Below are 101,507 nucleotides of genomic sequence, written 5' to 3' on the forward strand. Positions count from 1 at the left end.
TGCGCCAGCTGCGTTACTTCGTCGCCATTGCCGAGGAAGGCAGCTTCTCGCGTGCCGCTGCACGACTGCATGTCTCGCAGCCGCCGTTGTCGACCCAGCTCAGGAAACTGGAAGACGAGCTCGGCGTGCGTCTGCTGGAGCGCGGCAACCGCGGCGTGTCTCTGACCACCGCCGGCGCGGTGTACTACGAGGAGATTCGCGCGACGCTGGCGCGGCTCGAGCACGCGCGAACGCGGACCCTGCAGGCCGATCGTGGCGATGCCGGCATGCTGTCGATCGGCTTCGTGTCGATCGCCGACTACGGCATCCTGCCGCCGGCGCTGAAAAGCTTCCGCACCGCCTTCCCGCGTGTCGAAGTCGAACTGCACGAACTGACCACCGACGCACAGATCCGCGAACTGCGCGCCGCGCGCCTTGATCTCGGCATCGGTCTGGCTCCGGTCGACGAGCCGGACCTCGAATTCGGCAGCGTGCTGCGCGAGGAGCTGGTGCTCGCCGCACCGACCGGCTACCCGACCGCGCGAAGCGACGGCGGCATTGATTTGCGCACGCTGTCGAAGGCAAGTTTCATCGTCCCGCCGCGCGACATCGGTCCCGGCCTCTACGATCTGACGATCAGCCAGTGCCGCGCCAGCGGCTTCGCGCCGCGCATCACCCAGCACGCACGCCAGATGCAGACCGTGATCGGTCTCGTGTCCTCCGGCATGGGTGTTGCGCTGGTCCCGGCGTCCGTGCGCAATCTCAAACGCAGCGGCGTGCAGTACCGGCCGCTGCGCGGCAAGCCCGCGTTCGTCGAACTCGGCATCCTGCGCCGGCGGGATGCCGACCATGTGCCGGCCGCGAATTTCGCCGAAGCGCTGCACCGGGCGGCACGCAAGCGCGACGGATTGCCGGCGGCGTCATGACCTCACGGCACCGACAGCGCGCGAGCTTGGCGCGGCGGGCGACGCGCCAATGCTGTCGTCCGTTGATTGGCGCGCCCGACAGGAGTCGAACCTGTGACCCTCGGCTTAGAAGGCCGATGCTCTATCCAGCTGAGCTACGGGCGCGAGGCCCGCATTGTAGGGGAAGCACGCCGGCGAGAGCCACGCGCTAGAGAGGTTTCAGCTGCCAGAGTACCGCAAGCTTGCTCGACGCCGACACCGACACCAGACTCGGCGTGGCCGAGCCGGTCACCGCTTTCTTGAGCGTTGCCAGGCCTGTGGTCGTGACCGTCGTCGCGCTGCCGGTGCACTGCGTCTGCAGACGCACGGCGTACAGGTTGTAGTGCTGGTCGATGACGCTGAACGCGCCGCTGTAGTTGCAGCCGTCTTCGTCGGCACCGGAGAACGTGCCGCCGGCATCGATCGAGATGCTGGTGGTCGGTGTACCGAACTGATCCTTGAGCCCCCAGCTGCCCTGGATCAGCGAAACATCGGAGCGCGATTCGTAGGCAACGCTGTCGTAGGACAGTGCAAGGCTGCCGGAATCGAGGCTGGCGCCGCTGGCGTCGCGTTCGGTGAAGGTCATCTGGATCGCGGACTGTTCATCGTAGGTGCCGCCGGCGACGATCGACGTGATCGCCTGCCCGGTGGTCGGGTCGGTCGATTCGTCTGCCGGGGTGCTCGGATCGTCCGGCGTGCCGGGGATCGTGACTTCCCTGAACAGGCGTGCAGTCCAGGTCAGGCCACGCGCCTGATCGGTCTTGGCGTAGACGCCGGAGGCGATCAGGCTGCCATCGGCATTGAACAGCATGAACGTCGAATCGCCGTTGAGAAATGCCGTGACGTTCTCGGTCGATTGCGAATCCGTCAGCGTGCCTTCGTAGACGCCGGCCGGCGCCGCGCTGGTCGGCCGCACGATCGGCGTTTCGATCGAATCGTCCTGCGACCCGCATGCCGCGATCAGCAGCACGGCGCCCAGCGCGCAGGCGGTTTTCAGCAGGCGGAACACGATCATCGAGGGCCTTCCTTGGGCAGGACCTGCACTCTAGCAAACACCGTGATCCACGAAGACAGCAAGGCCGTAGACAAAACTACCAATTGCATGATTTCCGGTTCACGGTGAAAATCCTCGCGAGATCAAAAATATGCGCGATCTTCTGGAGCTTGGGTGGACGAAAGGACGCTGACGTACCTGCAACAGCTTCCGCGCAGCACGGCGGCGGTGGCGATGCTGCGCGCGCTGGGCGGCGAGCTCGCCGGACAGGTGCCGGCCCCGCAGCTGCGCGCCCTGCTCTATCGCACCGGCCGTGCGCTGGCGCGTGAACACTCGGCCAGCAGCATCAAGACGCTCGCCGAGTTCGAAGGTTTCGCCGGCCGCATGCTGGCCAGTCTCGATCTGGGCTGGATGCAGATCGAGGAAGTGTCCGGCGCCGTCGACTTCCTGCACGGCGCCGCACCGCTGACCGCCTGGTTCGGTACAGCCGCAGCTGAATGGTCGGCCGGCCTGCTCGAAGGCCTCTATGCGGAATGGATGATGCAGCTTGGAGCCGATGAGCGGCTCGACGTGCGTGAAATCGAGGACCGTGCACTGCCTGAGGGTGTGGTCCGCCTGCGCTTCGCGCATGAATCGGCTTTCGGGGTTTGAGATGAGTGACCGTAAATCGTCGGACGATGTCCAGCAGCTGCTCCGCGACAAGCGGCTCGGCGATCTGCAGTACCGCGAATTCGCACCGACGCACGCCGCGCAGCTGAAGCTGGCGGACAGCAAGCTCAGACCCCCCGAGCCCGGGCTGCCGCCGGTCACCGCCGTACCGCCTGCGCCGGCGCCGAGCGCCGCGCTGCCCGACACCCCGGCGCCGGCACGCAGCGGGCCGGTTGCCGGATTGCCGAGCGTGCCGCCGCGTGCCCAGCCCTCTGCCGAGCCGCGCTCGGCAGTGCACGAAAGTCCGCTGAACTTCACGTTCGAACGTCTGCGTCGTCAGGTGATTCCGGCACGCGCCAACGGTCCGCTCATCGATCTGCAGCTCGCACCGCGCCACCGCGCCGCCGCGATCCCACGGCTTGAGCTCCTGCAGCAGCGCAGTCTCGCCGACGTGTTCAGCACGCTCCAGCACGCTTCCGGCACACGGCGACACGGCTCCTGAATGCGTCGCCGCGGCTACGTCCAGGGAGGACCGACATGCGGCAGCTGAGCATCGTCCTGATTCTCGTCGCAATGGCGCTGCCGGCGTACGCGCTGGTGACGGCGCCGTTGTCGCTGTTCTGGCAGGCCTTCACGGCGATCGGCATGGTGATCGCGGTCAACGTGTTGCGCCGCCTGCATGATTACCGCTGGGCACTGGCGATGATGGGGCTGTCGGTGCTGGCCAGTTCGCGCTACCTGTACTGGCGCCTGACCGAAACCCTGCCGCTGGGCCAGGAATTCAATGCCTGGGACCTGTTCCTGTCGCTGGGTCTGATCGGCGCGGAGTTGTACGCCTACACGATCCTCGTGCTCGGCTTCGTGCAGACCATCTGGCCGCTGCACCGCAAGCCGGCGGCGCTGCCGGCCGATGCCTCGCAATGGCCGACCGTCGATATCTTCATTCCGAGCTACAACGAGCCGCTGGCCGTCGTGCGACCGACCGTGCTGGCGGCGCTCGCGCTCGACTGGCCACGCGACAAGTTCAACGTCTACGTGCTCGATGACGGCCGTCGCGAGGAGTTCCGGGCCTTTTGCGAGCACGTCGGCGTCACCCACATCACGCGCGCCGACAACAAGCACGCCAAGGCCGGCAACATCAATGCCGCGCTCAAGCACACCCGCGGCGAGTACATCGCGATCTTCGACTGCGATCACATTCCGGTGCGATCCTTCCTGCAGATGACGATGGGCACGATGCTGGCCGATCGCGAAGTCTCGCTGGTGCAGACGCCGCACCACTTCTTCTCGCCCGATCCGTTCGAGAAGAACCTCAACACCTTCCGCAAGGTGCCGAACGAAGGCGAGCTGTTCTATGGCCTGATCCAGGACGGCAACGACTTCTGGGACGCCTCGTTCTTCTGCGGCTCCTGCGCCGTGCTGCGTCGCACCGCGCTCGAAGAGATCGGCGGCATTGCCACCGAAACGGTGACCGAGGACGCGCATACCTCTCTGCGCATGCATTCGCGCGGCTGGAAGAGCGCCTACATCAACATTCCGCAGGCGGCGGGGCTGGCGACCGAATCGCTGTCGGCACATGTCGGCCAGCGCATCCGCTGGGCACGTGGCATGGCGCAGATCTTCCGGGTCGACAATCCGATGTTCAAACCCGGCCTGAATTTCGGTCAGCGCATCTGCTACTCGAACGCGATGCTGCACTTCTTCTACGGTCTGCCGCGCCTGATTTTCCTGACCTCGCCGCTGGCCTATCTGCTGCTCGGCGCCGAAATCATCAAGGCGCAGGGCTGGATGGTGCTGGCCTACGCGGCACCGCACGTGATTCTCGCCACCGTGACCAACAGCCGGGTGCAGGGGCCGTTCCGTCATTCGTTCTGGGCCGAGATCTACGAGACCGTGCTCGCCACCTTCATCCTCGTGCCGACGCTGCTGGCGGTCATCAATCCCAAGCTCGGCAAGTTCAACGTCACCGCCAAGGGCGGCATCGTCGATCGCGACTATTTCGACAAGGACATCGCGCGGCCGTACTACCTGCTGTTCTCGCTGAACATGATCGGCTTCGCGGTCGGCATCATCCGCCTGCTGGCGGGCAGCGCGCACCCGGACACGCTGATGCTCAACATCGGCTGGACCATGTACAACCTGCTGATCGCCGGCGGCGCGCTCGCGGTCGCCAACGAAAAACGCCAGGTGCGCACGGCCGTGCGCGTGCGCACCAAGCTGCAGGCAGCGATGCGGCTCGATGCCGACAGCGGGGCCTATCTGACCGACACCCTCGATGTCTCCTACAGCGGCGTGGCCCTGCAACTGCCGCCGGAACTGACGGTCGCGACCGGCGATCACATCCAGATCCTGCTGATGCCGGAACGCAATGACGTCTGGCTCGACGCGACGGTACGACGCAACAGTCATGGCATCGTCGCGGCGCAGATGACGGAGATGTCGATTGCCCAGGAAAGCGCGCTGGTGCAGGCCCTGTTCGGCCGCGCCGACGCCTGGATCCAGTGGCGCGAGACCCAGCGCAGCGACAAGCCGCTGTCGGCGCTGCTCAACGTCGGCCACTATGGTCTGCGCGGTGGGCGCGACTTCTTCCAGTGGTTTTTCCGCAGCGTGTTCACTCGCGGCTCGCGCGGCGCGCCGGCGAATTCCGCCTAGCCGCGATCCGATTTTCAGCTGGAGTTTCAGGGAGCGTTGTTCGATGCGTGCACACCACATCATGTCCCGTCTGCTGACCGGCATCGCGGCAATGCTGATCGCCGCCTCGGCCGCCGCCGCAAGCGACGTTTCGTCGGCAGCCGACAGCGCAGGCGTCGGCACCGACCGCGCGTCGCAGCAGTCGGCGCGCACGCTCAGCTTCGAGGATCTGGGCATGATCTACAGCCTCAAGCTGCGGACCGTGTTCGGGCAGGCCTCGATTCCCCTGAACCTGCGTGCCGACCAGATCGTCACCGCGGCGACCCTGGATCTGCACTACGCGCATTCGCCGTCGCTGCGTTTCGATCTCAGCCATCTCAGCGTCTACATCAACGATCAGCTGCTGCGGACCATGCCGTTGTCCGCCGAAACCGCGTCCGGAACCAGCGTCCGCATCCCCATCGATCCGCGCCTGCTGCTGCCGCACAACCAGATCCGCTTCGAGCTGGTCGCCCACTATGCCAAGCCCAATGAGTGCGAAGACCCCGCACACACCACGCTGTGGGCCGACATCGACAATGACAGCAAGATCGAACTGAGCCTGTCGCCGCTGCCGGGCGCGCCATCGCTGGAACGCCTGCCGGCGCCGATGTTCGATGCCGGCGACGAACGCCACCTGCGTCTGCCCTTCGTGTTCAACGGCGCGCCGAGCCCCGAGACGGTCAAGGCCGCCGGCATCGTTGCCGCCTGGTTCGGCGCGCAGGCCGATTATCGCGGTGCCGATTTCCCGGTGTCGTTCGGCGCACTGCCGGGCGGTCACGCCGTGGTCTTCATCAGTGGCGGCAATCCGCCGCCGGGCTTCGAGCGTTTCGCCGGTCTGCGCACGCCGACCGTCGCGGTAGTCGACAACCCGACGGCACCCGGCAGTCAGCTGCTGGTGTTTGCCGCGGCCGATGCCGATGGCCTGGTACAGGCCGCGCAGGCGCTGGCGCTCGGGCATCTGAGCCTGCAGGGCGCGCAGGCCGAAATCAGCAGCCTGCAATTGCCGCCGCCGCGCGCGCCCTGGAGTTCGTCGCGCTGGATCGACCCGTCGAAACCGTTCCAGCTGGCGCTCGGCGCGACCGGACCGCTGTCGGTCACCGGACTGGTGCCGGGCCCGGTCAGCTTCGAGTTCTCGTTGCCGCCGGATTTCTATCCGCTGAGCGAAGACAGCGTGCACGCCCGGATCAAGTACCGCGCCGCGCCGATCTCGGCCGTGAACTCCTCGCTCAACATCCTGCTCAACGATCAGTTCGCCGGCGGTGTCGCGCTCAATCACGGTGACGATCACCGCGTGAAGAAGGTCGACGACAGCTCGACGCTGGACGTCACGCTGCCGACCGAAGCATTGCGTGCACACAACCGGCTCGACGCGCAGTACCACTTCCGCCGCGACACCAATACGGTCTGCGAGGATTTCGACAGCAGCAGCCTGCAGGGTTCCATCGATCCGGCCTCGACGCTGGAAATGCATCACTACGCTTACTTCAGCGAGATGCCGGCGCTGGAGAAATTCGCCGACGGCGGCTTCCCGTATTCGCGCCTGTCGGATCTGGCCGATACCGCCATCGTCCTGCCGACGACGCCCGGCGAGAGCGACGTCTCGGCAGCGCTGATCGCGCTGGGTCACATCGGCCGCTGGACCCGCGATGCGGCAAGCCGCGTCGAAGTCACGACCCTGGATGCCATGGACAACGTCAAGGATCGCGATCTGCTGGTGATCGGCCGCCTCGACCGGCTGACGCTGCCCGATGACTGGACCGACCGCATGCCGCTGCGGCTGTCCGGCGACCAGCTCGAACTGGCGCCGATCGGCTGGCTGACCGCGCTCAATGAGCGTTACCTGTTCGATCGCGATGTCGATTCCGCCCGTTCGCATGCGAGCCGCGTGATCGTCGACGCCGGTCAGAATTTCGCGGCGCTGATGGGCTTCGAGTCGCCACTGGCCTCGCAACGCAGCGTGATCATGATCACCGCCGGTCGCGGCGGCGACGTGCGCGATGCGGCACTCGCGTTGACCGATCCGGGTACCGCGCAGTTCGTGCGTGGCGGCCTGACCCTGGTGCGGGCCGACAAGGTCAGCGGCTATGACTTCGGCGGCCACTACGAGGTCGGCCATCTGCCCTGGTGGTTCGAACTGAAACGCTGGCTCGCCCGTCATCCGTACCTGCTGTGGCCGATCGCCTTGCTGCTGGCGATCCTGCTGGGCACCCTGCTCAACGTCGCGCTGCGCCGCAAGGCGCGCGCGCGGCTGAAGACCAAGGGCTGATCGCGCCGATGATGCGCATGCCCGGCCTGCGCTGGCTTATTGCCGGACTGTTCGTCCTGCTGCCGCTGCTGGCGGGTGCGGCGACAGCGAAGAAGGCCACTGCCTGGCCGGACTGGCAGGCCTTCGACGAGGCTTTCATCGACGCGCAGGGTCGGGTCATCGACTGGACCGATCACGGCCGCACGGTTTCCGAGGCGCAGGCCTATGCCTTGTTCTTCGCGTTGGTCGCCAATGATCCATCGCGCTTCGCGCAGATCTACGACTGGACCGAAAGGAATCTGGCCAAGGGCGACCTGCGCAAGAGCCGTCCGGCCTGGTTGTGGGGCGAGCGCGACGACGGCAGCTGGGGCGTGCTCGACGCGAACTCGGCGACCGACGCCGATCTCTGGCTCGCCTATACGCTGATCGAGGCCGGACGCCTCTGGCACAAGCCCGACTACGGCCTGACCGGTCGTGCCCTGCTCGCCCAGATCGCGACCAGCGCCGTTGCGCCGATACCGGGCGGCCCGATGCTGATGCTGCCCGGCCAGCAGGGCTTCACCGGCAGCGATGGCTCGATCCGCATCAATCCCAGCTACTACGTGCCGATGCAATTGATCGGTTTGCAGAGCGAAGATCCCAAGGGTCCCTGGCTGCGCCTGCTGAACGATTACGCCGCCTTGCTTCCGCAGATCGCGCCGCTGGGCCGCATGCCGGACTGGACCGTCTGGCATACCGACCGCATCGTCGTCGACCCGACGACTGCCGGGGTCGGCAGCTACGACGCGATCCGCGTCTACCTGTGGGCCGGCATGGTGCCGCTTGCCGACGCGGATGCGCGGAGACTGCGCGGCGCACTGAATGGCTATCGCGACATGATTCGCGAACTCGGCCATGTGCCGGAACGCTGGAGCACCGGCAACAGCGGCATCAGTGGCGATGCGCCGCCCGGCTTCTACGCCGCGCTGCTGCCGTTCCTGCAGCGCAGCGGCGACCCCGCCCTGTACGAGCAGCTGCGTCAGCATCTCGACGAAACACGGGTCGACGGCCTGTACGGCAAACCGGCCCGTTACTATGACCAGGTTCTGGTGTTGTTCGGCAAGGGCTTTGTCGACGGGCACTATCATTTCGACGCCAAGGGCAGAGTGATTCCTTCATGGCAATGAAAGTGGCGAAGCAGTACGGCACGGCCCTGAGCCTGTGCACCGGTCTGCTGATCGGCGGCCTGCCCGTTCTGCCGGCATCGGCACAGGACAGCGCCGCGGTCAGCCAGCTGGTGCAGCAGGCACAGTTCTGGGACGCCAAGCAGCGCCCCGATCTGGCGCAGGAAAGCTGGAAGCGCGTGCTGCAGGTCGACCCGCACAACGCCAAAGCGCTCGCGCGACTGGCCGAAATTGCCGATCAGAACGGCAACCATGCCGACGCCCAGCATTATCTCGATACGCTGCAACAGGTCGCACCGGATTCGACGCTCGCACACCGCGCGCAGCAGCAGCTGCAGGGCGGCGGTGCGGCGGCAACGCTGCCGCAGGCACGCCAGCTCGCCCAGCAGGGCAAGGCCGCCGACGCACTCAAGATCTACGAACAGGTCTACGGCGGCACCACGCCGCCGGACGACGTCAGCGGTCTCGAGTACTACGAGACCATGGCCGGTGTCGACAGTCGCTACGCCGAGGCGCGCGATGCGCTGGCGCAACTGGTCCAGCGCAACGACGGGGACCCACGTTACGCATTGACCTATGCACGCGTACTGACCTATCGCGAAAACACGCGGCGCGACGGCATCGCCCGCCTGCGTGCGATCAGCGGCGACAGCCGATACGGCGCCGATGCGCGCCGCGCCTGGCGTCAGGCCTTGATCTGGCTGCAGGCGACACCCGCCGACCAGCCGCTGTATCAGGACTATCTCGGCACCGTCGGCGATGACCCGCAGATCGCGCAGAAACTCGCGGCGCTGAAGGAAGCGCGCGCCGGCGCGGTTGCGGCACAGGCGGTGCAGAACAACGACGCCGAGCTCGCCCGCGCGTTCCGCAATCTCGACAGCGGCGAGCTTGATGCTGCGGAATCCGGCTTCGAGCGCCTGATCGGCAAGGGCGGCAGCAACGCCGATGCACGCGCCGGGCTCGGTCTGGTGCGCCTGCGCCAGCAGCGCTTCAACGATGCCGCCAACCTGTTCGACGACGCGATCCGCGCCAAGCCATCGCTGGAACCGCGTTATCGCGAGGCAAGACGCACGGCGCTGTTCTGGAATCACGCGCGCAATGGCCAGCGCGCCGACAGTGATGGCGATACGCGCCGCGCGGAGAGCGAGTACGCGGCCGCACTCGCCAACCCGCCGCCGGGTGGCGCACCGAGCGCGGTGGTCCGCGCTTACGCCGATGCGCTGGTCGCCAACGGCAAGACGCCGCTCGCCGAGCAGAAACTGCGCGCCGCACTGAAGGCCAGCCCCACGGATCCGGATCTGGTCAGCGGCCTGGCCGCGATCCTGCTCAAGAGCGGTCGAAACGACGAAGCCCGCAGCCTGCTCGCCAATGCACCGGAAGCCTCGCGTGTGCAATTCCGTACGGCACAGGCCGAACTGAGCCGGCAGCAGGCCGCGACGCTGATGCAGGCGGGCCGTTATCCGGAAGCCGAGCAGAAACTGCGCGAAGCGCTTGCCACCGCACCCGAGTCACCGTGGATCCGTCTCGATCTGGCGCGTCTTTACCGCCGCATGGGCCGCGACGCCGAAGCCGAATCGCTGCTCAACGCAATGGTCGAGGCCTCGGCCGACAGTGCGCAGGCGCATCTTGCGCAGGCTTACGCGTTCACCGAATCGCAGCGCTGGTATGAGGCCCTGATCGCACTCGAAGGCCTGCCGCCGGCCGACCGCACACCGGACGCACGCAAGCTGCAGCGCGAAGCCTGGGTGCGCTACCAGATCCAGCGCGCGACTCAGGCCGCTCAGCAGGGCGATGCCAGCCATGCCGCGGAGTGGCTTGGCGCGGCCGTCAACGCCGCCGGCGATGATCCCTCGCTGGCCAGCGCGCTTGCGCAGGGCTGGGCGTCACTCGGCGATCCGGCGCGTGCGGTCGCCGTGCTGCGTCGCAGCTTCGCGGCGCGCGGCGAACCGTCGGCCGGCGATCGCATCCAGTACGCGGCCCTGCTCCTGCAGATCGATCAGGACGCCGAATTCGAGGCGGTCAGCACGACCCTGATCCAGCACGGCGGCATGTCGCCACAGGAATCGAAGACGCTCGAAGACCTGATCGTCGGCTATCGCATCAAGCTCGCCGACCGCGCCCGCGAGCGCGGCGACTTCGCGGCGAGCTATCGGCAACTGCGCGAAGTGGTCGCGCGCTATCCGAACCAGCCACGCGTGCAGATGGCGCTGGCGCGCCTGTTCGCCTCGGCCGGCGAACCGGACAAGGCGCTGGCGATCGGCCGTTCGCTGATGAACCAGCCCGAACCCAGCGACGAGCAGCTCTATGCGGCGATCGACAGCGCACTGGCTGCCAAGGACAAGGACACGGCCGCGCAGTGGATCGACATCGCGTTCAAGCGCGGCAGCGATCCGGTCGCCGCCCATCGTGCCGCGGCGCGACTCGCCGAACTGCGCGGCCGCCAGGCCGAAGCGCTCGGCCACTATCGCGAAGCCGACGCGCTCGCAAAACAGCAGAGCGACTACAGCGCCGCACCGCCGGAGCTGACGCTGATCGATCCGGCCACCGGCGCCGCCAGCGAACTGCCGGGACCGATGCGCGACATGCTGCAGGGCACCGACGTGCCGGTCGGCCCCTTGCTGCCACGTGCGCCGGATGCCGGCAGCGAAGCGCCACTGCCGGCCACCGCCGTGCTTTCATCGCGCAACGGCGTCGCGCCCGGCGTGACCAACACCTACAACGGCTATCAGCTGTCGTCGTCCCTGCAGCGCGCACCCGTCGGTTCCGCCGCGGCGTCTGCAGATGCCCGCTACGGTGCGCCGGTGGCCCTGCAGTTCGACCGCCATCTGCATACCCCGGCGCCGGACTCGAAATGGGTCGCGCCTTTCGATCCGGCACAGGTCAAGCCGATGGATCGCCTGGAAGGCGATGTCAGCGGCTGGATGCTCGGCGGCTTCGACAGTCGCTCGCGCGCCGGCGAAGGCGGCCTCGGCAAGCTCTTCGATCTGGAAACCCCGATCGACTGGGCCAGCCGGCAGTGGAGCGGCGGTCGGGTCGCCCTGCGCATTCGTCCGGCCTATCTCGACGCCGGTACCGTGTCCGGACGCACCAATCTGCTGAAGTACGGAACCCTGGCGCTGGTCAACGGCGAAAGCGGCAATCTCGACCAGTCCGACAGCGGCATCGCCTTCGCAGCTGCCTACCAGATCGGCACGTTCACGGCCGACATCGGCACCACGCCGATCGGCTTCGACATCGAGAGCCTGGTCGGCGGACTGCTGTGGACGCCGACCGTCGGCGACCTGAGCCTGAGCTTCAATCTGTCACGGCGCGCAATCACGGACAGCCTGCTGTCGTATGCCGGCACCTATGATCCGCTGACCGGTCGCGATTGGGGCGGCGTCACGCGCAGCGGCGCGCGCGTCGACGCGGCGTACGACTTCGGCAGCTACGGCCTGTATGGCAACGGCGGCTACTACAGCCTGACCGGACGCAATGTCGCCGAGAACACCGAATTCGAATTCGGCGGTGGCCTGTTCGTGCGCGCCTACCGCGGCGCCAACAGCACGCTGACGGCGGGCGTGAATCTGACGACATTCGGCTACGACAAGAATCTGCGCTACTACAGCTTCGGCCATGGCGGCTATTTCAGCCCGCAGTTCTTCGGCGCGATCACCCTGCCCGCCTCGTTCACCGGCACCTACGGCTCGCTGAGCTACCGGCTCGACGCCGCGCTCGGCATCCAGAGCTTTCGCGAAGACGGTACCGCGCTGTACCCGAACAACGGCGCGCTGCAGGACGAGGTCGAGGAACTTGCCGCCTTCGAGCCGGCCGCCGACATCCCGACCGGCTATCCGTCGCAGCACAACACCGGGCTGGGCTATCGCTTCGCTGGCGCGGCGCAATACCGGCTCACCGATCACCTCGCGCTCGGCGGTTCGCTGGGTATCGACAACGCGCGGGACTATCGCGAGCTGAACCTGATCGGCTATCTGCGCTATTCGTTCGCCGGGGTCCAGCCGCTGCCCAGCGAACCCGAGGTACCGAGCATCTTCACCGGACCGTTGCCATGAAGACCTGGTTCATTGCCGTACTGCTGTTGCCGCTCGCCGCGTTCGCACAGAGCGCGGCCGCGCCCAGCTCGGCGCAACTGCAGTCGCTGCTCGAAAACGGCCAGGTGACACAGGCCGTCAATACGCTCGAAAACACGCTGGGCGACAATCCCTTCGATCCCGTGCAGCTCAACAATCTCGCTGTCGCGCGCTCGCGCGATGGCGATGTCTATGCGGCGCTGGAACTGCTCGATCGCGCTGCACGGCTGGCCCCGGACCAGGCGGTGATCCTCGACAACCGGACCAAATTGCGCGAATGGATCGCCGCCAGGATCGGCGCCAACAAGCAACAACTCGACACGGTCGCGGTCGACCGGCTGCCTTCGCAGCTGCCCGATCCGCCGCCGCTGTGGGGCGAGTAGACGTTCAGCTGCCAGCTGGGCGACCGGGCTAGAGTTCGGCGTCTGCAACGGGAGCCTCTCATGAAAATCCGCATCATCGCGGCGCTGCTCGCGCTGGGCATTGCCATACCGGCCATGGCCGACGTCGGCGTCTCCATCAACATCGGCGAACCCGGCTTCTACGGGACCATCGACCTCGGTGGCGCGCCCCGGCCAGAGCTCATTTATGCGGAGCCCGTAATGGTCGAACGCGTGGCCGTGCGGCCGGCGCCGGTCTATCTGCGTGTTCCGCCGGGCCACGAAAAGAACTGGAGCCACTATTGCGGCGCTTATCACGCCTGCGGCCGGCCGGTCTATTTCGTGCAGGACAGCTGGTATCGCAAGGTCTATTCGCCGGACTACCGCCGGCGCCACGGCCATGGCGACGATCATGACCATGACGATCATCACGACAACGGACATGGCCACGGTCACGGCAATGGTCACGGCCACGACAAGGGCTACCACTGATCCAGGCGGTCGCGCCGGACTGGCCCCGCATGGCGACTAGGCCGAGTCAAAGCCCGTGTAACGGACTTCCTTGATCTCGAATTCCGCTGCGCCGCCCGGCAACTGCACCTTGACGATCTCGCCGCTGGCACGCCCCAACAGGGCGCGTGCCAGCGGCGAGTCGACACTGATCCAGCCGATCGTCGAATCGGTCTCGTCCGCGCCGACGACACGGTAGCGACGAGGCTCGCCGGCCTCGTCGGCCAGTTCGACCCAGGCGCCGAAGTAGATCTTGCCGTCACTTGATGCCTGACGCTCGACGATCTTCACGTCTTCCAGTCGTTGCGTCAGGTACTTGAGCCGCGCATCGATCTCGCGCAGCTCCTTCTTGCGATACTGATATTCGGCGTTCTCGCTGCGATCGCCTTCGGCGGCAGCGGCGGCAAGGGCGCGCACCACCTCGGGACGGCGCGCGCGCCACAGCTGCTCGAACTCGCGCTTCAGGCGCACCTGACCTTCGGCAGTGATGTACGGCGACGACTTCTCGGATGGCGGACGCCAGCGGGACATGGCTGCTCGGGGCGCGTGACTGAGCGCGGATTGTAAGAGTTGGCGCCGCGCGCCATCGCGTTAACAAGCCCTAGTGCGGCTCGCGTTGTCCGCTTGCAGCCGGCGCCGATCGATCCGCGCCGGCTGCGACCGGCTCCTGCGGCGCCAGCTGCACGCGGTGCTGCGGAAACCGGCAGAAGAAGGTCGAGCCGACGCCGGGTTCGCTGTCGATTTCCAGACGCGAATCGAAGGCCTCCAGCGCATGCTTGACGATCGACAGGCCCAGACCGGTGCCGCCGGACGCGCGCGAACGGCCAACATCGACGCGATAGAACCGCTCGGTCAGGCGCGGAATGTCGTCGCTGGCGATGCCGATGCCGGTATCGGCAACGGAAAATTGCGCACCACCATCGTCCAGCCGCTCCCAGCTGACGCGAATGACGCCACCGGCCGGCGTATAGCGCACGGCATTGGTCAGCAGATTGATGATGATGCTGTAGAACTCGGTTTCGCCGCCGATCAGCAAGGGCGCACTGTCGATGTTCTGTTCGAAACGATGCTGCGCCTTCGACACCGCCCGCGCCTCTTCGACTGCGCGGCCGATCAGCATCGGTGCCTGCAGCAGCTCGTCGCGCATGCTGGCGCGGTCCGCTTCGAGCCGGGCCAGCTTGAGCATGTCGTTGACCAGTGCCTCCATGCGCAAGGCCTGATTGCGCATTTCGACGACCGGCGCATGCCAGGTCGCCAACGGCCCGCTGCCCTGCGCTTCCATGTCCATCAGATCGAGATAGCCACGCAACACCGTCAAGGGCGTGCGCAACTCGTGCGAGGCATTGGCGACGAAATCGCGGCGTGCGGCTTCCAGCTGCCGACGCTCGGAGACATCGCGGACGATCAGCAGTTTCTGGTCATTGCCGTACGGGATGATGCGCAGCGACAGCAGTCGCTTGCGGCTGATCGGCGACGGCGCCTCGGTTTCCTGCTCGAACACGCCGCGCTCGAAGAATTCGGTGAAGCTCGGGTGACGGATCAGATTGGGAATGCGGATGCCCAGATCCTGCGGCGCCCGCAGACCCAGCAGCCGCCGCGCCGCGGTGTTGAACCAGGAGATCTCGCCGCGGTCGCCAAGCACGACCGCACCGTCCGGCAAGGCGGCAGTCGAGGCCTGGAATTCGGCGAGCATCAGCGCCAGCCGCTTCTTGCGCTTGCGGTTCTTGCGCTGCAGGTCGATCAGCAGATCGAAGACCTCGCCCCAGATGCCGGTGGCATCGGGCAGGAAATAGCGCTTCGGAGCGAGCAGCCAGGCACGCAGACGCACCAGCTGGCGCAACTGCAGGCAGACGAATACCAGCAGCGCGATCAGGCCGCCGAAGGCCGGATGGTGGAAGATCGCACCGACGATCAGGCCGGCGCCGACGACCAGACCGACGCGAATGAATGCGCGGCCGAGCAGTGCCAGATACGGTGACGGCGGCGAAGTCGGGGAATCCGGCACGGAGTCGTCCTGGAGTTCAGCCGACCGCACGCGGGCCGGCCTGGTCATTGCAGCGGCTCAGACCTTTTCTGAGAAACGGTAGCCGGAGCCGCGCACCGTCTGCACCATCTCATCATAGCCGAACGGTTCCAGCGCCTTGCGCAGGCGACGGATGTGCACATCCACCGTGCGCTCCTCGACATAGACGTTCTGGCCCCAGACGCGATCGAGTACCTGTTCCCGCGAGTAGACGCGTTCCGGATGGCTGATGAAGAAGTGCAGCAGCCGGTATTCGGTCGGACCGAGATGGATGGGCTGGCCCTGCGCGGTCACGCGCTGGCTCGCGGCATCGACTTCCAGACCGCTCGCCGACAGCTTTTCTTCTTCGCCGCCGGGCAGTGCGCGGCGCAGGACGGCCTGTATGCGTGCGATCAGTTCAGGATACGAAAACGGCTTCGACACATAATCGTCGCAGCCGATGTTCAACCCGCGCACCTTGTCCTCTTCCTCGACGCGAGCGGTGACCATGATCACCGGAACATCGCGGGTCGTCGATTGTGCCTTCAGCTCGCGCGTCAGCTCGACGCCGGAAATGCCGGGCATCATCCAGTCCATCAGGATCAGGTCGGGACGCTCGTCGGCGATCCGCAGACGTGCCGCCTGGGCATCGCCGGCCTCGACCACCCGGAAGTGAGCGCGCGTCAGCGCAAATCGGAGCATCTCGCGAATCGGCGCCTCGTCATCGACGACCAGTATCAGTTTTCCCTGCATGCCTAAGCCTTCCCTAATTCCATGACGGCAGCATATGAACGAACAGTGACGTTTCAATGACAGCCTTGGCAAGCGCTTGATTGAACTGCGCTATGGCGGGCATGAACGGAAATGCTTTGACCTATCGACCGCGGCTCCCTAGCATGCTCGCACGCTGCGGCGGGGACATCGAACCGGGGTTTGCTGCCGGCGCCGATCGTCTCTGTGCCCAAGCCGATCCGCCGTCGAAGCCGCGCGCATCCGCTTCATCCGCGGCGCCGGGCCCTGCCCTTGCGCCCCGGCAGACTGCCCCCAGATTCAGCGCCGCATAGAAAAAACGAGAAACGCCATGAGTACGCATCATCATCGACTGATCATCCTCGGTTCCGGCCCGGCCGGTTACACCGCCGCCGTCTATGCGGCGCGCGCCAATCTGAAGCCGACGCTGATCACCGGCCTCGAAGTCGGCGGTCAGCTGATGACGACCACCGAAGTCGACAACTGGCCGGGCGATGTCGAGGGCCTGATGGGACCGGATCTCATGGCGCGCATGCAGCAGCACGCCGAGCGCTTCGAGACCGGCTTCGTCTACGATCACATTCATTCGGTCGATCTGCAGAAAAAGCCGTTCACGCTGAAAGGTGACCAGGGCGAATACAGCTGCGACGCGCTGATCATCACGACCGGCGCCAGCGCCAAGTATCTCGGCCTGCCGAGCGAGCAGGCCTTCCGCGGCAAGGGCGTCTCGGCCTGCGCCACCTGCGACGGCTTCTTCTACCGCGGTCAGGAAGTGGCGGTCATCGGCGGCGGCAACACGGCAGTCGAAGAAACGCTGTATCTCGCCAACATCGCCAGCAAGGTGACGGTCGTGCACCGTCGCGACAAGTTCCGCGGCGAGAAGATCCTGCACGACAAGCTGTTCAAGAAGGAACAGGAAGGCAAGGTCGAGATCCTCTGGGATTCCGGCCTCGAAGAGGTGCTGGGCGATGAAACCGGTGTCACCGGCATGCGCATCAAGAATCACAAGAATGGCAGCACGCGCGACATCGCACTCAAGGGCGTGTTCATCGCCATCGGCCATTCGCCCAATACCGGCATGTTCGAAGGCCAGTTGAAGATGAATGGCGGCTACATCAGCGTACAGTCCGGCAGCGCCGGCGACGCCACCGCGACCAGCGTGCCGGGCGTGTTCGCCGCCGGCGACGTCATGGACCATGTCTATCGTCAGGCGATCACCTCGGCCGGCACCGGTTGCCAGGCCGCGCTCGACGCCGAGCGTTATCTCGACAAGCTCGGCTCGGCTTGAGACCGCGATCCCCGGCGGACCGGGTCCGGGCTCCGCAACGACATCGCTGCGGAGCCTTTTTTGTACGCTGCGGTCGTGGCCGGCGATAATCGACCCATGCCAGCAGACCGTGAGCATTCGTGAGCGACACCGACAGCAAGATGCGCCTCTACCGCAGCCTGCCGTCACCGTACGCAAGGCGGGTACGCGTCGTCATCGACGAGCTGGGCCTGTCCGAACAGATCGAGGAGATCGACGTCGATCCCTATGACCCGCCAGCCGCCTTCCTTGAAATCAATCCCTTGTCGAAGGTTCCGGTACTGGTCACCGAACAGGGCGAAGCGCTGCCCGATTCGAATCTGATCATCAGCTACCTGTTCACGCGCGGGCACGGGCTCGCGGCGCTGCCAAGCGGCGCCAAGCGCTGGGGCGCGCTGCGTCGGCAGTACCTTGGCGAAGGCATCATCGACGCCGCTGCCGCTTCGACCAACGAGAAGCGCCGACCGGAAGGCATCATCTATCAGGTCTTTCTCGATCGGCAGGCCGCCGCGATTCGCCGCGCCGTCGCCAGTCTCAATGGTGAAGTCGGCGAACTCCTGCAGGAAACGCCGACGACCGTCGAGATCACGGTCGGTTGCGCGCTTGGCTATCTCGATCTGCGCATGCCGTATCTGGAATGGCGGCGCGGGCACGACGCCCTTGGCGAATGGTATGCGCAGTTCGCCACGCGCCCGTCGATGCAGAAGACGGCACCGCAGGCGGCGTGAAGCGCACAAAGTCCGGATCGGCTGTTCTTTGTGCGGCACTGCTGGTGTTGCTCTCGGCCTGTGCCGGCAACAGGCTCAAACCCGATCCGGAAAACGATGCGACGCGGCGCCAGATCGTGCTCGATGCCCTGGGTCAGGTCGGTCGTCCGTACCAGTACGGCGGCACCTCGCCGGACGGCTTCGACTGCAGCGGACTGGTGCAATACGTCTACGGTCTGGCAGGGATCAAACTGCCGCGCACGACGCGCGAGCAACATGCCTACGGTCTGGCGGTCGACATGGACGACGCCGAACCCGGTGACCTGCTGTTCTACAGCTTCGGCAATGGCGGCATCGATCATGTCGCGATCTATCTCGGCGACGACGAGGCGGTCCATGCGCCGGCAGCCGGCCGCACCGTGATCGTTGCCGGGGTACACCTGAAATACTGGCAAAGCCATTTCGTCGATGCGCGCCGCGTGTTCCGCTGACGCGCATCGACGAACAGCGATTTCAGATAATGATGCGGCTGGCTTCTGCCGCGACGCCGTCGAGCAGCAGCTTGTTCAGTGTCCGCACGAATCGCGCCGGATCGTCGAGCTGTCCGCCTTCGGCCAGCACGGCCTGGCCGAGCAGCAACTCACCGAGATCGGCGAAGCGCTCGTCGTTCGACGCAGCCCTGAGCTTCTCAACCAAGGCGTGCCCGGGATTGAGTTCGAGGATAGGCGCTGACGAGGGGGCGTTTTCTCCGGCGCGCTTGAGCATCTCCTCCAGACGCCGCGACAGCGCGTGCTCGCCGGCCACCAGACACGACGGCGACTCGGTCAGCCGCGACGACAGGCGCACCGATTCGACGCGCTCACCCAGCACTTTCTGCAGGCGTTCGACAACATCCTTGAACTCGCCTTCGAGACGCGCCTTCTCCGGCGTCTCGATCTTGGCGTCGAGATCCCGGGACGCACGCGCGACCGATTCGAGCTTCTTGCCGCCGAAGCTCTGCAGGTGATTGACGACCCATTCGTCGATGCGGTCGGTCAGCAGCAGCACTTCGAAGTTGTGGGCACGGAAGCCTTCGAGGTGCGGGCTGCTGCGCGCCGCGGCCAGCGTGTCGGCGGTCAGATAATAGATGCCGTTCTGCTCGGCCGGCATGCGTGCGACGTAGGCCTCCAGCGTGACGTCGGCCTTGTCCGGCGCCGTCGTCGAGTGAAAGCGGCAGAGTCTGGCGATGCGCTCCTGATTGGCGTGGTCCTCGACCAGACCTTCCTTGAGCACCGTGCCGAATACCTGCCAGAACTTCGCGTAGTCGTCGGGCTTGTTCGCCGCCATGTCGTCGAGCAGATCGAGCACGCGCTTGACCAGCGCATTGCGGATCTTCTCGACCGTGCGATTGCCCTGCAGGATCTCGCGCGAGACATTGAGCGGCAGGTCGGCAGTATCGACGACGCCACGCACGAAGCGCAGATACGACGGCAGCAGTTCGGCCGCCTTGTCCATGATGAAGACGCGCTTGACGTACAGCTGCACGCCGCGCGACTGCTCGCGGTCCCAGAGATCGAACGGGGCGCGTGCCGGAATGTACAGCAGCGATGTGTATTCGAGCGTGCCTTCGACGCGGTGATGCGCATGCGCGAGCGGGGCTTCGTAATCGTGCGTCAGCTGCTCGTAGAACTTCGCGTAGTCCTCGTCTTTCAGCTCGGACTTCGGCCGCGTCCAGAACGCGCGCGCCTGGTTGATGGTCTCGGTCTCGTCCTTGTCGTTCTTCAGCTTGATCGGCAGGCTGATGTGGTCGGAATACTTGCGCACCAGATTCGACAGGCGCGCCGGTTCGAGGAATTCCCGGTCGTCCTCGCGCAGATGCAGGATCACTTCGGTGCCGCGGTCGAGCTTGAACGACGGCTCAATCGTGAACTCGCCCTGCCCGTCGGATTCCCAGCGCACGCCGTCGGCGTCGGTGCGCTTGCTCAGCACCGTGACCTTGTCGGCGACGATATAGGCCGAATAGAAGCCGACGCCGAACTGGCCGATCAGCTGCGAATCCTTCTTCTGGTCGCCGGACAGCGATTCGATGAACTTGCGCGTGCCTGAGCGCGCGATCGTGCCGAGATTGTCGATCACCTCGTCGTGCGACATGCCGACGCCGTTGTCCCTGATCGTCAGCGTGCCGGCGGCGGCGTCCGGAATCAGCTCGACATGCAACTCGTCGCCGCCGATCAGCTCCGGTTTTGCGATCGCCTCGAAGCGCAGCTTGTCGCAGGCGTCCGATGCATTCGAAATCAATTCGCGCAGGAAGATTTCCTTGTTCGAATACAGCGAATGGATCATCAGGTGCAGCAGATGCCGCACTTCGGCCTGGAACTCACGCTTTTCGACAGCCATCGGCTGGGGACTCCTCTATGTGTGGAGCCGGCGTTTTAGGGCCGGCAGCGACAGATTTCAAGCCCCGGCAACCGTGGCGGCCCCTTCAGTCCAGCGTGCGCCGATAAAACCGCATCGCCACCAGCATCACGACCAGCGTGAACACGCCCATCGGCCAGATGTTCGGCCACAGGTCGATCCAGCCATTGCCCTTGAGGATGATGCCGCGGATCAGGCGATTGAAGTAGGTCAGCGGCAGCACGCTGGCAATCCACCGCGCCCAGACCGGCATGCCCGCGAACGGGAACATGAACCCGGACAACAGGATGTTCGGCAGGAAATAGAACATCGTCATCTGCATCGCCTGCAGCTGATTCCTGGCGATCGACGACAGCGTGATGCCGACGGTCAGGTTGGCGGCGATCAGCAGCAGCGCCGCCAGGTAGATCGCGACCACGCTGCCGGCAAACGGGACGCCGAACACCCAGCGCGAGGCCAGCAGGATGATGGTGGCCTGGATCAGGCCGATCGCGATGTACGGCACCAGCTTGCCGGTGGTCACCTCGATCGGCCGTACCGGCGTCGCCAGCAGGTTTTCCATCGTGCCGCGCTCGCGCTCGCGCGTCATCGCCAGGCCGGTCATCATCACCAGCGTCATCGTCAGGATCACGCCCATCAGGCCGGGAATGATGTTGTACTGGGTGATGCCCTCCGGATTGTAGAGCCGATGGACGCGCACCTCGAACGGCGGGTCGGCCGGCATCAGATGTGCGAGCGGTCCGCGCAGGTCCTTGCTCGCGACGCTGCTCACCAGCTGCGCGGCGGCCGACAGCGCCATGCCGGTGGCGGTCGGATCGGTGGCGTCCGCCTCCAGCAGCACCGCCGGCTTTTCGCCGCGCACGAGCTGTTTGGTGAAATCGGCGGGAATGTTCAGCACGAACTGCGCGCGGCCCTGCGCAAGCGCCGCGCGGCCGGCATTCTCGTCATGCAGTTCCTCGACGATGTCGAAGTAGTCCGAGTTGCGCATCGCCGCCATCAGGCTGCGCGTGAACTCGCTGTGCTCCGCGACGATCACCGCGGTCGGCAGGTGTCGCGGATCGGAGTTGATGGCAAAGCCGAACAGGGCCAGCTGCACGATCGGGATACCGACGATCATGCCGAAGGTCACGCGGTCGCGGCGCAGTTGCAGGAATTCCTTGCGCACGATGCCCCACCAGCGCGACCACGAGAACCACGCGAAGGGGCGCGCCGCGTTCACGACGTGCCCGCGTAGTTGTCGGTCGAACGCTTCATCAGATGGATGAAGACGTCTTCGAGGCTGGTGTCGATGTGCTCGATGCGCAGACCCTCGCCCGCCACGCGTCGCAGGCTGGCTTCCAGCTGCGCGGCGTCGCTGCCGGTGACATGCAGCAGCGAGCCGAAGGCCACGGTCTGCTCGACACCCGCTTGTCCGCGCAGGCGCTCGGACAGTGCGGCAAGCTCGTGGCCGTGCACGGCAAACGTCGTCAGATGCTGCGCGGCGACCACTTCGTCAGCCGTGCCCTGCACCAGCAGCTTGCCGTAGGCGATATAGGCCAGCTTGTGGCAGCGCTCGGCCTCGTCCATGTAGTGGGTGCTGACCAGCACCGAGATTCCGTCGGCGGCGAGTCGGTGCAATTCCTCCCAGAAATCGCGACGCGCGGTCGGATCGACGCCGGCGGTCGGCTCATCGAGCAGCAGCAGCTGCGGCTTGTGCAGCATGCAGGCGGCGAGCGCGAGCCGCTGCTTCCAGCCGCCGGACAAGGCGCCGGTCAGCTGATCGGCGCGCGATGCCAGACCGAGTCGCTCAAGTGCCTCGTCGACCACCTGCTGGCGATCCTTCATCTCGTACAGGCGCGCGACGAAATCGAGGTTCTCGCGAATCGTCAGATCTTCCCAATACGAGAATCGTTGCGTCATGTAGCCGACGCGGCGCTTGATCTGCTCGGTTTCGCGCAGGATGTCGTAGCCCAGGCACCGCCCGCTGCCGGAATCCGGCGTCAGCAGGCCGCACATCAGGCGGATCGAGGTGGTCTTGCCGCTGCCGTTCGGTCCGAGAAAACCGAAAATCTCGCCTTTTCGCACCTGCATCGACAGATCGTTGACGACGTGCTTGTCGCCGAAGTGCTTGTTGAGTCCCTGCACGTCGATCGTCAGTACATCGGCGTCCGCCGCGTCGCTCATTTCAGACTCACGGCAACCGGCTGGCCGGGGTGCAGGGTGGCCGCGTCGGCCGCCGCCGGCCAGGCCTCGACCATGAACACCAGCTTGTCACGCGCGTCATTGCTGTAGATGACCGGCGGCGTGAACTCGGCCTGATTCGAGACATAGCGGACAGTGGCCGCGACATCGTGCGCACAAGCGTCGCAATGCAACGTCACCGCCTGACCGGTGCGCAGGCTGCCGACCACGGTTTCGGGGACGAAGAAACGGATCTTGATGTTGGCGGGCGGCAGCAGGCGCACGACCGGATTGCCGGCCGCCACCCACTCGCCGACGCGATACATCGTTTCGTAGACCAGCCCCGCCTGCCCGGCCTTGATCGATTTTTCGGACAGTCGCCAGTCCGCCTGCGCAAGCGCGTCCCGGGCGGCATCGGCCTGGGCCGCAAGCGCGGCCAGTTGCTGCGCGCGGCCCGGCAACGCCGCGACGCTCAGCTGGTTGCGCAATTCGTCGACCCGCGCGCGGCTCGCGTCGGCCTGCGCGCGGCTGTTGTCGAGCTGCGCCTGCGACACGGCATGGATGTCGAACTGCGCCTGATCGCGACGCAGCTGCTCGGCGGCGTTGCGATCGGCCGCCTCGGCCTGTGCGAGTTGTGCGCGCACGACCGCAATTTCCGGTGGACGCTTGCCGGTTTGCAGATCGGCGTACTGCGCCTCGGCGGCATGCAGCTGCTGTGTCGCCTGTTGCTGCGCGGCTTGCTCAAGCGTCGCTTCGAGCGCGAACAGGGGCGCGCCGCGCGCCACGCTGTCGCCACGCGCCACCGCCAAATTCTGCAGGCGCCCGGCTTGCGACGAGGCGACATAGACGAATTCGCCCTCGACATAGCCCTGATACTGGTCCGCATCGCGGCCGCTGCAGGCGGCGAGCAGGCCAATCGCCAGCAGCATCGGAAATCTAGGCATCGGGCGTCTCCAGGCGCCGACGCTGAGCCTGCAGCGCCGCGAACGAGAACTGCGTGATATGGGCCGACAGCTGCTCAAGCGCATCGTCGGCATAGGTTTGCGGCGCCAGGGTCTGCACCAGCGGGCGGGCGAACAGATAGAACATGCACTGGCTGACGATGCTGAAGCTGCAGCGCGTCACCGTTTCCGCCGGCGCCTGCTCGCCAAGCAGACCGGCGACGACCGCCGACAGCTGGCGGAACTGCGGCGCGATCAGATCCTCGATCAGGGTGGTCAACGCCGGCGTCGGCACCGCGAACTCGCGCATCAGCAACTTCGGCACCACGCCACGCTGGTCATCGGCAAGGAAGCGGCTGAGCAGCATGTCGATCGCCGTGCGCAGCCCGGCTTCGCCACTGGTGGCCACCGTCGGGTCCGGCAACGGATAGCGTTCGATGCGCTCGCCCGCGTGCTGGCGCAACACGGCCACGTAAAGCGCCTGCTTGCCGCCGAAGTGGTAGTTGATGGCCGCGACATTGGCACTGGCACGATCGGCGATATCGCGTACACGGGCCAGTTCGTAACCCTGTTCGACGAACACGGCGGTTGCCGCCTGCAACAAGGCACCGCGAGTCACGGTGCCGGCCCGATCACCGGGATCGGCGGGCTTTCCTGTCGCGCGTGACGTTCCGGACGATACGGTCGGCATGTGTGAAACGAATGTTTAAAACACTTGTTTAATATCGCCGCCGCAACGGCGACCGTCAAGCCGCAGAACGCAAAAAACCACGGCGGACCGGAGGTCCGCCGTGGTTGTCGAACACTGGCAACGATGCCGGCACGAGGCCGGCACAGCGTGCCTAGCCGAGCTTCTCGGTGATGCGCGCGGCCTTGCCGGACAGCTCGCGCAGATAGTAGAGCTTGGCGCGACGGACTTCGCCGCGACGCTTCACGGTGATTTCCGCGACCTGCGGGCTGTAGGTCTGGAACACGCGCTCGACACCTTCTCCGTGCGACGCCTTGCGCAGGGTGAACGCGGAGTTCAGACCGCGATTGCGCTTGGCGATGACCACGCCTTCGAAGGCCTGGAGACGTTCACGATCGCCTTCCTTGACCTTGACCTTGACCTCGACGGTGTCGCCGGGGTTGAAAGTCGGGATCTTCTTGTTCATCTGTTCCGCATCGATTGCGGCAATGATCTTGTTCGTCAGCATGTCTACCACCTTCCGTTAAACCTATCGCTGTTGCGCGATGAACTCACGCAGCAGCGTCCTTGAATCCTCGTCCAGTTCCAGACCTTCCAGCAACTCGGGCCGCTTCAACCAGGTCTGCCCCAGCGCCTGCTGGCGACGCCAGCGGGCAATTTTCGCATGATCGCCGGACATCAGCACTTCCGGCACACCGGCGTCGCGCCACAGCTCCGGCCGCGTCCAGTGCGGATGATCCAGCAAACCGGCCGAGAACGAATCGTTCACCGCCGACTGCTCGTCTCCCAGCACACCGGGCAACAAGCGCGCGATGGCATCAATCACCGTCATCGCCGCCAATTCGCCGCCGGACAACACGAAATCGCCCAGCGACAACTCGAAATCCACTTCCTGCCGCACGAGACGCTCGTCGAGCCCCTCGTAGCGGCCGCAGAGCAGAACCAGAGCCGGTTCCTCGCTCAGCCGCTGCGCCCATCGCTGGTCGAAACGGCTGCCCTGCGGTGACAGGTACAGCACCCTGGCACTGCCCAGCATCGCCCTGGCATCACCGATCGCGGCCGCCAAGGGCTCGGCTTCCATCACCATGCCGGGTCCGCCGCCATACGGCCTGGCATCGACCCGCCGCCACTTGTTCGTGCTGTAGTCGCGCGGATTGCGCGTCGACAGCTGCAACTGACCACCTTCGGCCGCGATTCGCGGCATCCCGTGCTGCGTCACCTGTTCCACCAGTTCGGGGAACAGCGTGATGACATCGATCTTCATCACCAGTCCGGCTGCCAGTCGCAGACGATGCGGCCGGCGGCCATGTCGATCTCGCGAACGATCTGCGGCCGCACGACCGGAATCATGCGCTCCACTTCACCCGCACCCAGCACCAGCACGTCCTGTGCCCCGTTGCTGGTGACATCGGTCACCGTGCCAAGTGCCGCGCCTTCCAGCGACTCGACCCGCAGCCCGATCAGATCGATCCAGTAATACTCGCCGTCGCCCAGCTTCGGCAGCGCATCGCGATCGACCGCGATCTCGGCACCGACCAGCCCTGCGGCAACTTCGCGATCCTCGATGGCCAGCCCGGCAGCATCGCTGAGCTGGACGACGAGGCTGCGGTTCTGCACCTGCGAGGCCAGTACTTTCGCTTCGAAACCCCCGCCATGGTGAAGCCACCAGCGGCGATAGTTCAGAATGTTCTCGGGCGGACGAGTGTAGGAATGCACCCTGATCCAGCCCTTGATACCAAACACGCCGGAGACGCGGCCCAGCGTCACCCGGCGTGATGTCACAGCTTAAGCAGCCTTCGGCGCCGTCTTGACGAGATAGGCGACGCGGTCGGACATCTGCGCACCGTTCTTCTGCCAGTGTTCGACACGGGCGAGATCGAGCGTCAGCTTCGACTCCTGACCCTTCGCATTCGGGTTGTAGTAACCGAGGCGCTCGATGAAGCGGCCATCACGGGCGCTGCTCTTTTCTGTCGCAACGACGTGATAGAACGGGCGCTTCTTGGCGCCGGCGCGAGCCAAACGAATCGTAACCATGCTTGTAATTCCTGAATTCCGGACAGTCCTCAGCAGGACCGAGGGCCGCTGAAAGGGGGCGTATTGTAGCGATTTGTGTGCGAAATTCCAGAGGCTTAGCGCGTTTTCAGCGTTTTGCCGGTGCCCACACCGGCGACGGCGCATAACGGCCACGCAGCAAGGCCAGCGCCCGTTCCTCGATATCGCCGGCAAAGCTGTCGCCGAAGCCGTAGTAGATCTGCTCGATTTCGCCGCTCGGCCGGACCAGGAATGTCGCCGGCAGGCGCCAGAGACTGAAGTTCTTGGTGGCGATGCCGACCGGGTCGATGACCACCGGATAGGACACGGGATGCAGCTTGAGGAAACGTCGCGCCTGATCGACATCGTCGTCGATGCTGACCGACAGCACTTCGAAACGGTCGCCATAGCCCTGCTTCAGCAGACGACTGCGGATCGCGTCGATCTGCGGCATCGATTCCATGCAGGGCCCGCACCAGGTTGCCCAGAAGTCGACGACGACCACCTTGCCCTTCAACGCACTGAGCTTGATGCCGGCCGGCCCCTGCAGGACGATGCCCGCGGCCTCCGGCACCTGCTGGCCGGCCTGGATGGCCAGAGCCGGCTGGACGGAGGTCATTGCCGCCAGCAGCAGCCCCGATGCCGCGATTCGGTACAGGCCCGGATTCAACGGCGCGGCATCATGCCGGGCGGCATGCGACCGGCGAGCCCGCGCATCATCTTCGCCATGCCGCCGCTGGCGACCTTCTTCATCATATCGCGCGTGGTGTCGAACTGGCGCATCAGCTGATTGACCTGCTGCACCTCGACCCCGGCGCCGGCGGCGATGCGGCGCTTGCGCGACGCCTTGATCAAATCGGGGAAGCGGCGTTCCTGTTTCGTCATCGAATTGATGATCGCGATCGTGCGCCGCACCTGCTTCTCGGCATCGACATTCTTCAGCTGGGCCTGCATCTGCGCCCCGCCCGGCAGCTTTTCGAGTATCGACTGCATGCTGCCCATGTTCTGCATCTGCAGCATCTGCTCGCGGAAATCCTCGAGATCGAAGCTCTTGGTCTTCTTCAGCTTGGCGGCGAACTTCTGGGCCTTTTCCTGATCGACCTTGCGCGCCGTTTCCTCGATCAGCGACAGCATGTCGCCCTGGCCGAGAATGCGGGTGGCGATGCGATCCGGATGGAAGACTTCGAGGCGGTCGGACTTCTCGCCGACGCCGAGGAACTTGATCGGCTTGCCGGTGACCTGACGCACCGACAGCGCTGCGCCGCCGCGGGCGTCGCCGTCGACCTTGGTCAGGATCACGCCTGTCAGCGGCAGGCGGTCGGCAAACGCGCGCGCCGTGTTGGCGGCGTCCTGGCCGGTCATGCTGTCGACCACGAACAGGGTTTCGACCGGGTCGAGCGCGGCATGCAGGGCCGCGATCTCGGTCATCATCTCCTCGTCGACCGTCGTCCGACCGGCGGTGTCGACGATCAGCACGTCGGCGTACTGCTTGCGCGCCTCGGCGAGCGCCGCCCTGGCGATGTCGACCGGGTTCTGGCCGACGGCCGACGGGAAGAACTCGACACCGACATTGCCGGCGACGATGCGCAGCTGCTCGATCGCCGCCGGACGATAGACGTCGCCGGACACGACGATGACCTTCTTCTTCTGTTCCTTCAGCCACAAGGCCAGCTTGCCGGTGCTGGTGGTCTTGCCGGCGCCCTGCAGACCCGCCATCAGGATGATCGCCGGCGGTTGCGCGCGCAGGTTCAGCGGCTCGGTGACGCCGCCGAGTGTGGCAGTCAGTTCCTGCTGGACCACGCGCAGGAATTCCTGTCCCGGCGTCAGCGACTGCGTGATCTCGACGCCGAGCGCACGCGTCCTGACCTTGTCGATGAAGTCCTTGACGACCGGCAACGCGACGTCGGCTTCGAGCAGCGCCATGCGCAGTTCGCGGCTGGCGGCGGCGATCTGCTCTTCGGTCAGGCGGCCCTGGCCGCGGATCGAGTCGAGGACGCGCCCGAGGCGCGTTGTCAGGTTTTCAAACATGGGGTTCCGCCCGTGGCAATGCCGCTATTGTAGCGCCCGCTTCAGCTCAGACTGATGGTATCGCCACGCTTCAGGTGCGCATATTCCCAGCCGCGCAGGGCTTGCCGGCATTCGCGTTCGATGCTCGCCTCGGTGCCGGGCTTGTGGTGCGTCAGGTACAGCTTCGGACGATGTTCGAGCTTGCGCAGTTCGCGGCCCAGCAAGTCCGGCGTGAAGTGCTTGGAGGCGTACCCGAGCGCTGCTTCCTTGTCCGGGAAGGCAATCTCGATCATCAGCTTGTCGAGCCGCGGCAAGCCATTGAGGAAGTGCCAGAGCGCATCGTCGGCATAAGTGTCGCCGGTGAAAGCAAAGGTCCCGCTGCGACCCTCGATCGCGTAACCGTTGGCCGGCACGGTGTGCAGGACGCGGAACGGCGTGATGCGACGCCCGTCGCCGAGTTCGAGTTTCTCGTCCATCGCCACTTCGTTCCAGCGCAGCAAGGGATTGTTCTCGTCCGGCAGCACCGAGAAGTCCGGCCAGATCTTCCAGTTGAAGACATGCTCGCGCAGCGTCTGCAGGGTTTCGCGGCTGGCATGCACCGCGATCGGTTCGTCGATCAGGTCGAACAGGTTGTCGGCCATGAACGCCAGCCCGCAGACGTGATCGAGGTGGCAGTGCGTGAGAAAGACATGGCGGATGCGGCGCTGCTGCGACAGGGTCAGGTCACCGATGCCCGTACCCGCATCGATGAGAATTTCCTCGTCCAGCAACAGGCTGGTCGTCCGCAACCCCGGACCCACACCGCCGCTGCAACCGAGGACCTTGATCCGCATGGCAATCCGCAAGACTTGACCGACCGATGCTAGCACGCCGGCCGCGAGCCGCTGCAGTGCGATGCTATGCTCGCCGGCATGATCCCCACGTTACTCGCCTGTACTCTTTATATCGTGACGGCGCTGCTGATCTGGCGACGTCCGCACCCCCTGCTCGAGCGCACGCTGCCGCCGATCGCACTGGCGCTGCACGGCGCCGCGCTCAGCGGCTTCGTGTTCCGTGCCGGCACAATCACCCTCGGCTTCAATGAAGCCCTGTCGCTGTTCGCCTGGCAGTCATCGCTGCTGCTGTGGGGCCTGTGCTTCCGCGAACCGCTGCGCATTCTCGGTACCGCGATCTATCCGCTGACGGCCCTCGCCGCCGTCGTCGCCGTGAGTTCGCCGTCACCGACCAGCGACATCATCATCGACAACTGGAAAGCACAGCTGCATATCACGCTGTCGCTGTTCTCGGCCGGGCTGCTGACGCTCGCCGCCGTGCAGTCGATTCTGCTCGCCGCACAGGACCGGCTGCTGCATCGCCACCAGCTCACGCATCTGGCCCGTGCCCTGCCACCGGTACAAACCATGGAGCGCCTGCTGTTCCAGCTGATCGGCATCGGCTTCGTGCTGTTGTCGCTGACGCTGATCTCCGGTCTGTGGTTCATCCACGACTGGCTGGCGCAGCACCTCGCACACAAGACCATCCTGTCGGTCACCGCCTGGCTGATCTTCGGCACGCTGCTCTGGGGTCGCGTGCGCCATGGCTGGCGCGGCCGCGTGGCGATCCGCTGGGCGCTGGCAGGCTATGCCATGCTGATCCTCGCGTACTTCGGCAGCAAGTTGATATTGGAAGAAATGCTAGGCCGGCACTGGACTTAGGATGCACTTCTCAGATCGGGGCGTTGACAGCCCCGCCGCGCTTCGCTAACAAGTTGCTGCCCCGGCCCCATTCGACCGCGCTCTTGGACGACATACCGCTAGCTGCACTGTTCGGGCTTCTGATCGCCCTGCTGTTCATTTCCGCGTTTTTCTCGGGCTCCGAAACGGGGCTGATGACGCTCAACCGCTATCGTCTGAATACCCGTGCGGACAAGGGCGAGCGTGCGGCCCGCTTTGCGCGACGCATGCTGAAGCGGCCCGATCGCCTGATCGGCACCATCCTGCTCGGCAACACGTTCTCGAACAATCTGGCGGCAGCAATTGTCGCCATCATCACCGCCAAGCTTTTTTCGAACAGCACGGCGGTCCTGATCACCACCGCGGTGATGACGCTGGTGATGCTGATTTTCTCGGAAGTCACACCCAAGACCCTCGCCGCGCTGCACCCGGAGCGCGTCGCTCTGCCGTCGGCCTATGTCTACTGGTATCTGCGTCTGCCGCTGTTTCCGTTCGTCTGGGCCGTCAACCTGATCAGCAACGGCATCCTGCGCCTGTTCGGCGTGACCCCCGAGGACGCCGCGCAGCACAGCCTGAGTTCCGAGGAACTGCGCACCGTCGTGCTCGAAGCCGGTGCGATGATTCCGCAGCGCCACCAGAAGATGCTGCTGTCGATCCTCGATCTGGAAAAGGCGACGGTCGAGGACATCATGGTGCCGCGCAACGAAATCATCGGCATCGACATCACCGAATCGCGCGAGCAGATCCGCGAAACCATCATCGCCAGCCAGCACACGCGCCTGCCGGTGTTCGACGGCTCGATCGACCACCTGAAGGGCGTCGTGCACCTGCGCCGTGCTGTCCGTCTGGCCGCCGAGGACAAGCTCGACACCGAGAGCCTGCTGGCGCTGGCGGCCGAACCGTATTACGTGCCGGAGGGCACGCCGCTGAACCAGCAACTGCTGAATTTCCAGAACCAGAAGCGGCGCGTCGGTTTCGTCGTCGATGAATACGGCGACATCCAGGGACTGGTGACGCTCGAAGACATCCTCGAAGAAGTGGTCGGCGAATTCACGTCCGATCCGGCGACGCGGATCAAGAACGTCTATGCCGATGCCGACGGTTCCTATCGCGTATCCGGCTCGGTGACGATCCGCAGTCTGAATCGCAATCTCAACTGGCGGCTGCCGACCAAGGGGCCGAAGACGATCAACGGCCTGGTCCTCGAACAGCTGGAGGCTTTGCCGCAGACCGGCGCACAGGTCGCGATCGGCGGCTATACCCTGGAGATCACCGATGCCCGCGCCAATGTCATCAAGTCGGCGCGCATCTGGCCGCCGAAAACCGGGCTGGCGCAAAGGAAGGCGCGCGCGGCCTGAACCCGTTCAGAGTTGCGCCAGCGCTTCGTCGAGACGCGAGATTGCGAGCACTTCGATATCGAGCCTGGCACCGCGCCGCGGCTTGTTGGCCTCCGGCACGATGGCTCGCTTGAAGCCCTGCTTGGCCGCTTCGATCAGCCGCTCCTCGCCGCCGGCAACCGGCCGCACTTCGCCGGCCAGGCCAATCTCGCCGAACACCACCCAGTCGCCGGGCACCGGCCGGCTGCGCAGACTGGACAGCGCCGCCAGCAGCAGCGGCAGATCGGCCGCGGGCTCCTGGATGCGCATGCCGCCGACGACATTGGCGAAAACGTCCTGATCGCCGAGTGAAATGCCGCCGTGCCGATGCAGCACAGCCAGCAGCATGTTGAGGCGGTTGCCTTCGAGACCGAGCGTCACGCGGCGCGGATTGCCGATCGTCGACTGGTCCACCAGCGCCTGCACCTCGACCAGCATCGGCCGGCTGCCCTGACGTGTGACGGTGATCACACTGCCGGGCACCGGCGCGCCGTGACGCGACAGGAACAGCGCCGACGGATTGCTGACCTCCTTGAGGCCGCCGTCGGTCATCGCGAACACGCCCAGCTCGTTGACCGCGCCGAAGCGATTCTTGACCGCGCGAATGATGCGGAAACGCGAACCCGGATCGTGCTCGAAGTACAGGACGGTATCGACCATGTGCTCAAGCACGCGCGGGCCGGCGATCGCGCCCTCCTTGGTGACATGGCCAACCAGCACGACCGCGGTCTGCGAGGACTTGGCGAAGCGCACCAGCTGCGCCGCGCATTCGCGCAACTGCGAAACCGAACCCGGCGCCGAATCGAGCGCATCGGTGTACAAGGTCTGGATCGAGTCGATGACCACCAGTCCCGGTCGCAGCGCCTGCAGCTGGGCGACAATCGCCTCGACCCCCGTCTCGGCGAGCACCGGCAGGTCGAGGCGCGTCAGGCCTAGCCGCTTGGCGCGCAAATGCACCTGGGTCAGCGATTCTTCGCCTGTCACGTACAGCGTCGGCAGACGCTCCTGCACCTGCGCCAGCATCTGCAGCAGCAGCGTCGATTTGCCGATTCCGGGGTCGCCACCGATCAGGATCACCGCACCCGGCACGATGCCGCCGCCGAGCACGCGGTCCATCTCCGGCATGCCGGTGGCGGCGCGCGGCTCCTCCTGCAGTTCGACCTCGTCAAGCCGTTGTATGCGTCCGAGCGCCGCACCGCTGATGCCGCCGGCGCGCGATTTCGCGGCCGGCACCGCGACCGTTTCGCTCAAGGTGTTCCAGGCGCCGCAGTCGGCGCATTGCCCGACCCACTTCGGGCTGACCGCACCGCAGCTCTGGCAGACGTACTGGGTTTTTGCCTTGGCCATGCAAATGAGACATTGTTAGCGGACGGCGAAGTCCGGAACCGTTAGTATCGCCGCAGCACACGAGTCGGGGGGCTTGGCGGTGAAAGAAAAACTGTGGAGCCGGGACTGGTTCGCCGCGCTGGCGTTCGCGATCCTGTTCGCGGTGCTGGCCTACGGCGTGTTTGCCGACAGCTTCCAGTCGCTGGAACGCTACACCTACGATCTTGGCGTGCGTTCGCGCGAGCGCACCCCGTCCGATCGCATCGCGATCGTCGCGATCGACGACGACTCGATCCGCAATCTCGGCCGCTGGCCGTGGCCGCGCGCGTTGCAGGCGCAGCTGATCGACAAGCTGCACGAAGGCGGCGCGCGTGTCGTTGCCAACACGGCGCTCTATCTGGAGCCGGAATCCAATGCCAGCGCCGCCGCCCTGCAGTCGATCGCATCCGATCTCGAAAAGTCGCCGCTGACACAGCAGATCCCGGTCGAGATCGAAACCTTCGGCGTGATGCTTGATGACAACGCCGCCAAGGATCAGCGGCTGTCGGGCATCGCGCGTTCATACAAGGACTCGGCGCTCGCGCACGACTACGCGAAGCTGATGCGCGGTCTGCTGACGCGCCTGCAGACCGCTGCGCAGGACGGCGACTCGGCCGACGTCAAGCTCGGCAAGGCGCTGGCCGACGACAAGGTCGTGCTGCCGATGATCTTCACGCTCGGCCGCCCGCAGGGACGACCGGACGCGGCGCTGCCCGACTACATCCGACGCAATGCCCTGACCAATATCCAGGACCGGGTCGGTGCGCGCGCCGACGGCGAAATGCCGCTGCCGGCAAGTGCCGTGCAGATTCCGATCGAGCCGCTGGGCACGCAGGCACTGGCGATCGGCCATCTGAACGTCACGCCGGATGTCGACGGCGCCGTGCGCTACGAGCCGCTGGTCCTGCAGTACTACGACGAGTTCTATCCGTCTCTGTCCCTGATGCTGGCGGCGAGCGCCCTGAACCTGAAGCCGGCCGACATCGAGGTTCGCCTCGGCGAAGGTGTCGTGCTCGGCGGTCTCGACATCGCGACCACGCCGTCACTGCGCATGTACACGCAGTTCTACGCCGACCGCGACGGCAAACCCGCGTTTCCGGTCGACTCGGCCTACGACGTGCTGTCCGGCAAGCTGCCGCTGGCGCGTTACAAGGACAAGATCGTGCTGATCGGCACGACCGCTGCCGGCACCGGCGACAGCTTCGCCACGCCGGTTTCCGCCTCGACGGCGCCCGTGCTGACGCTCGCGCACAGCGTATCGAGCCTGCTGCAGGGCGACTTCTTCACGCGGCCGGACTGGGCGCGCTGGGCGGAACTGGGCGTCTTCGTCGGACTGCTGCTCTATCTCGCCTTCGTCGTGCCGCGCATGAAAGCAACGCTCGCTGCGCTTGTCAGCCTGATCCTGATCGTCGCGCTGGTCGGCACGCAGATCGGCCTGATGGTCAGCCACGCGATCTGGCTGCAACTGACGATCGCTGCGGTGTTCCTCGCACTTGGCCACGCGTTCATGACGGTGAAGAAATTCAACATCACCGAGCGCCTGAAACAGACCAGCGATGTCGAGGGTGCGGAGTCCAACCGCATGCTCGGCCTCGCCTTCCAGGGCCAGGGCCAGCTCGACATGGCGTTCGAGAAATTCCGTCGCGTGCAGCCGGTCGACGATCGCCTGCTCGACCTGATCTACAACCTGGCGCTGGACTTCGAACGCAAGCGCCAGTTCAACAAGGCCGAGTCCGCCTACCAGTACATCGCCGGGTTCAACAAGGAATTCCGCGACGTGCCACAGAAGCTGTCGCGCGCCAAGAAGCTGTCGGAGACGGTCATCCTCGGCAGCAGCGGCGGCGGCTCGCATCCAGGCGGCACCCTGGTACTCGATGCCACCCAGCAACTCGAAAAACCGATGCTCGGCCGCTACCAGGTCGAGAAGGAACTCGGCAAGGGCGCGATGGGCATCGTCTACATGGGCAAGGACCCGAAGATCGGCCGTCAGGTCGCAATCAAGACGATGGCGCTGTCGCAGGAGTTCGAGCCGGACGAACTCGCCGGCGTCAAGGAACGCTTCTTCCGCGAAGCCGAAACCGCCGGCCGGCTGACGCATCCGCACATCGTGTCGATCTACGATGCCGGCGAGGAGCATGACCTCGCCTACATCGCCATGGAGTTCATCCGCGGTTTCGATCTGACCCGGCATACCAAGGCCAACAATCTGCTGCCGGTCGACGAGGTGCTGCGGCTGATGGCCGACGCGGCCGACGCACTGAACTACGCGCACGCCAACGGCATCGTGCATCGTGACATCAAGCCGGCGAACATGATGCTGGTCGAGACCACGCGATCGCTGAAGCTGATGGACTTCGGCATCGCCCGCATCACCGATTCGAGCAAGACCAAGACCGGCATGGTGCTCGGCACGCCCAGTTACATGTCGCCCGAACAGCTGGCCGGGCGCAGGGTCGACGGCCGCTCGGATCTGTTCTCGCTCGGCGTCACCTTGTACCAGCTGCTGACCGGCGCCTTGCCGTTCCAGGCCGAGTCGATGGCAACGCTGATGTTCAAGATAGCCAACGAACCGCATGCGCCGCCGCTGGCGCTGCGCCCCGATCTGCCGGCGGAAATCGATCAGGTCATTGCGCGCGTGCTGCATAAGGATGCTGCACAGCGCTACGCGAACGGCGCCGAACTGGCCACCGCGCTGCGTCAGGTGCTCGCGCAACTCGGCGGCTGATGGCGATGGCGCTCAAGGGCAAGCTGGGCACTGCGCTGCTTACCGACCCAGGGCTGGTGCGCGGCAACAACGAGGACACGGTTGCCGAAGATCCGGACATCGGCCTGGTGGTGCTGGCCGATGGCATGGGCGGCTACAACGCCGGCGAGATCGCCAGCGGCATCGCCGTGACGACCGTGCTCGACGCCGTGCGCCGGCAATGGCCGACGCTCAAGCACGGCAGTGTCGATCCGGACAGCGGCTACAGTGTCGAAGCGCTGACCCTGAAAACGGCGATCGAGACCGCACACGCGACGATCCACCAGGTTTCGCAAACCCAGCCGCAATGCGCCGGCATGGGGACGACCATCGTCGCCGCTGCCTTTCACGACGACCGCGTCGCCATCGCCTATGTCGGCGACTCGCGGCTGTACCGCCTGCGACATGGTCGTTTCGAGCAGATCACCCGCGACCATTCCCTGCTCGAAGAACTGATCGCGCGCGGCCACTATTCCCGCGAAGACGCCGAGCGCATCGTGCGCAAGAACATCGTGACGCGGGCGCTTGGCGTCGAGAACGAAGTGCAGGTCGACGTCATCGAGGACACGGTCGAGGTCGACGACCTGCTGCTGCTGTGCTCGGACGGACTCAGCGACATGGTCAACGACCAGACCATCGGCTTAACACTGGAAAGGTACGCTGCTAATCTCGAAACCGCAGCGCAAAGGCTGGTCGAACTCGCCAATGCCGCCGGCGGCAAGGACAATGTTTCGGTTGTGCTGGCACGGGCCGACGCGTCATTCGCGCGTGGCCGCCGCTGGTACGAACGCTTGATGGAATGGTTCTGAAGGAATTTATGGGCAAGCTCATCGTTACCGACGGCAACGGCCAGGTGCAGGAATTCGCGCTGACCAAGGAACGTCTCAGCATCGGCCGGCACCCCGACAACGACATCCCGCTCAACGACAAGGCCGTGTCCGGCCGCCATGCCGTGGTCATCACCATTCTCAAGGACTCGTTTCTCGAGGATCTGGATTCGACCAACGGCACGACGGTCAACGGCCGCACCATCACCAAGCATCCGCTCACCCACGGCGACCAGATCACGATCGGCCGCAACACGCTCAAGTACGAATCCGAAGCCGGCGGCGACGACGACTTCGAGAAAACCATGATTCTCAAGCCGGGCCAGTTCGGTACGGCCTTCGAGTCGCAGGTTCAGGCTGCGACCGCCTCGGCACCGCCACCGACCAGCGTCAAGCCGGTACTCGGCAAACTGCGCGTGGTCAGCGGACCGAACGCCGGCAAGGAGCTGGAGCTGTCGAAGGCCCTGACCACGATCGGCAAGCCCGGCGTGCAGGTTGCGGCGATCACCCGCCGCGCCGACGGCTACTACATCGTCCACGTCGGCGGCGAAACCGGCACCAAGCGCGCGCTCGTCAACGGCGCCGAAATCAGCACGCATGCGCGCAAGCTGAATCCTGGCGACACCATCGAACTGCTTGGCACGCAGATGAGTTTCGCCACCGTCTGAGCGGTGCTTGCAGCAGGGGACGGTCGGCGCATAATGCGCTGACGCTCGTCACGGAGCCGATCATGAACTCCCCCGCCATGCTCGCATCCCTGCTGCTCGCGACCACGCTCGTCGCCCCGGCACTTGCCGACAACCTCAAGGCCGCGGCGCCCGGGCCGGCACCAGCAGCGATACCGCACGACTGCATCCGCGAAACCGGTACGCTGATCCCGAACAAGGATGGCAAGTGCCTGGCGGTCCCGGGTCAGGTACTGACATCCGAGGATCTGCAGCACACCGGCGCCACGAACACTGCCGACGCGATTCGAGCGCTAGTACCCTCCGCGCGCTGAACGCAGACCGCTGGCCGCCTGCGAACCCGGCAGGTGGCGGTAGTGCACGCGCTGCGTGAGTCCGCAGAACAGTTCATAGGCGAGCGTGCCGGCGTATGCAGCCACCTCTTCGGCTGCCAGCCCCGGCCCCCAGAGCCGCACCGGATCGCCGACCGCAGCCTGCGGCACCGCGCGCAGGTCGACCGTGATCATGTCCATCGACACCCGACCGGCGAGCGGCACGCGGCAACCGGCGACGACCATCGGCGTGCCGTTGGCGAAGGCGCGATGGATGCCGTCGGCGTAGCCGACCGCGACCACGCCGATCGGCATGCGCTCCGGGCAGACATAGGCGCCGCCGTAGCCGACCCGCTCGCCGGCCGCGAATTCGCGCACCGCGATCAGGCGGCTGTCGAGCGCCATCGCCGGCCGCAGATCGAGATCCGCGGCGCTGCGCGCGGGCAGCGGCGAACAGCCGTACAGCGCCAGCCCCGGCCGTACCCAGTCGCGACGTGCCGACGGCCAGGCAATGATGCCGGCCGAGTTGGCGATGGAGCGCGGCCCCGGAATGCCCTGAAGCGCCGCGTCGAAGCGTGCGATCTGCAGCGGCGTGAAATCGTTCTCGGGCTCGTCCGCGCAGGCCAGATGGGTCATCCAGCCTTCCAGCTTCCAGTTCGGATGGCGACGCAGGACCTCGACCAGCTTGGGCACATCCGCAAGCGGAAACCCGAGTCGATGCATGCCACTGTCGAGCTTGAACCACAGCGACAGCTGCGCACTGTCAGGCAAGGCTTCGAGCAGCGCCAGCTGCCAGTGATCGTGGACGACGATCTGCAGACGTTCGTAGACGGCCTGTGCCGCTTCCTCGCCGGAAATGACCCCTTCCAGCAGCGCGATCGGCGTGACGACGTGCGCCTGCCGCAGCTCCATCGCCTCTTCGAGACACGCCACTGCCAGTGCGTCGACACCCGCGGCTTCGAGCGCGCGCGCCACCGGCACGGCGCCATGGCCGTAGGCATCGGCCTTGACGGCCGCCATCACGCGCGAGCGTGGTGCCATACCACGCACGACCTGCAGGTTGTGCTGGATGCAGCCGAGATCGACCGTGGCGGTGACGCGCGGAATCATTCGTCGACGTCGTAATCCGCGGAATAGCCCTGCGCGAGATTGTCGAACCGCGTGTATTCACCGTGGAACGCCGTCTTCACGACGCCGAGCGGACCGTTACGCTGCTTGGCGATCAGAATCTCGGCGATGCCCTTGTCCGGCGAATCCTTGTTGTAGACCTCGTCGCGATAAATGAACAACACCAGATCGGCGTCCTGCTCGATACCACCGGACTCGCGCAGGTCCGACATGCGCGGCCGCTTGTTGTCGCGCTGCTCGACGCCGCGGTTGAGCTGCGAAAGTGCGATCACCGGCACTTCGAGTTCCTTGCCGAGCGCCTTGAGGCTGCGCGAAATCTCGGAAATCTCGTTGACGCGACCATCCTTGTTGCCGGGAATCTGCATCAGCTGGATGTAATCCACCACGATCAGGCCAAGCCCGTGCCGCGCCTTGACGCGGCGTGCGCGCGCACGGATGTCGAGCGGCGACATCGCACCGGTTTCATCGATGTACAGCGGTGCCTCGCGCAGGAAGCCGCTCTGCGAGACCAGGCGATCCATGTCCCGGTCGCCGAGATCACCGCTGCGCAGACTGCCCATCGGAATGCGCGCGAACGACGACAGCATGCGCAGCGCCAGCTGGTCGGCCGGCATTTCCATGCTGAACACCAGCGCCGGCTTCTTCTCGTACATCACTGCGTGCTCGGCCATGTTCAGCGCCAGGCTGGTCTTGCCCATCGACGGACGGCCGGCAAGAATCACCAGATCGCCCGGATGCAGGCCGGTGGTCTTGTCGTCGAGATCCTTGAAGCCCGTCGACAGCCCTGCCAGCTGGCCCTTGTTCTGGCGCAATGCCTCAAGCTTGCGCTCGACCGTGTCGATCAGCGCCGGCATCGCGTAGTAGTCGTTCTTCGAACGATCGGCCCGGGAGCGCAGACGGAAAACCTGCTGCTCGGCCAGATCAAGCAATTCCGGGTACTCGCGCCCGTCGGGACGATAGCCGAGTTCGGCGATTTCACCGCCGACACCGACCAGCGCGCGCAGCACGGCGCGTTCGCGGACGATCTCGGCATAGGCCATGACATTGGCGGCGCTCGGCGTGTCGTTCGCCAGCGTGCCGAGGTAGGCGATGCCGCCGGCGTCCTCGAGCTGGCCGCGCGCCTTCAGATGTTCAGACAGCGTAATGAAGTCGCAGGGCCGCCGGCTCGAAGCCAGCTCGGCGATCGCCCGATAGATCAGCTGATGATCCTCGCGATAGAAATCGTCGGCGTTGAGCTTGTCCGCCAGATCGTCCCAGTGGCGGTTTTCCAGCATCAGGCCGCCCAGCACCGACTGCTCCGCCTCGACCGAATACGGCGGTGCCTTGGGCTGCTGCTGAAGTTTGAGAGGGGTGCTCATCGGCGTTCGATTATGCAGCGATTTCGAGGTGACGCGGGTACCGATCCGGCGCCCTCGCCCGCAAACGAATCGGCCCGCACGAGGCGGGCCGATCCGGTCACAGCGACAGACGGCTTCCTAGCGGACGCCGCTCTTGTCTTCTTCGACCACGATCGTCAGGCTGGTTTCGACTTCGCTGTGCAGATGCACACCGACTTCGAACGTGCCGACCGCACGGATCGGGCCGCCGACGATGTCGATTTCGCTCTTTTCGACGTCCAGACCCAGCGCCCTGGCGGCTTCGACAATTTCGTGCACGCCGACCGAACCGTAGAGCTTGCCTTCTTCCGACGCCAGCGCCTTGATCGTCAGCGTCTTGCCGGCGAGCTTCTCGGCGCGGATCTTCGCGGCGTTGACGCTTTCCGTGGCCTTCTTCACCAGCTCGGCCTTGCGCGCTTCGAACACCTTGACGTTGTCGGCCGTGGCCGGCAGCGCCTTGCCCTGCGGCAGCAGATAGTTGCGACCGAAACCGGACTTGACCTTGACGGTCTCGCCGAGGTCGCCGAGCTTCTTGATCTTCTCGAGCAGAATCACGTTCATGGTCTGCTCCCTTACAGATGCTTGTCGGTGTACGGCAGCAGCGCCAAGAAGCGCGCACGCTTGATCGCCAGGGCCAGCTCGCGCTGATAACGCGTGCGGGTGCCGGTGATGCGGGCCGGAACGATCTTGCCGTTCTCGCCGACGTAACCCTTGAGCATCGCCAGATCCTTGTAGTCGATCTTCGGAGCGTTGTCCGAGCTGAACTTGCAGGACTTCTTGCGACGATAGAATTGCTGTGCCATTGCTTAGACCCCTTCCTCGGCGTTCGCGTCTTCGGTGTCGGACGACGCGTCGTCGGCTCCTTCCGAATCATTGCCACGCGAACGGTATTCGCCCGGCTTCTTCTCTTCATCCGGCACCTTGAACAGCGGCGACTGCTCGCTGACGGCGGTTTCGGTACGGATGACCAGCTTGCGGATCACGGCGTCGTTGAACTTGAACGCGTTCTCGAGCTCGGCGAGCGTCTCGTCGTTGATCTCGATGTTCATCAGCACGTAGTGCGCCTTGTGCGCCTTGGCGATCGGGTACGCCAGCTGACGACGACCCCAGTCCTCGAGACGGTGCACGGTGCCGCCGCCGGCCTGGATCATGTTGCGGTAACGCTCGGTCATGGCCGGAACCTGTTCGCTCTGGTCCGGATGCACCATGACGACCACTTCGTAGTGTCGCATCGTAACTCCTTGTGGACGTTGACATTTTCGTCAACGGCTCCCCGCCCTGTTGCCTCTGCAGCCGGGCGGTGGAGCAAGTGAATCCCGCGCCGGATCGGCACGAGGGGCGCGAATCTTATGGGAATCAGGCGCTTGTTGCAATGTGCCCGCGCCGTGCCCTGGCCGGTCGGCTATTTGCGCCGGACGGCATGCCGCTGGCGCCAGGCCTCATACAGGCAGACTGCCGTGGCCACCGACACATTCAGGCTCTCCGCCTTGCCCTGCATCGGAATCTTGACGAGACGATCACAGGTGTCGCGCGTGAGGCGGCGCAGACCTTCACCCTCGGCGCCCATCACCAGCACGGTCGGGCCAGTCATGTCGACCTCGTACAGGGTTTCCCGGGCCTCGCCGGCCAGACCCGTGGTCCAGTAGCCCATTTCCTTGAGGCGTTCGAGCGTGCGCGACAGATTGGTGACCGCGATCAAGGGCACGCGCTCGGCGCTGCCCGCCGCTGCCGCACGCGCCGCCGCGGTCAGGCCGGCGGCGCGATCCTTGGGGATGATGACGGCCGACACGCCGACCGCTTCGGCGGTGCGCAGACAGGCGCCGAGATTATGCGGGTCCTGCACGCCGTCGAGTGCGAGAAACCAGCGATCCTTTTCGGCCGGCTGATAGAGAGCATCCTCGGCATCGAAGACTTTCTCGGGCACGTAGGCCAGCACGCCCTGATGGCGCAGTTCCGGCGCCTTCAGATCGAGATCGGAACGCGGCACGATGCGGACGCGGACTTCGTGCTGCCTGGCCAGCGCCTGCAGACGCCGCGCCCGCTCGTCGTTGCGCGTGTCGGCGAGCAGGATTTCAAACGGCTTGTCGTGCGCGTCTTCCAGCGCGGCCATGACGGCATGAAAGCCGCCGATCAGAGTCGATTTCGACACCTGCCACTCTTCTGTCGTTGTTCAAGGCGCGCATTGTCCCAGAATTCGGGGCATGCAAAAGCCGGCCGCAGCAAGCCGCGGCCGGCTCTCGTGCAAAGACGCCAGGTGCTACTTCGCTGCCCTTCGGATCAGCCCGATCACCACCAGCAGCACGATGGCGCCGATGACCGCGCCGATGAATCCGGCGTTCTCGCCCGGCGCATACAAGTGCAGGGCCTGTCCGCCGTAGGTGGCCGCGAACGCACCGGCGATGCCGAGGATCGTCGTCAGCACGATGCCCATCTTGTCGTCACCGGGATGCAGCCAGCGCGCCAGCAGGCCGACGATGAAACCGATGATCAGGGTTCCGAGTATGTGCATGACGATGCCCCTTGACTGGTCTTACGTCCTTAACCGCCCAGATACGGCGGCGGCGCCCAGGCCTGCTGTTCCTGACCTTCGATCACCGGCTTGATGACGATGTCGACGCGACGATTGCGCGGCTCGTTGACGTTGTCGCCGGTGCGGATCAGCGGCTCGCGCTCGCCACGCCCTTCGGTACGGATACGCTCGCTCGGTACGCCCTGGCTCGACAGATAGGTCGCCACCGAATTGGCGCGGCTCTCCGACAGGCGCAGGTTGTATTCGTCGCTGCCGGTGGTATCGGTGTGGCCGACGACATGAATCACGGTCTTGTCGTAGGTCTTCAGGATGTTCGCGATCTTCGCGTAGGTATCGAGCGCGTTCGGCTTGAGCTGGGCACTGTTGAGATCGAAACTGACGTCGCTGGCGATGCCGACCTTGAGCGAGCCGTCGGACAGCTGCGTGATCTGCAACTCGTTGTTGCGCTGTTCTTCCGCCAGCTGCTGATTGAGCTCGGCCTTCTGCTTGTCCATGTAATGACCGGCAGCGCCACCGGCCAGCGCACCGATGGCGGCACCGACGATCGGCGCTCCGCGCGCATGGCTGACGTTGTTGCCGATGATGCCGCCGGCAATGGCGCCGATCACCGCGCCGGTCTTGGCACGCTGGTTCGGATCATCCGTAGCGCAGGCGGCCAGACCGCCGACCGTCAGCGCGATGATGGCAATACGGACGTATTTCATGAGCGTTTCCTTGGTGGCTTTGATGAAGACGCGGAGCGCGATTTTCTGGCGCCGCGCTGAATCGGATCTGAACGTCTTTCGTTCTTCGCTGCACCCTCCCGCGACGGATTTTTTGCGGTCGGCCCGCGCGAAATCTGATGCAGCAACTCGAGATCGATCTTGCGTTCGTCGAGGTTTACACGCACGAGCTTCACACGCAAGCGGTCACCGAGCCCGTAGCTCATGCCGCTGCGGCTGCCGTTGAGGCGATGCGTGCGATCGTCGTATTCGTAGTAATCGTTCTTCAGTGTCGACACGTGCACCAGACCGTCGACATACAGTCCGGACAATTCGACGAACAAGCCGAACGGCGCGACGCTGGCGACGATGCCGTCGAACTCCTCGCCGACCCGATGACTCATGTACTCGCATTTCAGCCAGGTCGTGACCTCGCGCGTCGCCTCGTCGGCGCGCCGCTCGGTCATCGAACAATGCGTGCCGAACGCCTCCATGTTTTCCTGCGTATAGATGAAGCCCTTCGGCACGCGCCGCAGCAGACCACGCTTGAGCGTGGCGTGCTTGAGCGCGCGATGCAGCAGCAGGTCGGGATAGCGGCGGATCGGCGAGGTGAAGTGCGCGTAATGCGTCAGCGCCAGACCGAAGTGGCCGACATTGACCGGGCTGTAGCGCGCCTGCATCAGCGTGCGCAGCAGCACGGTCTGGATCAGGCTGATGTCCGGTCGCGACCTGGCTTCCTGCAGGACCTTGGCAAAATCGCCGGCCTTGGGCTTCGGCCCGCCGCCGAGGCTCAGACCTTTCAGCGCCAGGAACTCGCGCAGCGTCGCGATCTTGATCGGATCCGGGTCCTCGTGGACGCGGTAGAGGTTCGGCAGCTTGGCTTTCTCGACGAACTTCGCGGCCTCGACATTGGCCGCGACCATGCATTCTTCGATCAGCCGGTGTGCGCGATTGCGTTTGACCGGCACGATGCGGTCGATCTTGCGTTCGTCCGAGAACACGATGCGCGTTTCGGTCGATTCGAAATCGATCGCGCCGCGGCGACCGCGCGCCGCGAACAGCGCCTCGAACACCTCGTTGAGCGTCTGCAGGTGCGGCACGATGGCGGCGCGCTCGCGCGCCTTGGCGCCATCCGGCGCATCGAGCATTTCGGCAACGTCTTCATAGATCAGCCGCGCATGGCTGCGCATCACGCCTTCGAAGAAGCGCGCCTTGGCAACCTCGCCGTCCGGCATCACGCGCATCTCGCAGACCATGCACAGACGCTCGACATCCGGGTTCAGCGAACACAGCCCGTTCGACAGCTTCTCCGGCAGCATCGGAATCACGCGCTGCGGGAAGTAGACGGAGTTGCCGCGCTTCAGCGCTTCCTTGTCGAGCGGCGCGTCGGGTTTCACATAGGCCGATACGTCGGCGATCGCGACCCACAGCGTCCAGCCCTTCTTCTCGCGCCGCGCGTGGACGGCATCGTCGAAGTCGCGCGCATCGGCGCCGTCGATCGTCACCAGCGGCAGCTTGCGCAGGTCCTCGCGATCGGCGTACTGCTCGGGTTGCACGGTATCGGGAATCGCCGCCGCTTCCTGTTCGACGGCATGCGGCCACTCGTTCGGCAGGCTGTGCGCGCGAATCGCCGCCTCGATCTCCATGCCCGGCGCCAGATGCTCGCCGAGGATCTCCGTGATGCGACCGACCGGCAGGGTACGGTTGCCCGGCGGCGCGACGATGTCGGCGACCACCATCTGGCCGTGCCGCGCCTTGCCCAGTTCTTCGGCCGGAATCAGCAGGTCCTGCTGCACCCGCGGGTTGTCGGGAATCACGTAGGCGACGCCACGATCGATGTGCAGGCGACCCACCACGCTGCGGCTGACCCGCTCGATGACTTCGGCGACCACGCCTTCCGGCCGGCCCTTGTAGTCGAGGCCGATCACGCGCACCAGCACGCGGTCACCGTTCATCAGCGAGCGCATCTGCCGCGGCGACAGGAACACGTCCTTGCCGCCGGCGTCGGGGATCAGGAACCCGAATCCGTCGCGATGCGCCTGCACACTGCCGGCGATCAGGTTCATCTCCGTCACCGGGCCATAGGCGCCGCGTCGGTTCTGCATCAGCTGCCCCTCGCGCACCATTGCCACGAGGCGCTTGGACAGGGCTTCCTGCTGGGTCAGCTTGCCGAGCTGGAACGCGCCGACCAGCTCGTCGAGCGTCAGCGGGCCTTCATGAGCGGCGAGGGTGTCGAGGATCAGATTGCGGCTGGGAATCGGGTCCGCGTAGCGGCCCTGTTCCTTTGCATATTCGGCATCGGAGGTCTGCCAGTTGGCGGCAGCGGAAGCGGCCTTGCGGGCCGTACGGGTGTTATCTTTTGACTTCTTGTTTTTCATTGACAAAGGTAGTTGGCGTCGCCACAATGCGCGCCCTTGACGCCAGCCGCAACTCGTTGCGGTGGCTGACAGAAATGCCGAGATGGCGGAATTGGTAGACGCACCAGTTTCAGGTACTGGCGGGTAACACCGTGGAGGTTCGAGTCCTCTTCTCGGCACCAATCAGGTTTTGACGGTTGAATCCGTCGCGACCACTTGGCGCACTTGCTGCGCACTGGAAAACGGCCCATGAGGCCGTTTTTTTGTTTGCGTTGTTGTTCACGGCGAGCCGATTGTAGCGACATCGCCGCCGCCGCGCAGGATTTCACGCCGCACCGTGCCGGCCGCGGCGTGCACCGACGACCGTCACTGCCAGACGTAGCTCAGTTCCATGCCGATGGTCCGCGGCTCGCCCCAGAACACGGCGCGATCGGTTTGCGGCAGGGTCGGGATGGCTTCCGTAATGTAGTCCTTGTCGAGCAGGTTGCGCGCAAAGGCAGCCACTTCAAGCTCGCCGTGCCCGAGCGTGATGCCGCTGACGGCAAGGCGCGTGTTGACCAAGCCGTAGGCCGGCAGATACGAAAGATCGGAACGACCCGGCAGGCCGCCGCCGTCGCGCTCGCCCATGTAGCTGTAATTGGTCGAACCGCGAAGCTGCCCCCAGCGGCCCCGAAAGAACGTGTAGTCGGCCGCGAGCACGCCGGAATGGCGGGGTGCCGACGGAAACGGGTATTGATCGGCAACATTGGCACCAGTGGCATCAATGACTTTCAGCACCTTGGCATCGAGGTAGGAGTAGTCGCCCGAAAGGTTCAGCCACGATGTCACAGCCCATGCGAGCTCGAGTTCGACCCCCTGTATCCGGGCGTGGCCGGCGTTGGTGGCCTTGGTGTCGCCGAGCGTGCCCGGAATCAGGAAGGTGATCTGCATGTCCTTGAAGTCGGTGTAGAACACATCGGCGTTGATGCGGAAGCGCCGATCGAACCAGTCGCTCTTGATGCCGACTTCGGTCGAAGCCACGTACTCCGGCGCGAACCCCTCCTCGAAGCCGAAGCCGTAGTCGGTACCGTCCGACGCCGGGCCCGACGCCGCCGAAATCTGCGGATCGCGCAGATTGAAGCCGCCGCTGCGATAGCCTTCGACATACTTGGCGTAGAGGTGGACATCCGGCCGCAGATCGAACGCGCTGATGAACGAGAGCGAGTCATTCGAATAGCTGCGCTTGCCGCGCACATGGTCGAAAGCGTCCGCACTGTCGGCGAGAAAGGCGGTGCCCAGACCGTTGACGTTGACTTCGAGATAGTTGTCCTGCGTGTAGGTCTTGATCGCTTCGCGCGAATCCTGTGAATGCCGATAGCCGAGCGTCAGATGCAGGCGTTCATCGAACCACGACGGCGTCCAGGTGCCCTGGCCGAACAGCGCAGCAGCGTGATTGTCTGCGCCGTAATCGCGCATGTTGAACGTCACGATGCGTGGACCGGCCAGCGAGATCAGAGGGTTCACCAGACCCGGTATCAGCTGATAGAGGGCCGCGGCCTGCGCCGGCAACAACGCGGAGCTCGCCTGATGGCTGAACGGCGTACGGTCGGTCGCACGTTCCGAGAACAGGAAACCGCCGAGTATGTATTCGAACTGCTCGTCGAACAGCTTGCCCTTGAACTGCAGCTCATGCGACCACTGGTGCTGCTTGAGTTCTGGAATCACCAGGGGCGTCGGCCCGCCGTACGCGACCGTCGCCGCAGGACCATCGTAGTAGTTGCTGTCGAGCCGGAAGTCGAGCGAGCCGGCACCGCCACCGAGATCCGCGTAGTAGTTGTCGTCGAGACTGCGGTAGGCGCCGATGTACTTGAGCTCGTAGCCCTCGAACGGCATGGTCAGCGTCAGCGCGTGCCCGTCGATGCGCGTCGTCGACTGCTCCATCGGCATGCCGGTCGCAAGATGATCGAGTCGGTGCGGCGAATACACGCTGTTGAGCGCCGCATATTCCTTGATCAGGTTCGCACTGCCCTTGTCGGAGTCCGGCGGCAGCACGTCCTGCGGCATCTGCGCGTAGGCATCGACGCGCGTCAAGTCGAAGCCGTAGTCGGCACGCAGCCAGTCGTACGGTGTCCAGCTCGCGTCGAAGCGCAGGCCGAGCGCCTTGCGGTCGCCGAAATCGCCGCCCGGTCCGGTGTTCTCGACATAGCCGTCCTGGCGTTTGGCGAGCACGCCGAGCTTGACGGCTGCGTCCGCCGACAGCGGCGCGTTGATGGTGGCCTTGCCACTGGCGAGCGCCCGCTCGCCGCCGCTGCTTGTGAACTCGACCCAGAAGCCGCTCGGATCGGGCCGCTTGGTGATGAGGTTGATCGCGCCGCCGGTGGTATTGCGCCCGTACAAGGTTCCCTGTGGTCCTTTCAGCACTTCTATCCGTTCGAGATCGGCCACCTCGAGCGCAAGCCCGGACGAACGCGCGATGTAGACGCCATCGAGGTAGACACCGACCGCCGGGTCCTGCGTCACCTGCGCATCGGCCAGACCGACGCCGCGAATGAACAGGCGCAGCGTCGAATTGCTGGTCGGAAACGGCTCGATGGAAATGCCCGGCACATTGCCCTGCAGCTTCTCGACGCTGTCGATGCCGCGTTCCTGCAGCATTTTCTCGTTGAACGCCGTCATCGAAATCGGCGTGTTCTGGATCGATTCCGACTTCTTCTGCGCGGTGACGATGATTTCCTCGATCTGTGGCGCCGGCGTGCGGTCGCCGCTCGAGCCCACCACCGGCTTCGGCGGCTCGGCCGGCAACGCAATGGTCTTCAACGATTCTGCGTCGGGTGCAGCGTCGGACGCCGTCTGCGTCGCACTTTGGGCGCCCGCATGGGTCACCACGAACACGGCACCGAGCAGGCATCCTCGCACCTGAGCCTTGATCGCCACGTCTCCCCCCTGCGCACTGCCGGCGCTTCAATGACTGGACCATCCCAGTGCGGGCAATGTCGGCTCATGCAGGCGTTCGGTCATCCCCCAAATTGAGGGCAGTTGCAGCCCGACGGCACCCGTCCAGGCAAAGCGCGCTTCGGGCCATCCGAATCGGCATCGCGGCACGGTCATGCTCGCTCGCGCCATCGCGCGGGATGATATTGTCACCATGTCATATTTGAATTGAAGCTGCCGATGCCAACCCGATCCAAAAAGCGCAAACCACCCGCCAAGCGCGCGTACATGAGCCGCGATCTTCGCCGTCAGACGCTGCTGGAAGTCGCCGCCGGCATCGTCGAGCGCGAGGGCTGGCCGGCACTGACGATGAGCGCACTGGCCGATCAGGGCGGCACCAGCCGGCAGCTGGTCTACCAGCACTTTCCCAGCCTCGAAAAACTGCTGGCGGATACGTCCTGGCACATCTTCACCGACACGATGCTCGGCACCCAGGCGTCGATCGCCGCGCATCCGACGAGTCTGGCCGAAGCTGTCACCGCCGCCGAAGCCGTGACGCTCGATCTGCCGCCCGGCCGCGGCGATGCGCTCTGGCAGCTGATTGCCGGCACCGCGTCGACGACCGAGGAACTGGATCAGATGCGGCGCGGCATGCGCGAAGTGATCACCGGCATCTGGATGCCGCTGGTGCGCAAGGAACTCGGCCTGAAGGAAGCCGATGCCAAGGCCTACGCGTGGATGATGGTGATCGCGTTCTGGGGCATGCGGCAACTGGTGCGCGACGGCGACGTCACGCGAGCACGCGGCGTCAAACTGTTCGGCCAGATGGTCGAGCGGCTCGGCCGGCCGTGACGACCGGCCGAGCGCCCTTCCCCCGCTTCCCCCAGCTTCCCCGCCCCTATTTCCTGAGTTTGCGGCTCGCCAGCGTCTGCGGCCGGAAGTAGCTGTCTTCGAAGTCGAGCCCGAAATCCGGATATGCGTCGCCGGCGAAACTGCCGGTCACGAAGTAGCGGCCGCTCTGCAGGTCGTAATGCACTTCCGGACTGCCGGTGGTGGTCGGCACGAACGGAAAGGTCGTCAGATGCGCTTCCTGGAAGCGCCAGAGCTGACCGCGGCCGTCGTAGCAGTCGACCGCCGCAATGCTCCAGCTGTCTTCGTCGACATAGAACACGCGCTTGCTGAATGCGTGGCGCAGCCCGGGCTTGAGCGTCGCTTCGACAACCCAGACGCGATGCAGCTCGTAACGCGCGAATTCCGGATTCAGATGGCCCTTGCGGATCACCCGATCGTAAGTCGCATCCGGCAGCACGATGCGGCTGGAGTTGTACGGGATGTACATCTCGCGCTTGCCGAGCAGCTTCCAGTTGTAGCGGTCGAGCGCGCCGTTGAACATGTCGGTCTGGTCGTTGAACATCAGACCATCGGCCGAGGTTTTCGGGTTGTCGTAGCCGACATCCGGCGCGCGCCGCGTGCGGCCGAGGCCGGGGCTGAACAGCCATGCGCTGCGGCCGCCATCGGCCTGATCGACGGTCTCGTGCACGAGCAGCAGCTGCCCGGCGATGCGCCTGGGCGCGAGCACTTCCTGCAGGTAGTACAGGATCATGCCCTCGCTCAGCGGGCTCGGCTCCTTCGGATTGCCGTACTTGAACTTGACGTCTTCGATGATGCGCGCCAGCTGGTAGCTGCCGTCCTGCGCGACGATCACTTCGTTGTTGAAGCGGCGCACGGCCGCGCCGCGGAACCGCAGCTTGTGATTCCAGATCACCTCCGCGCCGCTCTTCGGGATCGGGAACGGCACGCCGAGCCGCGCGCCACTCGGCTTGTCGGTGCCATCGAGCCGGGCCGCGGTCGCGTTGTCGCGCGTCGCCGCATTGACCGCGTCCGGCAGGAACGCCGCCCGCACGCTCGGATAGACGCGCATCTGGTAGTCGGCATCGCGGGCGAACAGCGCTCGATGCCCGGCGGTCAGCTGCGCCGCGTACTGCGCGACGTTGTCGCGGGTGATCACGAACAGCGGCTTGTCGACGATGCGATCCGGCGCGAGCAGCGCTGCCAGCGAAGCCGGCTTGTGGTCGCGCAGGTCTTCGAGCTGCTCGTATGTCAGCTTTAGCTGCTCCGGACGAAAGCGTTTGACGCCGTCCCAGGCGGGGATCGTGCCTGCGGCGTTGCCGGCTGCTTCGGCACCGGCCGGCGTCAGCTCATGGCCCAGCCTGGCCGCCTCGGCGGCCGTGGCGGTGGCCGATGCCGGAGGCACCGAGGCGAGCAACGCCACCAGTGCCAGCACGCCCCTCAGCTTGTAATGCATGTCTCCTCCGTCGCCTCGCGTCGTCCACTTGCGCGCGTGCTTTTGATGTATAAACTTTACAGACTGTAAATCTGGCGTCAAGCGGCACGACGAGCGCCACCGACCGGCATGGGGATGCCGGCGCATGCGGGGGAGAAAATGAAGCACGGGATCGTTGCGACACTGCTGGCCCTGACAGCCCTGCCGGCATCGGCGCTGGACTTCGATGCCGGCCCGATCGCCGGCACGCTCAACACGCGCATCTCGTTCGGCGCCGCGATGCGCGTGCAGAGCCGCGACGAGCGCCTGGTCGCCAAGCTCGCGGTGCCCGGCCAGCAGGATCTGTGCGCAGCCGACGACTGCCAGTCGCAGACCGGCGATCCGGCACCGAACCAGCGGCTGGTCGACGCACGCGGCGCGTTCTCCGGCGTCAATGAAGACAACGGCAACCTCGACTACGACCGCGGTGATCCGACCGCGGCGATCTTCCAGCTGCGGCCGAAGCTCGACCTGCTCTGGAACGACTGGCAGTTCGAGGCCTCCGGCCTGTTCTTCCACGATCTGGTCAATGTCGGCTTCGATGAAACCCACGCGGACACCCGCTTCCAGTCGGCCCACTCGCCGCGCGCCGGCGCGATCGAACACCTGTACGCCTCGGGGCAGCGGCTCGGCAGCCTGTACGTCGCCCGCTCGTTCGATTTCGACGATCACGAACTGCTGCTGAAGGTCGGCAACCAGCTCCTGAACTGGGGCGAGGCCAACCTCGTGCAGTTCAACACGCTGTCGGAATTCAATCCGCTCGATGCGCCCGTGCTCGGCATGCCCGGTTCGGAACCGAGCCAGTTGCAGCAGGCCACACCGCTCGCGGTCGCGGACCTGACGCTGACCGATTCGCTGGCGCTCGAAGCGGTCTATCAGATGGCCTGGCGCGGCGCGAAACTGCCGGCCTCCGGCAGCTTCCTGTCGAGCAACGACATCGCCGGCCGCGGCAGCTACGCGATTCTCGGGCTCGGCAACTACAACGAAGACCCGGACCGTGAGTTCCGGCCGGCCGGTCTGACCGGACTGATCTCGCAGTCGACCCGCACGATCTACATTCCGGGCGAAAACTTCGGCGCACCGCACAACCGCGACGAATACGGTTTTCGTCTGAACTATCTTGCCGACTGGCTCAACAACGGCACCGAGATCGCGCTGCACTATCTGCACTATCACAGCCGCTACCCGCTGGTCAGCGGCATCGCCGCCGATGCCAGCTGCACCCGCGACGCGACGCAGCCCGGTTTCGTCGGCGCCTTCATCGCCTGCCAGGGTTTCAACGCTGCGTTCAATCCGATCGGCAAGGAACCGCTGCCGGTCGACACCGCAACGCTGTTTCTCGACTATCCGGAAAACATCCAGCTCTACGGCTTGAGCTTCAACACCAATGTCGGCAGCTGGGCACTGTCCGGCGAGTATGCCTACCGGCCGAACCAGCCGCTGCAGATCCTGCAGTCCGACGTGCTGTTCGCGACGTTGGGGCCGGCGTTTCCGGCACAGGACATCCCGATCGGCCTGAACACGGTCGCCGATCCGGCGCTGCTGTCGGCCCTGCCGGCCACGCTTGCGCAGCCGCTGCAGAATCTCGAACAGGGTCTGCTCGGCCAACTGCCCGGCGGCGCGATCTTCACGCTGCCGGGCGAAGACAGCGCCGTGCCGGATTTCCTGAGCCGCTATCGCAAGCAGACCATCAAGGCCGGCGACTACGTTCGCGGCTACGAACGCCTCGGCGTCTCGCAGCTGACGCTGACCGGCATCGGCACCTTCGCCAACAATCCGCTTGGCGCCTCACAGATCGTCTGGGTAATCGAAGGCGCGGCGATGTACGTTCACGGCATGCCGAGCCGCGGCGAGCTGTATTTCGAAGGCGCGGGCGATCGCACGCACCCGTCACCGGGCGCCGACGGCACCGGCACGCCCGACGGCCAGCCGGACACGCGGCGCGTCAACCCGACGCAGATGACCAAGGGTTTTGCCGACGCCTTCTCGTACGGCTACCGCAGCCTGCTGCGCCTGACCTACAACGACCTGCCGGGTGGCATCACCGTCAATCCGTCACTGATCTGGTTCCAGGACCTGCACGGCACCTCGCCGGCGCCGCTGGTCAATTTCATCGAAGGCCGCAAGCTGCTGATCAGCAGCGTCACCATCGAATTCGAATCGGACTGGACCGTCGGCGTGAACTACCAGGTGTTCGCCGGCGCCGGCACGCGCAACCGTTTGCGCGATCGCGATAATGTCTCGGCGTATGTGGCGTATGTGTTTTAGCGCGCGGCAAGGCAGACATCCTGGCCACGAACACCGGCTTGCGAGGTGACGGCGGAATCGTTGGCGGTCCGGCCCCAGCAAGCTTCGGCTCGCCGAGGGAGCACCCCACCTCATCCTGAGCGTTTCCGCCCCGCTGGCGGAGAGGGATTACGTCGATGGGCCGACGACGCGCGTCACTCGACCAGGTGTGCGAGGCAGCCGGTGCGCGTCATCAGCGGCGCCAGCGACGCACGCACCTGTGGATCGAGTTGTACCCAGCGCGCACGAATCTCCGCGTAGCACTTGGCCTGGTACGGGAACGCGGCCTGCGCGAATGTCGCGCCGCGGATGTTCACGCTGACATCGCTCGCGCCTTGCGCCAGTGCCGCGGCGTTGGCGGCGAGGAACGGCAGGTATTCGGCACCGATCATGTCCAGCAGGGCTTCGCGCAGGCCGGCGGATTTCTCCGGCTGCCATTCGCCGTCGATGCCGGAGCCGTCGTCGAGCGTGATCGTCCAGCTCTCGACCACCGGCGCGCGCTCGCGGCAGATGCGCTGCGGCTGCGGATCGATCGTCAGCTGCGCGAGCTGGCCGTACAGCGCGAAGTCGGCCAGCGACGGGCGGCTGCCGAACAGGTAGCGCGCGCCGCCGACCTGCGGCGCGAGGAGGTCGAGCAGTCGCCGGTAGCCGGCTTCGATCAGCGGCGCGTTGTCCGGCGTACAGCCGACCATTGCCATGCGGCTGCGCTGACGATCGTGAAAGAACCTTGCGGCGCTGTCGTGCGCGGCGCCGTGCAGCTTCGGCATCGCATCGCGGACGATCCAGTGCGCTGCCCAGTCGGCGGTGGCATCGTCGGTCCAGCGATGGTGGAACATCATCTTGCTGACCCACTCGTCGGCCAAGTCCTCGATCAGATGGCAGACGAAGGCATCGGCGGCATCGGGCGGCACGATCGAGCGCTGGTCCGGGTGGCGCGCTTCGAGCAGATGCGCGATCGGCGTGCTGTCGACTTGCCATTCGCCGCTGTCCGGCATGCGCAGGATCGGCACGAGCCTGGGCCGCACATGCGCGACTTCCGGCACGGTGTCGGCGGTGCCGACGATCCACACATGCGGCAGTCGCCGGTAGCGCAGGATCGCGCGCAGCTTGCGCGAGAACGGCGAAGGGCTGCAGCCCACGAGACGATAAACGCCCTCGGTCGTCATGCGACAGGCTCCCAGGGTGTGCCGGAAAAATAGAAGCGCAGGCGCTGCCGCAGGCTCGGCGGCGCGACGGCGCGGGCTTCGGCCTGCACGATCGGCTCGAACACCGATGCCGCGCCGGCCTGCTGCAGATGACGGACGATGTCGTGCGGCGCCAGACGCGCATCGACGCGCGCCCGCTGCTCCGCATCGAGCGCGGCATACGCCAGCTGCAGCGTGCGCAGACAGCGCGCGCGATATCGGATCGTCGGCAGCCGCCGGTAGCGGATGCCACCATAGTGGCCGTCGAAATGTGTCGTGCCGGTTTTCGCGGCGGTGGCGTTGTCGTGCAGGTACGGCAGATAGGCGGCACCGATGTCGGAAAAAATCTCATCCCAGGCCGCGTTCGAGAAATCGTCGAGCGGCGCGTCCGCCCAGTCTTCGCTGCCGCTGTTCCAGACGCGCGTGACCCAGGCCCAGACACGTGGCGCCTGTTCGGCCATCAGCGCTGCCGGCCGCGGGTCCTGCGCGTAGTGACGGAACATCGGCCCGAACCACGCGATGTCGACCAGGCTCGGTCGCTCGCCGAGCAGATAGCGACGGTTCGCGAGCAGGGTGTCCAGCCAGCGCAGCGCCTGCGGATAGAGCGCCGCGATCGCATCGAAGTTGTCGCGCGTCACGCCGTCACCACGCAGATAGATGCGTTGCTGGCGACGGCGGAAGTACAGGCCCATCGCCCAGGCCGGCTGCAGACTGTCGCGCGACAGTTCGGCACCGAGCCGCGCGCCGAGATAGCGCGCATTGTCCGGCCACGCCCAGCGCCAGAACATCGCCGGCCGCCATTGCCATTCGTCGCAATAGTCCTCGATCAGCGTCGACAGGAATGCGCGATACGGATCGCGGGGAATCAGCGCGCGCTGCCGATGTTCGGCGTCGAGCCAGCGCAGCAACGGGGTGGTGTCGACGAGCCACAGGCCGTCATCGCGCCTCACTGCCGGCACTTTCATCCAGCCGGTGTTCGGCAGCACCTCGTCAAGCAGGATCGCGGGCGTGATCGTCCGCCGCTCGTAGGCAATGCGCTTGGCGCGCAGGGCACCTTCGAGCTTGCCGCTGAAATACGAGACGTCCGAAAGGTAGACGCAATACGACATCGCGATTCAGCGTTCGACCATCACATGCAGACCGACGCGTTGCAGGCGCGTGCCGATATCGAGCTGCAGCGCCGAGGCGGCGTCCTGCCGTTGCAGCCACGCATCGACCGTCGCGCGCGCTGCGGCATCGAGTTGCGCGTAGTCGTCCTGGATGCGCTGCAGCATCCACAGCGTGTACGGCATCGCATCGCGGCGGAAGCGATATCGCCCCATCGGGAATTCGACCGCGCCAAGCGCGCGCGGCAGACGTCGGCGCTGCGGCGGCGGCGTCGCCAGCGCCTTGTGCAGCTCGTCGCGAATGCCGGCCAGCATCGGCCAGAACTCCTTGAACAGCGCGTCGAACAGCGGCTGCAGCGTCGCCGGAATGTCGTCGTTGGCGAGGAATTCACCGCTGCCCGGCTGCGGCGCATTCATTCTGTCGATCCAGGCTTTCAGATGCGGGCGCGGATCGACCAGCGTGCGCTTCGGCATCGGATCGCGGCCGAGATGGCCGTACAGCGGCCCGAGCAGCGCGAAGTCGGCAATCGACGGCTTGCTGCCGAGCAGGAACGGCAGCGTCGCGAAGTGCTGCTCCAGCGCATCGAGCATGTCTTCGGTCCAGCGTTCCATCGCGCCGAACTGGGTCGGCACCACGCCAACCGAAGGCAGATAGCTGCGCAGGCGGGCCGCGACGTAGGCGACGATGCGCTTCTTCGCGAAACGCGGAAAACCCGGCAACAGCGCGTTGCCGGCGTCGGCCTCGAACAGGGCGTAGTTCTCCGGAAAGCTCCAGCGATAGTGCATCGCCGTCGGTATCCACCATTCGTCCGCCCACATTTCCAGCAGCTCGGCGACGATGCGCTGGCGCGGCGTCGCCGGCAGCACCGGCGCGTCCGGGAAGCGCTGTTCGAGCACGTCGACGATATGCGTACTGTCCTGCAGCCACTCGCCTTCCGGCGTCACGACCACCGGCATCACCGTCGCGCCGGTCTTCGCCGGGATCTTGCGCATCAGCGTGATCGCATCGACCTCGTGATCGACGAACGGCACGTTCTTGTAGCGCAGGTACGCGCGCGTCTTGCCGCTGTAGTACGACAGATGCCAGCCGTGCAACACATACGACGTGCTCACAGGCGGCTCCGCAGAAACAGGAAGACCAGCGCCGTGCCGCCGAACAACAGGATTTCCGCGATCAGCAGCGGCGCCGCGACATCGCGCAGCACCGGATCGCCGATCAGGAACGCGACCCGCATCAGGACAAACAGCCCGAGCGTGATCGCCGCCGAGCGCAGGTAGCGCCGCTCGCTGGCGCCGGCCAGGGCATTGCCGACGACCAATGCGATGCCGATCATCAGGCAGCCGATGAACGCGATTGCATACCAGGTGTAGCTGTCGAACGGCAGCCGCATCGGCGCGCCGCAGAGATGCGCAAGCGCCAGCGCGAGAAACGCCACGCCGGCAAGGCCGAGCGAGAGGCGATACAGCTGCAGCGCGGCGCGGGCGACACGGCGGGCCGGCGATCGCCGCCGCAGGGTTTCGGTCTCGCTCATCGCTGCACCATGGTCCGCGCGGCAGTGGCGAAATCCTCGTCCTTCCTGGCGTCATCACCAGGGTTCGACATGTCGATCGGCACGGTGATGCCCTTCTGGCACGCCGGCCGCTCCTTCATCGCGTCGAGCCAGCGGCGCAGGTTCGGCAGGCCTTCGACCGCAACGCCCGACCATTTGTAGGTCCGCACCCAGCACCAGTTGGCGATGTCGGCGATCGAATATTCGTCGCCGGCCAGCCATTCGGCTTCGGCCAGCCGCGTGTCGAGCACCTCGAACAGGCGCCGGCACTCGTTCTGGTAGCGGGCAATGGCGGTCGGAATCTTCTCGGGCAGATAGCGGAAGAACACGTTGGCCTGCCCCATCATCGGTCCGACGCCACCCATCTGGAACATCAGCCACTGGATCGCCAGCAGGCGCGCGGCCGGGTCCTTCGGCAGCAGGCGGCCGGTCTTCTCGGCGAGATACAGCAGGATCGCGCCGGACTCGAACAGCACCAGTGCCCCGTTCGGGCCGCCCGGATCGACGATCACCGGAATCCGCCCGTTGGGATTGAGCTTGAGGAACTCCGGCTGCTTCTGCTCGTTGGCGAGCAGGTTCACCAGTCGCGCCTCGTACGGCAGACCGAGCTCCTCCAGCATCACCGACACCTTCCAGCCGTTCGGTGTCGGCGCCGTATACAGTTGGATCGCGCGCTCCGCCATTGCTCCTCCCGTTCGCCGTGTGCGGCTCGTCGTTGAATTTGACAGTATGTAAACTTAACGCTGCGGCGCGGTCAAGCACCGCAACGACCGGGAACTTCCGCCATGACGCCACCACTGACCCTGCCCGCCGCCGGCCTGCCGCCGAGTTTCAGGTCGCGCATCGCCGAACGCATCGCCGCGTCGCGCGATCCGCTCGCGCGGCTGCGTGCCGGACACGAGCTGGAGTTGTACTACGAGGCCGGCGATCCGCATTCGCAACTGTGCGCCGCCCTCGCCCGCAAGCTGCTGCCGCGCCTGGACCGACCGCTGCGCATCCGGGTCGTGGCGGCGCCGGACGTGGCGACCTATCCGGAGGCGGAACGCCAGCGCTCGTTCGCCGCCAGCGACGCGGCGCGCATCGCGCCCTGCCACGGCCTGCGTACGCCGATCGCCATTCCCGCCGGACAACAGGCCGCGTTCGCGGCGCGCCTGTGCGCGGCGGCCGATGCAGAGCACTTCCTGCAGATCGAAAGCGAGTGCCTGACCGCGCTTGCCGGTGGCCAGTCCCTGAGTGCCGATGCCGCATCGCTCGCCGGTGCCGAGCGCATGCTCGCCGCCAATGCCGTGCGGCGTTTCAAGCTCGGCCACTATCTGCCGGCGATGTGGCAGTACCGTGGCGAATGGTTCTGGGCGCTGGATCGGCTCGATCTGCTGCAGGCGCGGCTGGACGCCGACCATGCGCTGCAGGGCCAGGCGCCGCTGACGAACTTCGATCCGGGCAGGCTGCCGGTGTCGCCCGCCGCGGCCGACACGCCGCTGGAGTTCTGGTACAGCTTCCGCAGCCCGTATTCATACCTCGCTGCCGTCGAACTGCTGCGGCGACGCGCACGAGGCGCCCGCGCGAGCCTGCAGGTCCGCCCCGTGCTGCCGATGGTGATGCGCGGCCTGCCGGTGCCGCGCATCAAGCGGTTGTACATCGTCCGCGACGTCAAGCGCTGCGCCGATACCCTCGGCATCGCCTTCGGTCGCATCCACGACCCGGTCGGCGACGGCGTGCTGCGCCTGCTGACCGTCCATCCGCACGACGCCGACGCCGATACCCAGCTGCGCTATTGCGCGATCGCCGGCCAGACGGTCTGGGCCGAAGGCCTCGACGCGACACGCGACGACGTGCTGCGCAGCGTGATCGAGCGCTGCGGTCTGGACTGGCCGCAGGCACGGGAAAAACTGGCGGCCGGCGTCGACACGCGGGCAGCGGAAACCCATCGCGAAGCGCTGTTCGCCGCAGGGCTCTGGGGCGTACCGAGTTTCCGGCTCGGCGGCTTCACGACCTGGGGCCGCGACCGGCTGTGGATGCTCGACGCGCTCGATCCTTAGCCCGGCCGATGAGCGCACATACCGGCCCGGACCGGCGGCGGTGCGCGCGTGGCCGGCTAATACTGAGCTAAGAACCGTCGCGCAGTCTGGCGATCGTCGTCGGTCGCGGACACCGACGACCGGTCGCGCTGAACCTCAGGCTGCGGCCGGCGTCAAAGCCGGCGCGACACCGCACGACAGACGAAACAGACGAACCCGGATCTTCCGACAGTGCCGAGCGCCATCATCAACGCTGCAAGCCCGCGGCCATCGCTGATTTCGATGCCGCGGCCGGCGTACGCCGCCGCACCCACCGCCGGCCGATGCGCGGCATGAGCGCGATCAGCCCGTGGGTCCTGATGATCTTCGCCATCGGCTCGGAGATTGCGGGCACCTCGTTCCTCAAGCTCGCGAACGGCTTCGAGCGGCCCTGGGCCTGGCTCGGCGTCGGCGGCGGCTTCGGCATCGCGCTGTTCCTGCTGTCGGTGCTGCTCGAGAAGATGGACGTCAGCGTGGTCTACGCGATCTGGAGCGGCGCCGCGATCGCCCTGATCGCGGTGGTCGGCGTCGTGGTGTTTCACGAACAGATGAGCTGGACCCGCGCGGCGGGGCTGCTGGCAACCGTCATCGGCATCGTCCTGCTGCAGCTCAGCACCCGCACCGCCTGAGCGAACCCGGAACCGAAACCCGTGTCGATCTCCGCCGGCATGCCCCCGCCCTACGCAGGCCCGACGTTCCGCAAGGTCGAACAGATCGACTGGCCGGACTTCACGCGCAGCGGCGCGTTGCTCGGCAGGCGCACGCGCCCGCTGCTGATCAAGGGCGCGATCCGGCACTGGCCGGCGACCGAGCGCTGGACCTTCGAACGACTCGCACAGCTGCGCCGTGCCGACGGCTCCGAAGTCACGACCCGATTCCAGATCGGCATCGCAGAGCAAGGCGAGTCGCGCCAGGACCTGATTCAACCGATCGCGCCCTACCTGCTGGCGCTGGCACGCAAGCAGCGCGAAGCCTTTGCCGCCGGCGATGACCAGCTCGGCCTGCTGAGCGCCGAGCAGCACGCGCATCTCTCGCCGACCGAGCGCTTCCGGCTGGACTGGTCGTACATGAAGATGCTGCCGCGCGATCAGCCGTACATCTCGGTGTGGCACATCCTCAAGGAGTTCCCGCAGCTGTGGGTCGACTTCCCGGTGAAGTCGTTGTGGAAGGGCACGCGCTGGGACTGGGGTTACACCTTCCTCGGCCCCGGCAAATCGGTGACCGGATTCCACTTCGACTACCCGACCAATCTGTTCTGCCAGGTCAGCGGCGCCAAGGAATTCCTGCTGTTTCCGCCCGATCAGAACGCCTACATGGCACCGTCCAGCAAGTACGACTGGGGCGGCAGGATGAGCCACGTCGACATCACCCGGCTCGATGAGCAGCCGCAGATCGCGGCGACGTTCGCACGCGCGTGCGGCCTGTATGCGCGCGTCGAGTCCGGCGATGCGCTGTTCGTGCCCAGACGCACCTGGCACGCGGTGGTCTCGTCCGTGCCGTCGGTGAGTCTCGCAGTATTCGGGATGACACCATGGCAACTGCTGGTTGACGGCGTGCCGTCGGTCGCACTCGCCGGGCTGCACGCAGCGGGCCTGTACGGCCGCGGCAACTGTACCTGTCACGGCAAGGCGGCGCAGGCGGCACCGCCGGCAGCGCGAACGGTGCCCTGGGGCCGTTGACGCTATGGCCGCGGACTCACGCGCGCCGCGGCCAGAACGGCACGAGCATCGGCACGCGGCGCCGGTAATCCGCATACGCGGCTTCACCGAGCTGCGTACCCAGCCAGTGCTCCTCGAAACGCGCCTTCAGCCAGACGCCGAGCAGCAGCAGCGCGAAACCGGCGACGCCCGGCACCGTGCCCTTCGCCACCGCGGTGGCGAACAGCGACAGCAGCAGGCCGGTGTAGATCGGATGGCGCACCCAGGCGTAGGCACCGGTGTCGACGACGCGGTGATCGGCGCGGCGCGTGATGCTGCCCGACCACAGGCGCCCGAGGCTGAGCCGCGCCCACCATGCGAACGCGATGCCCAGCGCGACCAGTGCGACGCACACCCAGGCCAGTGTCCAGCCGACGTGCCAGAGCCGCAGCGGGCCTTCGTAGCCGTGCGCCCTGACGATCATCAGGCAGGTGCCGGCCACCATCGGCACGCGATAGACGATTTCGGTGCGCCAGCCGGCGCGCCCTTCGGCGCGGTTCTGCCACACGGCGGCGGCCAGCCAGCTCAGCGCCCAGCCCGCCCACAGCAGCGTGATCGCGAATCCCGGATGCACGGCGCTCGCCTCCTCGGATGCCCACGGCGAGTCTATCGCCGGTGCCGCGGCGCGGCGACTTCCGCAGGCCACGACGGCGTGGTCGCAGGACGCTCGCCGGCGCGGCCTGCTTCGTGCTAATGATGTGACGGCATCGATGTTTTGATCGGCGATCGGCACGTCGCCGGCACGCTGGCAGCGTCGTCAAACGGGGAAACGGCATTGAACACAAGCGTGCAGAACCGCGGCGTCGCGTGGGTAGTGTTCGTGCTGGTCTGCATCGCTCTGTACGGCAACTCCTACGTCTACGATTCGATCGGGCCGATCGCCGATCTCCTGCAGCAGCAGCGCGGCTTCAGCGACACGCAGATCGGCATGCTCAACGCCATCTACAACCTGCCGAACATCGTGCTGATCCTCATCGGCGGCGTGCTCTGCGACCGCTTCGGTGCCGCCCGCATGACGCTGTACACCGCCGCCGTCTGTCTGGCCGGTGCAGCACTGACCGCCTTCAGCCCGAACTTCGCCGGCATGGCGACCGGTCGCCTGCTGTACGGCATCGGTGCCGAAACCTTCAACATCGCCACGCTCGCCGCGATGACGGATTACTTCACCGGCGGCAGCATCGCGTTTGCGATGGGCCTGTCGCTGGGCATCGGCCGCCTCGGGTCCTACTCCGCGGACATGTCGCCCACCTGGTTCCAGCACGCCTACAGCGTCGGCTGGCAGCCGCCGCTGGTGATCGCCACCGTGATTGCCGCGACATCGCTCGCCGCATCGCTCGCTTACTGGCTGATCGACCGTCGCCAGACGCATCAGGCCGCTGGTCCCGCGCCCGGCACGGCGCGAGGCTTCGCATTCTCCGACCTGCTGCGCTTCGGACCCGCGTACTGGTATCTGGTGATCCTCTGCGTGCTCTGGTACGCCGTGATCTTCGCGTTCCGCAGCACCTTCTCGATCAAGTATTTCCAGCATGTGCACGGCCTCGACCTCGCCGCCGCGGGCGAGATCAACAGCTACGTGTTCTTCGCCGCGATCTTCGCCACACCACTGTTCGGCTGGATCTGCGACCGCACCGGCCGCTACGCACCGATGCTCGCGTTCGGCGCGCTGCTGCTGCCGATCTCGATCGCCGTCATGTCGCTGACGCACTGGAGCCTGTGGATCGGCACGGTGCTGATCGGCATCAGCTACTCGATGGTGCCGGCCGTGATGTGGCCGCTGTCCGCCAAGCTGGTGCCGGCCGCCCGATTCGGCACCGCGATCGGACTGATGTGGGTGATCCAGAACGGAGGCGTCGCCGCCGCCAACCTGGTGGCCGGCTGGCTCAATGACCGTGTCGGCGCGAGCGCCCTGAATCCGGCCGGCTACGATCCGATGATGCTGTTCTTCGGCATCTGCAGCACGCTCGGCTTCGGCTGCGCCATGATGCTCTGGCTGACCGCGGGGCGCCGGCGCCACGAAGCCGCCACCCACGCCAGCCTGCCCGCCTGACTTTCCCAAAGCGCCGATCCCGGACGGACAAGGCCCACGAAGTGCGGCATCATCAGGCGGGGAGAGAGCAGCCCGCATGGAAACAAGGCGAGCGACCCCGGCACCGAAACGCATCACGGGGACTGTCGATGGCAGCTTGTGCTTACTGTAATTCGAGCATTCTCTTCGGCGGGAAGAAGCAGGGCGGATACACTTTCTGCAACAACAAATGCCTCCAGCGCGGCGCATTGCGCATCGTCGGCGACAAAGTGCCTCAAGCGGCGGTCGACCAATACGTCGCTCGCGTCCATTCCGGAGCCTGCCCTCGATGCAAGGGCCCCGGGCCAGTGGATGTCCATACATCCCACACGGTCTGGTCGGCAATTCTCCTGACGTCGTGGCGAAGCACGCCGACGGTTTGCTGCAGACGTTGCGGCATCAAGAGAAATATCGGCGGTGCAATATCCTCCCTCTTGCTCGGGTGGTGGGGCATCCCCTGGGGATTGCTGATCACGCCCGTGCAGGTAGTCCGCAATCTGGCGGGAATTTTCAATTCGCCGAATCCTTCACGTCCATCCAATAAGCTTGAATCGATCCTGCGCCTGCATATGGCGGCTCAGTTGCGCCCCCCTGCTGCCAGCCCGACAACCAGAGTTGCCCCGACGCTGTGAGAAACGATGCGCCCCGTGCATCGGCTCCGCATGACATCCATGCCACCGCTCCACGTGGTGGTGGCTGTGGGTAATCCGGGCCCTGGCGATCATGACCTCCGCTAGCCCTGCTGGTCGTTGATCGTGGCAACGCTTCATCTCATGGTTGGCCTTCCCTGTTCTGGGAAAACCACCTTGGCCCGTGAGCTTGAGCAGAGGTATTCGGCGCTTCGGCTGACGCCTGACGAGTGGCAGGTCCGGCTCTTTGGCCAAGACGCGGCTGATCCACGGCACAATGGCCGACACGGCCTGATCGAGGCACTGCAATGGGACATAGCCGAAAGAGCGCTAGCGCTGGGCACCAACGTGATACTGGATTACGGATTCTGGGCCCGTGAAGAACGGGAGGACTTCAGGGCCCGGGCCAAGCGTCTCGGGGCAAGCAGCGAAGTACACTTTCTTGACGTTCCAGCTCCCGAGCTATTGCGGCGGCTGGCGCAACGAAACGCGCAACCCGGTCTGTCATTCCACATTGCGGAGGAGATGATGAAGCCGTGGATCGAGCGCTTCCAGAAGCCGGGCGTTGACGAGCTGCAGCGCAGGAACCAGTCGTGAAGCAGGAGAACACCTTGCATACAGGCAGCTGCTTATGTGGCGGCGTGCGATTCCGCATTTCGTCGGCGCTCGAGCCCATTCAGGTTTGCCACTGCACTCAGTGCCGCAAGGCACAGGGAACGCCCTTCGCCACCAACACGCCGGTTCTTGCTGCGGCGTTTGAGCTGGTCAGCGGCGCGGGGCTGCTCGCGGCGTTCGAGTCGTCGCCAGGCAAGCGGCGGGTGTTTTGCAGCAAGTGCGGCTCACCCGTCTACAGCAGCAGGGACACGCTCCCGGGCGTGTTGCGTATCCGCGCCGGACTTCTCGATGAACCGCTGGCGGTTCAGGCTGCCGCTCATTTCCACACGGCGTCAAAGGCCGGCTGGTGGCCCATCACCGACACGCTTCCCCGGTTCGAGCACGCGCTTCCAGCCGAGCGCCCCCCGCTGCACGCACGGCCATCGACTGACGGCCGGCGCCGGCACACGGAAACTTGAGCGACGCGGGCAGGCAGCGGCGGACGCCTTACGACGGGATGGCGACGACAGGGGTCGACGGAGGACAACACATGGACGCTCGTTCCGCCGGATGCCATTGCGGCCAGCTTGAGCTGGCCTGCGCCGGCGAGCCGAAACGCGTGTCGATGTGCCACTGCATCGAATGCCAGCGACGCACGGGCAGCGCGTTCAGCGTCGCGGTCTTCTATGAAAGGCAGAAAGTTCGCCTTGTGCGCGGCTCACCCAAAACCTACGAGCGCGATTCGGCGAGCGGCTACCCGGTTGCATTCCACTTCTGTCCGCAGTGCGGATCGAACGTCTGGTGGGAGCCGGCGCGAATGCCCGACCTCGTCGGCGTCGCCCTCGGCGCGTTCGGGGACCCGGACTTCCCGCAGCCGGAGCAGTCGGTCTGGACGCAGCACCGGCACGCATGGCTGCGTCTTCCCGACGACTGCCGCGTGTTCGCGTCCAACCCGCCGCCCCGCAAGGACCCGATGCGCGAGGGCAAGGCACCGTGAACGGCCCGCATGAGCCGGGCCTGAGTCGGCACGGCGCCGCGCGCCGGCGGTCGGCCGCCGCTAGCTAAGGCGCCCGCTCGGCGGTTTCGTTCGCGCAGGCCGCGAACACGTCCCAGGCCCGATTCCCCGCGGCCTCGGCCGTCGCCTTCGTGCAATACGCAACGCTCGGAAAGTAATCGCCCATCACGCTGACGGGGTCGGTGCCGAACGGCACGTTCTGGATGGCCTGCGCGAACGCCGGATTCGGCAGCATGTGGCGGTACAGCAGCAGACCGTCGGGGTACGGGCCCCAGGGCAGCCAGGTGATGCCATGGTCCTGCGTCGCGTTTGCGGGACGATCGGCGGCGTCGGACACCATGACGGTGAAAAAACCGTCGGCGTCGATCGCGGTCTGCTCGTCGGCGGTGCAGGCGACGTAGCGCTGCGTGGCGAATTCGTTCTGGCAGACCGACCAGTAGCGCAGGTCCTCGGCGTTGAAATTCACGCCCGGCGCGCCGCGCCAACTCGGCGCGCGGGCGCGCATCACGAAGATGTTGCCGTCGCTGCGCGAGAACGCGGACGAGGTATAGGCTGCGTCGCTGTTGCTGAGAAAGCCGCCGCCCGACAGCAGCTCGGTGCCTTGCAGGGCGGCGGGCAGCTCGACCGGACTGAGGTTGTCGAGGATGCGCAGCAGCACGTCCGGCAGGCCGTAGAACACGGCGCTCGTCGGCGGATAGGTCGCCGTCGGGAACCGCAGCGGCAGGACGTCCAGCTGATCGGGGTAGTCGATGCGGATCAGCGAGCCGTTGAGATCCAGCGCACCAAGCTGGCCGATCAGCGTGCTGAGCTGCGGTTCGCTGCAAGCGGCCTGCGACGAGATCACCGAGCTGCCGTTTGCGGTTTCCAGCGTCAGGGTGGGCAGCGGCACATCGGCGTTCGGCGGCAGTCCGTCGGCCGGAATGTAGATGCGGTACAGCACGGCCGTGACCGGATTCGGGATCGCCAGCGCATCGCCGAGCGTTGTCGAGCCGGAATACAGCGTGTTCGCGGCCGGTGTGTCGGGCCGGGGCTTGAACTCGACCCGCACGCTGTAATGCCCGCCGGACGCGACACCCGGCTGCGCGTACGGATTGACGGTGCCGTCTGAGGGCGCGATGTCCCGGTCGGCGATGCCGTCGATCGGCCGCAACGCCGGATCGTAGACGTTGAACGAGAAGTAGCGGGCGTCCGGATACTGGCCGTCGATACGCAGCCTGGCACCCGGGATGTTCGGAATCAGCGCGACCCAATAGGTCGCCGACTGGTCCGGGTAGGCGACGTTGACGACGTCGGCATCGGACTGCAGCACCCAGCCGCAGGCGGGCGTGTTGCCGCCGATCGGCGTGCCGCTGCCATCGCCGCTTCCCGGTTGCCCGGCACTGCCGCTGCCGCCGCTCGGCGACGACGTGCCGCAGGCCGCCAGCGTGAGGGCAACGGCCACGACCGGCGCCGCAGCCCGCTTCCGCAAGTCCATGCGCTCCCCCTGCTCTTCTTCGGGTTGCCCGGCCCTCCACCGGCAGGCACCACGGCGCTTGCTGCGCCGCCGCGCGCATTCTGTCGCAGGGCGGCGCGCGGCCGCAGTGGCCGCAAGGCCGCAGGGGTGTGCCTCAGTCGCGACGACGCTTGCGGGCGGCGCTGAGCCCCATGCGCACGGCGTCGATCACGTCGAGCGGGATGCTGCGCTGGATGTAGTGGATCAGCGACTGGCGGATACGCCGCTTGGATGCTGCATGGGCCGGCATGTCGAGCCTGGCAAACTCCACCGCACGCTCCTGCGCCCGTGCCATCAGGGAATCGGCGTCAACGAGTTCGTCGAAGAAACCGGCCTCGCGCGCCGCTTCCACCGGGAAGTAGCGTGACAGGGTGACGGCGGTCTGGAACGCGGCCGGCTGCAGACGATGCCGCAACATGGCCGCGGCGACGCGCGGCATCGTCAGGCCCAGCGCCACCTCGTTGGCGGAAACCTTGAAGTCGCCGCGCGTACCGATGATCCAGTCGGCCGACAGCATCAGGAACACGCCCATCGCCAGCACGTGCCCGTTGCAGGCGACGATCACCGGATACGGATAGGCCAGCACGCGCGCGGTCAGCGCATAGCCGGCGCGCAGCATGCGCAGCGCGTTGACGCCGCCGCCTTTCATGACCTTGAGATCGAAGCCGGCCGAGAAGACTTCGTCGCGCCCGGTGAAGATGACGATGGCGCGATCGGCCTCGGCGCGATCGAGCGCCGCATTGATCGCATCGAACATCGCCGGCGACAGCGCATTGCGCTTGCCGTCGTCGAGCTGCAGGGTCGCAACGCCGGCTTCGAGCCGGTACTTCACGAGCGTGGTCATGGCGGGCACTTCCGGCTGGCAAGGGATTGCCGCGAAGGCTAGCAAATCCGGCGCCGTCGCCGTTCCGTCACGACGGACGGCATGTGTCCGCGCTACAGTCCGTGCGCCGCAGGGGCGCGGCGCATCGCATTCGGAGAGCGGGCATGGGCAAGTGGACAGCGGCGGACATGCCGGACCTGGGCGGCAAGGTGGCGGTCGTGACCGGCGCCAACAGCGGCCTCGGCTACTACACGGCGCGCGATCTGGCGGCGCATGGCGCGCACGTGGTGCTGGCCTGCCGCGGCCGCGAAAAGACCGAAGCGGCGATGCAGGCACTGAAAGCCGAAGTACCGGACGCGCACCTCGAATTCATGCTGCTCGATCTGGCCGATCTCGATTCGGTCGCCGCGTTCGCGAGCGCGTTCAAGGCGCGCCATCCGAAGCTCGACATCCTGCACAACAACGCCGGCGTGATGGCGCTGCCGCAGATGCGCACGAAGCAGGGTTTCGACATGCAGATCGGCACCAATCACCTCGGCCACTTCGCGCTGACCGGCCAGCTGCTGGACGTGCTGCTGGCGGCGCCACGCGGCCGCGTCGTCAGCACCGCGAGCATGGCGCATACCTGGACGCGCGGCATGGATCTCGACGATCTCAACTGGGAACGCAAGCCGTACAGGAAGTGGGATGCCTACGGCAAGAGCAAGCTCGCGAATCTGCTGTTCGCCTACGAGTTGCAGCGGCGTCTCGACCAGCGCGGCGCATCGCTGATCAGCGTCGTCGCACACCCCGGCTACGCCGCAACCAATTTGCAGGGCGCCGGCGCGAAGATCGAGAACTCGGTGATCGGCGGCGCGATCATGAAGATCGGCAACGCCCTGTTCGGCCAGCCGGCGGCGATGGGCGCGCTGCCGCAGCTGTACGCGGCGACGATGCCGGACGTGCGCGGCGGCGAATACTTCGGTCCGGATCGCCTGGGCGGCAGCCGCGGGTATCCGACACGGACGCGCTCGAACGCGGCATCGCGCGACGAAGCGGTCGCCGCGCGGCTGTGGGCGCTGTCAGAGCAGCTGACCGGCGTGCGCTTCCTGTCGGCCTAGGTGTAAAGGTTCGATAGGTTGTTCATCCGGCTGTGGAGATGGGAATCTGAGGTTGTCGAGACTTCAGATCATCAGCAGGGAGCCGGATGAACAGTCATGAGAATGCCCGACTGACGGCCAGAGGACGAGCGCGGCTGGTCGCTCGCATGGGTGAGATCGGCGTGAATGCGGCGGCCGCGGAGAGCGGAGTGTCGGTGCGCACGGCCTACAAGTGGCGTGCCCGATTCGAGCGGGAAGGTGACGCCGGGCTGGGCGATCGCTCCAGCCGGCCGCATCGGGTCCGCAGTGCCCTGTCGGCGGCGCAGCAGGATCGGGTCCTGGCGCTACGCCAGGATCGCCGGCCGATCCGCGATATTGCCGAAGCACTGGGGTGTCCCTACGCGACGGTGCGTCGGTGCATCGTCCGGCACGGCTTGAGCCGCTTGCCGTCCGTCGAGGTCCGGCCACCGGTGGTGCGCTACGAGCATGAGCGGCCCGGGGAGATGCTGCACCTGGACACCAAGAAGCTCGGCCGGATCGAGAAGCTCGGACACCGTATCACCGGCAATCCGCGTGACCACACGCGTGGCGCCGGCTGGGAAGTCCTGCATCTGGCCGTAGACGATCACAGCCGTCTGGCCTATACCGAAGTCCTCGCCGACGAGCGCAAAGACACCACGACGGGCTTTCTGAAGCGTGCCCTGGCCTGGTTCGCCGAGCACAGCGTCACGACGCGCCGCATCATGACCGACAACGGCATGGCCTATCGCTCCCAACCCTTCGCGGACGCCCTGCGGCAGCAAGGCATCCGCCACATCTTCACCAAGCCCTACACCCCGAGAACCAACGGCAAGGCCGAGCGCTTTGTGCAGACTGCGCTACGCGAATGGGCTTACGCCTACGCCTACCGCCACTCCAGCGAGCGAACCGAGCATCTCGCACGCTGGCAGCACCACTACAATCACCACCGACGACACTCAGCGCTCGGCTATCAACCGCCCATCAGCCGCATCCCGCTGAATAACGTATCGAACCTCAACACCTAGGCGCCGATCGCGGCCGGCGCCGCGGCGCGCGGCGCGGCGTCGATGCACCGGCAGCACGCATGATCCGGTGTTCGCCGGCGGCCATCGCAGGTCGCCGGCGACGCCATTGCCACGCTGCTGCAGTCTCAGCTTGATTTCCATGCGGATCAGCGGCTTGCGCCGGCTTCCGAACGTCGTTTGCCGGCTTGCGTCCAACGCCCCGCGAGGATGCCGGGATCAAAACCTGCTTTTTGTTAGGCGCGTCGGGGCACCCGGCCTGTTGAACTGGCATCACGGTTCGACAAAACGACAAAGAGGAGCCCCGCTCATGGATTTTGGTCACGCCGCCGAAAGCCGCGGTTTCGACGACGAGTCACGCCGCTTCTGGCAGTTCAATCAGTCCGCCAACGTGCGCCTGATCGAGCCGCTGACGGTTCGTGAAAAGCACTTCCTGCGCCTGCTGGCCGACGGGGCCTCGAACCGGCAGATGGCGGACGCGCTGTCCGTATCCGAGAACACCGTCAAGTACCACCTGAAGAACGTCTACTCGAAGTTCGCGGTGCGGACGCGCGTGCAGGCCGTGAACGCCGCGATCCAGCTCGGCATGCTGTCGTCGCACACCGCGACGCCGGCCTACGGCGCCGGTCTGTCGACATGAGCTCCGGCGCGAGGGCGGCCGCTTCGCCGCGCGCGACACCGGGCATCGACGCGCCGCGTCACGCCAGTCTCGACGAGCTGCTGGTCGAAGCCTGTCGCGAGCATGCCGGGAACGTCGCGCTGACGCAGGGCGATGCACAACTGCGTTACGCGCAGCTCGATACCCTGAGCGAGCGCCTCGCCGCGTTTCTTGCCGGCGATCTGAGTCTTGCCCAGGGCGAACGCGTCGCGCTGATGATGCCGAACGTGCTCGCCTACCCGCTCGCGATCTGCGGCGTGCTGCGCGCCGGCTGCGTGATCGTCAACGTCAATCCGCTGTACACGGCGCGCGAGCTGCGTCACCAGCTGTGCGATTCCGGGGCGCGCGCGATCATCGTTGCCGAGCCCTTCGTGCCGACCGTCCGCTCGGTGCTCGACGACACTTCGGTCGACACCGTCATCGTCGTGCCGGTCGCCCGCGTGCCGGCCGCCGGCCACGATCAATACGATCACAGCGGCACCGCCACACTGGACACCGCGCTGGCAAGCCGCAGCGAGCTGCCGCCGCGCACGCAGCGTCACGGCGACACGGCGATCCTGCAGTACACCGGCGGCACGACCGGCCCGTCGAAGGGCGCCGAACTCACGCATGGCAACCTGCTCGCCAATCTCGATCAGCTCGGCGCCTGGTTCGGCGATGCCATGCGGCCCGGGCGCGAAGTCGTCATCACCGCGCTGCCGCTGTATCACATCTTCGCGCTGACGGTGAACCTGCTCAGCTTCCTGCGCCTGGGCGGACGCAACGTGCTGATCGGCAATCCGCGCGACCTGCCGGCCCTCGTCCAGACCATGCGTCGCGAAGGCTTCTCGGTGATCACCGGCGTCAACACTCTGTACAACGGCCTGCTCAACACGCCGACGTTCGCGTCGCTGGATTTTTCCGGCCTGAAACTGTCAATGGGCGGCGGCAGCGCCGTGCAGCCTGCCGTCGCACGGCAATGGCAGAGCGTCACGGGCAAGGTGCTGCTCGAGGGCTACGGCCTGTCGGAGACCTCCCCGGTGCTGACCGTGAACCGCATCGACAGCGTCGCGTTTCGCGCCGGCATCGGCCTGCCGCTGCCGGGCACCGAGATCTCGATCCGCGACGATGACGGCCGCGAAGTCGCACCGGGCGAATCCGGCGAGCTCTGCGCGCGCGGCCCGCAGGTCATGCGCGGCTACTGGGACAAGCCGGACGAGAACGCCGCGGCATTCACCGAAGACGGCTTCTTCCGCACCGGCGACATGGCACGCCGCGACGAGGACGGTCACTACCATATCGTCGATCGCAAGAAGGACATGGTGCTGGTGTCCGGCTTCAACGTGTATCCGAACGAGATCGAGGCGGTCTGCGCCGAGCATGCCGGCGTCCTCGAATCGGCGTGCATCGGCGTCCCCGACGCCCGCACCGGCGAGGCGCTGAAGCTGTTTGTCGTCCGGCGCGATCCGGCGCTCAGCGAGGACGTGTTGATCGAACACTGCCGCCGCAACCTCACCGCCTACAAGGTGCCGCGCCAGGTGCAGTTCCTCAGCGAGCTGCCGAAGTCGCCGGTCGGCAAGATCCTGCGCCGCGAACTGCGCGCGTGACGAGGAGCCTCTCCATGCACGAACACGACACCGACTTCCTGATCATCGGCTCCGGCTTCGGCGGCAGCGTGTCCGCGCACCGCCTGACCGAGAAGGGCTACCGCGTCCACGTCGTCGAGCAGGGCCGGCGCTGGTCGCCGGACAATCTGCCGAAGACCAACTGGAAATTCTGGGATTACCTCTGGGCGCCGTTCGCCGGCCTTCGCGGCTTCCTGCGCCTGCGCCTGTTCAAGCACGTGATGATCCTGCACGGCAACGCCGTCGGCGGCGGCTCGATCACCTACGCGCAGACGCTGCTGGTGCCGCCGAAATCGGTGTGGCGCGACGGCAACTGGGCAGCGCTCGATGACTGGGATGCCTGCATGCCGGACTACTACGCGACCGCCAGGCGCATGCTCGGCGTCACCGAGAACCGTCGTCCCGGTCCGGCCGACGCGCGGCTGAGGCAGATGGCGGAAGTCGCCGGTGTCGGCGACAGCTTCTACTACACGGATGTCGGCGTGTTCTTCGGCCAGGACGGCGATGCGCCCGGCACCGAATATCCCGATCCGTACTTCGGCGGCGAAGGCCCGTCGCGCAAGTCCTGCATGGGCTGCGGCGGCTGCATGGTCGGCTGTCGGCACGGCGCCAAGAACACGCTGGACCAGAACTACCTGTATCTCGCCGAGAAGCGCGGCGCGAAGGTCACGGCGGAAACCCGCGTCGTCGACGTGCGGCCGCTGAACGGCAAACTCGACGGCAGCGACGGCTACGAGGTCATCACCAGGCCGGCGTTCGCGCGCTTCTTCGGCAAGCGCGCACGCATCACCGCGAAGAACGTGGTGTTCGCGGCCTCGTCGCTGGGCACGCAGGAACTGCTGTTCAAGCTCAAGACCAGCGGTTCACTGCCGAACATCTCCGACGATCTCGGCAAGCGCGTACGCACCAATGCCGAGTCCATCCTCGGCGTGCGCTATCCGGGCTCGAAGCAGGATCTGTCCAAGGGCATCGCCATCGGCTCCGGCATCTACATCGACGAGCACACGCACATCGAGGCGGTGCGCTACCCGGCCGGCTCGAACCTGATGAAGGGCCTGTTCACGGTGCTGACCGGCGGCCGGCCGGGACCGACGCGCATCGGCAGCTGGCTGCTGTCCATCGTCAAGCTGCTGGTCACCCGTCCGCTCGCAGCGCTGCGCACGGCGCTGCCGTACCGCTGGTCCAGCGAAACGGTGATCTTCCTGGTCATGCAGACGCTGGAAGGCCATCTCAACATGCGCTGGACGCGGCCCTGGTACTGGCCATTCAGCAAGACCCTGAGCACGCACGGGCAGCGCATTCCGACTTTCATCCCGCAGGCCAATGCGTTTACGGAAAAGGCCGCGAAGGCGACCGGCGGCGTCGGTCTGTCGACGATCACCGAGATCCTGTTCAACGTGCCGATGACCGCGCACTGCATGGGCGGCTGCGCGATGGGCGTCAGCGCCGACAACGGCGTGATCGACGCGCAGAACCGCGTCTTCAACTACCGGAACCTGTATGTCGTCGACGGCTCGATGCTGTCCGCCAATCTCGGCGTCAATCCCAGCCTGACCATCACCGCGCTCGCCGAGCGCGCCATGTCCTTCATCCCCGCGGCGCAGACCATTCGTGCGCCGATGTCAGCGATCGGAGTTGCCGCATGAGCAAGACCCGCCCGAACACCCGGGCGCCGACCCCGCGCCGCAAGCCTCGCAAGGCGACGGCTTCGGCCAAGCTGGCGATCACGCCGCAGGTCCGCATTGCAAGTGCGGCGCCGTCCGCCACGGAGGACGTGAAGGCAAAGGCCGTACGTGGCGCGATCGGCGATCTCGCCAGGGCCGGCTGGTCGGTCAACGGCGCCGATCGTGCGTACATGGCGAAGATCAAGCCGGCGATCGATTTCTTTCTCGATCGTTACTTTCGTGTCGACAATCACGGCTGGGAGCGCATTCCCGATGGTCCCTGCCTGTTCATCGGCATTCATTCCGGCACCTGGCTGACGATGGATGCCTGGTCGCTGGTGTTTTCGTGGTGGCGGCGATTCGGCGGCAAGCGCGTGCTGCACGGCACCGCGCACGATGTGCTGATGGCGATGCCCGGCATCGGCCCGTTCTTCCGCAAGGTCGGCGTCATCCCGGCGTCGCGCGAAACGGTGACGGCGGCGCTCGCGGCCGGCAACAGCGTGGTGGTCTGGCCCGGCGGCGAAGTCGATGCGATGCGCAGCTGGCGCAAACGCCATGAAGTGCACTTCGGCGGCCGTCGCGGCTTCGTCAAGCAGGCCATCCTGTCCGGCGTGCCGATCGTGCCGGTTGCCACCGTCGGCGGCACCGAAACGGTGTTCGTGCTGTCGGAAGGTCGCTGGCTGGCCAAGCTGCTCGGCTTCAAGCGCTTCCTGCGCGCCGACACGGCGCCGATCGTCGCCGGCTTGCCGTTCGGCATCTGGCCGGAAGTGCTGCCGACGCATATCCCGCTGCCGTCGAAGATCACCAACGAATTCCTCGAGCCGATCCACGTTGACCCGAATCCGGCACGTGCCAAGGACGATGCCTACGTCAACGAGATCTTCGAGCTCGTGCAGCAGCGCATCAGCGAAGGCGTGGCGCGGCTCGCCGCGCAGCGGCGTCTGCCGCTGCTGGGCTGAGAGGGCACGCCCGATGGGTGCTTCCAGGGCACGGCGTCTGTCGGTTCTCGATGCCAGTTTTCTTGGCATGGAGACGCGTGACACGCCGATGCACGTCGGCGCGCTGCAGATCTTCAGCCTGCCGAAGAACGCGGCACCGGGCTTCGTCAAATCGGTCGTGCAGCGTTACCGCGCGCCGAAGGCGATCGGCCGGCCGTGGAATCTCAAGCTGGCGCCGGTGCCGCTCGGTCGTCTGCTGCCGGCAATGCACGAAGCCGACGAGATCGACTTCCACTATCACGTGCGCCATTCCGCGCTGCCCGGTCCGGGCGGCGAGCGCGAACTCGGCGAGCTGATTTCGCATCTGCACAGCCAGCCACTGGACCGCACGCGACCGCTGTGGACCTGCCATGTCATCGAAGGCCTGCACGACCGGCAGTTCGCGATCTACATCAAGATCCACCACGCGCTGAGCGATGGCGTCAAAGGCGCGCGCATGATCGCTGCGAGCCTGCGCGACAAACCGGGCACGTCGCTGGCACCGCCGTGGGAATCGCAGGCACCGGCCGCACGCCGCGGCAAGCCGTCCGCCGCGCCGCGCGCGCCGGCCTCGCTGCGCTGGCTGACGACCCTGCCCGGCGCGTTCAGACCACTGTTCCTGCGCACGCCCGACGCACCGGTCGTGCTGCGGCCGTTCGAAGCGCCGAATTCGGCGTTGCTCAACGGCCGCGTCACCGGCGCCCGCCGCATTGCCACCCAGCAACTCGACCTCGCGCAGATCCGGCGCATCGCCAAGCGCGCCGGCGCCTCGATCAACGATGTCTTTCTAGCCGTCTGCAGCGCGGCGCTGCGGCGCCATCTGCTGGCCAGCGACGCCCTGCCCGCGGCTTCGCTGACAGCGGGCGTGCCGATGAGCCTGCGTGCCGACGGCGATGACGCCAGCGGCAATGCGGTGGGCTTCATCTGGGCTTCGCTGGCCACCGACATCGAAGATCCGCGCCAGCGCCTTGCCGCGATCCGCGCGTCGATCGGCGCCTGGAAGCAGCATCTGCAAAGCCTCGACGCCGCCGCGCGGCTGCCGTTCGCGACCCTGACGTTCACGCCTGCGGTCGCGGTGATGGTCAGCGGCCTCGGCGCCCGGCTGCGGCCGCCGATGAACGTCATCATCTCCAATGTGCCGGGGCCGGAGCACCCGCTCTATCTCGGCGGCGCGCGCCTGGACGCGATGTACCCGGTGTCGATCCCGGTCCAGGGGCTGGCCCTGAACATCACCGGCGTGAGCTACGCCGGCAAGCTCAACGTCGGCTTCACCGGCAGCCGTGACCGCCTGCCGCATCTGCAGCGCCTGGCGGTCTACGCCGGCGAGGCGCTGGCGGAGCTCGACGCGCTGCTCTGAGCCGTCGCGGGATGCGTCGCCGCTGGGTAAGATCGGCGAATGCGGGGGAGAAACGAAAAAACAGCGGCAGCGCAGCCGCCGGCGGTGCGTGCCAACGTCGTCGAGGCCAAGCTCTATCCGGGCATTGGCACCGGACAACCGCTGGCGCGGCCCAAGCTCGATCCGCCGCCGGAACTGCGCCGTGGCGAGGCCAGCGTCGCGCTGATCTGCGCGCCCGCCGGTTATGGAAAGTCGACGGTGATGGCGCGCTGGCACGAGCTGCTGCAGCACGACGGCCTGCAGTGCGCCTGGCTGTCGGTGGACGAGGACGACAACGACTCGACGCGCTTCCTGCGCCATCTGGTCGCCGCCTTCCAGGGTATTTCGCCGGACATCGGCCACGACCTGCTCGCGCAGCTGACGGTGACTCGAGACAGCGTCAAGCCACTGCTGGAATCGCTGGCCGCCGACCTCGCGCGCATTCCCGAGCGCGCGGTGCTGTTCATCGACGACCTGCATCTGGCGACGCACGACGAAGTGCTGGAAACGGTGCACTGGCTCATCAACTATTCGCCGCGCCAGTACCAGTACGTGCTCGGCTGCCGGCTCGCACCGAAGCTGCCGCTCAGCGGCCTGCGCGTGCGGCGCAAGCTGCTCGAGATCGGCGCCACCGACCTCGAGTTCAGCGCCGACGAAACCGCGGCATTCCTGTCGCTGCGCCTCGGCCGCCATCTCGCCGACGACGAGATCCGCCAGCTCAGCGGCAAGACCGAAGGCTGGGCCGCGGCGCTGGAACTGGTCGCCGCGGCGCTGCAGACGCAGGACGAGCAACAGGCGCGCGAACTGATCGCGCGCTTCACCGGCACCGATCGCAGCGTCGTCGACTATCTCGGAGAAATGGTGCTGGCCGGCCTCGACGGCCCCCTGCGCCGCTTCGTCGAATGCGTTGCGCAGTTCGAGCGCGTCGACGCCGGGCTGGCGGGCTGTGTCAGCGGCGAACCCGACGCCGCGCAGCGGCTCGCCGAACTGCAGGCGCGCAACCTGTTCCTGGTGCCGCTCGATCGCCACGGCGAGTGGTTCCGCTTTCACCATCTGGTCGGCCATTTCTTCCGCGAGCACTACCGGCGCCGCGCGCCCGACGAATGCCGCGCGGTGCTGATCGCCGGCGCCCGCTGGCTGTTCGAGCACGGCGAGATCGAAGAGGCGATCAACGGCGCGATCCGCGGCGAAGCCTGGCCGCAGGCAACCACCTGGGTCGCGCAGTCGGTCGACGAAATCATCTACCGCAAGGGTTATCACCAGACGCTGATGCACTGGATGCGCGAACTGCCGGAACAATGGGTCGACCAGTTGCCGGAAATCCGCATCAACTACGCGTTCGCCCTCGCCTTCCACACGCGTCGCGGCGAAGTGGAAGCGCAGCTGCACCGCCTCGCGCAGATCGTCGAACGTCTGCAGCAGGCCGACGTGCCGGACCAGCCCGCGATCGATGCGATCCGCAGCGCGATGGAATTGCAGGTCGCGATTTCCGTGGCCCTGCACGACGAGGGCATCGAGGCCCGCGACCGCGCCCGGGACTGGCTGCAGCGCTGGCCCGACGCGCCAGCCGTGCAGAAAGGCCACATTGCCAATGTGCTGGGTTTCGGCCACAAGACCGCGGGCGACATCGAGCAGGGTCTGGCCGTGATTGCGCAAGGCCGTCGCTGGCACGAACAGGCCGAAGGCCATTACGGCCTGGCCTGGAACGTCTACATCGAAGCGCTGCTGCACATGAAGCGCGGCAGCTACCGCGAAGCGCGACAGGTCAGCCTCGTCAGCCTCGAGCTGATCGGGCGGCATCTGAACGGCCATCGCGCGCACACGAGCATGATGCATACGGTGCTGGCAGCCGTCGCCTACGAATTCGACGAGATCGATCAGGCACAGACGCACATCGAACAGGCCATGCACAGCGTGCAGGACTACGGCCCGGCCGACGCCGTGATCCTCGCCTACCTGACGCAGGCGCGCCTGCGCTTTGCGCAGCGCGACGCCGCCACCGGCTACGCGATCCTGCACGAAGGCCAGGCGCTGGGCGCGCAGCGAAAACTCAACCGCGTGGTCGTGACGCTGGCCGCCGAGGAATGCACCTGGCTGGGTCGCGAGGCGCGCTACGACGACGCGCTGGCGGTCGCGCTGCGGTTCGAGATGCTGCGCGCCGACGACACCGCGGGCGGCGCAGCGGTCTCCAAGCTGCTCGCCGACAAGGCCTCGCGCATCGCCCTGCGCACACGGCTGCGCGACACGCCCGCCAGGGTGCTGGCGGTGCTGGCGCCGGCGATCGAACGCTGCACGCAGCTGGGTCTGCAGCACCGCCTCAGCGAACTGCTCGGCATGCAGGCGGTCGCCCATCGCCTCGACGACAACATGGCACAGGCGACGGCCAGCCTCGACGCGGCCATGCGCATCGCCGCGCCACGCCAGTATCTGCGTACCTTCATCGACGAGGGCCCGGAGCTGCAAGCGGTGCTGGAGGCGCTGGCGCAAGCCGGCAGCGCGATGCCCGAGACGCAGGCCTTCATCCAGCAGCTCCTGCAGGGACTGCGGCGCGACGCGGGGACGGACGCGACATCGCCCAGCGCCGCCTCGTTCGGCGAGCTGACGCGGCGCGAGATCAATATCATCAAGCGCCTCGAATCCGGCATGAGCAACAAGGAGATCGCCGAATCGATCTTCATCTCGGAGGGCACGCTGCGCTGGCACCTGCACAACATCTACGGCAAGTTGGGCGCCAAGAACCGTTCGGGCGCGCTGGTCGCGGCGCGCGGCATGGGGCTGCTCTGAGCGGACCGCTCAGCGCGAATCGGATTGCAGATCGCGCCAGACGCGAACCTGGAAACGCTTGACGACGGTGCGTGCCGGCGCGCCGCGCCACTGCAGGTCGAACAGGGCTTCACCGCGCTCGAAAGCCTTTTCGTTCCAGTCCAGCTGATTGCGCTGGCGCCAGCGCTGATGGGCCGCGGCATTGGCTTCCATCAGCGGCACGAAACAGCTCTGCACCCAGGCGAGCAAGGGGCCGAGATGGTCGCTGCAGCTGAGCGGGCCGCTGCTGCCGACATGACGGCCGGCGGCGATGTCGTCCAGCCAGGCGCGCAGACGCGGCGCGCGCAGGCGGATGCGCCACTCCGAAGACGGATCGCTGGTGTTCATGCCGAGTTGTCCGTACAGCGCGGCGTCGGCAAGCGTGAAGCGTTCGCCGAGCAGATACGGACGATGGCGCAGTGCGAAGTCGGCGGCATCGACGAGTTCGTCCCAGGCTTCTTCAAGCCGTTCGTGGGTTCCGGGAAAGCCGGCGCGCGCCGGCGGTTTCAGGAAACCGTCGTCCGGCCAGATCAGGCCCCCGTCGGCAACCGAGAACAGATACGGCAGGCGGCGTGTCTGACGCGCGGCGAAATGACGTGCGTAGACCGGCCGCAGCGGCGCCGGGATCAGACTGCGGAATTCGTGCGCGAGGCGTGCCCCGGCGTTGTTGTCCTTGCGCGACACCACCCAGCGATGGTGATGCACGCAGTACAGGCCGATCTCGTCGATGGCCTCGTCGATCAGACGACAGACATGACCCAGTTCCGGATCGTCCGGTATCAGCGCCGCCGCCGCAGCCGGCCTGTGCTCGTCGAGCCACCCGGCAATGCCACTGCTGTCGTAGTGCACGGCGCCGTCGTCGGTCAGCAGATACGGCACCAGCGGGTATTCGTCGAGCACGTCCGGTCCCGGCCAGCGCTGCACGCGGTGTCCTGCCTGTGCGCGCTTGATGCGCAACAGCAGACGCAGATTTTCCAGCGTGCCGCCACCGTCGGGACGGCGCACCGTCGCCAGGCCGGCGTAGCGGCACAGCGCCTCGGTCTTGAGGAAATACGGCGAGAGCTCGGAACCCCAGAGAACGGCAGTCATGACACTTGCATCGTAGCGGCTCGCAACGGTTGCCGGCATCGCCTGCCGGTGCGTCTTATTGCCCAGCGTTTGTAAACGCTCTGTAAAAACCGCGATCGATCACCACGCCGACCCCTAGCCTTTGTCGGCACCATCGACGAATCGGGACCTGCCATGAACGCCTTGCGCCGCACTTTTCTTGCCCTTGCACTGTTGGCCACGAGCGGCGCGCCATTGCACGCACAACCGTCGGATACCGCACAAGGTTCCGGTCCGCCGGCCGGCGCACCACCGGGCCCGCCGCCGGAAGCGGCGGCGGCCTGCGCGGGTCTGTCGGCCGGTGCCGCGTGTTCGTTCAGCGACCGCGGCGGCAGGACGATGAGCGGAAGCTGCGCCGACTCGTCATCGCAGGGCAATTCGTCGACGGCAAACCGCTCGGATGGCGCCCTCGCCTGTCGTCCGGCGATGGGAAGCCAGCCGCCGTCCGGCGGCCGTCGATAGCGCCGCCCGCCGTCGCCGGCAACGGCCGGAACGAGCGTTCCCGGATTTGCGCCGCTGCAGCGGCGGCGGGTCGCCGCAGTCAATCAGCCAGCGGCGGTCCCGAGCGCCTCGTTGAGCGTCTTGCTCGGGCGCATCACGGCGTCGAGCTTGGCCGGGTCGGCCATGTAGTAGCCGCCGATGTCGACCGGCTTGCCCTGCACATCGGCCAGCTCGCCGATGATGGTCTTCTCTTTTTCTTCCAGCGTCCTCGCCAGCTTCGCGAAGCGCTGCTGCAGTGCCTCGTCCTCGGTCTGCGCGGCCAGTTCCTGCGCCCAGTACATCGCGAGGTAGAACTGGCTGCCGCGATTGTCGAGCTGGCCGGTCTTCGGCGACGGATTCCTGTTGTTGTCGAGCAGCTTGCCGGTCGCGGTGTCCAGCGTCCGGGCGAGGATCTTGGCTCGCGGATTGCCGGTCTTGATGCCGAGGTCCTCAAGGCTCACCGCCAGCGCGAGGAACTCGCCCAGCGAATCCCAGCGCAGATGGTTTTCCTCGACGAGCTGCTGGACGTGCTTCGGCGCCGAACCGCCGGCGCCGGTTTCATACATGCCGCCGCCGGCCATCAGCGGCACGATCGACAGCATCTTGGCGCTGGTGCCGAGTTCCATGATCGGGAACAGGTCGGTCAGATAGTCGCGCAGGATGTTGCCGGTGACCGAGATGGTGTCCTGACCGCGAATCACGCGCTCCAGCGTGTAGCGCATCGCACGTACCTGCGACATGATCTCGATCTTCAGACCCTTGATGTCGTGCTCCTGCACGTACTTCACGACTTTCTGGATCAGCTCGTGCTCGTGCGGGCGATACGGGTCGAGCCAGAACACCGCCGGCATGCCCGAGTTGCGCGCGCGCGTCACGGCCAGCTTGACCCAGTCGCGGATCGCCGCGTCCTTGACCTGGCACATGCGCCAGATGTCGCCGGTCTCCACGTTCTGGGTGAGCAGCACCTCGCCGCTGTCGAGGTCGGTGATGTTGGCGACGCCGTCCTCGGAAATCTCGAAGGTCTTGTCGTGCGAGCCGTATTCCTCGGCCTGCTGCGCCATCAGGCCGACGTTGGGCACTGTGCCCATGGTCTTCGGGTCGAAGGCGCCATGCGTCTTGCAGAAGTCGATCATCTCCTGGTAGATGCGGGCGAAGGTCGATTCCGGCATCACGGCCTTGACGTCCTTCAGTCTTCCGTCCGCGCCCCACATCTTGCCGCCATTGCGGATCATCGCCGGCATCGAGGCGTCGACGATGATGTCGTTCGGCGAATGGAAGTTGGTAATGCCCTTGGCCGAGTCGACCATCGCCAGCTCGGGCCGATGTTCGTGGCAGGCGTGCAGATCGCGCATCACTTCTTCGTACTGGCTTTCCGGCAGCGTCTTGATCTTCTCGTAGAGCTGCGCCATGCCGTTGTTGACGTTGATGCCGAGTTCGTCGAACAGCTTGCCGTGCTTGGCAAAGGCATCCTTGTAGAAGATCTTCACGCAGTGGCCGAAGACGATCGGGTGCGAGACCTTCATCATCGTCGCCTTGACGTGCAGCGAGAACATCACGCCGGTCTTGTAGGCATCGTCGATCTGCTTTTCATAGAACTCGAGCAAGGCTTTCTTGCTCATGAACATGCTGTCGATGATTTCCTTGTCCTGCAGGGCGACCTTCGGCTTGAGCACGATGGTCTTGCCGCTTCTGGTGATCAGCTCCATCTTCACGTTGCGCGCGCGGTCGAGCGTCATCGACTTCTCGCCGTGATAGAAGTCGCCGCTGTGCATGTGCGAGACGTGGCTGCGCGACGCCTGGCTCCACTCCGCCATCGAGTGCGGATGCTTTCTGGCGTATTCCTTGACCGCCTTCGGCGCGCGACGATCGGAATTGCCCTCGCGCAGCACCGGATTGACGGCGCTGCCGAGCGCCTTCGAGTAGCGCTGGCGGATTTCCTTTTCCTTGTCGGTTTTCGGATTCTCCGGGTAGTCGGGAATCGCGTAGCCCTTGCCCTGCAGTTCCTTGATCGCGCTGTTGAGCTGGTTCACCGACGCGCTGATGTTCGGCAGCTTGATGATGTTGGTGTCCGGCAGCAGCGTCAGCTTGCCCAGTTCTGCCAGGTTGTCCGGCACGCGCTGCGCTTCGGTCAGATACTCCGGGAACAGGCCGAGGATGCGCGCCGCGACCGAGATGTCGCTGGTCGCGACCTTGATACCTGCCGGTTCGGCAAAGGTGCGGATGATCGGCAGGAACGCACAGGTCGCGAGCAGCGGCGCCTCATCAGTCAGGGTGTAAATGATGGTTGGCTGCTGTTCGCTCATGGTCGGCCTCAGGTCCGGGGAATATGGAACCCCGGACGACGCGTTCGCCGCTCAGGGTCAATGGTTCGCCCGCCATTGTATTACGGCCACGGCACCATGCCGCAGTCTCCGGATCATTGCCTTCCGGGAAAATGTCTGAAGGCCCCATCCGCTCGCTCCGGACGCGGGCCGGCCCGACGGTGGCGGCAAGGCCCACTAGCGAACAACGCTGTCGTGCATTTCGACCGGATGCTGCAGTGCAGCGCCCGCCAGGGTCACGATGGCCGCAATGCAGGGACCCCGCACCGCGCCGGCCGGAAACGGAGCGAGCGCAGCGCGGGGCCTGTGCCGGAGGGCTACTTCAGGATCACTTCGCGCATCATGTAGTCGGCCTTGATCGTGCGGATCGAGCCACGCTCCGCCTGCTCCTTCGAGGCCTTGGCCAGCGAACCGAAGATCTTCTTCTGCGTCGCATACTGCTCGGCGACCGTGCGGTCGAATACCGCCATGTTCGGATACTCGACGGCCAGCATCAGATCGCCCTCGCCGTCGCGCGGGTCCATGACGACCAGCACCTTGTAGCTCTTGATCAGCCCTTCTTTCTTGACCGCCTCTTCCTGCGCTTTCCACTGCGTGGCGAGCCAGTTCATGTAGTCGTCGAAATGACCGTCGACGGTCTTGACCTCGGTGAAATCCCAGACCGAGCCGTTCTCGTAGGACGGTGCGTCCGGATCGCCGGCGGCAAAGGCCGGCATGGCAAAGAACGAAAGCGCGGCGAGCGCGAGTTTGGATGCACGCATGGTGGTACCCCTCGATGATGAGCCACCGGTCTGGAGCCGATGCGTGGACCTTCGGCACGCCGCCCTGCCCCGATCTGCGCGCCTGGCCATCGACCCCCCGGTGTCCGAGTCTGTGGCCGGCGCCGAAACGCCGGCAATTGGACAAATTTGATCGCCGGATCATGATGTCGCACCGTATCGCGCGGCTTCGCGACATTCAGGTCAGTGGCAATGAACGACGCACGCAGCGCGTCCGCCGACGCGGACCCCAAGTCAGCCTGGCACGTCGTCATGTCGCAGCCGCGCTTCCCGGCCGCGGCGCGTCGGCTCGCCGCCAACATGCTGCAGGCCTGCGACGAGGATCAACGCTTCTGCGCGGTCAGCAAGGATGCCGGCCATTACGTCGCCGCCATGTCTGCCGCCTATCTGCACGGAGCCGGCGGCCTGACCCTGGCGCGACTCAAGACGATCTGTGCCGCGTCCGGTTTTCTCAGCGCCGGCCGCGCGCGATCGCTGCTGCAGTTTCTCGTGCATCTGGGCTACCTGCAGGCGTCGCAGGCGCAGGGACGTGCACTGAGCTATCTGCCGACGGCGCTGTTCCTCGCGGCCTGGCAACGGCATCTGCAGCTCGCGCTGCTGGCGGCGGCGGTGCTGGAACCATCGCTGCAGTCGCTGTGCGACGGACTCGACCAGCCGCCGATCTTCGCCGCCTTCCTCGGCATCCAGGCGACGCGCCTGTACACGCTCACGCAAAGCCCCGATCCGGTGCCGGGCCTGCGCGAGGCCTTTCTCCATCCGCGTGCCGGTACGCAGATCCTGTGGCTGCTGGCCGTGGCCGGTGAGCACGACCAGCCGTTTCCGACCGCTGCGCCGGTGCGGCTCAAGCTGAGCCGGATCGCGGCACGCTTCCACGTCACCCACGTCCATGTGCGGCGAGTGCTGCAACATGCCGAAAGCCTGGGCCTGCTGGAATACGACGGCCACGGCTCGGCGCAGCTGAGCGGGATCGGCCGCGACACGATCCGCCTGCACTTCGCGTTTCAGCTTGCCGAGCTTGCCGCCAGCGGCGCCGACACGCTGCGCGCACTGGCCGGCGTTGCGCAGACCCGCGCCAGCCGGGACGCCTGAACCGACGGACGCTGCCCCTGCGTCTCAGAGCCGGTAGTAGAAATCCGGCCCCGGATGCTCGCGGCCGTCGTCGAAACCGATCTCGTCCATGATCAGCGCATTGAGCTTGTCGTTGAGGCTCAGGATCAGCGCCTTGTGTGCTTCCGCATCGACCGCGAGATTGATGATCTCGTCCGGATCGGTCTGCGTGTCGTACAGCTCCAGCTGGTTGTAGCGCAGCAGCGTCTGCCAGTCGCGCGGGATGTGGTGCTGGGCCGGCGCGAAGTAGCGCGCGAACTTGTAGCGCCCGTCGTGCACGCCGCGGAACAGGCCGGGATGGGTCAGCACCGGACCGAGGTGGCCGTTCTTCATGCCTTCCTTGAACAGGTTCCACCAGCTCGCCATCTCCTGTCCGCGCATCATTGCCTTGGCGCTGTCCGGGTCGATGTACAGGGTGGTGTTGTAGTCGTACAGATGCCCTCGGCTGTCGCGCGTCGTGCGTGCGTTCGGATCGGCGACGGCTGCCGTGAGGTTGACACCCTTGAGCGCCGGATAACGCTGCGCGCGCGCCGCGTCGTCGAGGCCGGCGAAGGCCAGCAGGGTCGGCGCCAGATCGATCGCGCTGCCGAGCGCATCGGTCTGCACGCCGCCGCCGAGATCCGGATGACGGACCAGAAACGGCACACGCACGTTTTCCTTGTACATGTGCGGCCCCTTCTGGCGCAGGCGATGGGCACCGGCCATCTCGCCATGATCGGCGGTGTAGACGACGATGGTGTCGCCGTCGAGCTTCAGCGACTCGAGAGTGCGCAGCACGGTCAGCGCATGGCGGTCGACATCGCGTATGCAGTTGAAGTAGTAGCTCTGGTACTTGCGCCAGCGCGCCTCGTCGTCCGGATCGATGTGGCCGTAACAGGCATTGCAGAAGTCGACGTACGAGGTCTGCGCCCAGGGCTTGCCGGCCAGCGTGTCGAGGTAGTGGCTCTTCGGCAGCGGCAGGTCCCAGTGCTGCGTGTAGACACCCTCGACCGGCGGCGGCGACAACGGCGACAGAAAGTCGCGATCCAGCCGCGAGCGCGATTGCGCGTGATCGACATCGTCGAACCAGACCGCATCGTGCGGGTTGACGAAGTTGACCGCGAGAAACCACGGCCGATCGAGCGCGCGGCCGTTGTCGTACAGCCATTGGCTGGCTTCGGACGCGACCTCGCCATCGAGCTTGAAGCCGGCCCAGGTGCCGCCGTCGGCGATCGGTACGTCGCTGTGGTCGGAAAAGCCGAAGGGCTCGAGCGCGTTGCGGGCGCTGGGCTTGTGCCCGTAGCGCACGGCGTCATTGCCGCCGAGATCGGACAGATGCCATTTACCCTTGTACGCGCAGTAGTAGCCCTGCGCACGCAGCATGTGGCCGAGGGTCGGCACGTCCACCTTGAGCTCGGGAAACGGCGGCGCGCCGACATTGGTGGTCATGCCGGTGAGCTGGGTGTGCTGGCCGGTGTAGAGATTGGAACGCGACGGCGAACAAGGCGTGGTGTTGACGTTGAAGTTCCGGAAGCTGGTCCCGCGCGCGGCGATCCAGTCGTGCGCGTCGAGACCGAGGCCACCCGGCAGATCGAGACTGCTGCGCTCCTGGTCGGACATGATCAGCAGGATGTTCGGCCGTCGGCTCCGTGGCTTCGCAGCGCCGATCGCGCCCGCCGCCTGCGGCATCGCGTCTGGCGTTGCCGGCGTCGCCGGCGCACCGGACGCTTCGGCACTCAGCGTCGCGGCGCCGCCGGCGGCGATGGTCTTGATGAAATCACGACGATTCATGTGCAGGCCTCGCTTGATTTGCGCCCGGTGCGCGCCGCATCAGGCGGCGACCGCAGCACGATTTCCGATTCTTGCCACCATTACGCCACGGCACGCTTGCGTGTCGACGGCACACGGCGACGCAGCATCCGCTCGAGCAGGCCCGGCACCAAGCGCTTGCTCCAGTAGCCGGAGACGGCATCGCGACCGACGACGACCAGCCGCCGGTTGCGACGCACGGCGGCGAGCGTGCGCTCCGCGACGGTGTCGGCGCTCAGACGATTGCGCACGAACCAGTCGCTGACGAAGCGCCGCGTGCGCTCGTTGTCCATGCGCCCGAACAGGCGGAACTTGCCGGCGATCGGGGTCTGCACGAATCCCGGACAGACCGTGGTCACGCCGATGCCGCTGGCGGCCAGTTCGAGCCGCAGGCTTTCGCCGAGCGTGATCACCGCCGACTTGGTCGCGCCATACGCGGCGAGGCCGGGAAAGCCGAGCAGTCCGGCGGCCGAGGCGATGTTGACCAGATGGCCGCCACCATCGCCACGCTCGGCACGCGCCTGCATTGCCGGCAGCGTCGCCTGCAGCACGCGCAGCAGACCCAGCACGTTGATTTCGTGCAGACGCCGCCATTCGTCCATCGGCACGTCGCACAGCAGACCGCCGCTGACGATGCCGGCACTGTTGACGACCAGATCGGCCGCCACGCCCATCGCCGCAATCGCCGGCGCGAGCTTCTGCATCTCAGGGTCGGACGCGACATCGGCGACCAGGGTCTGCACCTGCGTGGCGCCGAGCGCGCGCAGCCGCTCGGCGGCAGCTTCCAGCGCCGCCTCGCCGCGGGCGACCAGCAGCAGTTGCGCCTGCTCGCGCGCGAGACGTTCGGCAATCGCCAAGCCGATGCCGCTGGAGCCGCCGGTGATGACACAGAGCTTGTTGTGGAACGAAGTGATCAAGCGCGCGAACTCCGGGACGACGGCCGGGACGGGAATGGACGGTGCATGGCGAGCGTCATGGACGCCGCGCCCAGATCGGCGAGGCCCAGGCGCGCTCCTCGATGGTCGCGAAGACATTGCGGCCCTTGAACGAGCCTGGCGCGCCGCTGATGCTGCAGCAGCCTTCGTAGCCCTGCCAGCCGCTGGCTTGCGTGAACATGCCATTGGCCGGATCGAGCGCCGAGCACTGCACACCGGCGTTGACGCACAGGTGAGTGCTCCAGCGGCAGCTCGGAATCTCGAAGGCGCGCGCGTAGTAGTACGCGTTCTGATTCGCTTCGAACTGCGGATCGTGCCAGACGGTGCAGAGGCGTTCGGGATGGCCGGCCGGCTGCACGCTGCAGTCCTGCTGCGAAGGCCGGCTGACGGTCGCCGATGTCCTGGCGATCGCATCGAAGACCTTGACGTGGCGCGCGCCGCTTGCGTCGCTCCAGCCCTTCACCAGATCGAGCTTCTGCAGCGGCAGGCCCGGCGTCTGATCGCCCGGGTCCTGCTGCGCCCAGACCACGATGTACGGCGCCTTGGCACCGGCCGGTCGCGACGGCAGGTCGCCGCCCATCACCGCGCCGGCGATCTCGCCGGTATCGACCGGATTGTCGCCCGCCGAAAGCCGGTCGCAGATGTCGGCCGGCGGCGGCGTCCAGCTTGCGAGCGTGCGGATGCGGATGCGTGGCCCGGAGGTGGCGAAGGTCTCGCCGCGCTGGAATGCGTCCCAGACCGCCTGGCGCGTGTTCTCCGGCGCCCAGACGCCGGCCAGACCACCCGGATTGAAGCCGCGCGCGCGATCGAGGAACTGGCGGTTCGTGCAATGCGCGGGATCGGCCGGGTCCTCGTTCTTGCCGTCGCAGGTCCAGTAGCCAAGCTGCGTGCGCGGATCGCTGTCGAGGATGCCGCCGTGGCCGGGGAAGTTCTGTTCGGCGATGTCGCCGGGATCGCCGTTGTGCGTATCCGATGAACCGATGAAGCCCATGTGCATCGGATTGACGCCGAGCACGTCGCGGATTTCCAGACCGTCGGCGAGGATGTTGCGCGCCATGTCAAGCGGCGCCACGCATTTCGGATCCGGGCCGGACGTGCCGTCGTGACCTTCGGTCTGGCAGACGCCGGTGGCGAAGGTCGGCGCCAGCGTCAGGTGGCAGAAGTCCGGATCGCGTTGCGGATCGCCGCTGCAGACCTGCCTGCACTCCGGCGGATCGCTGGCGAGGCCGCGACAGACATTCTTGGCCAGCTCGAAGGTACAGCTCGGATCGAAGCGGTCTTCGTACGGCCCGAGGCCGACAGCGCATTCGGAATTGCCCTTGTGCTGATGGATCTCGATGATGCGGTCGTACTTGGCGCGCAACTCGGCGTCGGCCAGCGTCAGCGGTGCCGCGTCACGGCCTTGCGGCAGGCCGGTCGCCGGATCGATCGGCAGGTACATCGCACCGTTGCTCTGGTTCGAGTTGTGCGGGATCGTCATCGTCCGACAGCCCTGCGCCGGATCGCAGTTCTGTTCCAGATAGTCGTAGATGCGCCAGTCGTCGTTGGCATTGCTCGAGGTCTGCTGACCGGTAGCGAGCGCGACCAGATCCTCCGGCGTCGCCACATGCGCAACGTCCGCCGGCAGGTTCGTGCCGGTGAAATAGACGTCGCGGTGGATCATCTGGCTGTGCTTCTGCGACGTCCACTCGTAGCCCGGGAATGTCGAGAAGCTGCAGGGCAGGTTTTCCTCGTCGGCGATGTTCAGTTCGTCCTGCCAGGGAATCGACGTGACGATCGGCACCGGCGCGAACGCCGCGGTCAGTACCGTGAACGCCGCCGGCTGATCGCCGTTGACGATGGTCGTGATGTTCTGGCGCAGATAGTCGCCGACCAGATTGCACGCCGGATTGGTGCCGATCGGCAGACTGCCGTCGGCCTGGCACAACAAGCGCCAGTCGCCGAGGAAATCGGAATGATCGGTGACGGCGGCGAAGTCCAGCGGCCGGTCGAGCTGGATCGTCCGACCCGGCGTGTACGGATCGGTCTCGCCCGCCGGCAGCCTCTCCGGCTCGCCCTTGGCGAAGCGGTAGGCCTCGCGCGGACCGTTGAGGCCGTTGAAGAAGTAGGCGTCGACCGAGTACAGCGTGTGCACGTGCATGTCGCCGAAGTAGGCGTTCTTGCGCGTTGCCGTCGCGCCGTCGCAGGTCACGTTGGCGGTGAACGGCGTGCCGCCGTCGGCGCCCGCGTCGGTATCGGGGGCCTGGCTGCTGCCGCAGCCGCCGAGCAGCAAGAGCCCGGCGAATAGCGCACGACGCATGATCCGGTCGGTCATGGAATCTCCTCGTCCTGCAGGGGCGCCGGCTGTGGCAATGGCGGCGCGCCGGAAAAATCCCGTCTGAGCCGGGCCAGCGCCTCGCGCAGCACCTGCTGCTGCTGCGCCTGCCGGTAATCGACTCGCAGCCGCGGGCGCGCTTCGGCAAGCGTCAACACCCTTGCCGGCTCGACATCGGTGATGCGCAGGAAGTGCAGCCCCAGGGGCGATGCCAGTGGCCCTTGCCACTGTCCGCGTGGCAGACCGACGACGGCCTTGGCCAGGGCGTAGCCGAAATCGGCCTCGATCTGCGTCACGTCCAGACGCTCGAGATGCGAGCCGCGCGGAAACGGATCACCGAGCCGGGCGTACTGCTCCGGGTTGGCACGCAGAACCGTGGCGACATGCTCGGCAGCGGCCTGCAGGCCGGTGCCATGTTCGCCGCGGCTCAGATACACGGCATCGAAGCTGTAGCGCGCCGGCGCCTGGTAGCGCTCGGCGTGCTGCGCGAGCCAGGCCGCCAGCGTCGCGTCGTCCGCTGCCGGCACGGGATGCTCCTGCAGCAAGGCGTCGCGCATGCGCTGCACCAGCTCGCGCCGCACGATCAGGTCGTCCATGGCGTAGCCGCGGCGCAGCGCCTCGCGGAACAGCAGCTCGGCATCGTTTGCCGGGGTTGCCGTCGCGGACATCGCGGGCGCCGCGGGCGCAAAGCCGACGACGCCGCAGCGGCCCAGCCACCAGGCCAGCGCCAGCAGCAGCATCACGACAGCGACCGCCAAGAGCGCCTGCAGCAGCTTGCGCATTCCTCCCCCCAAGGTCCGGCGCGCGTCGAGCGAGTCGAAGGCGCTTCGGCCGGACCGGATACGCCGGTTCGATGGACCGGCACTTGCCGCCATTAAAAGTCTTTGGTTTACACTGTGTCAATATTAAGCCTCGAAAGCGTCCCTGCGAAGCACGTCGAGGCGACATCACAAAGGGAGGGAAAAATGAAATTTCCGAAGATTCTGCTTGCGGCGATCGTCGTGCTCGGCATCGTCGCCGCCGTCGCCGTCAACGTGCCCGCCGTACAGGATCGCCTGATCGGTCGCGTGATCCGCACCAACATCGACAACCATGCGCGCGTTGCGCAGCTGTTCGCCGACGACGCGCTGCGTCTGCTGGTCTGTGGCAGTTCGTCGCCGCTGCCATCACCCGACCGCGCACGCCCCTGCCTCGCGGTCATCGCCGGCGGGCGCTTCTACGTCGTCGACACCGGCTCCGGTTCATGGAACACGATGGCACTGCTGCGCATGCCGGGCGAGCGGATCGGCGCGGTGTTCTTCACGCACTATCACTCCGATCACATCGGCGACCTCGGCGAACTGAACATGCAGACCTGGGTAGCCGGCCGGCCGATGCCCTTGCCGGTCTACGGCCCGGCGGGCGTCGAATCGGTGGTCGCCGGCTTCCAGCAGGCCTATGCACTCGATGCCGGCTACCGAACGGCGCACCACGGCGCCGACTTCCTGCCGCCGGCGCTCGGCATGATGCAGGCCCATGTGCTGACGGTCCCCGACGACGGCACACCGGCGACGGCGTTCGAGGACGGCGCGCTGAAAGTCAGCGTGTTCGCCGTCGACCATGCGCCGATCCATCCGGCGGTCGGCTATCGTTTCGACTACAAGGGGCGCTCACTGGTCATCAGCGGCGACACGGTGAAGACGCAATCGGTGATCGACGCCGCGCGCGGGGCCGACCTGCTTGCGCACGAGGCCCAGAACAACGATCTGGTCAAGCGCATGCACGATGCCGCCGAACTGCTCGGTCGCACGCGCTACGCGAAGATCTTCCACGACATTCCGAGCTATCACACGACGCCGGTCGAAGCAGCCGAGGTCGCCAACGCAGCCGGCGTCCCGCTGCTGCTGATGTATCACCTGACGCCACCGCCACCGAACCGGATCGCCGAGCGCGTGTTCCTGCGCGGCGTGTCGAAAATCCGCGACCATGGCGTGGTGCTCGCGCGCGACGGCATGTTGATCGAGCTGCCGCTGGCCGGCGGCGAGGCACGCGTCAGCGAGCTGCGCTGAACGGCGTGCAAGAAAAGGCCGGCGTGATGCCGGCCTTTTCCGTCGACGCAGGCAAGGTTCAGTCGAAGGGGTTGCGCAACACCATGGTGTGATCGCGATCCGGGCCGGTCGAGACGATCGCGATCTCGGTTTCGGTGACTTCGGCGATGCGCTGCAGATAGGTGCGCGCCTTTTCCGGAAGGTCCTCGTAGCGCGTCACGCCGTAGGTGTTCGACTTCCAGCCCGGGAATTCCTCGTAGATCGCTTCGACCTTGGCGAAACCCTCGGCACCGATCGGCGGCACTTCGACCGGCTGGCCGTTGACCTTGTAGCCGGTGCAGATGCGAATGACGTCGAGATCGTCGAGCACGTCGAGCTTGGTCACGCACAGGCCGGTGACGCTGTTGTTGAAGATCGAGCGGCGCGCGGCAACGGCGTCGAACCAGCCGCAGCGACGCGGACGCTTGGTGACCGTGCCGTACTCGGCGCCCTTGTCGCGAATGTGCTGTCCGATCTCGTCGCCGAGTTCGGTCGGGAACGGGCCGGAGCCGACGCGCGTCGCGTATGCCTTGACGATGCCGAGCACGTAATCGAGTTCGCGCGGGCCGACGCCGGTGCCGGTCGCCGCACCACCTGCCGTGGTGTTCGACGAGGTCACGTACGGATAAGTGCCGTGGTCGACGTCGAGCAGCGCACCCTGCGCGCCTTCGAACAACACGTTGTCGCCGCGGCGCAGATGCAGGCGCAGCAGTTCGGTGACGTCGGCGACCATCGGCTTGATGATGTCCGCGAATCCGAGCAGCGACTCCAGGGTCTGCTGGAAATCGACCGGCTCTTCCTTGTAGAAGTTCTGCAGCACGAAGTTGTGATACGCCAGCAGTTCGCCGAGCTTGGCCGCCAGCTGCTCGCGATGGAACAGGTCGCCGATGCGCACCGCGCGGCGCGCAACCTTGTCTTCGTAAGCCGGACCGATGCCCTTGCCGGTGGTACCGATCTTGTTTTCGCCGCGCGCGAGTTCGCGCGCCTGATCGAGCTTTGCGTGCACCGGCAGCACCAGCGGCGCGGCTTCGGAAATGAACAGACGGTCGCGCACGGTTGCGCCGGTCGCCTCGACTTTCTCGATCTCCTTGACCAGATCGGGCAGCGACAGCACGACCCCGTTGCCGATCAGGCAGGCCGTGCCCGGCCGCATGATGCCGGACGGGATCAGATTGAGCGCGGTCTTGACGCCATTGATCACCAGCGTGTGGCCGGCATTGTGGCCGCCCTGAAAGCGCACGACGGCCTGCACGCGATCGGTGAGCAGATCGACGACCTTGCCCTTGCCTTCGTCGCCCCATTGAGCGCCGATGATGACAACTGTCTTACCCATGGTTCGGCTCCAGGCGCTCAATGGGGCAATGCCCCCGTTGTCCTGCGTTCGCGTCGAGACGCGAGCTGGGCGCGCCGATGATGACAACTGTCTTACCCATGGTTCGGCTCCAGGCGCTCAATGGGGCAATGCCCCCGTTGTCCTGCGTTCGCGTCGAGACGCGACCTGGGCGCGCCGATGATGACAACTGTCTTATCCATAGCACTTCATCCTGTCTTACCGAATCGGCACCGGACGGCGCCTGTTGAGTTCAGGCGCCGAGGCGCAGCAATTCATTGAGGTCCGCCGAGAAACCGGTTGCCGGTCGCGGCGCACCGAATTCATGGCCGACGCCGTCGTAGCGACCGCCGCGCGCAATCTCGCGGCCGTGACCCGGCACGAACGCGGCGAACACGATGCCGGTGTGATAGCGGTAACCGCGCAGCTCGGCAAGGTCGAGATGGATCGGCAGCTTCGGCATTTCCGTGCGCAGTTCCCTGACGATCTTGTCGAGCAGCTGCAGTGCCGCGACCACGTCGTCGCCGATGCCTTTCAGCACCTCGACGGCCCGCGTCAGCACTTCGGTACCGCCATTGAGATCGAGCAGGTCGGAGATCGCCTTCGCAGCCCGCGGCTTCAGGCCCCGCGCCTTGACGAAGTCCTGCAGATCCGGATGCGACTTGCGCTGCACGATGTCGAACAGCGCAGCCTCTTCGTCGGCCGGCAGGCCCAGCTTGCCGATCACCGCGCGATAGATGCCGACGTGGCCAAGATCGAGATGGACATGCCTGACGCCCGACAGCTTCAGCGTCTTGAGCATCACGCGCAGGACTTCCAGATCGGCGGCAATGCCGGCTTCGCCGAAAATCTCGCAGCCGACCTGCCGCGGCGAGCGTGGCCCGCCGAGACTGCCCGCCTGCGAACGCAGCACGGTGCCCAGGTAGCACAGCCGCACGATGTCGCGATCGCCGTAGTGACGCGCGGCGATGCGCGCCGCCTGCGGCGTCATGTCGGCGCGCAGGCCGAGCAGGCGACCGCTTTCCGGGTCGGTCAGCTTGAAGATCTGCTGTTCGATGTCCTGCGCGGTGCCCGTCAGCAGGGCATCGAGGTGCTCGATCAAGGGTGGATGCACGAGCTCGTAACCGCTCTTGCGGTAATGGTCGAGCAGCTTGCGGCGCAAATCCTCGATCTGCCACGACACGGGCGGCAAGGCCTCTTCCACACCGACCGGCAGCATCCACTTCTTCATGTGTTCTGCGATTTCCCTTTGCTCGAACTGCTTACACGAACTGCAGGACGACGAGCCCGGTCACCATGCTCGCCAATCCGATCAAGCGCATGGTGCGGTTGTCGAATTGCGCGATCGTGAACAGCGTGCGCCGCCACTGCGACGGTACCGCGAACGGCAACAGACCTTCGATCACCATGACCAGCGCCAGCGCACGCAGAAGCTCATGCCAGTCCGGATTCACGGCGTCCCGTTCTTGAACAGCTTGAAGAACGGACTGTCGGACTGCAGCACCATCACATCACCCTGTGCGCCCATGGTGTCACGATAGACGTTGAGCGTGCGGTAGAAGCGATAGAACTCCGGGTCCTGGCCATAGGCCTTGGCATAGATGTCCGCTGCCTTGGCATCGCCCTCGCCCTTCAACTGTTCGGCGGTCTTGTACGCATCGGCGAGCGTCACCTGCGCTTCGCGGTCGGCGGTCGCACGGATCTTCTCGCCTTCCTCGGCACCGCGCGCTCGCAGATCGGCCGCGACCCGTGCGCGTTCGGCGCGCATGCGGTCATAAACCGAATCGCTGACCGTCTTCGGCAGATTGATCGACTTGATGCGGATGTCGACGATGCTGATGCCGAGGTCCTTGACCTTGCTGCCGACCGACTGGCGCAGCGCCGACATGATGTCGTTGCGCTCGTCCGACACTGCCTGCTGGATCGTCCGCGAACCGAACTCGTCACGCAGGCCGCGATTGACGATGCTGGCAAGACGGTCCATCGCCACCAATTCCTGGCCGGTGGTCGCGCGGTAGTAGGTCGCCGAGTCGGCGATCCGCCACTTCACGTAGTAATCGACCTCGACATTCTTCTTCTCGACCGTCAGGAAGTTCTCGGTCTGGTTGTCGAGCGTCAGCACGCGGCCGTCGAACGTCTTCACGGTCTGCACGACCGGCAGCTTCACATGCAGGCCGGGCTTGAAGTCGGCCTCGGTCAGCTGGCCGAAGCGGAACATCACCGCGCGCTGGCGCTGGTCGACGACGAAGAAACTGTTGACCAGGGTCCAGGCCAGCAGCAGGACGATGCCGATCGAGATGAGCGTACTGTTCTTCATGGGCGGCTCCGGTCGCGCGAACGCGCACTATCGTCGTCGGATGAACTGCCGCTGCTGCTGCGCGGCGACGGTCCCGGCGCAGTGACATAGTCCGGGTCGCTGTTGTCGGTCTTGTGCTGCGCGTTCTTGATGATCTGGTCGAGCGGCAGGTACAACATCGGACTGCTCTTGTCGGCGTCGATCAGGATCTTGCTCGAGCCGCCCAGCACGCTGCGCATCATGTCCAGATACAGGCGTTCCCTGGTGACCTTCTGCGACTTGCGGTACTCGGTCAGCAGCTGGTCGAAGCGCGACGCATCGCCCTCGGCCTTGGCCACCACCTGATCACGATAACCGGTCGCCTCGGCGATCTGCCGCGCCGCGGCGCCACGCGCGCGCGGCAGACGATCGTTGGCATAGGCCTCGGCTTCGTTCTTCAGGCGTGCCTGATCTTCGCGTGCCTTGATTGCATCGGCGAACGAGGCCTGCACCGGCTCCGGCGGCTGCGCCTGCTGCAGGTTGACTTCGGTCACTGCGAGGCCGGCCTTGTACTGGTCGAGCAGATCCTGCAGCACACGCTTGGTTTCGTCGGCCACTTCCTCGCGACCGTCGGTGAGGATGAAATCCATCTTGCTCTGGCCGACGACCTGTCGCACGGCGGCCTTGGTCGCCTGCTTCAGCGTCAGGTCCGGTTCGGTGATCTGGAACACGTAGTCTTCGACGTTGGAGACGCGGTACTGCACGGACAGTTCGACATCGACGATGTTCTCGTCCTGCGTCAGCATCGTCGCTTCCTCGCGCACCGAGCGCACACCGGTGACGTTGACGACCTCGACGCTTTCGATCGGCCATGGCAGATGCCAGTTCAGGCCCGGCGAGGTGGTGCCGACGTGCTGACCGAAACGCAGCACCACGGCGCGCTCCTGTTCGTCGACGACATACATGCCGGACGCCAGCCACAGCAGCACGATCAGCAGCGCGGCAAGACCGACGACGCCGCTCGGCAGCTGCTTCGGCAAGCCACCGCTGCCGCCGCCGCCGCCCTTGCCGCCGAAACGTTCCTTGAAGCGCTTGAGCACTTCATCGAGTTGCGGCGGCTTGTTGTCGCCCCGCTTGGGCCCTTGATTCCATGGGTCGCGGCCGGGGCCGGGCTCATTCCAAGCCATTGAAGACTCCTCAATCCTGGTATTCGTGCTTAATGCCCGCGCTGCCGTGCGGGCGAAACGAGATGGCGTCCGGCGCCGGATTCCGGCTCTTGCCGATGCTGATGCAGTCTCCAGCGAGACGCGAATTTTAGGGAGAAAGCTCCCATTCCTCAACGACATGCGGTGACGGCGGCGGTGTCACGCCAGCCGCCGCGCAAAGTCCCTGCAGGCGTGCGTAAGGCATTGCGACCTGCAGATGAAAGTTCCCGTGCTCGTCAATGCGCTCGGCACGCACGGCATGATGGGTGAACAATTGCGCACGCAGGCGCGCTGCGGACGGCGGCAGGCTCAGTTCCTGTACTTCGAGACGCGGCAGCAGGCGCTCGGCGATCGCCTCGCGCAACAGCTCCAGTCCGAGGCCGTCGCGCGCCGACACGTATACCCGCGTCGGCACGCCGAACTCGTCGCGCTCGATGCGCGGCTGCTCGTCGTCGCGCAGATCGATCTTGTTGAAGACCTGCAGGCACGGCACTTCTTCGGCGCCGATCTCCTGCAGTACTTCCTCGACCTGGACGATGCGGCTCATGCGCTCGGGGTCGGCGGAATCGACGACATGCAGCAGCAGCTCGGCGTCGCGCGCCTCTTCCAGCGTCGCGCGAAACGCGGCAACCAGATCGTGCGGCAGATCGCGGATGAACCCGACCGTGTCGGCCAGCAGCACGGTGTCGCCGCTGGCCAGCGGCAGGCGCCGAACCGTGGTGTCGAGCGTGGCGAACAGCTGGCTCGATGCGAACGTCGCGTCGCCGGTCATCGCATTGAACAAGGTCGACTTGCCGGCGTTCGTGTAGCCGACGATCGACGCCGTCGGCACGTTGTTGCGCACGCGCGACGCACGGTTCTGCGCGCGGCGGCCACGCACCGTCTCCAGATGGCGCTTGAGGGTCGCGATGCGGCCCTTGATCAGACGACGATCCATTTCCAGCTGGGTTTCGCCCGGACCGCGCAGGCCGATGCCGCCGCCACGTTGACGTTCGAGATGGGTCCAGCCACGGATCAGACGCGTGGCGACATGCTGCAGCTGCGCGAGTTCGACCTGCAGCTTGCCTTCGTGCGAGCGGGCGCGCGTCGCGAAGATGTCGAGAATCAGGCCGGCACGATCGAGCACGCGCGCCTTCACCAGACGTTCGAGATTGCGTTCCTGGCTCGGCGACAGCGCGTGATTGAAGATCACCAGTTCGGCGCCGGAAGCGGCGACGGCATCCGCGACTTCCTGCGCCTTGCCGGAGCCGACGAACAGGCCGGGATCGGGATCGCGGCGCGAGCCGCCGATCGTCGCGATGATGTCGGCGCCGGCCGAGCGGGCCAGCTCGATGAATTCCTGGCGATCCGATTCGAAATCGGCGCCCGGAAATTCGAGATGGACCAGCAGGGCCTTCTGGCCCGCTTTCGGACGTTCAAACATGCGTCAGCTCAGGCGTCTCGGCAGCACGACGGCCGCAACGCCCGGGCCGGCGCGGCAGCTCAAGTCGATGCCGACTCCGCGGCGGCTTCGCCGTCGCCGTCGCCTTCGTAGATGCGCACGGCGCGAGCCGGCACGACCGTCGAGATGGCGTGCTTGTAGACCATCTGGCTGACGCTGTTGCGAAGCAGGACAACGAACGAATCGAACGACTCGATCTGGCCCTGAAGCTTGATGCCATTGACGAGGTAGATGGAAACCGGGATGCGTTCTTTGCGCAGGGCATTGAGAAACGGTTCTTGTAGCGTATGACCTTTCGACATCGGATTTTCCCTATTGTGTGCCCGTGCTTACGTGGCCCGGACGGTGTTATCGCAGGAAAGTTTAGCACTGCTTATGGCGATTCGCTGTTGTCGGCGGCGCGAAAATGCGCTAGGGCCGCCTCGAGCAGTCCATCTTGGGCCGGATCGAGCCAATTCAAGTCCGGTTCCGAACGCAGCCAGGTCAATTGCCGCTTGGCGAACTGCCGGGTCGCGGCAATGCCGCGTTCGACGGCCTCCTCGCGGGAGCACTCACCTTCCAGGTGCGCCCACAGCTGCCGGTAGCCGACAGCGCGAATCGCCGGCAGCTCCGGATGCAGATCGCCGCGCGCGTGCAGGCGCGCCACTTCGTCGAGAAAACCGTCGGCCATCATCGCGTGAAAGCGGGCGGCGATCCGTCCATGCAGTTCGCTGCGGGCCGGTGGATTCAGCGCCAGACGGCACCAGCGTTCGCGCACCGGCTCGCCGCCGCCGCGGCGCGCGTAGAACGCGCTCGGCGTGGTTCCACTCACGGCAATGATCTCCAGCGCACGCTGGACGCGCTGTTGATCGTTCGGATGCAGGCGCGCGGCGCTGTCGGGGTCAAGCGCCGCCAGCCGGGCATGCATGGCCGGCCACCCCAGCCTTGCCGCGTCGGCCTCCAGTTGCGCACGCACGTCGGCGTCGGCCGCCGGCAGCTCGCTCAGTCCACGGGTCAGCGCGCGGAAGTACAGCATCGTGCCGCCGACCAGCAGCGGCACGCGTCCGCGGCCACGGATTTCGGAAATCAGGCGCCGCGCATCGACCGCGAAGCGCGCCGCCGAATACGACTCGGCCGGATCGAGGATGTCGATCAGGTGATGCGGCACGCGCGCGCGCATCGCGGCATCCGGTTTCGCCGAGCCGATGTCGAGGCCACGGTAGACCAGAGCCGAATCGACCGACACGATCTCGACCGGCAGCCGCTCCGCCAGCGCCAGCGCCAGCCCGGTCTTGCCGGACGCGGTCGGGCCCATCAGCAGGATTGGCGGTGAGTTCGGTTCGGACGTCATGGCGCAATTATCATGCGTCGCAACGTCCGCGAGCATCGCCGGCCGGACCGTGATCGCGGTGACGGCAACCGCGGCGCAGGCTCGGCTCCCGATTGATCTGGCCGGCGTTTGTCCCGACTCGGCGTGACATCGAGTCACCCCTCGCCTTTGCCAAACGCTCCATGCCCGGCCGCGCTGAAGCGCTTGCGAGCGGTGCTCGCAACACGGTGACGCCATCCATGGCGCGACCTCGGCCCCTGATTGGTCCCCGGGCCGGGCATCCATGCCCGGCCGCGCTGAAGCGCTTGCGAGCGGTGCTCGCAACACGGTGACGCCATCCATGGCGCGACCTCGGCCCCTGATTGGCCCCCGGGCCGGGCATCCATGCCCGGCCGCGCTGAAGCGCTTGCGAGCGGTGCTCGCAAAGCAGCGCTTCAGCGCCCCCTCAGAAACAGGCGATCGAGTTCGGCCATCGTGATCTGCATCCAGGTCGGGCGGCCGTGATTGCATTGACCGGCGAGATCGGTGCGTTCCATGTCGCGCAGCAGGCCGTCCATTTCCGCGAGCGTGAGACGGCGGTGTGCCTTGATCGCCGATTTGCAGGCGACGTCGGCGAGCACGCGGTGCTGGGCGTCGAGCGCCTCGTCGAAATGACGCTCGCTCTCGCGCTGCGTTTCGTCGCCGACCAGTTCGCGCAGCAAGGCGCCGACGTCGCCGCGTGCCAGCAGCGGCGGCACGGCCCGCACGAGGATGCTGGCCGGCCCGCTGCGATCGAAATCGAAACCGTATCGCTTCAGCGTGTCGCGTTGCGCTTCCAGCGCGTCGGCCTCGTCTTCGGCCAAGGCCAGTACTTCCGGCACGAGCAGCGCCTGTGCCGGAATGCCGCCATCGGCAAGCTGCCGCTTGAGTCGTTCGTACAGCACGCGCTCGTGCCCGGCGTGTGCGTCGATCAGCACCAGCCCCTGGTCGTTCTGCGCAAGCACGTAGATGCCATGCACCTGCGCGAGCGGGGTGCCGAGTGGCCGCGCGTCGGACGCGCCGACGGCAGCGGCGGGCGACGACATCGGCTCCGGCGGCTTCCAGTTCGCGGCGGCATATCCGGGCACTGCCGGTTCGCGCAGGTCGAGGCGCGCGGACTGGCGCCAGACCGATACTGCCGCGCCGCCCGGCGCCACGTAGCCCGGCATCACGGCCGGCATCGGCTCGGCGGCGAGCTGGATCTGGTGATGCCGCTCCGGCTCCGGCCGCAGCCGTCGCAGCACCTGGTGCACGGCACCGAACAGCAGGTCGTGCACGCGCGTCGCGTCGCGAAAGCGCACCTCGGTCTTCTGCGGGTGCACATTGACGTCGACCGACGCCGGATCGACTTCCAGATAAACGACGTAGGCCGGGTGATGCGTCGAGTGCATGACGTCAGCGAACGCACGCTTCAGCGCGAACGCCAGCAGGCGATCGCGCACCAGACGACCGTTGACATAGACGTACTGCAGATCGGCCTGATTGCGCGCAAAACTCGGCAGGCCGATCCAGCCCGACAGGCGCATGCCGAGCCGGCTTTCGTCGATCGCCGTCGATTGGGAAACAAACTCGTCGCCGCAAATCTGCCGCAGCCGCGCCAGACGGCCTTCGTCGCCGACGGCCGGTGCCAGATCGAGAATCACGCGCCGGTTGTGCCGCAACACGAAGCCGACATCGAAGCGCGACAGCCCGACACGAGAAACGGCCTGCTGGACCTGACGGAACTCGGTTGCCTCGGACTTCAGGAACTTGCGCCGCGCCGGCGTATTGAAGAACAGGTCACGGACTTCGATCGTGGTGCCGAACGGATGCGCGGCCGGTCGCGGCGCGATGTCATCGATCTGTCCGGCGCCGCCCAGTTCCCAGGCGTGCTCCGCGTCGGGCGGCCGCGACAGCAGCCTGAGCCGCGACACCGACAGAATGCTCGGCAGTGCCTCGCCCCGAAAACCCAGCGTGGCGACGCGCTCGAGATCGTCGAAGCTGCCGATCTTGCTGGTCGCATGCCGGGTCAGGGCCAGAGCAAGCTGATCAGCCGCGATGCCCCTGCCATCGTCGCGAATGCGGATCAGCGCCGCCCCACCCTGCTCGATCTCGATCTCGATCGCGCGCGCGCCGGCATCGAGACTGTTCTCGACCAGCTCCTTGACGACCGCGGCAGGGCGCTCGACGACTTCGCCGGCGGCGATCTGGTTGACGAGGGTATCGGGGAGAATGCGGATCATGGGAAAGTCTAAACAGATTCCGGTTGCGCCCGGCGAAGTCGTCGAGCGCAGCTCAGGGTCGCCTTCCCTGGCGCAACCGCAGCGCCTGATTCAGCCCCGGCCCGGCCATCCCTGGCCGGGCGTGAAACGACGCGCGAAGCTGCGCTTCGCAAGCGCGCCGTTTCACCCGGCGG

The 101,507-nt window shown here is 66.2% G+C and carries 89 protein-coding genes and 2 tRNA genes (1 of these 91 cut by a window edge); 38 read left to right on the top strand and 53 right to left on the bottom strand.

Features of this window, described 5'->3' with window-relative positions; all coding sequences use genetic code 11:
• On the top strand, positions 1-905 hold the 3' portion of the coding sequence (locus tag G7Y85_RS03135; protein ID WP_166251497.1) for a LysR family transcriptional regulator. The gene continues 7 nt to the left of window position 1, outside the view; 905 of the gene's 912 nt are visible here — the last part of the coding sequence; its start codon lies off the left edge, out of view; it ends in the stop codon at positions 903-905.
• 67 nt (positions 906-972) lie between these two features.
• Here G7Y85_RS03135 and G7Y85_RS03140 read toward each other — a convergent pair.
• Positions 973-1,049: transfer RNA gene (locus G7Y85_RS03140), tRNA-Arg, on the bottom strand.
• Positions 1,050-1,092: 43 nt separating this feature from the next.
• Positions 1,093-1,938 carry a hypothetical protein gene (locus G7Y85_RS03145; protein WP_166251500.1) on the bottom strand — a complete coding sequence of 282 codons (846 nt, stop codon included), beginning with the start codon at positions 1,936-1,938 and terminating at the stop codon, positions 1,093-1,095.
• A gap of 153 nt (positions 1,939-2,091) precedes the next feature.
• Between G7Y85_RS03145 and bcsD the strand changes: the two genes are divergently transcribed.
• The 8 genes from bcsD (at position 2,092) to G7Y85_RS03185 (ending at position 13,588) form a co-directional block, all read left to right on the top strand.
• On the top strand, positions 2,092-2,568 hold the full coding sequence (gene bcsD / locus G7Y85_RS03150; RefSeq protein ID WP_166251503.1) for a cellulose biosynthesis protein BcsD: 477 nt from the start codon (positions 2,092-2,094) through the stop codon (positions 2,566-2,568).
• A gap of 1 nt (position 2,569) precedes the next feature.
• Positions 2,570-3,067, top strand: coding sequence for a hypothetical protein (locus G7Y85_RS03155; protein WP_166251506.1), 498 nt, complete (start codon positions 2,570-2,572; stop codon positions 3,065-3,067).
• A 35-nt stretch (positions 3,068-3,102) separates the two neighbouring features.
• Positions 3,103-5,217 (top strand): UDP-forming cellulose synthase catalytic subunit, encoded by a 2,115-nt coding sequence (gene bcsA, locus G7Y85_RS03160; RefSeq protein ID WP_166251509.1) that lies wholly within the window; start codon positions 3,103-3,105, stop codon positions 5,215-5,217.
• Between the two features lie 61 nt (positions 5,218-5,278).
• Positions 5,279-7,504, top strand: a complete 2,226-nt coding sequence (locus tag G7Y85_RS03165; protein ID WP_166251512.1) for a cellulose biosynthesis cyclic di-GMP-binding regulatory protein BcsB — start codon at positions 5,279-5,281, stop codon at positions 7,502-7,504.
• Positions 7,505-7,512: 8 nt separating this feature from the next.
• Positions 7,513-8,649 (top strand): cellulose synthase complex periplasmic endoglucanase BcsZ, encoded by a 1,137-nt coding sequence (gene bcsZ / locus G7Y85_RS03170; RefSeq protein WP_166251515.1) that lies wholly within the window; start codon positions 7,513-7,515, stop codon positions 8,647-8,649.
• On the top strand, positions 8,640-12,698 hold the full coding sequence (locus tag G7Y85_RS03175) for a cellulose biosynthesis protein BcsC (protein ID WP_166251518.1): 4,059 nt from the start codon (positions 8,640-8,642) through the stop codon (positions 12,696-12,698). Before bcsZ ends, G7Y85_RS03175 begins: the two co-directional genes overlap by 10 nt.
• Positions 12,695-13,099, top strand: coding sequence for a tetratricopeptide repeat protein (locus tag G7Y85_RS03180; protein WP_166251521.1), 405 nt, complete (start codon positions 12,695-12,697; stop codon positions 13,097-13,099). Before G7Y85_RS03175 ends, G7Y85_RS03180 begins: the two co-directional genes overlap by 4 nt.
• A gap of 60 nt (positions 13,100-13,159) precedes the next feature.
• Entirely contained in the window at positions 13,160-13,588 is a 429-nt protein-coding gene (locus G7Y85_RS03185; protein WP_166251524.1) for a hypothetical protein, read from the top strand.
• A gap of 36 nt (positions 13,589-13,624) precedes the next feature.
• Here the strand turns inward: G7Y85_RS03185 and greB are convergent, their stop codons facing one another.
• From greB to phoB, 3 genes are all read right to left on the bottom strand, one after another.
• Entirely contained in the window at positions 13,625-14,137 is a 513-nt protein-coding gene (gene greB / locus G7Y85_RS03190; RefSeq protein WP_166251528.1) for a transcription elongation factor GreB, read from the bottom strand.
• 70 nt (positions 14,138-14,207) lie between these two features.
• The gene (gene phoR, locus G7Y85_RS03195) at positions 14,208-15,611 is read right to left on the bottom strand and encodes a phosphate regulon sensor histidine kinase PhoR (protein WP_366514911.1); all 1,404 of its coding nucleotides are present in this window, start codon (positions 15,609-15,611) and stop codon (positions 14,208-14,210) included.
• Positions 15,612-15,668: 57 nt separating this feature from the next.
• Positions 15,669-16,361, bottom strand: coding sequence for a phosphate regulon transcriptional regulator PhoB (gene phoB, locus G7Y85_RS03200; protein ID WP_166251535.1), 693 nt, complete (start codon positions 16,359-16,361; stop codon positions 15,669-15,671).
• Between the two features lie 328 nt (positions 16,362-16,689).
• On the opposite strand from phoB, the gene trxB reads away from it, so the two are divergent.
• The 3 genes from trxB (at position 16,690) to G7Y85_RS03215 (ending at position 18,862) form a co-directional block, all read left to right on the top strand.
• Entirely contained in the window at positions 16,690-17,646 is a 957-nt protein-coding gene (gene trxB / locus G7Y85_RS03205) for a thioredoxin-disulfide reductase (RefSeq protein ID WP_166251538.1), read from the top strand.
• A 119-nt stretch (positions 17,647-17,765) separates the two neighbouring features.
• A complete protein-coding gene (locus G7Y85_RS03210) occupies positions 17,766-18,392 on the top strand; it encodes a glutathione S-transferase family protein (RefSeq protein WP_166251541.1) in 627 nt (208 codons plus the stop codon).
• On the top strand, positions 18,389-18,862 hold the full coding sequence (locus tag G7Y85_RS03215) for a C40 family peptidase (protein WP_366514912.1): 474 nt from the start codon (positions 18,389-18,391) through the stop codon (positions 18,860-18,862). Before G7Y85_RS03210 ends, G7Y85_RS03215 begins: the two co-directional genes overlap by 4 nt.
• Positions 18,863-18,884: 22 nt before the next feature.
• Here G7Y85_RS03215 and htpG read toward each other — a convergent pair whose 3' ends face one another.
• From htpG to G7Y85_RS03275, 12 genes are all read right to left on the bottom strand, one after another.
• Entirely contained in the window at positions 18,885-20,747 is a 1,863-nt protein-coding gene (htpG, locus tag G7Y85_RS03220; RefSeq protein ID WP_166251547.1) for a molecular chaperone HtpG, read from the bottom strand.
• Positions 20,748-20,832: 85 nt separating this feature from the next.
• Positions 20,833-21,984, bottom strand: coding sequence for an ABC transporter permease (locus G7Y85_RS03225; RefSeq protein ID WP_166251550.1), 1,152 nt, complete (start codon positions 21,982-21,984; stop codon positions 20,833-20,835).
• Positions 21,981-22,928: an ABC transporter ATP-binding protein gene (locus G7Y85_RS03230; RefSeq protein WP_166251553.1), complete on the bottom strand. Its 948-nt coding sequence runs from the start codon at positions 22,926-22,928 to the stop codon at positions 21,981-21,983. The genes G7Y85_RS03225 and G7Y85_RS03230 overlap by 4 nt, the downstream gene beginning before the upstream one ends.
• On the bottom strand, positions 22,925-23,869 hold the full coding sequence (locus G7Y85_RS03235) for an HlyD family secretion protein (protein WP_241695928.1): 945 nt from the start codon (positions 23,867-23,869) through the stop codon (positions 22,925-22,927). The genes G7Y85_RS03230 and G7Y85_RS03235 overlap by 4 nt, the downstream gene beginning before the upstream one ends.
• The gene (locus G7Y85_RS03240; protein WP_166251556.1) at positions 23,862-24,485 is read right to left on the bottom strand and encodes a CerR family C-terminal domain-containing protein; all 624 of its coding nucleotides are present in this window, start codon (positions 24,483-24,485) and stop codon (positions 23,862-23,864) included. Before G7Y85_RS03240 ends, G7Y85_RS03235 begins: the two co-directional genes overlap by 8 nt.
• A 223-nt stretch (positions 24,486-24,708) precedes the next feature.
• Positions 24,709-25,059 carry a 50S ribosomal protein L19 gene (gene rplS, locus G7Y85_RS03245; protein ID WP_166251904.1) on the bottom strand — a complete coding sequence of 117 codons (351 nt, stop codon included), beginning with the start codon at positions 25,057-25,059 and terminating at the stop codon, positions 24,709-24,711.
• Between the two features lie 24 nt (positions 25,060-25,083).
• Positions 25,084-25,818 carry a tRNA (guanosine(37)-N1)-methyltransferase TrmD gene (trmD, locus tag G7Y85_RS03250; RefSeq protein ID WP_166251559.1) on the bottom strand — a complete coding sequence of 245 codons (735 nt, stop codon included), beginning with the start codon at positions 25,816-25,818 and terminating at the stop codon, positions 25,084-25,086.
• Positions 25,818-26,336 (bottom strand): ribosome maturation factor RimM, encoded by a 519-nt coding sequence (rimM, locus tag G7Y85_RS03255; protein ID WP_166251562.1) that lies wholly within the window; start codon positions 26,334-26,336, stop codon positions 25,818-25,820. Before rimM ends, trmD begins: the two co-directional genes overlap by 1 nt.
• Positions 26,337-26,339: 3 nt before the next feature.
• Positions 26,340-26,588, bottom strand: coding sequence for a 30S ribosomal protein S16 (gene rpsP, locus G7Y85_RS03260; RefSeq protein ID WP_166251565.1), 249 nt, complete (start codon positions 26,586-26,588; stop codon positions 26,340-26,342).
• A gap of 106 nt (positions 26,589-26,694) precedes the next feature.
• On the bottom strand, positions 26,695-27,255 hold the full coding sequence (locus G7Y85_RS03265) for a TlpA family protein disulfide reductase (RefSeq protein ID WP_241695930.1): 561 nt from the start codon (positions 27,253-27,255) through the stop codon (positions 26,695-26,697).
• A complete protein-coding gene (gene ffh / locus G7Y85_RS03270) occupies positions 27,252-28,613 on the bottom strand; it encodes a signal recognition particle protein (protein WP_166251570.1) in 1,362 nt (453 codons plus the stop codon). Before ffh ends, G7Y85_RS03265 begins: the two co-directional genes overlap by 4 nt.
• Positions 28,614-28,654: 41 nt before the next feature.
• The gene (locus tag G7Y85_RS03275; RefSeq protein WP_166251573.1) at positions 28,655-29,425 is read right to left on the bottom strand and encodes an MBL fold metallo-hydrolase; all 771 of its coding nucleotides are present in this window, start codon (positions 29,423-29,425) and stop codon (positions 28,655-28,657) included.
• A gap of 78 nt (positions 29,426-29,503) precedes the next feature.
• On the opposite strand from G7Y85_RS03275, the gene G7Y85_RS03280 reads away from it, so the two are divergent.
• Together G7Y85_RS03280 and G7Y85_RS03285 are read left to right on the top strand one after the other, a co-directional pair.
• The gene (locus G7Y85_RS03280; protein ID WP_166251576.1) at positions 29,504-30,286 is read left to right on the top strand and encodes a cytochrome C assembly family protein; all 783 of its coding nucleotides are present in this window, start codon (positions 29,504-29,506) and stop codon (positions 30,284-30,286) included.
• Positions 30,287-30,369: 83 nt separating this feature from the next.
• Complete coding sequence (locus G7Y85_RS03285) at positions 30,370-31,662, top strand: HlyC/CorC family transporter (RefSeq protein WP_194241072.1); 1,293 nt, start codon at positions 30,370-30,372, stop codon at positions 31,660-31,662.
• Between the two features lie 6 nt (positions 31,663-31,668).
• On the opposite strand, the gene radA is transcribed toward G7Y85_RS03285, so the two are convergent.
• A complete protein-coding gene (radA, locus tag G7Y85_RS03290; RefSeq protein ID WP_166251579.1) occupies positions 31,669-33,027 on the bottom strand; it encodes a DNA repair protein RadA in 1,359 nt (452 codons plus the stop codon).
• Positions 33,028-33,106: 79 nt separating this feature from the next.
• On the opposite strand from radA, the gene G7Y85_RS03295 reads away from it, so the two are divergent.
• From G7Y85_RS03295 to G7Y85_RS03310, 4 genes are all read left to right on the top strand, one after another.
• Positions 33,107-35,770: a CHASE2 domain-containing serine/threonine-protein kinase gene (locus G7Y85_RS03295; protein WP_436286629.1), complete on the top strand. Its 2,664-nt coding sequence runs from the start codon at positions 33,107-33,109 to the stop codon at positions 35,768-35,770.
• Complete coding sequence (locus G7Y85_RS03300; protein ID WP_206675466.1) at positions 35,770-36,597, top strand: Stp1/IreP family PP2C-type Ser/Thr phosphatase; 828 nt, start codon at positions 35,770-35,772, stop codon at positions 36,595-36,597. Before G7Y85_RS03295 ends, G7Y85_RS03300 begins: the two co-directional genes overlap by 1 nt.
• A gap of 8 nt (positions 36,598-36,605) precedes the next feature.
• Positions 36,606-37,283 (top strand): FHA domain-containing protein, encoded by a 678-nt coding sequence (locus tag G7Y85_RS03305; RefSeq protein ID WP_166251585.1) that lies wholly within the window; start codon positions 36,606-36,608, stop codon positions 37,281-37,283.
• Positions 37,284-37,345: 62 nt separating this feature from the next.
• The gene (locus tag G7Y85_RS03310) at positions 37,346-37,615 is read left to right on the top strand and encodes a hypothetical protein (RefSeq protein WP_166251588.1); all 270 of its coding nucleotides are present in this window, start codon (positions 37,346-37,348) and stop codon (positions 37,613-37,615) included.
• Here the strand turns inward: G7Y85_RS03310 and alr are convergent.
• The 9 genes from alr to rnr all read right to left on the bottom strand — a co-directional run bounded on the left by alr (position 37,595) and on the right by rnr (position 45,725).
• On the bottom strand, positions 37,595-38,722 hold the full coding sequence (gene alr / locus G7Y85_RS03315; RefSeq protein WP_166251591.1) for an alanine racemase: 1,128 nt from the start codon (positions 38,720-38,722) through the stop codon (positions 37,595-37,597). The genes G7Y85_RS03310 and alr overlap by 21 nt on opposite strands.
• Positions 38,719-40,098, bottom strand: a complete 1,380-nt coding sequence (gene dnaB, locus G7Y85_RS03320) for a replicative DNA helicase (RefSeq protein ID WP_166251594.1) — start codon at positions 40,096-40,098, stop codon at positions 38,719-38,721. Before dnaB ends, alr begins: the two co-directional genes overlap by 4 nt.
• 117 nt (positions 40,099-40,215) lie before the next feature.
• Positions 40,216-40,677 (bottom strand): 50S ribosomal protein L9, encoded by a 462-nt coding sequence (gene rplI, locus G7Y85_RS03325; protein ID WP_166251597.1) that lies wholly within the window; start codon positions 40,675-40,677, stop codon positions 40,216-40,218.
• Between the two features lie 11 nt (positions 40,678-40,688).
• Entirely contained in the window at positions 40,689-40,919 is a 231-nt protein-coding gene (gene rpsR, locus G7Y85_RS03330; protein ID WP_166251600.1) for a 30S ribosomal protein S18, read from the bottom strand.
• Positions 40,920-40,922: 3 nt separating this feature from the next.
• Entirely contained in the window at positions 40,923-41,348 is a 426-nt protein-coding gene (gene rpsF, locus G7Y85_RS03335; protein WP_166251602.1) for a 30S ribosomal protein S6, read from the bottom strand.
• Between the two features lie 170 nt (positions 41,349-41,518).
• Positions 41,519-42,265: a 23S rRNA (guanosine(2251)-2'-O)-methyltransferase RlmB gene (gene rlmB, locus G7Y85_RS03340; protein ID WP_166251605.1), complete on the bottom strand. Its 747-nt coding sequence runs from the start codon at positions 42,263-42,265 to the stop codon at positions 41,519-41,521.
• 108 nt (positions 42,266-42,373) lie between these two features.
• Complete coding sequence (locus tag G7Y85_RS03345) at positions 42,374-42,625, bottom strand: GlsB/YeaQ/YmgE family stress response membrane protein (RefSeq protein ID WP_166251608.1); 252 nt, start codon at positions 42,623-42,625, stop codon at positions 42,374-42,376.
• Positions 42,626-42,654: 29 nt separating this feature from the next.
• Positions 42,655-43,350 (bottom strand): YiaD family glycine zipper/OmpA-like lipoprotein, encoded by a 696-nt coding sequence (locus G7Y85_RS03350; RefSeq protein WP_166251611.1) that lies wholly within the window; start codon positions 43,348-43,350, stop codon positions 42,655-42,657.
• Entirely contained in the window at positions 43,347-45,725 is a 2,379-nt protein-coding gene (gene rnr, locus G7Y85_RS03355; protein WP_241695931.1) for a ribonuclease R, read from the bottom strand. Before rnr ends, G7Y85_RS03350 begins: the two co-directional genes overlap by 4 nt.
• A gap of 76 nt (positions 45,726-45,801) precedes the next feature.
• Between rnr and G7Y85_RS03360 the strand changes: the two genes are divergently transcribed.
• Positions 45,802-45,886 (top strand) — tRNA-Leu (locus G7Y85_RS03360).
• Positions 45,887-46,070: 184 nt separating this feature from the next.
• On the opposite strand, the gene G7Y85_RS03365 is transcribed toward G7Y85_RS03360, so the two are convergent.
• The gene (locus G7Y85_RS03365; RefSeq protein ID WP_366514913.1) at positions 46,071-48,617 is read right to left on the bottom strand and encodes a TonB-dependent receptor; all 2,547 of its coding nucleotides are present in this window, start codon (positions 48,615-48,617) and stop codon (positions 46,071-46,073) included.
• 285 nt (positions 48,618-48,902) lie between these two features.
• Between G7Y85_RS03365 and G7Y85_RS03370 the strand changes: the two genes are divergently transcribed.
• On the top strand, positions 48,903-49,466 hold the full coding sequence (locus G7Y85_RS03370; protein WP_166251614.1) for a TetR/AcrR family transcriptional regulator: 564 nt from the start codon (positions 48,903-48,905) through the stop codon (positions 49,464-49,466).
• Positions 49,467-49,512: 46 nt separating this feature from the next.
• Here the strand turns inward: G7Y85_RS03370 and G7Y85_RS03375 are convergent, their stop codons facing one another.
• Entirely contained in the window at positions 49,513-50,919 is a 1,407-nt protein-coding gene (locus tag G7Y85_RS03375; protein ID WP_166251618.1) for a DUF1329 domain-containing protein, read from the bottom strand.
• 138 nt (positions 50,920-51,057) lie between these two features.
• Between G7Y85_RS03375 and G7Y85_RS03380 the strand changes: the two genes are divergently transcribed.
• Positions 51,058-53,205, top strand: coding sequence for a DUF1302 domain-containing protein (locus G7Y85_RS03380; RefSeq protein ID WP_166251621.1), 2,148 nt, complete (start codon positions 51,058-51,060; stop codon positions 53,203-53,205).
• A gap of 173 nt (positions 53,206-53,378) precedes the next feature.
• On the opposite strand, the gene G7Y85_RS03385 is transcribed toward G7Y85_RS03380, so the two are convergent.
• Genes G7Y85_RS03385 through G7Y85_RS03405 form a run of 5 tightly spaced genes read right to left on the bottom strand, consistent with a single transcriptional unit; the run spans position 53,379 to position 57,746 of the window.
• Positions 53,379-54,389, bottom strand: coding sequence for a glutathione S-transferase family protein (locus G7Y85_RS03385; RefSeq protein ID WP_166251624.1), 1,011 nt, complete (start codon positions 54,387-54,389; stop codon positions 53,379-53,381).
• Complete coding sequence (locus G7Y85_RS03390) at positions 54,386-55,516, bottom strand: glutathione S-transferase family protein (protein ID WP_166251627.1); 1,131 nt, start codon at positions 55,514-55,516, stop codon at positions 54,386-54,388. Before G7Y85_RS03390 ends, G7Y85_RS03385 begins: the two co-directional genes overlap by 4 nt.
• Before the next feature lie 6 nt (positions 55,517-55,522).
• Entirely contained in the window at positions 55,523-56,626 is a 1,104-nt protein-coding gene (locus G7Y85_RS03395; RefSeq protein WP_166251630.1) for a glutathione S-transferase family protein, read from the bottom strand.
• Positions 56,623-57,045, bottom strand: coding sequence for a hypothetical protein (locus G7Y85_RS03400; RefSeq protein WP_166251633.1), 423 nt, complete (start codon positions 57,043-57,045; stop codon positions 56,623-56,625). The genes G7Y85_RS03395 and G7Y85_RS03400 overlap by 4 nt, the downstream gene beginning before the upstream one ends.
• Positions 57,042-57,746 (bottom strand): glutathione S-transferase family protein, encoded by a 705-nt coding sequence (locus G7Y85_RS03405; RefSeq protein WP_166251636.1) that lies wholly within the window; start codon positions 57,744-57,746, stop codon positions 57,042-57,044. The genes G7Y85_RS03400 and G7Y85_RS03405 overlap by 4 nt, the downstream gene beginning before the upstream one ends.
• A gap of 102 nt (positions 57,747-57,848) precedes the next feature.
• Between G7Y85_RS03405 and G7Y85_RS03410 the strand changes: the two genes are divergently transcribed.
• From G7Y85_RS03410 to G7Y85_RS03420, 3 genes are all read left to right on the top strand, one after another.
• Entirely contained in the window at positions 57,849-59,102 is a 1,254-nt protein-coding gene (locus G7Y85_RS03410; RefSeq protein WP_166251639.1) for a DsbA family protein, read from the top strand.
• 311 nt (positions 59,103-59,413) lie between these two features.
• Positions 59,414-59,749 (top strand): DMT family transporter, encoded by a 336-nt coding sequence (locus G7Y85_RS03415; RefSeq protein WP_166251642.1) that lies wholly within the window; start codon positions 59,414-59,416, stop codon positions 59,747-59,749.
• Positions 59,750-59,770: 21 nt separating this feature from the next.
• Positions 59,771-60,799, top strand: a complete 1,029-nt coding sequence (locus G7Y85_RS03420) for a cupin-like domain-containing protein (RefSeq protein ID WP_206675467.1) — start codon at positions 59,771-59,773, stop codon at positions 60,797-60,799.
• 16 nt (positions 60,800-60,815) lie between these two features.
• Here the strand turns inward: G7Y85_RS03420 and G7Y85_RS03425 are convergent, their stop codons facing one another.
• Positions 60,816-61,391, bottom strand: coding sequence for a methyltransferase family protein (locus G7Y85_RS03425; RefSeq protein ID WP_166251645.1), 576 nt, complete (start codon positions 61,389-61,391; stop codon positions 60,816-60,818).
• A 201-nt stretch (positions 61,392-61,592) separates the two neighbouring features.
• Between G7Y85_RS03425 and G7Y85_RS03430 the strand changes: the two genes are divergently transcribed.
• The 4 genes from G7Y85_RS03430 (at position 61,593) to G7Y85_RS03445 (ending at position 65,102) form a co-directional block, all read left to right on the top strand.
• Positions 61,593-62,864, top strand: coding sequence for an MFS transporter (locus G7Y85_RS03430; RefSeq protein WP_166251648.1), 1,272 nt, complete (start codon positions 61,593-61,595; stop codon positions 62,862-62,864).
• 791 nt (positions 62,865-63,655) lie between these two features.
• The gene (locus G7Y85_RS03435; protein WP_166251651.1) at positions 63,656-64,108 is read left to right on the top strand and encodes a P-loop nucleotide/nucleoside kinase family protein; all 453 of its coding nucleotides are present in this window, start codon (positions 63,656-63,658) and stop codon (positions 64,106-64,108) included.
• Entirely contained in the window at positions 64,105-64,584 is a 480-nt protein-coding gene (locus G7Y85_RS03440; RefSeq protein WP_366514914.1) for a GFA family protein, read from the top strand. Before G7Y85_RS03435 ends, G7Y85_RS03440 begins: the two co-directional genes overlap by 4 nt.
• Entirely contained in the window at positions 64,581-65,102 is a 522-nt protein-coding gene (locus tag G7Y85_RS03445) for a GFA family protein (protein WP_206675468.1), read from the top strand. The genes G7Y85_RS03440 and G7Y85_RS03445 overlap by 4 nt, the downstream gene beginning before the upstream one ends.
• A 64-nt stretch (positions 65,103-65,166) precedes the next feature.
• Here the strand turns inward: G7Y85_RS03445 and G7Y85_RS03450 are convergent, their stop codons facing one another.
• The gene (locus tag G7Y85_RS03450; RefSeq protein WP_166251654.1) at positions 65,167-66,561 is read right to left on the bottom strand and encodes a hypothetical protein; all 1,395 of its coding nucleotides are present in this window, start codon (positions 66,559-66,561) and stop codon (positions 65,167-65,169) included.
• A 166-nt stretch (positions 66,562-66,727) separates the two neighbouring features.
• On the bottom strand, positions 66,728-67,456 hold the full coding sequence (locus G7Y85_RS03455; protein WP_166251657.1) for a crotonase/enoyl-CoA hydratase family protein: 729 nt from the start codon (positions 67,454-67,456) through the stop codon (positions 66,728-66,730).
• 143 nt (positions 67,457-67,599) lie between these two features.
• On the opposite strand from G7Y85_RS03455, the gene G7Y85_RS03460 reads away from it, so the two are divergent.
• From G7Y85_RS03460 to G7Y85_RS03495, 8 genes are all read left to right on the top strand, one after another.
• Positions 67,600-68,535, top strand: coding sequence for an oxidoreductase (locus tag G7Y85_RS03460; protein ID WP_166251660.1), 936 nt, complete (start codon positions 67,600-67,602; stop codon positions 68,533-68,535).
• Between the two features lie 86 nt (positions 68,536-68,621).
• A complete protein-coding gene (locus tag G7Y85_RS03465) occupies positions 68,622-69,560 on the top strand; it encodes an IS481 family transposase (RefSeq protein ID WP_166251663.1) in 939 nt (312 codons plus the stop codon).
• 307 nt (positions 69,561-69,867) lie between these two features.
• A complete protein-coding gene (locus G7Y85_RS03470) occupies positions 69,868-70,197 on the top strand; it encodes a helix-turn-helix domain-containing protein (protein WP_206675469.1) in 330 nt (109 codons plus the stop codon).
• On the top strand, positions 70,194-71,801 hold the full coding sequence (locus G7Y85_RS03475; protein WP_166251669.1) for an AMP-binding protein: 1,608 nt from the start codon (positions 70,194-70,196) through the stop codon (positions 71,799-71,801). The genes G7Y85_RS03470 and G7Y85_RS03475 overlap by 4 nt, the downstream gene beginning before the upstream one ends.
• A 14-nt stretch (positions 71,802-71,815) precedes the next feature.
• Positions 71,816-73,465 carry a cholesterol oxidase gene (gene choxAB, locus G7Y85_RS03480; RefSeq protein ID WP_166251672.1) on the top strand — a complete coding sequence of 550 codons (1,650 nt, stop codon included), beginning with the start codon at positions 71,816-71,818 and terminating at the stop codon, positions 73,463-73,465.
• Complete coding sequence (locus G7Y85_RS03485; protein ID WP_206675470.1) at positions 73,462-74,442, top strand: lysophospholipid acyltransferase family protein; 981 nt, start codon at positions 73,462-73,464, stop codon at positions 74,440-74,442. The genes choxAB and G7Y85_RS03485 overlap by 4 nt, the downstream gene beginning before the upstream one ends.
• A gap of 13 nt (positions 74,443-74,455) precedes the next feature.
• Positions 74,456-75,817, top strand: a complete 1,362-nt coding sequence (locus G7Y85_RS03490) for a WS/DGAT/MGAT family O-acyltransferase (RefSeq protein WP_166251675.1) — start codon at positions 74,456-74,458, stop codon at positions 75,815-75,817.
• Positions 75,818-75,901: 84 nt separating this feature from the next.
• On the top strand, positions 75,902-78,619 hold the full coding sequence (locus G7Y85_RS03495; RefSeq protein WP_166251678.1) for a winged helix-turn-helix domain-containing protein: 2,718 nt from the start codon (positions 75,902-75,904) through the stop codon (positions 78,617-78,619).
• Between the two features lie 9 nt (positions 78,620-78,628).
• Here the strand turns inward: G7Y85_RS03495 and G7Y85_RS03500 are convergent, their stop codons facing one another.
• The 3 genes from G7Y85_RS03500 to G7Y85_RS03510 all read right to left on the bottom strand — a co-directional run bounded on the left by G7Y85_RS03500 (position 78,629) and on the right by G7Y85_RS03510 (position 83,306).
• On the bottom strand, positions 78,629-79,726 hold the full coding sequence (locus G7Y85_RS03500; RefSeq protein ID WP_166251681.1) for a glutathione S-transferase C-terminal domain-containing protein: 1,098 nt from the start codon (positions 79,724-79,726) through the stop codon (positions 78,629-78,631).
• Positions 79,727-80,289: 563 nt separating this feature from the next.
• Positions 80,290-82,527, bottom strand: a complete 2,238-nt coding sequence (locus tag G7Y85_RS03505; RefSeq protein ID WP_166251684.1) for an NADP-dependent isocitrate dehydrogenase — start codon at positions 82,525-82,527, stop codon at positions 80,290-80,292.
• 335 nt (positions 82,528-82,862) lie between these two features.
• Positions 82,863-83,306: a hypothetical protein gene (locus G7Y85_RS03510; RefSeq protein WP_166251687.1), complete on the bottom strand. Its 444-nt coding sequence runs from the start codon at positions 83,304-83,306 to the stop codon at positions 82,863-82,865.
• A gap of 210 nt (positions 83,307-83,516) precedes the next feature.
• On the opposite strand from G7Y85_RS03510, the gene G7Y85_RS03515 reads away from it, so the two are divergent.
• On the top strand, positions 83,517-84,413 hold the full coding sequence (locus tag G7Y85_RS03515) for a helix-turn-helix domain-containing protein (protein WP_166251690.1): 897 nt from the start codon (positions 83,517-83,519) through the stop codon (positions 84,411-84,413).
• 24 nt (positions 84,414-84,437) lie between these two features.
• On the opposite strand, the gene G7Y85_RS03520 is transcribed toward G7Y85_RS03515, so the two are convergent.
• The 4 genes from G7Y85_RS03520 to G7Y85_RS03535 all read right to left on the bottom strand — a co-directional run bounded on the left by G7Y85_RS03520 (position 84,438) and on the right by G7Y85_RS03535 (position 90,250).
• Positions 84,438-86,201 carry a sulfatase family protein gene (locus tag G7Y85_RS03520; protein ID WP_206675471.1) on the bottom strand — a complete coding sequence of 588 codons (1,764 nt, stop codon included), beginning with the start codon at positions 86,199-86,201 and terminating at the stop codon, positions 84,438-84,440.
• An 80-nt stretch (positions 86,202-86,281) separates the two neighbouring features.
• On the bottom strand, positions 86,282-87,136 hold the full coding sequence (locus tag G7Y85_RS03525; RefSeq protein WP_166251694.1) for an SDR family NAD(P)-dependent oxidoreductase: 855 nt from the start codon (positions 87,134-87,136) through the stop codon (positions 86,282-86,284).
• 55 nt (positions 87,137-87,191) lie between these two features.
• Entirely contained in the window at positions 87,192-89,468 is a 2,277-nt protein-coding gene (locus G7Y85_RS03530) for a DUF3604 domain-containing protein (RefSeq protein ID WP_166251697.1), read from the bottom strand.
• Complete coding sequence (locus G7Y85_RS03535; protein ID WP_166251700.1) at positions 89,465-90,250, bottom strand: peptidyl-prolyl cis-trans isomerase; 786 nt, start codon at positions 90,248-90,250, stop codon at positions 89,465-89,467. Before G7Y85_RS03535 ends, G7Y85_RS03530 begins: the two co-directional genes overlap by 4 nt.
• A 183-nt stretch (positions 90,251-90,433) precedes the next feature.
• Between G7Y85_RS03535 and G7Y85_RS03540 the strand changes: the two genes are divergently transcribed.
• Positions 90,434-91,516 carry an MBL fold metallo-hydrolase gene (locus G7Y85_RS03540; RefSeq protein WP_166251703.1) on the top strand — a complete coding sequence of 361 codons (1,083 nt, stop codon included), beginning with the start codon at positions 90,434-90,436 and terminating at the stop codon, positions 91,514-91,516.
• Positions 91,517-91,574: 58 nt separating this feature from the next.
• On the opposite strand, the gene G7Y85_RS03545 is transcribed toward G7Y85_RS03540, so the two are convergent.
• The 9 genes from G7Y85_RS03545 to mutL all read right to left on the bottom strand — a co-directional run bounded on the left by G7Y85_RS03545 (position 91,575) and on the right by mutL (position 101,334).
• The gene (locus G7Y85_RS03545) at positions 91,575-92,867 is read right to left on the bottom strand and encodes an adenylosuccinate synthase (RefSeq protein WP_166251706.1); all 1,293 of its coding nucleotides are present in this window, start codon (positions 92,865-92,867) and stop codon (positions 91,575-91,577) included.
• A 250-nt stretch (positions 92,868-93,117) separates the two neighbouring features.
• Positions 93,118-94,095: an ATP phosphoribosyltransferase regulatory subunit gene (locus G7Y85_RS03550; protein WP_166251709.1), complete on the bottom strand. Its 978-nt coding sequence runs from the start codon at positions 94,093-94,095 to the stop codon at positions 93,118-93,120.
• 31 nt (positions 94,096-94,126) lie between these two features.
• Positions 94,127-94,318 (bottom strand): DUF2065 domain-containing protein, encoded by a 192-nt coding sequence (locus tag G7Y85_RS03555; protein ID WP_166251712.1) that lies wholly within the window; start codon positions 94,316-94,318, stop codon positions 94,127-94,129.
• Complete coding sequence (gene hflC, locus G7Y85_RS03560) at positions 94,315-95,181, bottom strand: protease modulator HflC (RefSeq protein WP_166251715.1); 867 nt, start codon at positions 95,179-95,181, stop codon at positions 94,315-94,317. The genes G7Y85_RS03555 and hflC overlap by 4 nt, the downstream gene beginning before the upstream one ends.
• Positions 95,178-96,326: an FtsH protease activity modulator HflK gene (gene hflK, locus G7Y85_RS03565; RefSeq protein ID WP_166251718.1), complete on the bottom strand. Its 1,149-nt coding sequence runs from the start codon at positions 96,324-96,326 to the stop codon at positions 95,178-95,180. Before hflK ends, hflC begins: the two co-directional genes overlap by 4 nt.
• A 127-nt stretch (positions 96,327-96,453) precedes the next feature.
• On the bottom strand, positions 96,454-97,767 hold the full coding sequence (gene hflX, locus G7Y85_RS03570) for a ribosome rescue GTPase HflX (RefSeq protein ID WP_166251721.1): 1,314 nt from the start codon (positions 97,765-97,767) through the stop codon (positions 96,454-96,456).
• 59 nt (positions 97,768-97,826) lie between these two features.
• The gene (hfq, locus tag G7Y85_RS03575; RefSeq protein ID WP_166251724.1) at positions 97,827-98,087 is read right to left on the bottom strand and encodes an RNA chaperone Hfq; all 261 of its coding nucleotides are present in this window, start codon (positions 98,085-98,087) and stop codon (positions 97,827-97,829) included.
• 71 nt (positions 98,088-98,158) lie between these two features.
• Positions 98,159-99,115: a tRNA (adenosine(37)-N6)-dimethylallyltransferase MiaA gene (gene miaA, locus G7Y85_RS03580; protein WP_166251727.1), complete on the bottom strand. Its 957-nt coding sequence runs from the start codon at positions 99,113-99,115 to the stop codon at positions 98,159-98,161.
• Between the two features lie 413 nt (positions 99,116-99,528).
• Complete coding sequence (mutL, locus tag G7Y85_RS03585) at positions 99,529-101,334, bottom strand: DNA mismatch repair endonuclease MutL (RefSeq protein ID WP_166251730.1); 1,806 nt, start codon at positions 101,332-101,334, stop codon at positions 99,529-99,531.
• Positions 101,335-101,507 lie beyond the last annotated feature (173 nt).

It is taken from the genome of Solimonas terrae (assembly GCF_011067135.1).
In the GTDB taxonomy this organism is placed as follows: Bacteria; Pseudomonadota; Gammaproteobacteria; order Nevskiales; family Nevskiaceae; genus Solimonas; species Solimonas terrae.

Excerpts from the sequence above, each read along its gene's own strand:
- G7Y85_RS03145 (WP_166251500.1), bottom strand. The coding sequence starts at position 1,938 with ATGATCGTGTTCCGCCTGCTGAAAACCGCCTGCGCGCTGGGCGCCGTG.
- G7Y85_RS03155 (WP_166251506.1), top strand. The coding sequence starts at position 2,570 with ATGAGTGACCGTAAATCGTCGGACGATGTCCAGCAGCTGCTCCGCGAC.
- bcsA (WP_166251509.1), top strand. The coding sequence starts at position 3,103 with ATGCGGCAGCTGAGCATCGTCCTGATTCTCGTCGCAATGGCGCTGCCG.
- G7Y85_RS03165 (WP_166251512.1), top strand. The coding sequence starts at position 5,279 with ATGTCCCGTCTGCTGACCGGCATCGCGGCAATGCTGATCGCCGCCTCG.
- bcsZ (WP_166251515.1), top strand. The coding sequence starts at position 7,513 with ATGATGCGCATGCCCGGCCTGCGCTGGCTTATTGCCGGACTGTTCGTC.
- G7Y85_RS03175 (WP_166251518.1), top strand. The coding sequence starts at position 8,640 with ATGGCAATGAAAGTGGCGAAGCAGTACGGCACGGCCCTGAGCCTGTGC.
- G7Y85_RS03180 (WP_166251521.1), top strand. The coding sequence starts at position 12,695 with ATGAAGACCTGGTTCATTGCCGTACTGCTGTTGCCGCTCGCCGCGTTC.
- G7Y85_RS03185 (WP_166251524.1), top strand. The coding sequence starts at position 13,160 with ATGAAAATCCGCATCATCGCGGCGCTGCTCGCGCTGGGCATTGCCATA.
- greB (WP_166251528.1), bottom strand. The coding sequence starts at position 14,137 with ATGTCCCGCTGGCGTCCGCCATCCGAGAAGTCGTCGCCGTACATCACT.
- phoB (WP_166251535.1), bottom strand. The coding sequence starts at position 16,361 with ATGCAGGGAAAACTGATACTGGTCGTCGATGACGAGGCGCCGATTCGC.
- trxB (WP_166251538.1), top strand. The coding sequence starts at position 16,690 with ATGAGTACGCATCATCATCGACTGATCATCCTCGGTTCCGGCCCGGCC.
- htpG (WP_166251547.1), bottom strand. The coding sequence starts at position 20,747 with ATGGCTGTCGAAAAGCGTGAGTTCCAGGCCGAAGTGCGGCATCTGCTG.
- G7Y85_RS03230 (WP_166251553.1), bottom strand. The coding sequence starts at position 22,928 with ATGAGCGACGCGGCGGACGCCGATGTACTGACGATCGACGTGCAGGGA.
- G7Y85_RS03235 (WP_241695928.1), bottom strand. The coding sequence starts at position 23,869 with ATGCCTAGATTTCCGATGCTGCTGGCGATTGGCCTGCTCGCCGCCTGC.
- trmD (WP_166251559.1), bottom strand. The coding sequence starts at position 25,818 with ATGAAGATCGATGTCATCACGCTGTTCCCCGAACTGGTGGAACAGGTG.
- rpsP (WP_166251565.1), bottom strand. The coding sequence starts at position 26,588 with ATGGTTACGATTCGTTTGGCTCGCGCCGGCGCCAAGAAGCGCCCGTTC.
- ffh (WP_166251570.1), bottom strand. The coding sequence starts at position 28,613 with ATGTTTGAAAACCTGACAACGCGCCTCGGGCGCGTCCTCGACTCGATC.
- G7Y85_RS03275 (WP_166251573.1), bottom strand. The coding sequence starts at position 29,425 with ATGCGGATCAAGGTCCTCGGTTGCAGCGGCGGTGTGGGTCCGGGGTTG.
- G7Y85_RS03280 (WP_166251576.1), top strand. The coding sequence starts at position 29,504 with ATGATCCCCACGTTACTCGCCTGTACTCTTTATATCGTGACGGCGCTG.
- radA (WP_166251579.1), bottom strand. The coding sequence starts at position 33,027 with ATGGCCAAGGCAAAAACCCAGTACGTCTGCCAGAGCTGCGGTGCGGTC.
- G7Y85_RS03300 (WP_206675466.1), top strand. The coding sequence starts at position 35,770 with ATGGCGATGGCGCTCAAGGGCAAGCTGGGCACTGCGCTGCTTACCGAC.
- G7Y85_RS03305 (WP_166251585.1), top strand. The coding sequence starts at position 36,606 with ATGGGCAAGCTCATCGTTACCGACGGCAACGGCCAGGTGCAGGAATTC.
- G7Y85_RS03310 (WP_166251588.1), top strand. The coding sequence starts at position 37,346 with ATGAACTCCCCCGCCATGCTCGCATCCCTGCTGCTCGCGACCACGCTC.
- alr (WP_166251591.1), bottom strand. The coding sequence starts at position 38,722 with ATGATTCCGCGCGTCACCGCCACGGTCGATCTCGGCTGCATCCAGCAC.
- dnaB (WP_166251594.1), bottom strand. The coding sequence starts at position 40,098 with ATGAGCACCCCTCTCAAACTTCAGCAGCAGCCCAAGGCACCGCCGTAT.
- rplI (WP_166251597.1), bottom strand. The coding sequence starts at position 40,677 with ATGAACGTGATTCTGCTCGAGAAGATCAAGAAGCTCGGCGACCTCGGC.
- rpsR (WP_166251600.1), bottom strand. The coding sequence starts at position 40,919 with ATGGCACAGCAATTCTATCGTCGCAAGAAGTCCTGCAAGTTCAGCTCG.
- rpsF (WP_166251602.1), bottom strand. The coding sequence starts at position 41,348 with ATGCGACACTACGAAGTGGTCGTCATGGTGCATCCGGACCAGAGCGAA.
- G7Y85_RS03345 (WP_166251608.1), bottom strand. The coding sequence starts at position 42,625 with ATGCACATACTCGGAACCCTGATCATCGGTTTCATCGTCGGCCTGCTG.
- G7Y85_RS03350 (WP_166251611.1), bottom strand. The coding sequence starts at position 43,350 with ATGAAATACGTCCGTATTGCCATCATCGCGCTGACGGTCGGCGGTCTG.
- rnr (WP_241695931.1), bottom strand. The coding sequence starts at position 45,725 with ATGAAAAACAAGAAGTCAAAAGATAACACCCGTACGGCCCGCAAGGCC.
- G7Y85_RS03370 (WP_166251614.1), top strand. The coding sequence starts at position 48,903 with ATGAGCCGCGATCTTCGCCGTCAGACGCTGCTGGAAGTCGCCGCCGGC.
- G7Y85_RS03375 (WP_166251618.1), bottom strand. The coding sequence starts at position 50,919 with ATGCATTACAAGCTGAGGGGCGTGCTGGCACTGGTGGCGTTGCTCGCC.
- G7Y85_RS03380 (WP_166251621.1), top strand. The coding sequence starts at position 51,058 with ATGAAGCACGGGATCGTTGCGACACTGCTGGCCCTGACAGCCCTGCCG.
- G7Y85_RS03385 (WP_166251624.1), bottom strand. The coding sequence starts at position 54,389 with ATGACGACCGAGGGCGTTTATCGTCTCGTGGGCTGCAGCCCTTCGCCG.
- G7Y85_RS03390 (WP_166251627.1), bottom strand. The coding sequence starts at position 55,516 with ATGTCGTATTGCGTCTACCTTTCGGACGTCTCGTATTTCAGCGGCAAG.
- G7Y85_RS03400 (WP_166251633.1), bottom strand. The coding sequence starts at position 57,045 with ATGAGCGAGACCGAAACCCTGCGGCGGCGATCGCCGGCCCGCCGTGTC.
- G7Y85_RS03405 (WP_166251636.1), bottom strand. The coding sequence starts at position 57,746 with ATGGCGGAGCGCGCGATCCAACTGTATACGGCGCCGACACCGAACGGC.
- G7Y85_RS03410 (WP_166251639.1), top strand. The coding sequence starts at position 57,849 with ATGACGCCACCACTGACCCTGCCCGCCGCCGGCCTGCCGCCGAGTTTC.
- G7Y85_RS03415 (WP_166251642.1), top strand. The coding sequence starts at position 59,414 with ATGAGCGCGATCAGCCCGTGGGTCCTGATGATCTTCGCCATCGGCTCG.
- G7Y85_RS03435 (WP_166251651.1), top strand. The coding sequence starts at position 63,656 with ATGGTTGGCCTTCCCTGTTCTGGGAAAACCACCTTGGCCCGTGAGCTT.
- G7Y85_RS03455 (WP_166251657.1), bottom strand. The coding sequence starts at position 67,456 with ATGACCACGCTCGTGAAGTACCGGCTCGAAGCCGGCGTTGCGACCCTG.
- G7Y85_RS03460 (WP_166251660.1), top strand. The coding sequence starts at position 67,600 with ATGGGCAAGTGGACAGCGGCGGACATGCCGGACCTGGGCGGCAAGGTG.
- G7Y85_RS03465 (WP_166251663.1), top strand. The coding sequence starts at position 68,622 with ATGAACAGTCATGAGAATGCCCGACTGACGGCCAGAGGACGAGCGCGG.
- G7Y85_RS03470 (WP_206675469.1), top strand. The coding sequence starts at position 69,868 with ATGGATTTTGGTCACGCCGCCGAAAGCCGCGGTTTCGACGACGAGTCA.
- G7Y85_RS03475 (WP_166251669.1), top strand. The coding sequence starts at position 70,194 with ATGAGCTCCGGCGCGAGGGCGGCCGCTTCGCCGCGCGCGACACCGGGC.
- choxAB (WP_166251672.1), top strand. The coding sequence starts at position 71,816 with ATGCACGAACACGACACCGACTTCCTGATCATCGGCTCCGGCTTCGGC.
- G7Y85_RS03485 (WP_206675470.1), top strand. The coding sequence starts at position 73,462 with ATGAGCAAGACCCGCCCGAACACCCGGGCGCCGACCCCGCGCCGCAAG.
- G7Y85_RS03490 (WP_166251675.1), top strand. The coding sequence starts at position 74,456 with ATGGGTGCTTCCAGGGCACGGCGTCTGTCGGTTCTCGATGCCAGTTTT.
- G7Y85_RS03500 (WP_166251681.1), bottom strand. The coding sequence starts at position 79,726 with ATGACTGCCGTTCTCTGGGGTTCCGAGCTCTCGCCGTATTTCCTCAAG.
- G7Y85_RS03505 (WP_166251684.1), bottom strand. The coding sequence starts at position 82,527 with ATGAGCGAACAGCAGCCAACCATCATTTACACCCTGACTGATGAGGCG.
- G7Y85_RS03510 (WP_166251687.1), bottom strand. The coding sequence starts at position 83,306 with ATGCGTGCATCCAAACTCGCGCTCGCCGCGCTTTCGTTCTTTGCCATG.
- G7Y85_RS03515 (WP_166251690.1), top strand. The coding sequence starts at position 83,517 with ATGAACGACGCACGCAGCGCGTCCGCCGACGCGGACCCCAAGTCAGCC.
- G7Y85_RS03520 (WP_206675471.1), bottom strand. The coding sequence starts at position 86,201 with ATGAATCGTCGTGATTTCATCAAGACCATCGCCGCCGGCGGCGCCGCG.
- G7Y85_RS03530 (WP_166251697.1), bottom strand. The coding sequence starts at position 89,468 with ATGACCGACCGGATCATGCGTCGTGCGCTATTCGCCGGGCTCTTGCTG.
- G7Y85_RS03535 (WP_166251700.1), bottom strand. The coding sequence starts at position 90,250 with ATGCGCAAGCTGCTGCAGGCGCTCTTGGCGGTCGCTGTCGTGATGCTG.
- G7Y85_RS03540 (WP_166251703.1), top strand. The coding sequence starts at position 90,434 with ATGAAATTTCCGAAGATTCTGCTTGCGGCGATCGTCGTGCTCGGCATC.
- G7Y85_RS03545 (WP_166251706.1), bottom strand. The coding sequence starts at position 92,867 with ATGGGTAAGACAGTTGTCATCATCGGCGCTCAATGGGGCGACGAAGGC.
- G7Y85_RS03550 (WP_166251709.1), bottom strand. The coding sequence starts at position 94,095 with ATGAAGAAGTGGATGCTGCCGGTCGGTGTGGAAGAGGCCTTGCCGCCC.
- hflC (WP_166251715.1), bottom strand. The coding sequence starts at position 95,181 with ATGAAGAACAGTACGCTCATCTCGATCGGCATCGTCCTGCTGCTGGCC.
- hflK (WP_166251718.1), bottom strand. The coding sequence starts at position 96,326 with ATGGCTTGGAATGAGCCCGGCCCCGGCCGCGACCCATGGAATCAAGGG.
- hflX (WP_166251721.1), bottom strand. The coding sequence starts at position 97,767 with ATGTTTGAACGTCCGAAAGCGGGCCAGAAGGCCCTGCTGGTCCATCTC.
- hfq (WP_166251724.1), bottom strand. The coding sequence starts at position 98,087 with ATGTCGAAAGGTCATACGCTACAAGAACCGTTTCTCAATGCCCTGCGC.
- miaA (WP_166251727.1), bottom strand. The coding sequence starts at position 99,115 with ATGACGTCCGAACCGAACTCACCGCCAATCCTGCTGATGGGCCCGACC.
- mutL (WP_166251730.1), bottom strand. The coding sequence starts at position 101,334 with ATGATCCGCATTCTCCCCGATACCCTCGTCAACCAGATCGCCGCCGGC.